Below are 81,761 nucleotides of genomic sequence, written 5' to 3' on the forward strand. Positions count from 1 at the left end.
CGGGCGATGCGCGAGCGCGGCATGCCGTTCGCCCGCGCCGTACGCACCCACGGTTCGGCGAAAGCGGCGGGCAGCGCGTCCTGGCCGAGCCGCCCGAGCACGGCCCCCGCCGGGATGCCGAGGGCGAGCGCGGGCAGCACGGCGGAGGCGGGCGAGGCCCAGCCCTGCGCCGGGAACCAGCCGAGGTGCACGGCGAACAGCGTCGCGAGGACGGAAGCGAGCAGGAACTCGGGGAGCGCGGCGAGGATCCCCGCGCCCACCCCGTGCGCGGGTTCGGGCCGCGCACGCCGGAGCATCGGAACGCACAGCGCCACCGCGAGGACGACCGCGACCACCATCGCGTACGCCATGAGGGACACGGACACCCAGAACGAGGAGCCCACGTCGGAGGCGACATCGGCGCCGGTCACCCACGACGCGCCGAGGTCCCCGTGCGCGAGCCCCCGCAGCCACTGCCCGAGAAACGTGAACGGACCCTGATCCAGGCCGAGTTGACCGCGCACCTCGGCGAGCTGCTTCGGTGTCGTGGGCGCGTCGCCGTAGCGCGCGTGCAGCACGGTGAGCGCAGGATCGGTGCGGGTCAGCCACGGAAGCAGCGCGGTGAGCACGAGCAGCCCGGCGGCGGCGCCGACCCGCCCGACGGCCACGGAGACGTTCATCCGGGTCCCTGCGGAACGAGGCATCAGGCGCGCGTCTCCAAGCCGACGAACTGTCGCTCATAGGGGTCGAGGACGACCCCGCGCACCCCGGCCCCGACGCCCTGGAGATGCTGTTCGTGGACGATCGGCACGGCCGCGTCGGTGCCGAGGATCGCGGCCTCGGCGCGCAGCATGGCCCGGTGCCGCGCCGCCCCTTCGAGCCCGGCGGCCTCGCGCACGACGGAATCGACCCGACCGTCCCTCAACTGCGAGATGTTGAAACTGCCCTCGCTGGTGAAGTCGGAGGCGAAGTACGAGACCGGGTCGCCGGTGTCGAGCGCGGTGGACCGGGACATCAGGAACGCGTCGTACTCCCCGTCGAGCGCCCCCGATTCGAGCCGCGCGTAGTCCTTCACGACGAGCCGCACCGCGAACCCGGCGCGCCGCAGCTGCTGCTGGAGCGCGGCGGCGACCTCGGGCAGCTCGGCCCGGTTGGTGTACGTGGCGAGGGTGAGCGTCTGCCCGTGCGGCTCCGCGGCCTTCGCCCGGCCCGTGGCGGGGAGCTCCTTCCCGTCGGCCCAGGCGAAACCGGGGCCGAGCAGGCCCGTGCCGCGCGTGGCGTACCCCTCGTACACACTGCGCGCGAGGGCGCTCGTATCGATGGACTCCCGCACGGCGGCCCGCAGCCCGGCGTCCGCGAGCGGCCCGGTCCGCGTGTTCAGGTACAGGGTCGTGGTGCGCACGGTGGCGACCTCCCGCGCCCGGTCGCCGAGGACGAGCGCCTGGGCCGCGGGCACGAACTCGGCGATCTCGATCTGGCCCGAACGCAGTGCGTTGGCGCGGGCGTTGTTGTCGGCGACGAAGGTCACGTCGAGGCCGCGCGCCGCGGCCTTCCCGCGCCAGTGCCCGTCGAACCGGTCGAGCGTCGCGGACACGGCCCCGTTCACCTTGGTCAGCGCGAAAGGACCGGTGGCGGTCCCGACGGGATCGACGCCGCCGCCCTTCCCGTCCTTCCCGTACGCGGCCGGGGAGAAGATCGCGAGCGACGGGTTCGCGAGCCGGGCGGGCAGCAGCGGGTCGGCGGCGCCCGTGGTGATCCGCACGGTCCGCTCCCCCACGGCGCGCGCGGTGAGCCGCATGTCGCTGAGCACCCGCGGCTGCGTCCTCGCCCGCCCGGCCCGCGTCAGCGCCCCCTCGACGGCATCGGCGGTGACCCGCCCGCCGTCCTGGAACCGGGCGTCGCGCAGCGTGAACTCCCAGGTGGTGGCGGACGTGCGGACCCACTTCTCGGCGAGCGCGGGATGGACGACGCCCTCTGTGTCCATCCGGGTCAGCCCATCAACAACAGCGAGCCGACTGAGCAGCAACCCGTCGTCGCTGTACGGGGAGAGGCCCTGGGTGGGCGCGAAGGCGAGGTCGACGGCGATCCGGCCGCGACGCGCGGTCCCGGTGAACGAGCCGCAGGCGGACGTCAGCCCGATCCCGGCCGCCGCCAGCAGAAAGCCGCGGCGCCGCATCAGCCGACGGGCGCGTACGCGGGAACCGGCGCGGGCATCGGCAGCTCGAAGTGCACGATGCCCTGGCCACCGCCCGGCAACTCCCGCTCGTCGCACACCTCTTGGGCGATCGACCGCCAGAAGGGCTCGGCACCGGACACGGCGGGATCGGTGTGCAGGTACACGGCCTCGTACCCACCGACCCCGACAACAAAGCCGACGAGCTCGCGCACGAGGTCCCGCGCGAGCCCGTTCCTACGATGCTCGGGGCGTACGTAGATCCGGCACAGCTGGGCGGTGGACCCGGAGGGGAAGCGGTCGGCCACCCACTGCGGGTTGGGCGGGGCGGCGGGCCCGCGATCACGGACGGCGCCGGTCGCGACGATCTCACCGCTGCCCCGGTGTTGGGCCACGAGGAGGGTGCACCGCTCGGGGCGCACGTAATGACCGACCGGGTCGATGATGTCGGCGTGCCAGCGCGGCACGTACCCGGAGCGCAGGTCGCGGTACACGGTGTCCAGCATGACGGCCCGGGCCTCGTCCACGTCGCCGCCCCCGGCCACGCGGATCACGTATTCACCCATCGCCTGCCTTCACCACGAACGGACACACTGCCCACCCATGCTAACTGCGAACGATGCGCAATAAGCCCCCGGGGCGGCGCCAATCAAGCCCCTGCGGCCGGTTGAGCCCATCAAGCCCCTGCGGCGATTGAGCAGGCCTTTCAAGCCCCGCCTCTGGACGAGAGCCAGCGGGGCCCGGGGCTGAGCCCCGGCGGTGACCGGCGGATTACACCCGCGCAACCAACGCCGTCGCCACCCCCATCAACCCCTCACCCCGCCCGGGAAACCCAAGCCCATCCGTCGTCGCACCCGACACGGACACCGGCGCCCCGACCGCCTCGGACAACACCTTCTGCGCCTCGTCCCGCCGCTTCCCGATCTTGGGCCGCGGCCCGACGACCTGCACGGCCACATTCCCGATCACGAACCCGGCCTCACGCACGATCCGCGCGGCCTCGGCGAGCAACGCAACCCCACTGGCCCCCGCCCACTCGGGCCTCCCCGTACCGAAGTGCTGCCCGAGATCACCAAGACCGGCAGCCGAGAACAACGCGTTGCAGGCGGCGTGGGCGACCACATCGGCATCGGAGTGCCCGGCCAGTCCGGGCCCGGAGTCCTCCCACTTCAGCCCGGCACACCACAGCTCACGCCCGTCCTCGAACGCATGGATGTCCGTCCCGATACCGACCTGCGGGAGAACCATGTGGTCAGAACCCATCGTTGGCCCTCCTCCGGGCAAGCACGGCCTCGGCCAGGACGAGATCGAGCGGCCGCGTCACCTTGAACGCCTCCTCGTGCCCGGGCACGAGCACCACCTGGTGGCCGAGGTGCTCGACCATCCCGGCGTCGTCCGTCACATCCTCGGTCACGGCCTCGTGCGCGCGCACGAGCGTCGCCCGGTCGAACCCCTGCGGCGTCTGCACGGCCCGCAGCTTGGCCCGCGAGGGGGTCGCGACGACCGGCTCCGGCGAACCGTCGGTGCTCGGCACGACCTCCTTGACCGTGTCCGCGAGCGGCAGCGCGGGAACGACGGCCAGAGCCCCGTCCCGTACAGCCTCGATGACCGCGTCGACCGTGTCGACCGGCACGAGGGGGCGGGCCGCGTCGTGCACGAGCACGATGTCGATGCCGGCCGGAAGGACCTCAAGGCCGAGCCGCACCGACTCCTGCCGGCTCTCCCCACCGGGCACGACGACGAAGTCGGTGCGCTCGGGCAGGGCGTGATCGGCGAGCAGCGACTTCACCTCGGCGGCGCCTTCCGGCGGCGCGACAACCACGACGAGGGACACGGCGCGGGACGCCGCCATCGCTCGGACGGCATGGACCAGCATCGGAGTGCCGCTCAGCGCGCGCAGTGCCTTGGGGGCGCCCGGACCGAGGCGCACACCCCGTCCAGCGGCCGGAATCACGGCCGCGGTGCGTACTGCGCCGCCCGCTGCGTTGCCTGCTGCGCTGCCTGCTGCGTTGTCCAATGGACGCGTTTCGTCAGACATCGGTTCCGTTCAGGTTTGTGCGCTCGGGAGAGGTGGGTATGGCCACAGCGTGCCGGGCGCGACGCCTTGACCGGACCCTTCCGTGACACTGGTCGAGCCAGCTGTCCGGGCCCGGCACACCAACTGGGGATCACGCGAAGCGTGTATGGGTACAAACATGCCGCAGCGCCCGGCGACACCATCAGGGTCATCGGGCACCACGGCATTGTTCTTACGCGACAGCAATCGTGACGTGCATGACCGTTACGTACATGGCGTCGCAGTAGCGCGTATTCAGGACGCGAGAACCTCGTCGAGCAGGGCCTCGGCCTTGTCCTCGTTCGTGTTCTCCGCGAGTGCGAGCTCACTCACCAGAATCTGGCGAGCCTTTGCGAGCATGCGCTTCTCACCTGCGGAGAGTCCGCGCTCACGCTCCCGACGCCACAGGTCACGAACTACTTCCGCGACCTTGATGACATCACCGGAGGCGAGCTTCTCCAGGTTTGCCTTGTAACGGCGCGACCAGTTCGTGGGCTCCTCGGCGTACGACGCGCGCAGCACCTCGAAGACCCGGTCGAGCCCGTCCTGACCGACCACATCACGCACGCCGACGAACTCCGCATTGTCCGCTGGCACACGTACCGTCAAGTCGCCCTGGGCGACCTTCAGCACCAAGTAGGTCTTGTCCACGCCTTTGATCTGGCGAGTTTCGATAGCCTCGATCAGCGCGGCCCCGTGATGGGGATAGACCACGGTGTCGCCAACCTTGAACGTCATGTGACAGGTACCCCTTCCGTGGCTATCCAGGGTAACACGGAAACGGCGGGTTCTGAATGGCGTTTTCGCAGGTCAGGGCATATCTCGGGGCTTGACAACTCCATCAGGAACGTGCTGCGAAGGGGCAGTGGAGGGCGGTATTCGCAGGTCGGAGCCGTTCTTCGAGGGGGCCGAAACGGGTACGCTACCGCCGCCACGACGGGCCCTCCAGGGGTCGAAAGTCCCGTTTTGCGTGCTTCGAAGCGATGAACTTTCGCTACTCCGTTCAGGGACCCGGAGGTACGTTCGAGACGAATCCGGAATTGATCTTCGCGAATCACCGTCCCACGTGATCGTTTTTCCGGACCCCCGCGCATTCCTTACCGGATATCCGCCCCAGCGCCTGGACAGGCCTTATGTGAATGGTGAACAAGAGGCCTCCGCTGCCCAATGATGGCCCTGGGGAACGTGAGGCGATCGGGGTGCCGACGGAGGAACCGGGGACGGTGTCCGGGCCGGAGGGGCGGGTCGGGTGCGGCGGCGCGGGAACGGCTCGGTAACCTAAGGCCTCTGACAGACCCTTAGGGCGGCTTTACACCCCAGCCGCCTTGCCCGCCCACGTTCTAGGAGTTGCCGCCGCCGTGAGCAGCAGCCTTCGACGCGGCGCCCTCGCCGCCGCCGCCATCGCGTTCTCGATCGCCTCGCTCGCTGCGTGCGGCGCCGGCAACAACGCGCAGACACTTGAGGTCAAGCCGGACAACGCCGAGACCTCGGTCGGTGACATCAAGATCCAGAACGCCACCGTCATCACCCAGCCGGACCGCGAGTCCAAGGGCCCGGCCGTCGTCACGGGCACGCTCTTCAACAACGGGAGCTCCGCCCAGACGCTCGACGCGATCACCGTCGACCGCGTCGGCAAGACGGCGAAGCTCTCGGACGCCAAGGGCGCCTCGAAGATCACCGTCCCGGCCGGCGGCTCCGTCATCCTCGGCGGCAAGGGCAACGCCTCCGCCGAGCTGCCCAACAGCCGCACCGCCGTCCTCGACGGCAACGCGCAGCCGATCACGTTCTCCTTCAGCAAGGCCGGAGACGTGAAGCTGAAGGCGTTCGTGGTGCCGGCCGACAGCTACTTCCAGAAGTGGGGCCCGAGCGAGGTCCCGGCGGTGCCGGGCGCCTCCGCGTCGCCGTCCACGTCGGCCTCCACGTCCACGACGCCGGGCGACAAGGCCACGGCCTCGACGGGGGCCTCCACCTCCGCCGTGTCTGTGCCCCGTAGCGGCCTACGGCTCGAACTTGTAACCGAGGCCACGCACCGTGACGAGATACCTCGGCGCCCCGGGATCCGGCTCGATCTTGGCGCGCAGGCGCTTCACGTGGACGTCGAGCGTCTTGGTGTCGCCCACGTAGTCGGCGCCCCAGACCCGGTCGATCAGCTGCATACGCGTCAGGACACGGCCCGCGTTGCGCAGCAGCATCTCCAGGAGGTCGAACTCCTTGAGCGGCAGGTCGACCTTGCCGCCGCCCACCGTCACGACGTGGCGGTCGACGTCCATGCGGACGGGCCCGGCCTCCAGGGCCTGCGGCGCGACCTCCTCCGGCTCCCCGTGGCGGCGCAGGACGGCCCGGATCCGGGCGACCAGCTCACGCGAGGAGAACGGCTTGGTGACGTAGTCATCGGCTCCTATTTCGAGACCGACGACCTTGTCGATCTCGCTGTCCTTGGCGGTCACCATGATCACCGGGACGTTGGAACGGCCGCGCAGCTGGCGGCAGACCTCGGTGCCGGGCAGGCCCGGCAGCATCAGGTCGAGCAGGACGAGGTCGGCGCCGTTGCGCTCGAACTCGTCGAGGCCTTCGGGGCCCGTGGCCGCGATGGCGACCTCGAAACCCTCCTTGCGGAGCATGTAGGACAAGGCGTCGGAGAAGGACTCCTCGTCCTCTACGACAAGCACTCGGGTCACGGAAGGACCTCCGGGGCGGCAGGAGTGGCAGGAATGGATTCGTATGCGGTTGTGTCGTCGGGCCCGTGTGCGTCGTCTTCGTCGCGTACGTCTCCGGGGCCACTGGTGCGGGGTGTCTTGGGGGAACGTGAAGTGCGGGTCGCGGCCGCCTCGGGCAGCCGCAGCGTGAAGGTGGAGCCCTGTCCCTCGGAGCTCCACACGGTCACCTCCCCGCCGTGCGAGGCCGCCACGTGCTTGACGATGGCGAGGCCGAGGCCGGTGCCGCCGGTCGCTCGGGAGCGGGCCGGGTCGACGCGGTAGAAGCGCTCGAAGACGCGCTCCTTGTCCTTCTCGGAGATGCCGATGCCCTGGTCGGTGACGGCTATCTCGATGCGGTCGCCGCCGCCGGCCGAGACGCGGCGGGCGGCTATGCCCACGCGCGTACGGGCCGGCGAGTAGTTGACGGCGTTCTCGACGAGGTTGCCGAGGGCGGCGGCGAGCTGCCCCCGGTTGCCCCAGATCCGCAGGTCGGCGGTGCCCCCGGTGGCCATCGTGATCTGCTTCGACGCGGCGGGCTGACGGCAGCGGTCGATGGCCTCGGCGACGAGTTCGTCGACGCGCACCGGCTCGGCGTCCTCCAGCGGGTCGTCGTTCTGCACCCGCGACAGGTCGATGAGTTCCTGTACGAGGCTGGTGAGCCGGGTCGCCTCGTTCTGCATGCGCCCGGCGAACCGCTCGACGGCCTCGGGGTCTTCGGAAGCGTCCATCACGGCCTCGGAGAGCAGCGACAGCGCGCCCACGGGGGTCTTCAGCTCGTGGCTCACGTTCGCGACGAAGTCGCGCCGTACGGCCTCGATGCGGCGGGCCTCGGTGAGGTCCTCGACGAGCAGCAGCACGAGCCGGGAGCCGAGCGGGGCCACCCGGGCGGAGACCGCGAGGGCGTCGCCCCGGCCGGTCCCGCGCCGCGGCAGATCCAGCTCGACCTGGCGTATCTCCCCGTCCCTGCGGGTGTCGCGGGCCATCTGAAGCATCGGTTCGACCGCGAGCTTCCCGCCGCGGACGAGCCCGAGGGCGTACGCCGCCGAGCTGGCCTTGACCACGCTGTCCGCCTCGTCGAGGACGACGGCGGAGGAGCGGAGCACGGAGAGGACCGTGTCGACGCCGGGCGGAAGGACCGGGTCCGTGTGCAGGGAGGTGCGGGTGGGGCGTTTCTGGTCGCGTTCGCTCCAGCGAAACGCCAGCATGGCGATGACACCGGTGCACACTCCGGCGATCGCTGCCGCTGCGGCGACCGCCGCGTTCACGTCCATGTCTTCAGGTTATGCGGCACCGACCTCTCCTCCACAGCCATCCGAGTGGCAGCTCGAACACTCGTCGCCCAGAGTTCACCTTGGGTACGGGGTCGATTCACTTGTGGTGCCGGATTCGGACGCGTACAGGACGGAACGTGGGAGCGTGGGGCCAACCGGGTTCCATACGTAGCCAGGTACAGAGAGGGAACGCCGCATGCGTGACGCGTACCACGAGGAACTTGACTCGATCGGCGAGGGCCTGGTCGAGATGGCCCGCCTTGTCGGGTCGGCGATCGGGCGCGCCACCACGGCCATGCTCGACGCCGATCTGAAGCTCGCCGAGTCCGTGATCGCCGCCGACCAGAAGGTGGACGATCTGCAGCACGACCTGGAGGCGCGGGCCATAGCCCTGCTGGCACGCCAGCAGCCGGTCGCCACCGACCTGCGCATCGTCGTCACCTCGCTCCGTATGAGTGCGGACCTGGAGCGCAGCGGCGACCTGGCGCAGCACGTGGCGAAGCTGGCCCGCCTGCGCTTCCCGGAGCGCGCGGTCCCGCACGACCTGCACGCCACGATCCTGGAGATGGGCCAGCTCGCACAGCGCCTGATGGCGAAGGCGGCGGAGGTCATCATCACCAAGGACGTCGACCTGGCGATGCAGCTAGAGCAGGACGACGACGAGATGGACCTGCTGCACCGCACGCTCTTCCAGCACCTGATGGACGAGAAGTGGAAGCACGGCATCGAGACGGCGGTCGACGTGACGCTGCTCGGCCGCTACTACGAGCGCTTCGCGGACCACGCGGTGTCGGTGGCCAAGCGGGTCGTCTACCTGGTGACGGGCGAGCACGCGGACGACGTGCAGACACAGCCCCAGCCGGTCGAGAGCGCCTGACCGTACGAGGAGGAGGGCCCCGCGCAGTGTGCCTGCGCGGGGCCCTCCTCTCATTACGTACGGATGCCTACGGTCAGCAGGAACCCCCGCACTGGCACGGCGCGCCCGACTGGCAGCCGCAGCCGCAGCCCGAGCCGCATCCACAGGCTCCGAGCAGCACCAACTTCGGTACGGTCCGGCCCACTTCGACCGGCACTTCGGGGGTCGGGTTCGGCTTCGGGGAGTCGGCGGCCATGGTGTTCCCTCCTCGACGGGGCTCCGCGGTGGAGTCCTTCCCCCATTGCATGCCCATCGAGGCGGGCGCATCAACGGCGCACACGCGCGCGCCAGTTGCCGGCAACCGTGCGACTACTTCTTCTTGCCCTGGTTCTTGACCGCCTCGATGGCCGCCTTGGCCGCGTCGGGGTCCAGGTACGTGCCGCCCGCCTTGACCGGCTTGAAGTCCGCGTCCAGCTCGTAGGCGAGCGGGATGCCGGTCGGGATGTTCAGGCCCGCGATGTCGGCGTCGGAGACGCCGTCGAGGTGCTTGACCAGGGCGCGCAGCGAGTTGCCGTGGGCCGCGACCAGGACCGTCTTGCCCGTGAGGAGGTCCGGGACGATGCCGTCGAACCAGTAGGGGAGCATGCGGACGACGACGTCCTTGAGGCACTCCGTCTGCGGGCGCAGCTCCGGCGGGAGCGTCGCGTAGCGCGGGTCGTCGAACTGCGAGTACTCCGCGTCGCGGTCGAGCGCCGGCGGCGGGGTGTCGTACGAGCGGCGCCAGAGCATGAACTGCTCCTCGCCGAACTCGGCGAGCGTCTGCGCCTTGTCCTTGCCCTGGAGGGCGCCGTAGTGGCGCTCGTTCAGGCGCCAGCTGCGGTGGACCGGGATCCAGAGGCGGTCGGCGGACTCCAGGGAGAGCTGCGCGGTGCGGATCGCGCGCTTCTGGAGGGACGTGTGGACCACGTCGGGGAGCAGGCCGGCGTCCTTGAGCAGCTCGCCGCCGCGCGTCGCCTCCTTCTCGCCCTTCGCGGTGAGGTTGACGTCCACCCATCCGGTGAACAGGTTCTTCTCGTTCCACTCGCTCTCGCCGTGACGGAGGAGGATCAGCTTGTACGGTGCGTCGGCCATGGGGCCGAGCCTAATCGACCCGTCCGGCGCCTGCCGATTGACGGTCCCCGTCAATTGAGTGGCCGTTACCAATACCCGGCACGTAAGTTGCGTAAACCTTCCGCACTGCTTACATCGACCCCGGGGGATGCACCCATGTCAGTCGCCTCGCTCAGACGTGCCGCCCAGGAGTCCGTCTCCGGGCTGCCGCGCGAATTCTGGTGGCTGTGGACCAGCACCCTCGTCAACCGGCTCGGCGGGTTCGTCCTCACGTTCCTCGCGCTGTACCTGACGGCCTCGCGCGGCTTCTCGGCCGCGTACGCCGGTCTCGTCGCCTCGCTGATCGGGCTCGGCGGGGTCATCGCGTCCGTGCTCGGCGGGGTGCTCGCCGACCGGCTCGGGCGGCGGCCGACGCTGCTCGGCGCGCAGCTCGCCACCTCGGCGACGGTCGCCGTGCTCGCCTTCGTGCGCGACCCGGTGTGGATCGCGGTCACCGGGTTCGCCCTCGGCCTCGCGTCGAACGCCTCACGGCCCGCGATCCAGGCGATGATGGCCGACATCGTGCGCCCCGAGGACCGGGTGCGGGCGTTCTCGCTCAACTACTGGGCGATCAACCTGGGGTTCGCGATCTCGTCGGCGTACGCCGGGTTCCTCGTCGCCCAGAGCTACACCCTCGGCTTCCTCGTCGAGGCGGCCATGACGCTGGCCTGCGCCTGCGTCGTCTTCGTGAAGGTGAAGGAGTCGCGGCCGACGCGCACGGTGGTGCCCGGCGCGCCGTCGAGCCCGGTGGTCACCATGGGGACCGTGCTGCGCGACCGCCGCTTCATGCTGATGGTGGGGCTTTCTTTCCTGGTCGCCGTCGTCTTCACCCAGAGTTCGGTGGGCCTGCCGATCGTCATGGGCGAGAACGGGCTCAGCAGTTCGGACGTCGGGCTCGTCGCCGCCGTGAACGGTGTCGTGATCGTCGCGCTGCAGATCCCGCTGACCCGGTTCATCGAACGGCGTGACCCCGGACGGCTGTTGACGGTCTCCTCGCTTCTGATCGGCTACGGCTTCGCGCTCACCGCCCTCGCCGGATCGCTCGCCGCGTACGCGCTCACGGTGGTGGTGTGGACGCTCGGCGAGATGATCAACGCGCCTACGCAGTCGGGGCTCGTGGCCCGGTTGTCCCCCGCCGAGGGGCGCGGTCGTTACCAGGGCGTCTACACCATGTCGTGGTCGGCGGCGGCGCTCGTCGCCCCGCTCGCGGGCGGCTGGGTGATCGACTCGGCGGGCGCCGGGTGGCTGTGGGCGGGGTGCGCGGCGCTCGGCACGGTGACGGCGGTCGGCTACTGGGCCCTCATGCGCGGGCTGTCGGACACGGAGCCCTCCGGGCCCGTCGCCGCGGCGCCTCTGGAGGCGGAGAACAGCCCGGCGTGACCGGGCAGTTCGGTGGGTACGGGACCGTACATGGCCGAACCCCCAAGGATCTCCTCCAGAACTGACGAACCGCCCAGAACGCTGGTGGGCGGCGTCGAGGTCGACGTCCCCAACAGCATTCCGGCGATCCGCGCCGCGCTGGACACGAAGCGCCGCGTCGAGTTCGACAAGGCGATCAACGCGGCGGGGGTCGGCGAGATCCACGCCGTCATGCGGCACTGGATGCTGGAGGCGGTACCGGACCCGGAGGCCGACGCGATCCTGGCCAGGCTCGCCCGCGACGAGGCGGAGAGGCGGGGCCCGGCTTGAGCCGCAGACGCAGGCGCGGCGCATGTCGCGTCGCCTTCGCACCGCCCGCCGACGACACCCTCGCCAAGATGGCGAACCCTGACGCCTTCCGCGCCGAGATGTCCCGCACCCTCTCCCACGACCCCTACGGCCACGGCTCCACCACGGTCTCCGGGGAGCGCGACCGGCGCGAGGCGACGGTCGGCGGGGCGATAGTCCTCTATTACGTCTCCGGGTCGGTGCTGACCGTGACCGTGGTGCGGATGGTGGCGCTCAACTAGGACGCTCAACTAGGACGCAGAAGGGGCTACTTGGCGGGGCGCTGGGTCAGATGTGTGAACGCGTCCAGGTTGCGCGTCGACTCGCCGCGCGCCACCCGCCACTCGTACTCCTTGCGGATCGCGCTCGCGAAGCCCAGTTCGAGGAGCGTGTTGAAGGAGCCGTCCGCCGCCTCCAGGACCGAGCCGAGGAGCCGGTCGAGCTCGTCGGGGGTGACGGCGGCGAGCGGGAGCTTCCCGGTGAGGTAGACGTCGCCGAGCTGGTCGACCGCGTAACTGACGCCGTACAGGCGCAGGTTCCGCTCCAGGAGCCAGCGGTGCACCCCGGCCTCGTTCTCGTCCGGGTGGCGGATCACGAAGGCGTTGAGCGAGAGGCTGTGCCGGCCCACGCGCAGGGACAGCGTCGTCGAGAGCTTGCGGGTGCCGGGGAGCTTCACGACGTACGAGCCCGGCTCCGGGCTCTCCCACTCCAGCTCGGCGTCCTTCAGCGTGGACTCGATGACGTCGTGTGCCGGTCGCTGGTCAGCCATGGTGCGAGGGTACGTGACGGCGTCGCGCCTGGATCGCCGCCGTGTAGACGTCCGCCGTGGCGGAGGCCGCCGTGTCCCAGCCGAAGGAGAGGGCGTGGCGGGCGGCCGCGTCGCCCATGGTGTCGACCAGGTGGGGGTGGTCGGCGAATTCACGGAGCACGCGCGCGTAGCGGGCAGGTTCGTGACCGTCGACAAGGAAGCCGGTCTTTCCGTCGCGCACGGCTACGGGGAGGCCGCCCACGGACGCGGCGATCACCGGCGTACCGGCGGCCTGGGCCTCTATGGCGACGAGTCCGAAGGACTCGTTGTAGGAGGGCATGACGAGTACGGAGGCGGCTCGGAACCAGTCCGCGAGTGCCTCCTGTCCGACCGGCGGCTGGAAGCGGACCACGTCCGCGATGCCGAGCCGCGCGGCGAGCTTCTGGAGCGCGGCCGGCTTGGCGAGGCCGCTGCCGCTGGGCCCGCCGACCACCGGGACGACGATGCGGGAGCGGAGCTCCGGGCGCTCGTCGAGCAGGACCGCGACGGCCTTCAGGAGGATGTCCGGCGCCTTGAGGGGCTGGATGCGGCCCGCGAAGAGCGGGACGAGCGCGTCCTGCGGCAGGCCGAGGCGGGCGCGGGCGGCGGCCCTTCCGTCGGCGGGGCGGAAGCGGTCCAGGTTCACGCCGGGGTGCACGACCGCGACGTTCCCGGGGTCCGCCTCGTAGTGGCGGACCAGCTCGTCGGCCTCCTCCGCCGTGTTCGCGATGAGGCGGTCGGCGGCGCGCACGATCTGGGTCTCGCCGATGACACGGGCGGCCGGCTCGGGGGTGTCGCCCTCGGCGAGCGACGCGTTCTTGACCTTGGCCATGGTGTGCATGGCGTGCACGAGGGGCGCGCCCCAGCGCTCGCCGGCCAGCCAGCCGACCTGTCCTGACAGCCAGTAGTGCGAGTGGACGAGGTCGTAATAGCCGGGACGGTGGCCCGCCCACGCCTGCATGACTCCGTGCGTGAAGGCACAGAGCTGGGCGGGCAGGTCCTCCTTGGCGAGGCCTTCGTAAGGACCCGCGTCCACATGCCGTACGAGGACGCCCGGCGCGAGCTCGACCTCGGGCGGCAGGCCCCCCGAAGTGGCGCGGGTGAAGATCTCGACCTCTATGTTGATCGCCGCGAGCCGCTTGGCGAGCTCGACGATGTAGACGTTCATGCCGCCCGCGTCGCCCGTGCCGGGCTGGTGGAGGGGCGAGGTGTGCACGCTGAGCATCGCGACGCGGCGGGGGCGGCGATGCGCACCGGGGAACCGCAGCAGGGCCGGAGCAGCCCCGGAGCGGCGGAACCTGGTCACGTACTGGCTCACGTGGCGGGCCCTCCTTGGTGGGCTTACTGCGGGCACGACGACCGGAGGGCACAGGCCCTCTTCCAAGGCGGCAACGCCGGAGTCGGCTGCTCCATTTCCACTTTGCCGAATCATTACCGTACGGGTCTCAACCAAAGTCGTGTCCGGCGCAGCGCATACCCTCTTACCCATGAGCCCGCGCCCGTCCTCCCGCCCCGTGGGAACCGTGACGCGAGGCACCACCAACCCGAATCGGCTGCGCCGCATGGACCGCTGGATCGCGGCCGTGCACGGCGCCGCGCTGCGCCGCGCCGACGACCCGGTGGCGGTCGACCTCGGCTATGGCGCGGCGCCCTGGACCGCGGTGGAGCTGCTGACCCGGCTGCGCGGGGCCGCGCCGCACGCGCGCGTGGTGGGCATCGAGATCGAACCGGCGCGGGTCGCCGCCGCGAAGCCGTACGAGCGGGAGGGTCTGGAGTTCCGGCACGGCGGCTTCGAGCTGCCCCTGGAGAGCGCGCCCCTCCTGATCCGCGCCGCGAACGTGCTGCGCCAGTACGACGAGGAGCAGGTCGCCGGGGTGTGGGAGCGGCTGTGCGCGCGGCTCGCGCCGGACGGCCTCCTCGTGGAGGGCACCTGCGACGAGATCGGGCGCCGGCACGTCTGGGTGGCGCTCGGCCCCGAAGGCCCGCGCACCGTGACGTTCGCGACCCGGCTCGGCTCGCTGGACACCCCGTCCGACCTGGCCGAACGCCTCCCCAAGGCGTTGATCCACCGCAATGTCCCGGGCGAGCCGGTGCACGCCTTCCTGCGCGATTTCGACCGGGCGTGGGCGTCGGCCGCGCCCTACGCCTCGTACGGCGCGCGGCAGCGCTGGATCCGGGCGGTGCGGGAGCTCTCGGCGGACTGGCCGGTGGTGGACGGGCCGGGGCGCTGGCGGCAGGGCGAAGTGACCGTGGCGTGGGGGGCGTTGGCGCCGCGGCGGGTTTCGACGGGCGGCTGAGACGCGGCGGGATCCGAGGGAACGATCTCGGCGCCTCGTTCGTCGAACGGTCCGGGGCAGTTGCCACACCGCGTCGAGGTCTGTCGGATTCGGGGCGCGCATGGCACCATCCCCGAAGCGCTCGACTTACTGACGGTCCATCAGGTTTGTCTCGGCTGTGGGGGCGGAGCAGATGAACAAGCGGAGCACGACGACGGTGGCGGCCCTGGCGCTCGTATGCGCCGTGACCGTACTGGCGCCGACGGGGCTGGCGTACGCGGAGCCGTCCCCCTCCCCATCGCCGTCAAGTTCACCCGGGGTCAAGGACCTTGAGTCGATCCGGAAGAAGATCGACAAGCTGTACCACCAGGCGGCGGTCGCCACCGACGCGTACAACGCGGCGGAGGAGAAGGCCGCCGACCAGTCCGACCAGATCGTGAAGCTGGCCCGGAAGATCGCCGCGGGCCACCAGGAGCTCGACAGCCTCAAGGGCCGGGCGGGCGCGGCGGCCCGCGAGCAGTACCGCACCGGCGGGATCTCCCAGGAGACCCAGTTCATGCTCGCCGGCGACCCGAGCCGCTTCCTCGACAACGCGGGCCGCGCCTACCAGGGGCAGCAGGCCACGCGGAACCTGATGTCCCGCCTCGTCAGGACCCAGGACGCCCTGGAGGGGTACGCGGACGCCGCCTCCGCCAAGTGGAAGGCGCTGGACGCGGGGCGCAAGAAGAAGGCCGCCGCGAAGGAGCGGATCGAGAAGCAGATCAAGGCGGCGCGCAAGATCGAGGACAAGCTCGCCAAGAAGGAGCGCGAGCAGCTGCGGCAGCTGGAGGAGGCGGCCGAGCAGAAGGCGCAGACGGAATGGCTCTCCTCCGGCGTCCTGAAGGAGATCGACGGCAAGGCGTCGGCGGCCGGCAAGAAGGCCGTGCGCTACGCCTCCGAGCAGCTGGGCAAGCCGTACGTGTGGGGCGCCGAGGGCCCGAAGTCGTTCGACTGCTCGGGGCTGACCTCGCAGGCGTGGGCGTCGGCGAAGCAGCCGATTCCGCGCACGTCGCAGGAGCAGTGGAAGCAGCTGAAGCACATCGACATCAAGGACATGCGCCCGGGCGACCTGATCATTTACCACGACGACGCCAGCCATGTCGGGATGTACATAGGCAAGGGGGCGATCATCCACGCGCCCCGTCCGGGGCGGAATGTGACGGTCGCGGGCGCGGGTTCCATGGCGATGCTCGGAGTGGTCAGGCCCGACGCCTGAGGCCCGGGTGGCAGATTCCGGATATGGGCCCAGATGGGTGACGTGTCCCACGTGACCTACGGCACGCGGGACACCGCGGTTCCGGCACCCCGGCGTGACGTTCGTCATCTTCGGCCCGCCCGACCAGGGACGGAACCCACTCAATTCCGGTGCGGGGGACGGCATATGACGGTGGCCCCTCGCAGCTCACCATTCCGTTCGGACCTCGGCTACCGCTAGGGTCCCGGTCGGTGGGCCGAGGACCTTCGTCCCACCGTGCCCTCGGGGGGAGGGAAGGAACCGAAGCGATGCCCGTACCCGTACCGCGGCAGAGAGCGATCCCGGCCGTGGAAGGTGGTCAGGCTCAGGACGCGCACACCACGACCGACACGTACGACCCGCGGGACGAGCGGCAGACCACCGACCGTCCCGACCCGCACGACATACAGAGCGCCGAGCGCGCCCAGGAGCCGGCAGAGGACGCCGCTCACGAGCCGGCACCCGCCGACCGTGACGCCACCGGCCTGACGATCCTGGTCATAGAGGACGACCCGGCGGGCTCCCTCAGCATCCCCGAGGTGCCCGACGCCGCGGGCAAGCCGATCCGCGTGCGCACCGCGCGCAACCTCACCGAGGCCGAGCGGCTGCTCACCGACGACGTCAGCTGTGTCCTGCTGGACCTCGCGCTGCCCGGCGCGAAGCCGGACAGGGCGGAGCCGGAGCACCACGACGAGCTGCGGACGCTGCGGCACCTGCTGCGCCTGGCCCCGCGCCGGGCCGTGCTCGCCCTGACCACGTCGGGCGACGCCGAGCGCGGCGCGGAGGCGGTCCGCGTGGGCGCGCAGGACTATCTGTTCCGCGACGAGCTGGACTCCCGGCTGCTCGGCCGGGCCATCCGTTACGCGGTCGAGCGCAAGCGCGCCGACATCGCGCAGCAGGGGCTCGCCGAGTCCCGGATCCGCGCGCAGGAGAACGCCCGCCTGGAGCGCGGCCTGCTGCCGACCCCGCTGCTCGACGGTTCGACGCTGCGCTTCGCCGCCCGCTACCGCCCGGGCCGCTCGCGGGCGCTGCTCGGCGGCGACTTCTACGACACGGTGCGCACGCCCGACGGCACGGTCCACGCGATGATCGGCGACGTCTGCGGACACGGCCCCGACGAGGCGGCGCTGGGTGTCGAACTGCGGATCGCCTGGCGGGCGTTGACGTTCGCGGGGCTGTGCGGGGACGAGCTGCTGTCCACGCTCCAGCAGGTCCTGGAGCACGAGCGCTCGGACGACGAGATCTTCGCGACGCTGTGCACGGTCGACATCTCTCCGGACGGCCGGCGCGCGGGCCTGTGCCTGGCGGGCCACCCGGCACCGCTGATAGCGACCCCCGGACGCCCCGCGGTCCTGCTCCCCTACGAGAACAACGGCCCGGCACTCGGTCTGCTGCCGAAGGCCCGGTGGCCGCGCATGCAGGTCGAGTTGGGCCCCTCGTGGAGCCTGATGCTCTACACGGACGGCCTGATCGAGGGCCGGATCGGCCAGGGCAGGCAGCGGCTCGGCCAGGAGGGGATGGTGGAGATGATCCGCCGCCAGCGGGCGCAGGGCCTGACCGGCGAGGGGCTGCTCGAGGCCGCGATGAACGAGGTGCGCGATCTCAACGGGGGCGATCTGACGGACGACGTGGCGGTCCTGCTGCTCGACCGGTGAACCGGTGCGGGGAACCGGGCCCGAGCGGGTCGGTCAGCGGCCGCCGTTGTACGGACCGTACGGGCCGTCGCTGCTGGAGCCGCGGCCCTTGCGGCCCCCGCCGCCACCGCTGATCTGCCGGACGGCGGGCCGCACGTCCACCATGTACACGATGGTCGCGATGAGCCCGATGATCGGCAGGAACGACAGGATCGGGAACAGCAGGTTCACGACGAACACGATCCCGAGGATGATCAGCCAGAACGGCTTGGTCTTCTTGTCGGCCGCGCGGTAGGCGTCCTCGCGCCGGATGGCGGCGTCGACGAGCGCGAAGCCGCTGAAAATGATCAACGCCATGCTCAGCAGCCACATCACATTGGCGAAACCCTGCATCAGCACAACGCCACCACCAGAATCGACTTACGGAACCTTCCGACCACGGCCACGGTACCCGTACAACGGGCCGGACACTCCACAAGTGCCCGGCCCGTCGGCGTAGGCGCTACTTGGCGGTCGGCGTGGAGCCGGACCCGGTCTTCTTGGCCGCGGGGGCCGTCTTCTTCGCGGGGGTCTTCTTGGCGGCGGGCTTCTTGGCGGGGCCCGACTTGTCCGCGTCGGCGGCCGACGTCTCCTTGGCCTCCGGCTTCGACTCGGCGGCCGGCTCGGGGTCGGGCTCGACGGACTCGGCGAGCTCGCTGATCTCCTCGGCGGCCTCGCCGCGCCAGTGCTTCACGGCCTCCTCGCCGTGCTCGGCGACCTTCTCGTACGTCTCGCGCGCCTTGACGGCGGCCTCGGCGGCGAAGCCCACGCCGCGCAGCGCGAACTCCTGGGCGCTCTCGCCGAACTTCTTCAGGTCGGTGTCGAGGGTCGCGACCAGCTCGTTCACCTTCGCCGTGACGGTGGCCTGCGCCTCCTTGGCGCGGGTGGTCGCCTTCTCCTGCACGTCCTTGGGGTCGGTCTGGCGCACGGAGTCGAAGCGGGCGGGCGCCTCGCTCCGCAGCTGCTCGACGATCCCCGGCACCTTCTTGGCCTGCTGGTACGCCAGCTCGGCGGTGCCGGCGGCGAAGTAGAGCGGGGTCGGGTCGGTGAGGGTCTTGCGCAGGTCGTCCTTGATGGCCATGGCGTGGTCCTCCCGGATCACATCAACTGCTGCTTGAGGGCTCGGCATCGCCACTGTCTGGCACACCGCTGTCGGGCTCGCCGTCACTGCCGCCGGTTCCGTCTCCGGCTCCGTCGCCGGTTCCGTCGCCGTTCTCGTGCCTGAAGGCTTCGTAGATCTGCAACAGCACCTGCTTCTGACGCTCGTTGAGCGAGGGGTCGGCGAGGATGACGGCGCGCGTCTCCACCTCGGTCCGCTCCCGCTCGGCGTCGAGAATGCCGGCGTGCACGTACAACGTCTCCGCGGAGATCCGCAGCGCCTTTGCGACCTGCTGCAGAACCTCCGCGCTCGGCTTGCGCAGCCCGCGCTCGATCTGACTCAGGTACGGGTTGGACACCCCGGCGGCGTCGGCGAGCTGACGGAGCGACAACTGCGCGTTGCGACGCTGCTCGCGCAGATATTCGCCGAGACTTCCGACGTTGAGCGATGCCATGCCCCGATGGTGCCGCACTCTCGCTAACTTTTGCAAGCGCCTGCTTGCAAAAGTGTTCCGCGCCACGCGGCGGTCCGGATCAGGGCGCCGTCACGGGAGCGGCCGATGCCGCGCGGTCGGCCCCGGGAGCGGGTGCCGTCGGTCGCCGCGGCAGGAGCAGTGCGACCAGGAACGCGGCCCCGATCAGTGCGGCCCCGACGGCGAACGCGAGCCGGTAGCCGCCGGTCAGCGCGGCGGCACGCGAACTCCCGCTCACGACCAGGGAGTCGGCGCGCGCGGCGGACAAGGTCGACAGCACGGCGACACCGAGCGCCATGCCGATCTGCTGGGTGGTGTTGAACAGGCCGGAGGCAAGACCCGCGTCCTCCTCGCCCGCCGCGGACATCCCCAGACCGGCGAGCGCGGGCAGCACGAGCCCGCCACCGGACACCAGCAGCATCACGGGCAGCAGATCGGCGACGTACTCCCCCCGCACAGGCACCCGGGCGAGATACCCGAGAGCACCGGCAAGCAGGACGAGCCCGGCGAGCAGCACCCGCCGCTCCCCGAACCGCGCGGCCAGCCGGGCCGAGACACCGAGCGAGACCGCGCCGATCAGCACGGCGGCCGGCAGCATCGCGAGGCCGGTCTCCAGGGCCCCGTAGCCGAGGACCTGCTGCATGTAGAGCGCGGCGAGCACCTGGAAGGCGAACATCGCGGCGAGGGTGAGGATCTGCGTGACGTTGGCGCCGACGACGGCGCGCGAGCGCAGGATGCGCAGCGGCATGAGGGGCGTACGGGCCCGCGCCTGGCGCACGACGAACGCGGCGACGAGGACGAGCCCCGCCACGACCATCCCGGCCGCCCGCCACGAACCCACCCCGTAGGACTCGATGTTGACGACGCCGTAGATCCCGAGCATCAGCCCCGCCGTGATCAGCAGCGCACCCCACGCGTCGGCTCCGGCGCGCAGCCCGACGCCGCGGTCGCCCGGCAGGGCCGTGACGGCGAGGGCGAGGACGGCGGCGCCTATGGGCAGGTTGATGTAGAAGATCCAGTGCCAGTCGAGGGCGTCGGTGAGTACGCCGCCCAGGACCTGCCCGATCGAGGCGCCCGCGGCGCCGGTGAAGCTGAACACGCCTATGGCGCGGGCCCGTTCGCGCGGGTCGGTGAAGAGCGTGACGAGGATCCCGAGCCCGACGGCGGCGGCCATCGCACTCCCTACGCCCTGGAGGAATCGTGCCGCGAGCAGGACGGCGGGGGTGGTGGCGAGCCCCGCGAGGAGCGATGCGGCGGTGAACACGCCGGTGCCGGCGAGGAACATCCGCTTGCGGCCGAGCAGATCGCCGAGCCGCCCGGCCAGCAGCAACAGGCTTCCGAAGGCGATGAGATAGGCGTTCACGACCCAACTCAGGCCACTGGACGTGAAGTTGAGGTCTTCCTGGATGGCCGGCATCGCGACGGTGACGATCGATCCGTCGAGGATGATCATCAGGGTGCCGGCGGCGATGACACCGAGGGCGAGCCAGCGGGAGCGGGTGGGGTCCCCTGCAGGCAGTACGGGTGGGGCGGGCATTGCGGACATGGCGGTGCCCTTCGGTCGGTCCGCCACCCCTGCCGGGTGGCGTCGATGGAACGACCGTAGCAGATAGTTTCGTTGCAGACGATATTCTTCGGAACGACTTATCGGCTACCCTGAGCCCATGACCGCCATGACGCCCGCCCCCACCCGGACCAGGCCCGACCTCTCGTACCTTCTGGACCACACGAGCCATGTGCTGCGCAGCCAGATGGCCGCCGCGCTCGCCGAGATCGGGCTGACGGCGCGGATGCACTGCGTGCTCGTGCACGCGCTGGAGGAGGAGCGCACGCAGAACCAGCTCGCGGAGATCGGCGACATGGACAAGACGACGATGGTCGTCACGGTCGACGCCCTGGAGACGGCGGGGCTCGCGGAGCGGCGGCCCTCCAGCACAGATCGGCGGGCGCGGGTCATCGCCGTCACGGAAGAGGGTGCGCGCACGGCCGAGCGCAGCCAGGAGATCGTGGACCGGGTCCACGAGGAGGCCCTGGCGGCGTTCCCGCCGGGCGACCGGGAGACATTCCTGCGCCTGCTGACCCACCTCGCCGAGGGCCACCTGAGCGCTCCCGCTCCCAGCCCGGCGGGGGCGCGGAGGGCGCGGCAGCGGGGGTAGCGGGGAGGGGAGCGGGCCGGAGCGTGGGGCCGCGCCACCTGGTCACCCGGCCACTCACCGGTCACTCACCGGTCACTCACCGGTCACCCGTACCAGCGCCCGATGCCCTCCCCCAGCTGCTGGAACCCCAGCTCGGCGGTGCGCAGGGCCGCCTCCTCCAGCTCGTCGGCGGACTCGCCCGCCACGATCCGCCGTACGTTCTCATCGGCGAGGATCCGCTGCGTGGACACGATCTGCCCGGCCGCGATCCGCGCCCGCACCTCGGACCCGCCGAGCGCCTCCGCGAGCGCCCGCTCGGACCGCCCTTGGTACCCGTAGAGACGCGCGACCAGCTGCGGAGTCCCGTACAGCAGCCGCTGGTACGCAAGCACCGCCGGGTGATCGCACAGCCCGGTCACCGGATCCCGCCGCCGCAGCCCCTCCAGAAAGTGCCGCCGCAGCGCCTCGAGCGGCGCCTCCCCCTCGCCCCGCCCCGCGACGACCCGCGCGGCCTCGTCCTCGTGGTCCGCGAACTGGTGCAGCACCAGGTCCTCTTTGGACGCGAAGTACCGGAACAGCGTCGGCTTCGACACCTCGGCCGCGGCCGCGATCTCGGCGACGGACACGTTGTCGTACCCCTTCTCCATGAAGAGGCGGACGGCGGTCTCGGAGAGGGTCTGCCGAGTGCGCTGCTTCTTGCGTTCACGGAGCCCGGGGGCGGGGTCGGTGCTGCTCATGTCCCGAGCGTACGGGCCGGGACCCGGGCCGGCCGTGGCCGCTGCGGGGCCGCCTCCAGCCAGGCCAGGGCCTTGCGGAGCGTCGTCGTGTACGAACCCACGGCCCGCCGAACGTTCGGCGCGTCCAGGCCGGAGCGGGTGACCACGCGCTCCAGGTCCACATAGGCGGAGCGGACCACTTCGAGGCCCTGGTAGACGGGGATGTCGCCCGCCCAGCCGTGGGTGAACTCCTCCGGCATCCCCTGCGACCAGCGGGCATACATCCGACCCCGGACCTCTCGGGTCGTCGGCGTCAGATGGATGTGCCGTACGAGGTCGTACAGCGGGTCCCCGACCATGGCCATCTCCCAGTCGATCAGAGTGAGGCCCGTCCTGCCCTCGCGCCGGACCAGGTTCCAGGGGTTCAGGTCGCCGTGCAGCAGCCCGTAACGACGCCCGTGCACCACATGGCGCAGCAAGCGGTCCTCCAACTCGCGCTCGTCCGGGAGGCCGAGGAAGGCCGCCTGTTGCTTCGCGCACGGCGACAGCTCTCGTACCAGGAAGGCCAGTTGACGGCACAGCCATGGGTAGAAGCCGAGGCCGTCCATGTCCTGTAGCTTCACCTCGATCCCGGTGGAGGCGAGTTGGCACAGCTGGTCTGCCAGGTCGATCACTTCACCGGGCAGCAGCCCGTGCTCCGGATGCTGCGGTCCACCGCGGTCGCGGTGATGACCCGCGTACGACTGGATGGTGAACCGGTCGCCCAAGTCGCTCGTGCCCAGCGCCAGCACCCTCGGCGCGCTGGCCCTGGCGTCCGATTTCTCGATCGCCCGGAGCACCTTGTGCTCGTCCAGGACCCTGGGCTCGATGGGGTTGGCCGTGCCCACCTTGCGGCGGACCATGACGCGCCCGAAGCCCCGCACCTCCACGAACGTTCCCAGATGGGCCGTCCCCTTGAAGACGTGTCGCGCGGGGGCCACCCTCTCGGCCCACAGGGCCTGTTCGACCTGGTCGGGGCCGAAGTCGGCGGGCAGGTCCAGCCCCTCGTCCCGCTCCCAGTGGATCGACGCCGAGAAGGCCTCGCCGCGATCGCGCCCCCTCCTGGCCGCCCGCCACCGGTAGAGCAGCGGCTCGATCGCGGACGGCGTCAGCACATTGCGCAGCCTCAGCGGCCCCGAGGCCACCTCCAGCGCCCGGTGGACCTCGGTGGCCGCCGCTTCCAGGTCGCTCTGCCCGCACTGCTCGTCGAGAGAGACGGCCGCCCTGATCACGTCCGGGAACACGGACTGCGCGCGCTCGAAATCGATGTAGTGCCCCAGGTCGGTGTCGAGCCCTTCGACCGCTTCGGTCCGCACATTCCACATCGCTTTGTGCCACTGGTCGATCGCCCGGCCCCGCTGGTCGGGGGTGTAGCCCATGCGCACCAGATGCACGGCCAGGTCGTGCAGCGGGTCCCCGTACGTCGCCAACTCCCAGTCCACCAACGTCAACCGGAGCCGGCCGCCGGGCGGGACGATCACGTTTCCCCTGTGCAGGTCGCCGTGGAGGAGCTGGAAGGGGCGGGGCGTCATCTTGGGCGCCCGGCTCCGGTACAGACGCAGGGCGTCCTCCGGAACTCCCAGCGAAGCGAGGAGCCCGCCGTACGCCGGCCAGTTGACCCGCCGGATCTGCTCCTCGGCCCGGTTCAGCAGCGTCCTCAGGAAACCGCGGCTGTCCCCGTCCTTCGGCCAGCATCCGGGGCGGGCCGGCAGGGATTGCTCGGGCACCCGGGCCAAGTCCGTGAGCGCCTCGGCGAAGGCGCCGATCAGCCGCTCGTTCGACCACTCGCCGTCCCCGGACGTGCGCGAGAGAGGTGTGCCCTCCATGTAGCTGTGGACGGCCACGTCGTCGAACCGGGCCAGACACTCCGGTACGGGTCGGCCCCCGCCCCGTAGCGCCGCGAGGATCTCCGGCTCGTCGTCCCAGGTCCTGATCACCACGGGGGGCACGCCCGCCCTGCGCCGACGGACCACCACCCGCTCATCCTTCGGGCGGTCGAGAGCGTGTGCCTCCTCGGCGGTCAGTCGCACCACATGGTTGATGTTGTGCTGACCGCCGACCGCAACGCCGTCGTGCTCCGCACGCTCCACGACGTGGCACCAGGCATCCACAGCGCCCACAGGCCGCTCCTGAAGATCATGCAACGGGCCGTAACGGGCACACAGTAGTGCGCGCGCGCACTCCTCACGACCGGAGTGACCGGAGTGGCTGGATTCGGGGTGTAAAGGAACACGCACGGGGGTAAAGGGCTCGAACGCGAACGACTCGGTTCAGTCTTGACGCCGCGCGACGTGCTCCCACAAGCCGTCGAACATCGCCTGCTCCCCGTCCACGAAGGCGGCCTGGTCCCGGCCGTTGGAGCGCGCGAAGGGGAACATCTCGGTCTTGAAGCCCTCCACGTCCACGAGCTCCACCTTGTCCGCGCCCTCGTAGTCGTCGATCTCCCGCTCGAACCGCCCCGGGATGTAGTGCCCGACCAGCGCCTCCTGCCGGTTCAGGAGATACACCTTCCGGGTCGGCACTCCGGAGACGAAGCGGAACTCGAAGCTCGCGTCGATGCCGTGGTCGCGCAGGCCCTTGAAGGCGTTGTCCAGCACCATGCGCTGCGAGGCCCACTGGATGAGTCCGCGCTGCTTGACCGCCCTGTCGAGTTTGTCGTCGGCGCCCCAACCAGCGGCGGGAGCCGGGTAGTCGACGGTCCCGCCCGGCCTCGGTACCACCATTCGCACCTGCACCGACTCGGGCCGCAGCCGTCCCTCGTACACCTTCGCCAGCGGCTCTCCCAGGGCCGTCACCAGCGTCTCTCCGGTCAGGCTCGCCACGTCCACGTACACGTGCGGCGCCTCGAACGCCGCTACCAGTCGTGGGCCCAGGATGCTTCTGGCCATCTGGGCGCCCGCCAAGGACTGTTGTTTCGGCCGGGACACCGTGGGTGGGCTGCCCTTGCCCGGATTGGCCAACAGGCCGTCCGAGCGCAGGAGTTGGAGCGCGTTGCGGACCGTGCCCCGTTCCACTCCGAACTCCCGGGCGAGCGAGGCCTGGGTCGGGAGGCGCTCGCCGGGTTTGAGATCTCCGCCGAGGATCCGCGTCCGCAGGGTGTCGGCGATCCCTTCGGCGGTGGGTCTGGGGGCACTGCCGGTGCTCTCGTTCACTACGACGCTCTCCCCTCGCCCCCCAACCAAGTCCGTACAACTCTACGGCAGTTGGCTGCCAACTCCACCCGGCTTGCAGCAGAGGGTGAGGGAACCGCAGGTCAGCAGTGGTCCCGCAGAAAGTCGATGATCGGCTCCAGGGTCGCGGTCACCTGGCGGGCCCCCGCCTCCCGCAGGGCGGCCTCCTTGCGGGGATGACGCGCGTAGCCCAGAAACGCGACGCCCGCTTCCCGCGCCGCCACCAGGTCCGTCACGGCGTCGCCGATCATCAGCGTGGCCCCGGGCGCGGCCCCCATCGCCGACATGGCGCGGTTGAGGCAGTACGGGTCCGGTTTGAGGAGGGCCAGGTTCTCGGTGCGGCCGTAGATGTGCGGTTCGAAGCAGTCGGACAGGCCGCGGCTCGCGATGTAGCGGCGGGCCGCCTCGGCCGAGTTGTTGGTGGTGATGGCGAGGCGGACGCCGGTCGCCTTCCAGGTGCGGATCAGCGGGTCCACGTGTTCCGTGGGCCAGGCCGTACCGACGGCGCGCAGCTCCTGCGCGGTGAGCCGGCTCTCCATCTCCAGGACCAGATCGCTGTCCGGCCGTGCCCGCCCGAGGCGGCGCAGCGCGGCGTGCGGGTCCTCGTCCTGGCGCTCCTCGTCCGTGAGCACGTCGCCGAGACCTTGCGCGTCCAGCCACTCCACCTGCTGCCGCGCGATCCCCGCCGCCGGCCGTCCCGCGAACAGCCGGCAGATCGGTCCGTCGAAGTCGAAGAGGACATGGCGGGCGCCAGCGATCAGCTCGGCGAGGGTGCCCGCCTCGCGCGCGTCGCCCTGTTCGGTCGTTTCCCGACTTGATTCGGTCTCGTCTGCCACCGGAACAGTCTGCTTCGTTGTCTCTGAAGTCACTAGGAGAGTGTCAGGTCGGAGGTGATGGTTTCCCAGAGGGCGTCGAACCACTTCTGCGACTCCTCCACGAAGGTCCGGTCGCGGTGGCCCGCCCGCTCCTCGAAGGAGAAGAGCAGGGCCTGCGTCCCGGAGGCCGAGAACATCTCCAGCTTGGTGTCGTTGTCGATCTCCTCCTCGCGCCGCGTGACCATGTAGTACGAGAGGAGCGCCTCGGACTGGTTCAGCAGATAGAGCTTGACCGGCGGGGTGAAGGGGAGGGCGCGGAAGGTCACCCGTACGTCGATGTCGTGCGAGGAGCGCAGGGAGCGCAGGTTGTGGCGCAGCACCTGGCCCTGCGCGTTGCGCTGCGCCAGCCAGCGGTCGTGCACCGCGACGCCCTCGGAGTGGTCGGTTCCGTCGCTGTCGTCGGGGACCGGCACCGGGAAGGCGAGGTCGATGTCGCGGCTGGGCAGCAGGATGCGTACGTCGAGGGACTCGGGGCGGATGCGGCCCTCGTGGATGTGGCGCAGCGGCTCGCCGAGCGCCAGCATCAGGGTCTCTGAGGTCATGCAGACCGCGTCGATACGGACGTGCGGGGCGTGGAAGGCCTCCACCAGGCGGGGGGCGAGGGCGACCATGGAGGGCTGCGGCTCGTCGCGGGCGGCGGTGCCCGGGGCGATGCGTGGCGGGCTGCCCTTGCTGCGCTTGCTCAGCAGGCCGTCCGTCTCCAGGAGTTGCAGCGCCTGACGGACCGTGCCGCGCTCGACGCCGAACTCATCGGCGAGCGTGGCCTGCGTGGGCAGTTGGTCGCCCGGCCTCAGGGCGCCCTCCCTGATGCGCTCGCGGAGTTGGTCGGCGATCTCCTGGGCCGTGAGCCTTCTCCTGCCGTTCAGTGTCGCGTCTGCCATGTCCGCCACGCCCTGCTCCCCTGGGTACCGACCAAACGCTACAACTCGCCTGTATTTGGTGAGAGTTGTCGTCCTCCTGTTTATATACCACGACCAAGTGGGGACAACTCCAGTGCAGTTGGTCACCAACTTGAATGAAGGTGGCCAATGGTGGCAGCGAAGGAGACCAAGTAAGGCCCATCAGCGAAGCAACGCCGAAGCAGGAGGAACCACCATGTCCGTACTGAGCCTCCTCTCCGCGGTGGTCGTGATGGCCTTCGAACAGCTCGCGCAGTGGCACTACGGCCCGGCCGGCCTCGCGGGCCTGCTCCTGCTCGCCATCGGCGCCCGGGCCAGGAACGCCACCTGTAGTTCACTGGGCGGCATACTGCTCGCGCTCACGGTGGCCGGGCCCGCGCTGCACTGACAGGGCCCGCGCCGCACCGACCGGTCCCGCCGCCGTCACGAGCTCAGCGTCAGGTCCTGGCTGATTGTGTTCCACAGGCCGTTGAACCACAGGTGGGACTGCTCCACGAAGGTCGTGTCGCGCAGCCCCGCTCCGTGCTCGAACGCGAAGAGCATCTGCCGCACGCCCTGCGCGTCGTACACGTCCACCCGCTCATGGTCGATCTGTTCGCCGCGTCTGGCCAGCGTGTAGTACGCGAACAGCGCCTCGTTGCTGTTGAGCAGGTAGAGCTTGACCGGGGGCGTGAACGGCAGCGCGCGGAACTCCACCGTGACGTCCATGTTGTGCGTGGCCCGCAGAGCCAGCAGGTTGTGGCGCAGCACCTGCCCCTGCGCGTTGCGCTGCGCCAGCCAGTCGCGTCGCAGCCTGCCGCCCATCGCCACCTCCGCACGCGAGGCCTCCGCCGCCCGCGACACGGGCGGCTCGGCGGCCGGCGGCGCGGGCGCGGGAAACGCGAGGTCGATGTCCCGGCTCGGCAGCAGCACCCGCACGTGCACCCTGGCCGGTTTCAGGCGCCCCTCGTGGATGAGGCGCAGCGGCTCACCCATCGCGAGCGTCAGCGAGACCGCCGTCATGCACAGGGCGTCGATCTCCACGTCGGACCGCTCGAAGGCCTCGGCGATGCGCGGAGCGAGCGTCACCATGGTCGGCTGCGGCGGCGCCTCCGGACCGAGCAGCGCGGGCCGCGGATGGAGCGCGACCATCGCCGGACTGCCCTTCGAGGCGTCCACCAACAGATTCTCGGACTGCAGAATGCGCAGCGCCTGACGTACGGCGGAGCGCTCCACACCGAATTCGCCCGCCAACTGTGCCTGCGTGGGCATCCGTTGGCCGGGGCTCAGGCGCCCGGACGTGATCCGGTCGCGCAGCTCGTCGGCCACTTCGCGGTACGTGCTTCGCGCCCGCTGTGACCTGGGCCGTCCGTTGACGGCGGCATGCTCCCCACTCACAACCAAACCCTACAACTTCCCGCCATCTTTGGGGAGTTGATGTGAAGGTGGTTATGAGTCGCTCTTCAATGGAGATAACTACCTTTGAGTTGGTGACCAACTTCCCGGACATGGTCGGGGGACCTGAAGTTGGTCACCACGAGGACCACAGGTCCTGAAGGAGGTAGGACAATGCCGCTCTTCGCCATCGTCGTCGCCGCACTTGCCATCGGGTTCGAGCAGCTCATCCAGTGGAAGTACGGGCCGATGGGCATCATCGCCTTCATCGCTCTCTCCGTCGGCCTCAAGGCCAAGAACACCGTGATCAGCGGCATCGGGGCCGTCATCCTCGTGATGCTGCTCGCCCAGAGCGGCTGACCGGGCTCCCTTCCGGAGGGGAGCCGGGAGCCCGGTCGGTCAGTAAGCCGTACGTGCACGGGGCCGTGGCTCAGAACACATCGGGGCACCACGGCCGGCGCGAGGTCCGCAGCAGGGCACCGAGCCCGGCGGCGGCACCCGCCTCGTGCTCCACGAGCCGCCCCAGGGCGGCGAGCCGCACCGCGGACTCGTCGCCCAGCCACAGCGCCCCCAACTCACGTACGTCGACCGTGAGTTGAGGGGAGGCGGCGCCCGGCGAACAGACCGCCCCGCCGGGCGTCGCCGTCAACGTGAACCGCCCGCCCGCGAACCCCGCGGGGTCGAGGACCTCGAACGCGATCTCCCCGCTGGTGTCGTACGAGCGCGCTTCCAAGGCCCGTACGACGTCCAGGATCCGCACCCACAGGAAGTCGGCCTGCGTCACGATGCGGGCGGCGCGGGGGTCGGGCAGCAGGTGCGGCAGCAGGTCATCGGGAGCGCGCAGCCCGGACCGCACCGTAGTGATCCAGTCGACCGAGCAGACATACGTCCACAGGGCGCGCTCGGCGGCCGGGGTGACGGCGATCAACTGCCGTACCTGCGCCGTGTTCAGCGGCTGCTTGGCATCGCCCCAGCGGTCGTCGGACTGGTACACGACCAGGCCCTCCACCTCACCGCGCGCATTGCGGTACACCGCGTGGAACGGCTCCGCCCACGGATCCTCCGGGGTCGGCCACAGGCCGGTGTTGTACTGCCACCACTGCTCGTCCCGCGACACCACACCGGCGACGCGGGCGCGCAGCCGCTCGTGCAGCTCCGGGCCGACCTTGCGCACCTCCTCCGGGTCCGCCAGGTCCACTCGGCCGCCGTCGTCCGGGCCCGACCAGCGCGGGTCGAGGCCGGCCCGCGACACATCGACCTCCCACACGGCGCCGGTCGCGGCAGGACCGAACCCGAACCGTCCGTAGATGGGGTACTCCGCCGCGATCAGCGTCGCCGCGACGTCACCGCGCTCCTTCGCCTCGGCAAGATCCGCCGCCATCATGCGGCTGAGCAGCCCGCGGCGGCGGTGCGTGGGGCTGACGGTGACGTTGGTGATCGCGTCCGTGGGGACGGTGGCGCCGCCCGGCACGGTGAGTTCCTGCGCGAAGGAGCGGAACGTGGCGACCTGCCGGGTGCCTCCCCCAAGCTCTTCGAGCAGGGGGTACCCCCTGCCTCCGGCGGGGGCGAAGGCGGCGCGGGTGCGGGCGAGGTCGAAGTGCGCGCGGCGCTTCGCGACGGTCTGCGGCGAGGTGGTCGGCTGGCGCAGGAATCCGGTGTTGAGGGCGCGGCACCAGTCGGGCAGTTCGTCCTCGGTGACGGCCCGTACGGTTGTCGCTTCGCGGGCTTCGGGGGTGGTGGCACGGCTACTCATGGGCTCACGCTAGGTGGGCCGGACGCCAGTGTCGCCCGGATTTTCCCCACGCCACGGGGCTCCGCCCCGGACCCCGCTCCTCAATCGCCGGAGGGGCTTGAAATGCCCCGGTCCCCCGTCCCAGGGCCTCGCGCCTCAGTCGCTAGAGGGGATTCAAGTGCTCAGCAGGTCGTCGACCTGGGCCTCTCCTGTGCGGTAGCGGCGGGCGATTTCCGCGCTGCAGTCGTCCGCCGTGCGCTGCAGTTGGTGGCGGCGGCGCGAGACCTGCTGCTCGTAGCGGACGAGGCGGCCCATCGCCGTGAGCAGTTCGTCGTCCGTGCGGGCCGCCAGGTCGGAGAGCTCGACCTCGGCGAGCATCTCCTGGGCGAGCCGCCGGGACTCCTCGCTGTGCGGGGTGCCGAGCGTGACGTGCCGGGCGGAGGAGCGCTGCCGCGTCGGCTGGTCCCGCAGGATCTCGGAGAGCCGGTCCACGACCGGCGCCTCGGGGTCCTTCCGCCGGCCCGACTCGGCCCGCAGGATGTCGATCCGGCCCTGGAGCAGGCGTCGTACGTAGCTCAGGTCCGCCTCGTTCTGCTGGGAGTCGCGGCGCAGCGTGCGCAGCTCCGGCAGGCGCAGGGCCGACAGGTCCGGGGCGGGCACGGCGGGCAGCTCCGGGCTGTCGGTCCGCTGGGCCGGTGGGCGGCTCAGCGGGGCCATCCGTTCCCTGTGCGTCAGCGATACGGGCTGCCCGGGCAGCCCCGTACTCGTTGTATGGCTCATGGCATGGGTATCCATGGTGCTTACCGTCCCCTCGACCGGACCGCGCCGCACGCCACCGACGCACCGCGTGTCAGCATGGTGCCACTCCCAGTGGCCGCTTCGGGCCCGAGTGCCCCAGATCCGCCCCGGATGGGGGGTTGGGGAGCATGTCAAACCCCTTGCGGGGCACGAAAATCGGCGCACGGCATGATGGCCGTATGCGAGCAGTGGTGCAGAGGGTGGACGGCGCGAGCGTCGTCGTCGAGGACGAGGTCGTGGGCGAGATCAAGGGCGAGGGCCTGTGCGTCCTCGTCGGGGTCACGCACGAGGACACCAAGGAGAAGGCGGCCCAACTGGCCCGCAAACTCTGGTCGGTGCGGATGCTGGCCGACGAGAAGTCGTGCAGCGACATCGACGCGCCGCTCCTCGTGATCAGCCAGTTCACGCTCTACGGGGACGCCCGCAAGGGCCGCCGCCCCACCTGGAACGCCGCCGCGCCGGGACCGGTGGCCGAGCCGCTGGTCGACGAGGTCGTGGCGCAGCTGCGGGCGCTCGGCGCGACCGTGGCGACGGGCCGGTTCGGGGCGAAGATGCGGGTGTCCCTGACGAACGACGGCCCGTTCACGGTGCTGCTGGAGATGTAGCCCCCACGCCCCCACGCCGCCACGGGAGCGGCTACGGCTCGACGACGACTTCCTGCGCCGCCGCCGTGGTCTCCACGAGGAGCTCCGCTTCGGCCGACACGTTCCGCTTGATGACCGCGAGCGCGATCGGGCCGAGCTCGTGGTGGCGTACCGAGGTCGTCACGACACCGATCTTGCGGCCCTCGGGCCCGTCGGCGGCGAGTCGCACCTCGGCACCGTGCGGCGGCAGGTGCACCTCGCTGCCGTCCAGGTGCAGAAAGACGAGCCGCCGCGGCGGCTTGCCCAGGTTCTGCACGCGGGCGACGGTCTCCTGCCCCCGGTAGCAGCCCTTCTGGAGGTGCACGGCCGAGCCGATCCAGCCCAGCTCGTGCGGGATCGTGCGGTGGTCCGTCTCGAAGCCGAAGCGCGGCCGGTGCTGCTCCACGCGCAGCGCCTCGTAGGCGAGCAGTCCGACCGCCGGGCCGTTCGCACTCGCGTACGTCTCCAGGTCGGCGCGCGGCAGGAACAGATCGCGGCCGTGCGGCGTCTCGCGCACGGCCACGCCGTCCGGCACCGGAGCGATCGACCCGGCCGGCAGATGCACCACGGCGAACTCGTCCGTCCGGTCTGCGGCCTCGACCCGGTAGAAGAACTTCATGGACTCCAGGTACGCGAGGAGGGACTCCTGCGTGCCGGGTTCGACGTGCGCCCACGTCGTCGTGCCGTCGTCGACGAGGTACAGGGCGTGCTCGATGTGTCCGTTGGCGGAGAGGATCAGCGCTTCGGTGGCCTGGTTCGGCGGCAGCTGCTCCACGTGCTGGGAGAGCAGCAGGTGCAGCCAGCTCAGCCGGTCCGCGCCGGTGACCGTGAGCACGCCACGGTGCGACAGGTCGACGACGCCGGCCCCGTCCGCAAGGGAGCGCTGCTCGCGGAACAGGTCGCCGTAGTGCGCGGCGACGCCTTCGTCCACGCCCTCGGCGGGGACGGCGCCGGGCAGGGCCAGCAGGGGGCTGCTCGTTGAATGTCGCTGCATGTTCACACACACTACGACGAGTGGGCGGACGCGCTTATTCCTGCGTCCGCCCCTTGTCCTTGGCGCAGTTCTCGCAGCGCCCGAAGATCGCGAAGTGCTTGAGGTCGGTGTCGAAACCGAACTCCTCGCGCAGCTTGGCGGTGAACTCCGCCGCCACGTCCACATCCGCCTCGATCACGTTCGTACAGTCGCGGCACACCATGTGGATGTGGTGGTGCCGGTCGGCGAGGTGGTACGTGGGCGCGCCGTGCCCGAGATGGGCGTGCGAGACGAGCCCGAGCTCCTCCAGGAGCTCAAGGGTCCGGTAGACCGTCGAAATGTTGACCCCCGACGCCGTCCTGCGCACTTCGCACAAGATGTCGTCGGGGGTCGCATGCTCCAGGGTGTCCACGGCTTCCAGGACAAGCTGGCGCTGCGGCGTCAGCCGGTAGCCGCGCTGCCGCAGATCGCTCTTCCAGTCGATGCCTTCGGTGCTCACCACACCGACGAGTCTAGAACGACTTGAAGAAAGCGATTCGGCCTACGTGAAGAAGGCGCTGCCGCCTACTTGAAGAAGGCGATGCCGTCGTCCGGCATGTCCGGGAGATTGCGCGCCATGTCGGCGACGTCCTCCGGGGAGACGACCTTCTTGAGCTGGGCCGACATGTAGGGGCGCAACGGGACCTCGGGGGTCTGCTTCTCGCCGACCCACATCAGGTCGCTCTTCACGTAGCCGTAGAGGCGCTTGCCGCCGCTGTACGGGCCGGAGGCGGCCGTGCGGGCCACCGCGTCCGTGGCGATGTCGATCTGCGGCTTCTTGTCGGCGAGCTCGCCGTACCAGACCTCGACGACGCCGTCGTCGCGGACCATGACGACCTCGACCTTGCGGTCCTTGCCGATCCGCCAGAAGCCGGACTCGGACTCGAGGGGCTTCACCTTGTTGCCCTCGGAGTCCAGGACCCAGGTGTGCGAGTGGTACTCCAGGAAGTCCCGCCCGTCATGGGTGAAGGAGACCTCCTGCCCGAAGTTGGCCTTCTCGGCACCCGGGAAGTCGGTGACGCCGGCGCCGGCCCAGTCGCCCAGGAGGAACACGAGGGGGACGAGGTCGGGGTGCAGGTCGGACGGGATCTGGATCATGAGCGGTTCAGACGTCTCTCAGTGGGGGGTCAGCGCTGGCCCTGGTACAGCTTCTTCACGGTCAGACCCGCGAAGGCGACGACGCCGACGCAGACCAGGACGAGAAGGGTGGAGAAGAAGGCCTCAAGCACGGGATTGCTCCTCGGTGAGCGGAACGTATGCGGATAACAGAGCCGGGCACCACTGTAGTCGTCCGGGCACCGGCGCTCTCGGCGAGGTCGGTCACAGCGGGTGTCACCAGGATGTCGGCGGGGTGCTCACTGGCGGCGCTTCTTCCCGTCCAGTTCGTCCCACCACTCGTCGGACTTCGGATCGCCCGAGGGATCGTCCCACCAGCGGTCGTCGGGCCCGCGCCGGTTGGCGGTGATGGCGGCGAAGGGCGGAATGACCATGGCGACGACGCACATGGCGACGGCGGCCGGCACCGACCAGAGCCGCACGACGCCCCAGGCCAGCACGAACAGGCCGATGCAGACGCCCATCATGGCGAAGTAGACGTGCTTTCGCCGCGCGTACATACCTCCAGCGTAAGCCCGCGGGGGCAGCCCGGCTCCGGCTCGTACATGCCGAAGGGCCGCACCCCTACCAGTGGCGTCCAACCCAGGCGGGGTGCGGCCCTTCAGCCGTCGTGTGTGACCGCTCAGACGGCGATCGCGACCTCGGCGAGCCCGCCGGTCTGGGCGACGACCGTACGGTCGGCCTGGCCGCCGGGGACCAAGGCGCGCAGGGTCCACGTGCCCTCGGCCGCGTAGAAGCGGAACTGGCCCGTGGCCGAGGTGGGGACCTCGGCGGTGAACTCGCCGGTCGAGTCCAGGAGGCGCACGTAACCGGTGACGGGCTCGCCGTCCTTGGTCACCTGGCCCTGGATGGTGGTCTCACCGGGCTTGATCGTCGAGGCGTCGGGGCCGCCGGCCTTCGCTCCGCACATGTTGCTCTCCTAGGAAGTAAAGGTCAGGGGGTTACTTGTTGGCGCCGAGCTCGATCGGCACGCCGACGAGGGAGCCGTACTCGGTCCACGAGCCGTCGTAGTTCTTGACGTTCGGGACGCCGAGCAGCTCGTGCAGGACGAACCAGGTGAGCGCGGAGCGCTCACCGATGCGGCAGTACGCGACGGTGTCCTTGGCCAGGTCGACCTGCTCGTCCTCGTAGAGGGCCTTGAGCTCGTCGTCCGACTTGAACGTGCCGTCGTCGTTGGCGTTCTTCGACCACGGGATGTTGCGCGCGGACGGGACGTGGCCCGGACGCTGCGACTGCTCCTGCGGCAGGTGAGCCGGGGCGAGCAGCTTGCCGGAGAACTCGTCGGGCGAGCGGACGTCGACCAGGTTCTGCTTGCCGATGGCGTTCACGGCGTCGTCGCGGAAGGCGCGGATCGACGTGTCCTGCGGCTTGGCCTTGTACTGCGTGGCCGGACGGTTCGGGACCTGCGCGCCGTCGACCAGGTCGCGGGAGTCGAGCTCCCACTTCTTGCGGCCGCCGTCGAGGAGCTTCACGTCCTGGTGGCCGTAGAGCTTGAAGTACCAGTACGCGTAGGAGGCGAACCAGTTGTTGTTGCCGCCGTAGAGGACGACGGTCGTGTCGTTGCCGATGCCCTTCTTCGACAGCAGCTCCTCGAAGCCGGCCTGGTCGATGAAGTCACGGCGGACCGGGTCCTGAAGGTCCTTGGTCCAGTCGATCCGGATCGCGTTCTTGATGTGGTTCTTGTCGTACGCGGCCGTGTCCTCGTCGACCTCGACGATGGCCACGCTGTCGTTGTCGAGGTTGGCCTCGACCCAGTCGGCGTCTACCAGGACGTCGCTGCGGCTCATGTTGAATCCTCCGGGGCAGTTGCGGGGGTATGCGAAAGGGGTGTGCGTAGCTGCACGGGGACCCCGAGTCAGATGCCTCAAGGGGTCCGGGAAAAGCGGGAGTTGAGCCGTCCCACTCAGGCGGCGCGACAGAGCATGGCGGCGACGCGGCACAGGTCTACTGCCCGCCGCTTCGTGAGATCCGCCTGTCGCTTCATGAGTCCGATCGTAAGGACGTACCCGTGGCCGTGTCACCGGCGTGTCGGATGGTGAGACGAGATCGTCCGGAATGTGAGAACGATCGCGGCTCCCGGCGCCGTCCGGCCCGTCGCCGCACCGCCTGGCGCCCGTCGGCATCTACTCTGCGGACGCCTCCGTCTCGCAGTTCGGACCGACGCTCTCGGCGGCCCGTTCCCGCGTCTCCCCGGGCCTACCCGACCAGGTCGAGGTCCGAACCCTTCACCGTGATCTCGATGCCCTGATCGACGGCCTGCACCCGGTCGAACTCGATACCCGCCGGCAGGTCGTCGAGCGCCTGCTGGAAGTCGATGACGCCCCGGATCGGGCCCTCCGCCAGCTTGAACGCGCTGATGTCCGGCAGGCTGTCGGCGTGCGCGGAGACCTTGCCGCCGTCGACGTCGACCGTGCTGCGCACCGTGGGCCGCACCGTGCCGAGCGGGGTCTTGACCGCGACCGTGACCTTGACCTTGTGGTCGCCGCCGTACGAGAGCCCGTCGATCCACGCGGAGACGCCGGGGGCGACCTGCGCCGGGCCCTCCTTCTTCACGGCCTTGAGGAGCTCGGTGTAGTCGATACGGGCGGTGCCGGTGGCCGAGTCCGCGGTGGCGGAGCTGTAGCTGCTGTCGAACTTCACACCGTGCATCTCGGCCTTGAGGTCGGCGATCCGGATACCGGCGCCGTCGCTCTTGCCGCTCTTCGCCTCGAAGTCCTGGATGCCGAGCTGGACGTCGTCCAGGGTGCCGCCCGCGACCTGGGTCAGGAACGGGAAGCCGTTGATCGACACGTCGGGGGTCTGCCCGAGCCCCTCGCTCGTGCGGATCTTGTCGGCGGCCTTGCTCTCGGCGAAGTGGACCGCGACCCGGTCCGCCGCCACAAAAAGGCCGCCGATGACGACGACAAATATCAGCAGTATTCGCAGTGCGCGCATGGCGGGGAGGGTACGCGAACGGCCTAGGGCCCTTCTGACGGATCAGGCTGGATGCGGACGGCCGGCCACGTGCGGTGCCGACAAGTGGGGTCTGGTGCGTGCAGCTGCAAGGCGGAGGAGGGCGTCAACGCGGAGCGTTGGCAACCGACGACAACGCAGCAGATGTGCGTGCCAGGGCCCACGACTCCGGCAAGATCCGTCAGAAGGGCCCTAGCCGAGGGCGCGGCCCAGCAGCCACACCGCCGGAGCCGCCGCGGCCAGTGGCAGCGCCACGCCCGCCGTCATGTGCACGAAGCGGGACGGAAAGTCGTACGACGCCACGCGGTGGCCGATGACGGCACAGGCACCCGCGCCGAGACCGAGGAAGGCGCCGCCCGTGCCGAAGTCGGTGATGCCGCCGGCGGCGATCCCCGCACCGGTGGCCGCGAGCAGCGCCACGACGACGGACACGACGGTCGGCAGCGGCAGCGCGCGGGCCACGATCGCGACCGCCACGGCCACCGCGCCGACCGTCACCGCGTCGGGCTCGGCCGCCAGGTGTCCGGCCGCCACGATCGCGAGCGCGGAGGAGGCGACCGTCGCCATCAGGCCGTACATCCGCTCGTCCGGGTCGGCGTGCGAGCGCAGTTGGAGGACCAGGGTGAGCAGCACCCAGACGCCGAGCGTGCCGAGGATCGCGGCGGGTCCGTTGTCCCGGCCCGCCACGAGCAGCGCGACATCGGCGACGACGCCGCCCATGAAGGCGAGCGCGATGCCCTGGCGCGCGGGCCACATCCCATTGAGCCGGAACCAGCCCGCGGCCGTGACCGCTTGCAGCACCAGCAGCGGGACGAGCAGCGCGTACGAGCCGATGGCGGCGCCGCCCGCGAGCAGCAGGGCGAGCACGGCGGTGATCGCGGCGGGCTGCATCCCGGGCTCGATGATGGGCGACCGCGACCGGCGTTGAGCACGGGTGGGCATTTCAAGGCCTTGGGACGCTTGATCACGGGTGGGCATTTCAAGCCCCGTACTGGGACGAGAGCCAGCGGGGTCCGGGGCGGAGCCCCGTGAGCCCCACCCCTCCGGCGCCGAGGGCACGGCCTCGTACGACCACTGCTGCTGCGGCACCGGCGCCGGCGGCGGCTGCCCGTACGGGTCGTACTGCGGGTCGTACTGACGCGGGTACTGCTGGTTGTTGCTCATCGGGGTGTCATCCTCCTGCGAACGGCGGGAGCACCTCGACCGTGCCGCCCTCGGCAAGCCGTACCGTCTCATGGCCACGGGTCCCGACCGGGTCCCCGTCGATCAGGAACGAGGAGCGCTGGAGGACCCGGACGAGATCGCCGGGGTGCCGCGTGCGCACCGCTTCCAGCGCCGCGGCCAGGGTCTCGGCCTCGTACGGCTCCTCCGCGACGCCGGCGGCGGCCTTGGCCGCGGCCCAGAAGCGGATCGTGCCCTGCGCCATTCCCGACTCCTCTCTCGGTCCCGCTCTGCTTACGGCGTCCTATTGTGCGGCAAGCGTCGCCGCGACCCACGTCCCGATCCGCTCGATCAGCTCGTCGCCGGCCGCGTTCTCGGCATGGCCCATCCCCGGTTCGAGCCACAGCTCCGCGGCCCCGTCCGCCGCCGCCCCCATCAGCATCCGGGGGTGGTCGACGGGAAAGTACGGGTCGCGGTCGCCGTGCACCACGAGCAGCGGGGTCGGCGCGAGCAGCGGGACCGACTCGACCGGCGAGAGCGGGACCGGGTCCCAGTCGTACGGGTGGATCCGCGTGCGCAGCCCGAAGCGGCTGACAAGGCGTCCCGCGGGCCGGGTCACCGCCCAGTGCACCCGCCGCATCGGGGCCGTGCCGCGGTAGAACCACCGGGCGGGGGCGCTCACCGCGACGACCCCGTCAACATGCGCTTCCGTGCGCCCCCTGTGCAGTGCGGCCTGCCGCAACACCACCGAACCGCCCATGGAGAAGCCGACCGTCACCACGCGCGCGTGGCCGAGCGAGCGCGCCCATTCGACCGCCGCCGCGAGATCGAGCACCTCCTTGTCGCCGACCGTGGACCGCCCGCCGGAGCGCCCGTGCCCCCGGAACGAGAACGTGATCACGGCCGCACGCTGCGCGAACACCGCTGCCGCGCGGCGCACATGGGGCCGCGCCAGATCGCCGGTGAAGCCGTGCGCGAGCACGATCGCCGGGGTCTCGGGGCCGCCGGGACCGGGCTCGTAGGAGGCGTCGATGGCGACCCCGTCGAGTGTCCGGAGCATCACGCGCCGTCTCCGTTCCGTGATCGGCCACACAGAAGATCCACGCTCGTCACCTGCCGGACCCCAACTCATGTGGGCTATTCTGCTGGGAAGAGGACTCGGGCAATGCAGCCCCCGGGTCCTTTTGTGCTTTCAAGGGCGTTGTATACGACGCCCTGAAAGTACTTGCAAAACAGCAGGTCAGACCCCAGGGCGCGGGGTCTCCTGCCAGTACGAAGCAGTGCCGCAAACGTCCTCGTAGGGACCCGAGGAGGAACCAGACGTTATGGGCGAGCGAACCGTGCACGAACGTATGACGACCCAGGCAGGTGGGCGGCGATGAGTTCTCTGCTGCTCCTTACGAATGCCCTTCAGCCGTCGACGGAGGTGCTTCCCGCTCTCGGCCTGCTCCTGCACAACGTGCGAGTGGCTCCGGCGGAGGGCCCCGCTCTCGTCGACACCCCCGGTGCCGATGTCATCCTCATCGACGGGCGCCGAGACCTCCCGCAGGTCCGCAGTCTCTGTCAGTTGCTCCGCTCCACGGGGCCCGGCTGTCCGCTGGTGCTCGTCGTGACGGAGGGCGGCCTCGCCGCCGTCACCGCGGACTGGGGCATCGACGACGTGCTCCTGGACACCGCGGGACCCGCGGAGGTCGAGGCACGCCTCCGGCTCGCCATGGGCCGGCAGCAGATCGTCACCGACGACTCCCCCATGGAGATCCGCAACGGCGATCTGTCGGTGGACGAGGCGACGTACAGCGCGAAGCTCAAGGGCCGGGTCCTGGACCTGACCTTCAAGGAGTTCGAGCTGATCAAGTATCTGGCGCAGCACCCCGGGCGGGTGTTCACGCGGGCCCAGCTGCTCCAGGAGGTCTGGGGCTACGACTACTTCGGCGGCACCCGGACCGTGGACGTGCACGTGCGAAGGCTGCGCGCCAAGCTCGGCCCCGAACACGAGTCGCTGATCGGCACCGTGCGCAACGTGGGCTACCGCTTCGTCACCCCGGAGAAGCCGGAGAAGAAGGCGGAGAAGAACGCCGAGGCGCGGGCCGAGCGGCGGGCGGAACAGGAGGCCGAGCAGCGGGCCGCGGCCGCGAACAAGGCGGATACCGCAGAAAACACGGACAAGGTCCCGTCCCCCGTGGACGGACTGGGTCGCCCGACCTCCGTACGCCGTTAGCGGTGCGGCTCATGACCTGCCCAGAGGGTGGTCCATCCGCGTAGACTCCGCGCGTGGCCAAGGTGACTCGGGACGATGTGGCGCGGCTGGCGGGTACCTCGACCGCCGTCGTGTCCTACGTGATCAACAACGGACCCCGGCCGGTCGCCCCGGCCACGCGCGAGCGGGTGCTCGCCGCGATCAAGGAGCTGGGGTACCGGCCCGACCGGGTCGCCCAGGCCATGGCCTCGCGGCGGACCGACCTCATAGGCATGATCGTGCCGGACGCGCGCCAGCCGTTCTTCGCGGAGATGACGCACGCCGTCGAACAGGCGGCGTCGGAGCGCGGGAAAATGGTCCTGGTCGGCAACTCGGACTACGTGCCGGACCGCGAGGTCCACTATGTGCGCGCGTTCCTCGGCATGCGGGTCTCCGGGCTGATCCTCGTCTCGCACGGTTTCAACGACCTCGCGGCGAACGAGATCGAGGCCTGGGACGCCCGCGTCGTCCTGCTGCACGAGCGGCCCGAGGCGATCGACGACGTCGCGGTCGTGACCGATGACATGGGCGGCGCCCAGCTCGCCACCCGGCACCTCCTGGAGCACGGCCACGACTACGTCGCCTGTGTGGGCGGCACCGCGGACACTCCCTCCGTGGGCGACCCGGTCTCCGACCACGTCGAGGGCTGGCGCCGTGCCATGAAGGAGGCGGGGCGGTCCATCGACGGCCGGCTCTTCGAGGCGCCGTACAACCGCTACGACGCCTACAAGATGGCGCTCGGCCTGCTGGCCGGGCCCGACCGGCCGCCCGCGATCTTCTGCTCCACGGACGACCAGGCCATCGGTGTGCTGCGGGCCGCGCGCGAGCTGCGCATCGACGTGCCGGGCGGCCTCGCGGTGGCCGGCTTCGACGACGTGAAGGAGGCGGGGCTCACCGATCCGCCGCTGACCACCGTCGCCTCGGACCGTCCCGCGATGGCGCGGGCCGCCGTGGACCTCGTCCTGGACGACTCGCTGCGGGTGGCCGGGTCGCGGCGCGAGCGGTTGAAGCTCTTCCCCTCGCGGTTGGTCGTCCGGCAGTCCTGCGGCTGCGCGTAGCCGCTCCGCGGGTCGCCGGGGTTTTGGTCGGGCCCGACCTTTATTTCGGGCAAACAGGGTTCTGCTGGGACTCTCAGGGCACACTCAGCCGCCTCTCATGAACGCGCCACAGGCTTGGTGCCATGACCGAGACCTACCGCCGAAGCGGCGATGACTCCCAGGCCCTCCCTCCGCAGCCCCCGTATCTGCCGGGCGTGGTGCTCTCCGAGCAGACGCACGAGCAGCAGACGCACGAGCAGCCGCGGTACGAGCACCCGCAGCACGGCAGCCCGAAGAAGAAGCGGCTGCGTGGCCCGGCCGGGCTGATCACGGCGGTGGCGATCGCGGCGGCAGCCGTCGGTGGCGGCACCGCGTATGCCTTCCAGGAGCTCACCGGCTCCGCCACGGCCTCGTCCGCCACCAGCACCACGGTGGTGCCCAGCAGCAAGAAGGGCACCGTGTCCGGCGTCGCGGAGGCGGTCAGCCCGTCGATAGTCGAGGTCAACGCGACTCTCGGGTCCGGTTCCTCGACCGGCTCCGGCGTGATCATCACGAGCGACGGCGAGATCGTCACCAACAACCACGTCGTGTCCGGCGCCTCCTCCGTCAAGGTCTCGACGAGCGACGGCAAGACGTACACCGCCGAGGTCGTGGGCACCGACGCGAAGAAGGACCTCGCGCTCATCAAGCTGAAGAACGCCTCCGGCCTCAAGGCCGCGACGCTCGGCGACTCCGAGGGCGTCAAGGTCGGCGACGACGTCGTCGCGATCGGCTCCCCCGAGGGCCTGACCGGCACCGTGACCAGCGGCATCGTCTCGGCGCTCCAGCGCGATGTCACGGTCTCCACCGACGAGGACCAGCAGCAGCAACAGCAGGGAAGCGGCGGCAGCGGCGAGTGGCCGTTCGAGTTCGGCGGCCAGGAGTTCAACGGAAACACCGGCTCGTCCAAGACGACGTACAAGGCGATCCAGACCGACGCGTCCCTCAACCCCGGCAACTCCGGCGGCGCCCTCATCGACATGAACGGCAACATCGTCGGCATCAACTCGGCGATGTACTCGTCCGCTTCGGACTCCTCCACCTCGTCCTCCAGCAACGGCAGCGTGGGCCTCGGCTTCGCCATCCCGATCAACACGGTCAAGGCCGACCTGGACACCCTGCGCTCCGGCGGCGCGGACAGCTGACGCAGGCCCGGCGCGGCACGCGCGCCCCGGGTCGCCGTGCGAGGCTGATAGACGCCGGCCACCCGCCCGTACTCACCGACAGGAAACGCTGACCATGAGCCCCGCCGAAGGCGAACCGCACCGCATCCTCATCGTCGACGACGAGCCCGCGGTACTGGAGGCACTCCAGCGTTCCCTCGCCTTCGAGGGCTACGGCACCGAGGTCGCGGTCGACGGCGCCGACGCCCTGGAGAAGGTCGCCTCGTACCGCCCCGACCTGGTCGTCCTCGACATCCAGATGCCGCGCATGGACGGCCTGACCGCGGCCCGCAGGATGCGGGCCACCGGCTCCACCACACCGATCCTCATGCTCACCGCCCGCGACACGGTCGGCGACCGGGTCACAGGACTCGACGCGGGCGCCGACGACTACCTGGTCAAGCCGTTCGAGCTGGACGAACTGTTCGCCCGCGTACGGGCCTTGCTGCGCCGCAGCTCGTACGCGGCCGCCGACGACGCCGGATCCGCCGACAACACGGACGCCCTCTCCTTCGCCGACCTGCGCATGGACCTGACGACCCGCGAGGTCACGCGCGGCGGGCGCGCGGTCGAGTTGACCCGCACCGAGTACACGCTCCTGGAGATGTTCCTCGCCCACCCGCGCCAGGTCCTCACCCGCGAGCAGATCCTCAAGGCGGTCTGGGGCTTCGACTTCGAGCCGTCCTCCAACTCCCTCGACGTCTACGTGATGTACCTGCGGCGCAAGACCGAGGCGGGCGGCGAACCACGCCTCGTGCACACCGTGCGGGGCGTGGGGTACGTGCTGCGGTCCGACGGAGCGAGCGAGTGAGCAAGCTCGTCCGGCGGCTGCGGACGCTGCCGCTGAGGTCGCGGATCGCGCTCCTCGTGGCCGTGGCGGTGGCCGCGGCGGTCGCCGCGGTGGCGGTGACGTGCTGGTTCATCACGGAGAAGCAGCTCTACGCGCAGCTGGACAACGACCTGGTGCAGCAGGCCCACTCGGTCAAGCAGGAGCAGATGGACTACGTCCTCGCGGGCTGCCGGTCCGGCAACTCCTCCAACCAGCACAACTTCCCGGGCCCCACGATCCAGATCATCGAGTCCGACGGCACCGCGTGCACCTCGCAGGGCGACCCCAAGATTCCCGTCCAGCCCGCGGACCTGGCCGTCGCGGCGGGCACATCCGACCACTCGGTGCACACCACGGACGACGTGAAGGGCCGGGCGATGCGGGTCCTCACGGTCCCGATCAGCACCCAGAGCGACGCCCGGATCCCCGGCATCGCCGCCACCGTCGCCACCCCGCTCGACGAGATCACGAATCCGTTGACCACGCTCGCCTGGGTCCTCCTGCTCGTCGGCGGAGTCGGCGTCCTCGGCTCCACGGCCGCAGGGCTGTGGATCGCCCGCGCCGCGCTGCGCCCCGTCGACCAGCTCACCGAGACCGTCGAGCACGTGGCCAGGACCGAGGACCTCACGGTCCGTATCCCGGTCGAGGGCGACGACGAGATCGCGCGGCTCTCGGAGTCGTTCAACTCGATGACCGCGTCGCTCGCCTCGTCCCGCGAACTCCAGCAGCAGCTCATCGCCGACGCGGGTCACGAGCTGCGGACGCCGCTGACCTCGATGCGCACCAACATCGAGCTGCTCACCCGGATCGAGGAGTCCGGCCGCTCCATCCCCCCGGAGGACCGCAAGGCTCTGATGACGTCGCTGAAGGCGCAGATGACGGAGCTGGCCGCGCTCATCGGCGACCTTCAGGAACTGTCGCGTACGGGACTGACCGGGGCGGAAGGGCCGCTGAAGGTGGTCTCGCTGCACGACACCGTGCGCAGCGCCATCGAGCGCGCCCGGCTGCGCGGCCCCGAGCTGACCTTCGAGGCGGAGCTGGCCCCCTGGTACGTACGCTCCGAGCCGGCGGCGCTGGAGCGGGCGGTCGTGAACCTGCTGGACAACGCCGTGAAGTTCAGCCCGGACAAGGGCCGCGTCGAGGTCCGGCTGATGCGCGGCACGCTCACCGTGCGGGACCACGGACCGGGCATCCCGGACGATGAACTCCCCTACGTCTTCGACCGGTTCTGGCGCTCGCCGACCGCGCGCGCCCTGCCGGGTTCGGGCCTCGGCCTGTCGATCGTGGCGCGCACGGTCGAGGCCAGCGGCGGCCACGTCGCGCTCTCGGCCGCGGACGGCGGCGGCACGATCGCCACGCTGGTCCTGCCGGGCGCGCCGACACCGCCGCCGGAGATCCCGTAGGACCTGTCGGTCACTTGCCGACCGAGAGCCCGCCGCCCGAGAGATCCACCCGGATCCCCTCCTTCTCCACGGTCACGTCCTGCAACCGCACGTATCCGTCGCCGCCCGGCAGCTTCGGCAGCCGGAAGGCGAGGGAGAGACGGTCGGCGAGTTCGGGCCGGGTGAGGCGGGTGAGGCCGTCGAGCAGCGCCGGGTCGAGGCCGAACTTCTTCAGGAGCGCGGGGTGGGCGAGCGCGATGTCGATCAGGTTCGTGCCCATCAGCTGCTTCACGAAGCGCGGCGTCCCGGTCAGCTCGCGCAGCTTCGCGTCGCTGTTCAGCGCCTGCTGCACCGCGCTGTCCGGCACCCCGAGACGCTTGACCACCGCGGGGACGGCGAGCAGCTGCCGCGCCTTGTCGGCCTGCTTGGTGAGCTTGTCCACGGACGAGCGCGTGAGGTGCAGCCCCTCGGAGGAGCGGGTGCCGGGGCGGTAGGTGGCGAGGTCGCCGACGGCCAGGCTCATGTTGTCGATGTCGGTGGAGATCCCGGACGCGCCGAGCCGCTGGATGTTCGCGTCCGCCCGCACCTTCACGTCGTGCCCGGCGACGGGCAGGGTGCCGCGCGCGAGCACCTTGTTCTTCCCGTGCCCGCTGAACGTGACCTGGGACGCGCCCAGTTCCCTGTTCATGTCGGCGAAGCTGAGCAGTACCTGGCCCTGCATCACGTCGGCGTGGGCGCCGCTGATGTCGGTGAGGCCCGAGCCCTTGATGCGTACGTTGTGCGCGGTCGCGGAGACCTTGGCGAGGGTGACGCGGTCGGCGGCGACGTCGGGGACGGTCACCTTCAGCTCGCCGATACGGCGGTCGGCGAGCTGGGTGAGGAAGGGGAAGCCGCTGATCTCCACCTCGGGGGCGGCGTTCAACTTCAGCTGCTTCTTGATCTGTTGTGCCGCCTTGTTCTCGGCGTAGAGCACCGCCCAGCGGTCGGCCATGGCCAGGAAACCGCACAGGACAATGATCGCGATCAGGCCCTTCAGCGCGAAGGAGAGCCCGGCGAGACGGCTTCGGCGCCTGCGCCGGCCGGCCCGCCTGTGGTCGGGCGGAACCAAATCCTCCGCCCCGCCATCAAACCAGTCGTCAAACGCTGTGTGGTCGTCAGCTATGTGGTCGGCGGCTATGGGGTCTTCGGCCATGCGGTGGGGGGTGCGCATCGGCCGATTCCATCACACACCCCCACCAGTTACACAAACATCCTTCACAAGAGTGGGGTGGCCCACTGTTCAACCGTAGGCCACCCCAAAGCAAGCTCTGTTTCAGCTACTTGACGATCGTGATTCGGTCCGCCTTGGGCGGCGCGATGGGGTTCGAGGCCGAGGAATTGGCGGTCAGATAGTCGTTGAACGCCTTCAGGTCATCGCTTCCGACCAGCGGGTTCCTGCCCGCCCCGAGCGCCGCGAAGCCGTCGCCGCCGCCCGCGAGGAAGGAGTTCATCGCGACGCGGTAGGTGGCGGCCGGGTCGACGGCGGCCCCGTTCAGCCTGATCGAGTCGGCGACGACCCGGTCGGCCCCCGACTTGGTCATGTCGAGCGTGTACGTGAGTCCCGCCGAGGGCTGAAGGATCTTCGGCGAGGCCGCGTTCGCCCCGCTGACCTGCTGCTTGAGCGCGGTGACGAGCTGCTCACCGGTCAGATCGACCAGATTGACGGTGTTGCTGAACGGCTGCACGGCGAAGCCCTCGCCGTACGTCACCACACCGTCACCCTCGTTCCCGCTCGCCTTGAACACCAGGTCGGAGCGGATCCCGCCCGGATTCATCAGGGCCAGGACCGCCTTGGGGTCGAGGGACTTGGCGTGCGCCAGCTGAGCGTCCGCGATGAGATCGCCGAGCGGGGCCTCGGGGGTCGTGGCACCCCGGCCGGGAACATCGGCGGAGATGTAGCCGACGGGCTGGTTCGCGACCGGCGCGGCCAGCTTGTTCCACCGCCCGATCAGCGCCGTCATATCGGCGGCCTTGCTCTGCGTCCGCGTGACGACGTGATTGGCGGAGGTCGGCGACTTCACCGACGTACGAACGACATCCTTGGTGGCACGGTCGTACGTCAGGGTCGTGTCCGTGTAGAGCTTCCCGTACGAGGACGCGGACGTGACCATGCGCGGCTTGCCTGCCGGGTCCGGGATCGTGCACGCGTACGCGTTGTGGGTGTGGCCGGTGACCAGGGCGTCGACCTTGGGCGTGATGCCCTTGGCGATGTCGACGATCGGGCCCGAGACGCCGCCGCCCGCGCTCGGTGAGTCGCAGTCGTAGTTGTACGAGGCCGAGGCCGGGGCGCCGCCCTCGTGGATCAGCGCGACGATCGACTTCACGCCCTGCTTGTCGAGGATCTTCGCGTACTTGTCGACGGTCTCGATCTCGTCGTGGAACTTCAGGCCCTTGACGCCCTCGGCCGACACGATGTCCGGGGTGCCTTCGAGGGTGACGCCGATGAAGCCGACCTTCACGCCCTTGTGCTTCCACACCCAGTAGGGGGCGAGGATCGGCCTGCCGGTCTTCTCGTCGGTGACGTTCGCGGCCAGGTAGGGATAGTCGGCGCCTTCGAAGGTGCGCCCGTCCTCGTAACAGCCGTCCTTCGGGTGGCAGCCGCCGTTCTGCAACCGCGCCAACTCCGCCGAACCCTCGTCGAATTCATGGTTGCCGACCGAGGTCACGTCCAGGTCCAGCTTGTTCATGGCCTCGACGGTCGGCTCGTCGTGGAACAGGCCGGACAGCAACGGGCTGGCACCGATCAGGTCGCCCGCGGCGGCCGTGACGCTGTACGGGTGGCCCTGGCGGGCCGTGCGCAGTGAGCTCGCCAGGTACTCGACCCCGCCCGCGTCGATCTTCTTCGTGGTGCCGTCGGCCTGATCCTCGGTGACCTGCCCCGAGGACCCGGCCGGCGGCTCCAGGTTCCCGTGAAGGTCATTGAAGGACAGCAACTGCACGTCCTGGTAGCGCCCGCCCGCCGCGTTCTTCTGCGGCGTCGCCCCGGCGGGCAGCGCGGCCATGAGCGCGCCCGCGGCGGCGAGCGTGACGACGAAGGCGAGCGGTCTGCTGGTGGTTATGTGCATGTGGTCCCCCTGGGGATGCCGATGCAAATGTGGGGGCAGCCTACGGTCAACGCGCGTAGCGGGTGGGCAAAATCAAGCCCCTGCGGCGATTGAGCAGCGGGGTCCGGGGCGGAGCCCCGAGACGTCAACCCCGGCCCCGCGCAACAGCCCCCCGCCCCGGGCGGAGCCCCGCCGTACCCTCGTACCCATGACCACGGACCCCGCCCCCGCAAGCGATCCCGCCCTCTCCGGCCGCCGGATCGACACCCTGACCGTCCTGTCCGCCGAGCAGTCCGCCGCGGTGCTCGCCCTGCTGACCGAGGCCGCCCGCACGGACGGCCAGCAGGCCGTGTCCGAGCAGGGCCGGCTGCAGCTGCGGGGAGGCGAGCGGGAGGGCGTACGGCATCTGCTGCTCAGCATCGGCGACGAGCTGGCCGGGTACGCGCAGCTGGAGGACACCGACCCCGTCGAGGCCCCGGCCGCCGAGCTGGTCGTGCACCCGGCGCACCGGGGGCACGGGCACGGGCGGGCGCTCGGCAGCGCGCTGCTCGCCGCCTCCGGGAAGCGGGTGCGGGTGTGGGCGCACGGCGGGCACAGCGCGGCGCGCCATCTGGCGCAGGTGCTCGGGCTGACCCTGTTCCGTGAACTGCGGCAGATGCGGCGGCCGTTGGAGGATCTGGAGCTCGCGGAGCCGGTGCTGCCCCAGGGCGTCAGGATCCGTACGTTCGTGCCCGGCCAGGACGACAAGGCGTGGCTCGCGGTGAACGCGGCGGCGTTCGCCCACCACCCCGAGCAGGGCTCCCTCACCCAGCGCGACCTGGACGACCGCAAGGCCGAGCCCTGGTTCGACCCGGCGGGCTTCTTCCTCGCCTTCCGCGGCGACGAGCTGGTCGGCTTCCACTGGACGAAGGTGCACACACAGGAGCGGCTCGGCGAGGTGTACGTCGTCGGGGTGGCGCCCGCGGGCCAGGGCGGCGGCCTCGGCAAGGCGCTGACGGCGACGGGCCTGCGCCACCTCGCGGCGGCCGGACTTCCGACCGCGATGCTCTACGTAGACGCCGACAACAAGGCGGCGGTGAGCGTGTACGAGCGGCTCGGGTTCACCACGTACGAGACGGATCTGATGTACCGAACCGAGTCCTGACGGCTCTGACCTGGGGTTTTCCCAGGTTTTTCACGACCGGTCGGAGGTGAGGGGGCGGCGTCACTTGACGCCGCCCCCTCTCTTGCATCACCCTTTCACTACTTGATTAGTGAAAGGGGGTACGCCGTGGCACAGGAACCGGTCATCGAATTCCGCATCGACCGCCACACCGGCGTCGCCACCTACCTCCAGATCGTCCACCAGACCGAGCACGCACTGCGGCTCGGACTGCTCGAGCCCGGGGACAAGCTGCCCACGGCGCGCGAGGTCGTCGAGGCGACGGCGATCAATCCGAACACCGTGCTGAAGGCATACCGCGAGCTGGAGCGCTCCGGACTCGTCGAGGCCCGGCGAGGGCTCGGCACGTTCGTCCGCGCGACGCTCGGCTCCGGCTCCGCCGACTCTCCGCTGAGAGCGGAGCTCGAGGACTGGACGGGCAGGGCGAAGGAGGCGGGCCTCGACCGCGAGGACGTAGCCGCCCTGTTCGGCAGCGCCCTGGAGGCGCACTTCGGCACCACACCCAAGGGGACTTCATGAGCACGGCCATCGAGGCGAACGGCCTCGTCAAGCGCTACGGACGGCGCGCTGCGGCGGCCCTGGACGACTGCTCGTTCCGGCTGCCCACAGGCCGGATCAGCGCGCTCGTCGGGCCCAACGGCGCGGGCAAGTCGACACTGCTGACCATCGCGGCCGGCCTGTCGCGCCCCACCTCGGGGAGCATCTCCGTGCTCGGCGCCGCCCCCGGCACACACCGCGCGAAGGTCTCCTACCTCGCGCAGAGCAAGCCCCTGTACCCCCAGCTGTCCGTCGCCGACACCCTGAAGGTGGGCGCCGCGCTCAACCCGGAGCGCTGGGACGCCGCGTACGCGTCGAAGATCGTCGAGCAGGGCGAGCTCGACCCGAAGGCGAAGATCCGCTCGCTCTCCGGCGGCCAGCGCACCCGCGTCGCGCTCGCCCTGGCCCTCGGCAAGCGCCCCGAACTGATGCTGCTCGACGAGCCGATGGCCGACCTCGACCCGCTGGCGCGGCACGAGATGATGGGCACGCTGATGGCGGACGCCGCCGAGCACGGCACGACCGTCCTGATGTCCTCGCACATCGTGACCGAACTGGCCGACGCCTGCGACCACCTGCTGCTGCTCGGCGGCGGCCGGATCCGGCTCGGCGGCGGCATCGACGATCTGATCGGCGCGCACAGCCTGGTGACGGGCCGCGGCGACCTCGCCCCGCACACGGTGGTCGAGTCCCGCGCCTCCGGCCGCGGCGTCACCGCCCTGATCCGCAGGGACGGACAGCTCGGCGAGGGCTGGCAGGTCCAGGAGCCCTCCCTGGAGGAGCTGCTCCTGGCCCACCTCCGCTCGCCCGACGCCCCGCCCCTGCTCACGCCCGGCACCACGGCCGCCCCGCGCCGCACGGAGGTGACCGCATGAGCGCCCCGGCCCTCGACAAGCCCTCCGCCGTGCGCCGCACGAAGCCAGGACCCGACGGCCTGGTGTGGACGGTCCTGCGACTGCACCGCAGCGCGATGTGGGTGTGGACCGGCTACGTGGTGGTCAGCCTCGGCCTGCTCCTGTGGCTGTGGGGCCCCGGCTCCGCGGACGCCCAGGCGGCGTTCGACAAGCTCGGGTACGGCGGAGCGCAGGAGAACGCGTGGCAGGGGCTCAGCGCGTTCCTGCCGTTCGTCGGCGGGGCCTTCGACTCCCTCTTCTACGATCCGCTGACGCTGGCCCGGATCGCCGCGTGCGTCATCGCCGTCTTCGCGGCGGGCCCGCTGATCGCCCGCGAACTGGAGCAGGGCACCGCGCAGTTGGCGTGGACCCAGTCCGTCTCCCCCGCCCGCTGGCTGGCCGCGAAGCTGGCCGTGCCCGCCCTGCTCGTCACCGTCGGCACGACGCTCGTCGTGATCCTCTACCGACTGGTGTGGGACGGCCGCAACCATCTGCTCGTCGCCGGCATCGGACCGCGCGACTTCGACTTCTCCGTGGGCCCAGCGACGGTGGCGAACGCCCTGTTCGGCCTGGCCATCGGGGTGCTGGCCGCGCTGGTACTGCGGCGTACGCTGCCGGCCGCCGCCCTGGCCGGGGTCGTGACGTACCTGGTGGGCGCGTTCCGCTCCAACTCCTGGCCGCTCCAGGGCAGTTACCAGCAGCCGGAGATCCCCGTGCACAGCAAGGCGATCACGTCGACGGGGGCGGAGATCCGCGACCCCGGCTGCATGACGCAGCACTGCCTCGACCAGCACGACATCACCGGCTTCACCCGCCACTACCTGCCCTCCCCCGACTTCTGGCCGCGTCAGCTCGCCGAGACCGGCATCCTGCTCGGGCTCGCCGCGCTGGCCGTCGTCGCCGCGTTCCTCGTGCTGCGCCGGTTCCAGCCGGAGCCGCCGGTCGCCCCGCTCACCAAGGAGGGTGCCGCATGAGCGCCACCACGATTCCCCTGGGCCTGCCCCGGACGGTCCTGCGACTGCACCGCGTCGCCGCCTGGCTGTGGATCGCCTTCGTCGTCGTGACGGGCGCGCTGCTGCTGTGGCTGTGGGGCCCCGGCACGGCCGGGCTCGACATCACGGGACACTGCAACCCGGCCACCGCGAACGGCTGCACCGCGAAGGGCGCGACCGCGGACGCGTACCACTACGTCCTCACCCTCACGGACACCCTGGTCACGCTGGTGCCGGTGGCGGCCTCGGTGTTCGCCGGCGGCCTGCTCATCGGGCGCGAACTGGGCAGGGGCACGGCCCAGTTGGCGTGGACGCAGTCCGTGACCCCGGTGCGCTGGCTGGCCGCGAAGCTGGCTCTGCCCGCGGCCTTCCTCGTCGTCGGCACCACGATCCTGATGCTGCTGCGCCGCCTCGTCGCTTCCGAGGCCCCGGGGCTCTCGGACCACCGCTGGTACGGGTCGACGCAGCTCTACAACGTCCTCGGCCCGACGGCCGTGGCGCTGTCGCTGCTCGGCCTGGCCATCGGCGCGATGGTGGCGCTCCTGACGCGCCGCACGCTGCCTGCGGCGACGTACTCGCTGATCGCCACGGCCGTGGTGGTCGGCGCGCTCGACGCGGTCCGCGACCGGCTGTGGCCCACGGTGACGGCGACCGGGGACGTGAACGAGGGCTACCAGTACTTCGCCGGGTCCCTGGTCTCCGAAGGCGCGATGACCGCCTCCGGGGCCCGTATCTCCGACCCCCTGTGCGTGGACGACCGCGCGTGCCTCACGGCGCACAACGTCACGGGCTTCTACCGCGAGGGCCACCCGCCGTCCCACTTCTGGCCCCTCCAGCTCGTCGAGACCACCCTGGTCCTCGCCCTCACCGCCGCCGCCACCGCCACCGCCTTCTGGCTGCTGCGCCGCCGCACCCGCTGACCCCGAGCGGGGGCCCCGGCCCCGGATTCCCGGGCCCCGCCCCGGCGGGCCGCCCGCCCATAGCCCGTACGTCATGTCGCCGTAACCGTCGATTCAGACGGACTTGCGACGCTCACGGAATGCAGCCCCCCGCCCCCGAACCCGCCGAGCCCGCCCACCGTGGCGGTCTCACGCTCGCGCCCGCGTACTCCGACGCGGTCGACGCGCCCCGGACGGCGTCCGCGCGGAAGAATGGGGCCATGAGCCAGCCGAACGCCGCACAGGACCAGACGACCGACACGGCACCGGCCCCCTCGGCCGCGCAGCCCCAGCCGTCCGTGGGGTCACTCGCCGCGCACCGGCCACACCCGGTGGCAGGCGGCGAGTACGACCTGGCCGCCGCGAAACTCGCCGGCATCGTCGCCGACATCGACGCGGACCCGGACGACTACGAGGAGGACTACGCGAACCAGGAGGGCGCGGAGCTCCCGCAGGGCCGCTTCCTGGACCGCGAACGCAGCTGGCTCGCGTTCAACGAGCGGGTCCTGGAGCTGGCCGAGGACCCGAACACCCCCCTCCTGGAACGGGCGAACTTCCTGGCGATCTTCGCCTCGAACCTGGACGAGTTCTTCATGGTCCGGGTGGCGGGCCTGAAGCGCCGCATCGCGACCGGCGTCGCCACCCGTTCGGCCTCCGGCCTGCAACCCCGCGAGGTCCTGGAGCTGATCTGGAACCGCTCCCGCGAGCTCATGGCCCGGCACGCCGCCTGCTACCAGGACGAGGTCGCCCCGGCCCTCGCCGACGAAGGCGTCCACGTCGTGCGCTGGAACGAGCTCACGGAGAAGGAGCAGGCCCGGCTCTACACGCTGTTCATGCAGCAGATCTTCCCGGTGCTCACCCCGCTCGCCGTCGACCCCGCGCACCCCTTCCCGTACATCTCGGGGCTCTCCCTCAACCTCGCCGTCGTCGTCTCGAACCCCGTCTCCGGCCACCGCCACTTCGCCCGGGTAAAGGTTCCTCCCCTGCTCTCCCGCTTCCTGGAGGCCTCGCCCCAGCGCTACGTCCCCATCGAGGACGTCATCGCCGCGCCCCGGCACCTGGGCGAGCTGTTCCCCGGCATGAAGGTCGAGGAGCACCACATGTTCCGCCTGACGCGGAACGAGGACCTGGAGGTGGAGGAGGACGACGCCGAGAACCTGCTCCAGGCCCTGGAGAAGGAGCTGATGCGGCGCCGCTTCGGGCCGCCGGTGCGCCTTGAGGTCGAGGAGACCATCGACTCGGACATACTCAGCCTCCTCGTGAAGGAGCTGAAGATGCGCGAGGCCGAGGTGTACCCGCTGCCGGGCCCCCTGGACCTCACCGGCCTCTTCTCCATCGCGGGCATCGACCGCCCCGAGCTGAAGTACCCCAAGTTCGTGGCGGGCACCCACCGCGACCTGGCGGAGGTGGAGTCGGCCTCGGCCCCCGACGTCTTCGCGGCGCTGCGCGGCCACGACGTGCTGCTGCACCACCCGTACGACTCGTTCTCCACCTCCGTGCAGGCGTTCCTTGAGCAGGCCGCCGCCGACCCGGACGTGCTCGCCATCAAGCAGACGCTGTACCGGACCTCGGGCGACTCACCGATCGTGGACGCGCTGATAGAGGCCGCGGAGGCCGGCAAGCAGGTGCTCGTCCTGGTCGAGATCAAGGCCCGCTTCGACGAGCAGGCCAACATCAAGTGGGCCCGCAAGCTGGAGGAGTCCGGCTGCCATGTCGTCTACGGCCTCGTCGGCCTGAAGACGCACTGCAAGCTGTCGCTCGTCGTACGCCAGGAGGGCGACCAGCTGGTCAGGTACAGCCACGTCGGCACGGGCAACTACCACCCCAAGACGGCCCGACTGTACGAGGACCTGGGCCTGTTGACGGCCAATCAGGAAGTCGGGGCCGATCTCTCCGACCTCTTCAACCGGCTGTCAGGATACTCGCGCCGCGAGACCTACCGCCGCCTCCTCGTCGCCCCCAAGTCCCTTCGTACGGGCCTGATCACGCGGATCGAGAAGGAGGTCCAGCACCACCGTGCGGGCCGGCCCGCCCACATCCGCATCAAGGTCAACTCGATGGTCGACGAGGCCGTCATCGACGCGCTCTACCGGGCCGCGCAGGCCGGGGTCCCCGTCGACATCTGGGTCCGCGGCATCTGCGCCGTACGCCCCGGCGTCGCGGGCCTGTCCGAGAACATCCGGGTCCGCTCGGTGCTCGGCCGCTTCCTGGAGCACTCCCGCGTCTTCGCCTTCGGCAACGGCGGCGAGCCGGAGGTCTGGATCGGCAGCGCCGACATGATGCACCGCAACCTCGACCGCCGCATCGAGGCCCTGGTCCGCGTGGAGGACCCGGCCCATCGCGCGGCGCTCAGCCGACTGCTCGAAACGGGGATGTCCGACGCCACTGCCTCCTGGCACCTGGGCCCGGACGGCAACTGGACCCGGCACGCGCTGGACGCGGACGGCCAACCCCTGCGCAACGTACAGGAGATGCTCATAGACGCCCGGAGGCGCCGGCGTGGCACAGCGACACCTTGAGTCCAGCGAGCCGCTGAACGGGAACGATGTCGATGCCCTGGGGCGCTATCTCCGCTCCCAGGCCACCGAGTTCCTGCGGTCGCTGCGGCAGCACCGTGAGAGCGGCGCGGCGGGCGACACGGCGGACGCGGCCCGCGCGCTGCGGCGCGCGGCGCGGCGCATCAGCGGCACGCTGCACACCTTCCGCCCGCTCCTCGACACGGACTGGTCGGATGCGTTGCGGCCCGAACTGGCGTGGTTGTCGGGGACGTTGGCCCGCGAGCATGCGTATGCGTCCCGCCTGGACCGGTTGACCTCGGCCCTCCACGCCCTGTCGACGCCACCCGCTCCCACGCCACGGGGCTCCGCCCCGGACCCCGCGCCTGACGCCGCCGCCTTGGGCAATCTGCCGCCTGGGGCGGCAGGGTGGGCAAGGCGGCCCCCGGCGCCGCGCGCCGATACGCAGGCCCCCGCCCCGGAGCCGCAGCCGCGGGAAACCCTCACCCTCGGCGCCGCAAAGGCATCCGCCCTGCTGGAGCGCCAGCTCACCCTCGCCCGCACAAGGGCCCACAGCACCGCCCTCCAGGCCCTCGGCTCCGCCCGCTTCCACGCGGTCGCGGACAACGTCGCCGTGCTCGCCAGTGACGTCCCCCTCACCACCGCCGACACCGAGCTGAAGAAGCTCGCCGGCGAGGCCGAATCCCGCCTCACCGAGGCCGCCACCACCCTCCACCACACCAGCCACCCCTACAACGCGGACGCCGACGCCTCCTGGCACCACGTACGCCTCCTGCTGCGCCTGCACCGCTACGCCCGCGAAGTGGCGCAGGACACCCCCATGGACGTACGACTCCTCGAAGCGGCCGACGCCCTGAACGCCCACAGGGACGCCGCGGAGGCGGCCGCCGCCGCGGCCCACGCGGCCCGCACCCCCCGCATCGCGCCCACGACCGCGTACGCCCTCGGCGTGCTCCACGCCGACCAGCGCCACGAGGTCGCGGCCGCCAGGATCGCGTTCGGACAAGCATGGCAACGACAGGCGGTGGGCACCCCATGACCGTGCATCAGGACGACCCCCACACGATCCTCGCGGCAGGCTGCGTCCTCTGGCGCCGACCGCCAACTCACCACAGCGACCAGGGAGTTGAGATCTGTCTGGTCCATCGGCCCAAGTACGACGACTGGTCGCACCCCAAGGGCAAGCTCAAACGCGGCGAGGACGCCCTCGCCGGCGCGCGGCGCGAGGTGCGCGAGGAAACCGGCCACGACTGCGCGCCCGGCGCCGCGCTCCCCACGGCCCACTACCTCGCGAACGGCCGCCCCAAGCAGGTCAGTTACTGGGCCGCGGAAGCGACCACCGGCACGTTCACGCCGAACCGCGAAGTCGACCGCATCGCCTGGCTCACACCCCCCGAGGCCCGCGCCCGCCTCACCCAGCCCAGGGACCGCACCCTCGTCGACGCCCTGCTCGACGCCCTCGGCGCCCTCGGCGCCCTCCACACCACCTGAAGGTCACTCTCCGTATCCGTACCGTGACCTAACCACGCCGCCCGCTTAGGTTCACCCTGCGTTCACTCACGCCCATCGGCCGCTTCACCTGATCTGCCTAATTTCAGCCTTACACGGTGCGTCCCCGGTCCCCGGGAACCGTCCACCGCTCGACTGAAACCACCCGCAGATCGCACGCCGCCACAGAGACAGAGAAGGCCGGCGGCTCCTGGAAGGAACACCGAAAGTGAAGCTTCAGCGCAAGAACCGGCTCCGCGCCCTCTCCTTCGGCGCCCTCGCCGTCTCCGGCGCCCTGGCCCTCACGGCGTGCGGCTCCGACGACACCAGCGGCGGCTCGGGCGGCACCAGCGCCTCCGCCAAGGCGGGCAACATCAAGTGCGACGACGCCAAGGGCCAGCTCCTCGGCATCGGCTCGTCCGCCCAGGCCAACGCCATAGACGCCTGGCGCCAGGCCTACGCGCAGGCCTGCTCCGACGTACAGCTCAACTACAAGCCCGACGGTTCCGGCGCCGGCGTCACCGCCTTCAACCAGGGCCAGGTCGCCTTCGCCGGCTCCGACTCGGCGCTCAAGCCCGAAGAGGTCGCCGCCTCGAAGAAGGTCTGCAAGGGCGGCCAGGGCATCGACCTGCCGATGGTCGGCGGCCCGATCGCCGTCGCGTTCAACGTCCAGGGCGTCGACAACCTGACCCTGGACGCCAAGACGCTGGCCCAGATCTTCGACTCGAAGATCTCCAAGTGGAACGACCCGGCGATCAAGAAGCTGAACCCGGACGCCAAGCTTCCGGCCACCAAGATCCAGGCCTTCCACCGCTCCGACGAGTCCGGCACCACGGACAACTTCACCAAGTACCTGAAGGCCGCCGCCCCCGGCGACTGGAAGTACGAGGGCGGCAAGGCCTGGCAGGCCAAGGGCGGCCAGTCCGCGCAGGGCTCCTCCGGCCTCGCCCAGCAGGTGAAGCAGACCGACGGCGCCATCTCCTACGTCGAGCTGTCCTACGCCAAGGACGGCGTGAAGACCGTCGACATCGACACCGGCGCAGGCCAGCCCGTCAAGGCCACCACGGAGAACGCCTCGAAGGCGATCGCCGACGCCAAGGTCGTGGGCACCGGCAAGGACCTCGCCCTGGAACTGAACTACGCGACCAAGGCCGCGGGCGCCTACCCGATCACCCTGGTCACGTACGAGATCGTCTGCGACAAGGGCAACAAGGCGGAGACCCTGCCCGCCACCAAGTCCTTCCTGAACTACACCTCGTCCGAGGAGGGCCAGGCGGCCCTCTCCGACCTGGGCTACGCCCCGATCCCCACCGAGATCAACAAGAAGGTCCGCGAGACCGTCGCGAGCATCAGCTGACCCAAGAGTGCGGGCCACCCACCGGTTGAACCGGGTGGCCCGCACCGTCCGGTGCACCGCCGCCAGAAGCCCCGTAACTCTCAACACCCCAACCGGGGACGGGACTTCGCAGACCGGAGAACCCCCATGGACATAACCACGCAATCACCGGCGCCACCACCGGCGCCCGCCGATCGCCCCTCACCTTCCGAGCAGAAGCGCGCCGCCCGCGGCGCCACCCGCCCCGGAGACCGGGTCTTCCTCGGCCTCTCGCGCGGCTCGGGCATCCTGCTCCTGGTGATCATGGCCGCGATCGCGGTCTTCCTGACCTACCGCGCCTCGCTGGTCCTCTCGAAGAACGAGGGCAACTTCCTCACCACCTTCGAGTGGAACGCGACCGCGAGCCCGCCCGTCTTCGGCATCGCCGTCCTCGCCTTCGGCACGGTCATCACCTCGATCATCGCCATGGTGATCGCGGTGCCCGTCGCCGTCGGCATCGCGCTCTTCCTGACGCACTACGCGCCGAAGAAGCTGAGCGGCACCATCGCCTACGTCATCGACCTGCTGGCCGCCGTGCCGTCCATCGTCTACGGCCTGTGGGGCGCGCTCTTCCTCGTGCCGCACATGACAGGCCTCTTCTACTGGCTCGACGACTACTTCGGCTGGACCGGCATCTTCGAGTACCAGGGCGGCGCCCCGCGCACCCTGCTCACCGTCGGCATCCTGCTGGCGATCATGATCCTGCCGATCATCACCAACGTCTCCCGCGAGGTCTTCCGGCAGGCGCCCCAGATGCACCAGGAGGCGGCGCTCGCGCTCGGCGCGACCCGCTGGGAGGTCATCCGGATGTCGGTGATCCCCTTCGGCCGCTCCGGCGTCATCTCCGCCTCGATGCTGGGCCTCGGCCGCGCGCTCGGCGAGACGATGGCCGTCGCCACGGTCCTCTCCCCCGACTTCCTGATCCACACCAGCCTGCTCGACCCGGGCGGCGGCACCTTCGCGCAGAACATCGCCGCGAAGTTCTCCGAGGCGAACGACCAGGGCCGCGACGCCCTCATCGCCTCGGGCCTCGTCCTCTTCGTCATCACCCTCCTCGTGAACGGCGCGGCCCGCCTGATCATCGCCCGCCGCAAGGAGTACTCGGGGGCCAACGCATGAGCAACGCAACCGTTCCCGCCAAGACGCCGGGCACGCCGGACGCCCCGAAGGCGCCGAGCACGCTGAGCGCCGCGCGCCTGCCGCGCTGGGCCCCCTGGGCCATCGCCGTCGGCTCGATCGCGGCGGGCTGCGCCATCGGCCTCGGCGCCGGGCTCACCAGCCGCGTCCAGTGGGGCCTGCTCGCGGCCCTCCTGTTCGTCGTCGTCTCGTACGCCCTCGCCGCCAAGGTCGAGGGCCGCCGCCAGGCCAAGGACCGCCTCGCGACCAGCGTGGTCTGGGTCGCCTTCATCCTCGCCGTGGTCCCCCTCGCGTCCCTCGTCTACGAGACGATCGCGCGCGGCATCAAGGTCCTCGACCCGTACTTCCTGAGCCACTCGATGGGCTTCGTCACCTCGTACCAGGAGGGCGGCGGCATCTACCACGCCATCCTCGGCACGCTGGAACAGGTCGGCATCGCCACCGTGATCTCGGTGCCGATCGGCATCCTCACGGCGATCTACCTGGTCGAGTACGGGCGCGGGAAGCTCGCGAAGGCGGTCACGTTCTTCGTCGACGTGATGACGGGCATCCCGTCGATCGTCGCGGGCCTGTTCATCCTGTCCTTCTGGATCCTGATCCTCGGCTTCGGCTTCTCCGGCTTCGCCGGCTCGATGGCCCTGGCCATCCTGATGATCCCGGTCGTGGTCCGCTCCACCGAGGAGATGCTCAAGCTCGTCCCGAACGAGCTGCGCGAGGCCTCCCTCGCCCTCGGCATCCCGAAGTGGCGCACGATCCTCAAGGTCGTCCTGCCGACGTCGATCGGCGGCATCACGACCGGCGTCATGCTGGCCGTCGCCCGCATCGCAGGCGAGACCGCCCCCGTGCTGCTCCTCGTCTTCGGCAACCCGCTGATCAACGGCAACCCGTTCGAAGGCCCGCAGGCCTCGCTGCCGCTGTACATCTACCAGCAGTACGCGAGCAGCGGCGGCAGCCAGGCGGCGTACGACCGCGCCTGGGCGGCGGCCCTGGTGCTCATCGCCTTCATCATGATCCTCAACCTCGCGGCCCGCGGCGTAGCCCGCTGGAAGGCCCCGAAGGCCGGCCGCTGACGCGGCAACCCCAACTCAGCGACGTACCGGAAGTAGAGAACCAATCATGGCCAAGCGAATCGACGTAAGCGGACTCACCGCCTACTACAGCGCCCACAAGGCGATCGAAGACATCTCGATGACCGTCGAGCCCCGCTCGGTGACGGCCTTCATCGGCCCCTCCGGCTGCGGCAAGTCGACGTTCCTGCGCACCCTCAACCGGATGCACGAGGTCACCCCCGGCGGCCGCGTCGAGGGCAAGGTGCTCCTGGACGACGAGGACCTGTACGGCTCCCACATCGACCCGGTCGCCGTGCGCCGCACGGTCGGCATGGTGTTCCAGCGCCCCAACCCCTTCCCCACCATGTCGATCTTCGACAACGTGGCGGCGGGCCTGAAGCTCAACGGCAAGTACAAGAAGTCGGAGCTCGCCGAGGTCGTCGAGAGGTCCCTGAAGGGCGCCAACCTCTGGAACGAGGTCAAGGACCGCCTGAACAAGCCCGGCTCGGGTCTGTCCGGTGGTCAGCAGCAGCGCCTGTGCATCGCCCGCGCGATCGCGGTCGAGCCGGACGTCCTGCTCATGGACGAGCCCTGCTCGGCGCTCGACCCGATCTCCACCCTCGCGATCGAGGACCTGATCGGCGAGCTGAAGGAGCAGTTCACGATCGTCATCGTGACGCACAACATGCAGCAGGCGGCCCGGGTCTCGGACCGCACCGCGTTCTTCAACCTCGCGGCGGTCGGCCAGCCCGGCAAGCTCGTCGAGATCGACGAGACGGAGCGCATCTTCTCCAACCCGTCCGTCCAGGCCACGGAGGACTACATCTCGGGCCGCTTCGGCTGACCCGACTCCCCCGACTCCCCGCGGTGCTGCATGGCGGTGCCACCACGGGGACCAGAAGAGGCCCGCCCCTTTTCGGGGCGGGCCTCTTCACGATTTAAGCCCCTGCGGCGATTGAGCAGCGGGGCCCGGGGCGGAGCCCCGCGACCTCAGCCACGGCGCGGGCGGCTGGTTACCCGAAGGCCAGCCAGACCACCCCGTACGCAGCGGCAGCGACAAGCGCGGCGGCCGGCATCGTAATGAACCACCCCAGGATGATGTTCTTGGCGACACCCCACCGAACCGCGTTCACGCGCTTCGTGGCGCCCACACCCATGATCGCCGAGGTGATCACGTGCGTCGTCGAGATCGGCGCGTGGAACAGGAACGCCGAACCGAACATGATCGACGCACCCGTTGTCTCGGCCGCGAAGCCCTGCGGCGGGTCCAGCTCGATGATCTTGCGCCCGAGCGTGCGCATGATCCGCCAGCCACCGGCGTACGTACCGAGCGACAGCATCACGGCACACACGATCTTGACCCAGACCGGAATCGGGTCCTCGAAGGACTCGTGGCCGCCGATGACGAGCGCCATGACCACGATGCCCATGGTCTTCTGCGCGTCCTGCAGGCCGTGCCCGAGCGCCATGCCGGCGGCGGAGACGGTCTGCGCGATACGGAAGCCGCGCTTGGCCTTGTGCGGGTTGGAGCGCCGGAAGAGCCACATGATGAGGGTCATCACCAGGTAGCCGACGACGAGTCCGATCACCGGCGAGGTGAACATCGGGATGACGATCTTCTCCCACACCCCGGACCAGTAGACGGTGGTCCCGCCCGCGAGGGCGGCACCCACCATTCCACCGAACAGGGCGTGCGAGGAGGAAGAGGGAAGCCCGAAGTACCAGGTGACGAGGTTCCAGACGATCGCGCCCGCGAGAGCGGCGAAGAGGATTCCCATCCCCTTGTCGCCCACCGGCGTGGCGATGATCCCCTCACTCACCGTCTTGGCGACGCCGCTGCCGAGGAAGGCACCGGCGAGGTTCATGACCGCGGCCATGGCGAGCGCCGCACGGGGCGTCAGCGCACGCGTGGAGACAGAAGTAGCGATGGCGTTGGCGGAGTCGTGGAAACCGTTCGTGTACGTGAATCCCAGTGCGACGCCGATCGTCACGATCAGAGCAAAGGTGTCCATGAGCCGGTCAGGACTCCTTCACGGCGATGGTCTCCACCGTGTTGGCCACGTGCTCGAAGGCGTCGGCCGCCTCTTCCAGCACATCGACGATCTGCTTCAGCTTCAGGACTTCCATGGCGTCGTACTTGCCGTTGAAGAGCTGGGCGAGCAGCTTGCGGTGGATCTGGTCGGCCTGGTTCTCCAGCCGGTTGACCTCGATCCAGTACTCGGTGAGGTTGTCCATGGTGCGCAGATTCGGCATGGCCTCGGCCGTGAGCTCGGCGGCTCGGCTGAGGACCTCGATCTGCTGCTCCACACCCTTGGGGAGCTCCTCGACCTGGTACAGGACGACCAGGTCGACGGCCTCCTCCATGAAGTCCATGATGTCGTCGAGGGACGACGCGAGGTTGTAGATGTCCTCGCGGTCGAACGGCGTGATGAACGAGGAGTTGAGCTGGTGGAAGATCGCGTGGGTTGCGTCGTCACCGGCGTGTTCGGCTGCCCGCATCCGCTCCGCGATCTCGGCCCGGGCGGAGGAATCCGCGCCGAGCAGTTCCATCAGGAGCTTCGAGCCCGTGACGATGTTGTCCGCGGACGCGGCAAACATGTCGTAGAAGCTCGTCTCCCTGGGGGTCAGACGAAAGCGCACGTGGGGTCCTCGGGGTGCTTTGGATTCGGTCAGGCTGATGCTAGGCGCATCATCCGGCCACGGCTAACCGGCGTTACACCAGTGTCGCCCATCGGGCACAGTGATCAGCACTGGCCCCGGCCGAGCCGGGACGAACCGGTACAGGCCCTGGAAAATCCGGTACCATATACCCGCAGGGGGTATGGGAAACCACGGGAGGACGGACACGATGACGACTGACGCGACGCAGGCGGAACAGCAGGCTGTGCCGGACGAGGCCGAGATCGTGACCGACCACGACCGCGGCATCCACGGGTACCACCATCAGAAGGACGAGCACCTCAAGCGGCTGCGCCGGATCGAGGGCCAGATCCGCGGCCTGCAGCGGATGGTGGAAGAGGACGTCTACTGCATCGACATACTCACGCAGGTGTCGGCCTCCACGAAGGGGCTGCAGTCCTTCGCGCTCCAGCTCCTGGAGGAGCACCTGCGGCACTGCGTCGCCGACGCCGCGCTCAAGGGCGGGAGCGAGATCGACGAGAAGGTCGAAGAGGCCTCCAAGGCGATCGCCCGCCTGCTGCGCACCTGAGGACCCCTGAGCACCCTTCAGTACCTGTAGTTCCACGAGAAGGTGGGGACGCCGGACCCGGCGTCCCCACCTTCTCGTTCTTCCCGTTTCAGCCCCGGTCGCCCTCCGGTCCGCCGGGCAACACCTCGGCGACCCGCAGCACCTCGTCGATCCGGTCCACGCTGAGCCGCCCCTCGGAGACGGCGGACGCCGCGATGATCAACTCACCGCACAGCTCGATCTCGGCGAGGGCGACGTGGTCCTGAACCGCCGTACCACCCACGGGAGCCACGTTCATCACCTCTTCCTGCCGCGTGACCAACAGCCGATGGCCGCAATGGCCGACTTCCTAGAGTAGGGACCGGCTCACGCCCCGCGCATGGCACGGAAGAACCATTTCCGGCCCCCGACAGGCCTACGGACGGACGACGAGACAGGCGGCGGACCGGGCGGCAGGCCCTACGGTCCGGGCTCGGCGACCTTCCCCGCGAAGATGTCCCCCTTGGCCGGAAGCCGTACCTTCACCGGCTTCCCGAACCCCCGGTACAGGGTCGTCGACGTCACGGCCACGTCCTTCTCCGGCTGCCCGTTGGCGAAGCTGAACCGGTGCACGACCTTGCGGATCAGCCCCTCGTCGTCGACGTAGACGTCGAACGGCACCCGCCCCTTGCGGAACCCTTTCGCCGCCGCCGCGAGCGCCCCACGCTGCGCCCCGGAAGCGGCCTTCGCGGCGGCGCTCAGCTCCACGTCCCCTTTGTAATGCCGGGTGCGCACGCCCGTGATGTCGGTCTCGCCCCGCTCCGTCACATTCCGTGCGCCACGCAGCAGTTCGGCCGCGACGAGCGGGTCGGTGGCGCCGCCGGTGACCAGATTTCCGTCCGTCAACGTCGTGACGTCGACGCGCACCCACTTGTCGGTGGGGACGCCGGCGCCCCGGTTCTTCATGTACAGGGCGCCGGGCGCGAGCAGTTCGGTGATCGGCCGGTGCTCCTCGTCGCCCGCCGCGTCCTGCGGAAGCCGCACCCGCAGCTCGCCGAGGCCCTTGCGGTAGTCGTAGACGCCTTCGCCGTGGATCGTGACGCGGGTCCCGCCGCTGGCCATCTCCATCGACGTACGCGCCTGTGAACTGCCCTCGCGGACCAGGCGCTCGGCCGCCCCGCGCACGGTCTGTGTCGGGTCCGCGTTCCGCTCCCCGCCCTCGGCGCCGCCACCGCATCCGCCGACGCCCACGACCACCGACGCCACCGCGGCAGCGGCCACCGCCGCCCGTGCCGAAGCGGCCGCGTTCCCGTGCTGCTGCACCACCATCGCTGGTCCGACCCCCATGCCTGTCCGTGCGTGTGCGGCCACCCCTGTCGTCGGGGTTAACGACGAGTAGGGTCGACCGTCACGCGAACGGGGGCTTTACATGGAGTCGCTACCGTGGCCGCGTGGCACAACAGCAGCATTCGCATACGACCACCGTCGTGGAACAGGGACGTTTCTGCCTGGCCCGCTGCAGCTGCGGCTGGCGGGGTCCTGCCAGGAGGGCACGGAGCAAGGCCCGTTCGGACGCGGACGACCATCTCGGCTCGGCGGGCCCGGCCGCCTGACGGAACCCACGGCCCCCTGATGACGTCTCGTATCTCGGGAAGCGAACAGGTGGCCGAGGGAGACAACCGCATGGAACGCCGCACGTTCATCACGGCATCGGCCGCGGCACTCACGGCCGGCGGCGCGGTGAGCGCCTGCTCCGGCTCCGGTTCCGGCTCCACAGGCGGGAACTCCGCGTCCCCGTCCTCCGCCTCCTCCGTCCCGGTCCGCTCCACCAGCGCGAGCGCGTCCAGCACGGTGCGGGCCGCGGCGAACCTCGCCGGGCTCGCCAAGGACCTCGACGGCTCCCTCATACGCCCCGGAGAGTCCTCCTGGGCGGCGGCCCGCCAGCTCTACAACACCCGCTTCGACGCGTTGAAGCCGCGCGCCGTCGCGTACGTCGCGGGGCCCGACGACATCCGCACGACCCTCGCGTACGCCCGGGCGCACAAGGTCCCGCTCTCCATACGCAACGGCGGCCACTCCTACGCGGGTTGGTCCTCCGGCGACGGCCGCCTGATACTCGACGTCTCCCGGATGAAGTCCGTCCGCGCGTCGGGAGGCGAGGCGGTGGTCGGCGCGGGCGCGAAGCTCATCGACGTCTACCGGACGCTGGCCGCCAAGGGCGTGACGATACCGGCGGGCTCCTGCCCCACGGTCGGCGTCTCGGGCCTCACGCTCGGCGGCGGCCACGGCGTCGTCTCGCGGGCCTACGGCCTCACGTGCGACAGCCTGACGCAGGCCACGGTCATCACGGCCGACGGCAAGGAACTGACCGCGAACGCGACGTCCGAGAAGGACCTCTTCTGGGCGCTGCGCGGCGCGGGCAACGGCCAGTTCGGCGTGGTGACGGAGCTCCGCTTCAAGACCCACCCCGCGCCGCAGGCCGTCTCCGCGTACATGAGCTGGCCGTGGTCGAAGGCGGCGACGGTGCTCAAGGCCTGGCAGAAATGGGGCCCTGACCAGGCCGACGAGATCTGGTCCTCGCTGCACATCGCGGGCGCGCGCGGCGGCAACCCGACGGTCTCGGTCGCGGCGTTCTCCCTCGGCACGTACACGGAGTTGCAGAACGCGGTCGACCGGCTCGCCGACGGCCCCGGCGGCCCGGGCCCTGCCACCTCGGTCTCCCTCAAGCGCCGCTCGTACGAGGAGTCGATGGAGGTGTACGCGGGCTGCACGGCCTTCTCGGAGGACGCCCAGTGCCACCTCCCCGGCGCGACGCCCGGCCGCGACACGGCGGGCGCGCTGCAACGCGAGACGTACGCGGCCGCCTCCGACTTCTTCGACCACGCCCTCTCGGACGCGGGCGCGCGCACGCTGCTCAAGCAGTTGGAGAACGTGACGTCCGGAGCCGGCTCGGTGGCGCTCACGGCGCTCGGCGGCGCGATCAACCGCGTGGACCCGACGGCGACGGCGTTCGTCCACCGCCGCGCGCGGATGCTCGCGCAGTACATCGTGTCGTGGCAGCCGAACACGTCCGGCTCCGCCGCGCGCGACTGGCTTTCCTCGGCCCACAAGTCGATGCGGCCGTACGCCTCGGGCGCGGCGTACCAGAACTACACGGACCCGAACCTGAAGAACTGGAAGCAGGCGTACTACGGGCCTGCGGCGGCGCGTCTGACCAAGGTGAAGCGCCGCTACGACCCGTCGGGCTTCTTCGACTTCCCGCAGGCGCTGTAGCCCGCAAGCCTGGTAAGCGGAGCGCCTACGCCGCCAGGTCCCGCTCTTCCGCCTGTTCCGCCGAGTCGCTGGACTCGGGGAGCTCCACCGCGGAGGCCACCGCGCCGGGCGCCCACACCAGTCGCGACACCCACCCGGACGTCCGCCCGATGGCCCGCGTCAGCGGAGTGAGCAGCGCCGAGGCGAGCGGCGAGAGCAGCAGCGCGACGGCCGTGCCGAGTGCGAACCCGCCGACGACGTCCGTCGGATAGTGCACACCCATGAAGACGCGGCAGAAGCCTTCCAGCACGGCGAGCCCTATGGCGGCGAGCCCGAGCTTGCGGTGGGCGATGAAGAGGCCCGCCCCGATGGCCATCGCGAGCGTGGCGTGGTCGCTGACGAACGAGAAGTCGGTCTTCCCCTTGATCAGGACCTCGAGCCCGTCGTGATCCATGAAGGGCCGCGGCCGCTCGACGAAGGACCGGATCGGCACGTTCACGAGGACGGCGACGCCGGCGGCGAGCGGCGCCCAGACCACGGCGGCCACGGAGGACGCGGCCTCGTCGAGCGATCCGCGCTTCCGCGCGCCCCACCAGCACCACAGCACGACGAGCACGAGCGCGATCAGGATCCCGTACTCCCCGACGAACTCCATGGTCCGGTCGAACCACCGGGGAGCGTCATCGGCCAGGCCGTTGATGTCGTAGAGCAGCGTGACGTCGGGGTTGGATCCGGATGTCGCGGGCGCTTCGAGTGCCACGAGTCCAGCCATAGTTCAGCGGCCCCTTCGTCTTCAGCCACCCCCGTGGTTGTTTTCGATTCAGCAAGAGGAACGCACGGTCCCACCCTCTACGTTCCGCAATCCACCGAACGATCACCGAGACGTTATCGAAGAGAGACACAAACCCGCAGCTCAGGGCCATGGCCTAACAGAGAGTTCCAGCCAACCCACAGCCCGTCCCGCCGCACTCAGACCTCCGGCGAGCCGCTCGGCAGCGCCTTCGCGCCGTCCTCCGTGACCCGGGTCGCACCGAAGTAGTCAGCGGTGTCGATGGGGTCGAAGCGGATGACGGCTCCGGTCCGCGGCGCGTCGATCATGTACCCGCCGCCCACGTAAAGACCCACGTGGTGAATGGCACGGCTGTTGCTGAGGTCGTGGGAGAAGAACACGAGGTCCCCGGGAAGCAGCTCGTCCCGCTTCGGATGCGGCCCCGCGTTGTACTGATCGTTGGCCACGCGCGGCAGCTCGATGTCCACCGACGCGTACGCGGCCTTGGTCAGCCCCGAGCAATCAAATCGGCCATCTTGGTCCGCCGTGCCGTTGCCACCCCACAAGTAAGGGGTGCCGAGCTTCTTCTGCGCGTAGTAGATCGCGGCCGCGGCCTGCTGCGAGGGCTGCACGCGCCCGACCGGCTTCGCGAAGGACTTCTCCAGCGTCGTGATGACCTTCACGTAGTTCTGCGTCTCGCGGTACGGCGGCACTCCCCCGTACTTGATGACCGCGTAGGAACCCGCGTTGTAGGCGGCGAGCATGTTCTTCGTCTTGTCGCCCGGCGCGTCCTTCACATACCCGGCGAGCTTGCAGTCGTACGAAGCGGCGGACGGGATGGCGTCGTTGGGGTCCCAGATGTCGCGGTCGCCGTCCCCGTCCCCGTCGACCCCGTGCGCAGCCCAGGTCCCGCTGATGAACTGCGCGATGCCGTACGCCTTGGCCGGCGACGACGCCTTCGGGTTGAACCCGCTCTCCTGGTAGAGCTGTGCGGCCAGCAGCGCCGGATTGATGGCGGGACAGAGATTGCCCCACTTCTGTACGAGTGGCTGATACGCGGCGGGCACGGCCCCCTTCGCGAGCCCCACGGCCCCCTGGCCGACCCCGCTGCTCAGACTCCCCGCCGCCATGTACGTCCCGAAGACGAGCAGCGCCACGAACCCGGTCCCCCCGGCGACCGCCGAGCCCGCGAGCATCCACGCCTTACGCACCGTCAACCGCCCTTCGCCACGGGGGAGTCAGTTTACGGGCGGGACCGCTACGCCGTCGGAGACTGCGCCGAACTGTCCTCGACCAGCCTTCATTGCCCGGCGTGACCAGGCATGATACACAGAGTAACCGTACGTTCCTTCGCATCCGGAACCGCCCCTCAGGGCGGTCCCTCAGCCATGGGACCGTAGGAACTCGGCCAAGGAATGGCGCCAAGTGTGCAGGCACCTGAGCCAATCTGAGCAAGAATGGGTCTGACCTCTGCGCTGCGGCAGAGGCGACAGAACTACCCACATGGGGCGGTGAGTTACACATGCTGCTGGCAGCCGAAAAGGGCGACATCTCCACCATCATCGGCGGGATCGCCCCGGACTGGGGCCCGTTCGGGACCCTGGGCAACGAGGCGCGCGTGATGATCGAGGTGGTGATGGCGGTCGCCATCCTGCTCTGCCTCGGCATCGCGATCTGGGGCGCGGCCAAGCAACGGATCGGGGCGACGGCCCTGCGCGACACCTTCAGCGCCGAGCAGGGCAAGGGCCTGATCATCGCGGGCCTGACCGGGGTGTTCATCATCGGCTCACTAGGCACGCTGTTCACCATCGTGTACGGCATGGCCGTCTAGCTCCCGGCTGAGGTTGCGTCTCCCTGATGTCGAGTCACCACACCGCGCCCGCGCGGAAACCAGCACGGCTACCGTCATATGCGGTGGTTCGGCGAAAGGTTGAGGGGGCGTGCGCGCAATGAGTCCTGACGGTCCACAGGACGAAGAGCTCTACGGGGGCTCCGGGCAGACCCGGACGCGGCTCCCTGAGGGCTCCGGCGCCCGCAGACCCGGGCGGTCACCGTCCCGGTCCCTGGTCACCGTGGTCGGCGTGGTGGTGTTGCTCATCGCGGCGATCGCGTTCGCGAACCGCGGCGAGGACGCCTCCGGCGGGTCCGGGTCCTCCGGGGCGAAGCCGTCGGCGGCACCCACGGCGCCGACAGGTTCGAAACCGGTGGCCTCCGGCTTCGGCCACGACGAACAAGGAGCGCAATCGGCTGCCGCCAACTATGCGGTTCGGCTCGGTTCGGCCGACATGTTCGACAAGGCGAAACGAGACGGCATCGTCGACGACGTCTATACCTCGTCGGCCGCCGACGCCCGGCGGGGCGACCTCGACAAGGTGTACTCCAGCAAGAGCTTCCTGACGGGCATCGGCCTCAACGAGGACGGCTCCGCACCGAAGGGCAGCACGTTCGTCTCCCGGGTCATCCCGGTCGGCACCAAGACGACTGCCTACCAGAGCGACACGGCGACCGTGTCGATCTGGTACTCGTCGCTGTTCGGCCTCGCCGGCGAGGGCACGCAGAACCCGGTGTCCGAGAGTTGGTACACCAACAGCTACAAGCTGCGCTGGGTGGACGGTGACTGGAAGGTGGAGGACTTCTCGCAGAAGGACGGCCCCGTCCCGGTCGGCCGCGACCAGCGGGCCTCCACGGCCGACGACATGGCGAAGGCCGTGAAGGAGTACGGAGGGTTCAGCTATGCCCGCTAATCGGCTACGCCGCGCCCTCTCCCGCACCGCCGTGGTCACCGGCGTGCAGGCCACGGCGGTCCTCCTGGCCTCCCGGGCCTGGGCCGCCCCGGACCCGGACCCGTCCGACAACCCCTGCGACCTCATCCGCGGCGCCGCAAGGAAGTACTGCGAGCGCGGCAACGAGTCCAACAGCGGCAGCACCGGAGGTGGTGGCGGGGCGCCCGACGTCTCCAACCCCCTCGACCCCCTCTCCAGCCTCGCCAAGGGCTGCGCGGAGGCCGCTTCCTGGACCGTCGATCAACTCAGCGACGCCGTGCAGAAGACGGCCAACGTCGACTTCACCAACCCCAAGTTCCTGCAGCAGTACGCCGTGGTGTTCGCCGCGTCGACGATCCTCACGCTCGTGCTGTGGCTGCTCGCCGTGGCCAAGCGCGCCGTGCGCGGCGTACCGCTGATGACCGCGATCACGGAGGCCGTGGGATTCCTCTGGCTCACCGTGCTCGCGTCGGCCTTCACCCCGCTGATCCTCTACACGGTGGTGTCCGCCGCCGACGGAGTCAGCGACGTGCTGGCCAAGGCGACGGGTAATCAGACGGACGCGTTCTTCGGGACGTTCTCCCAGGCGCTGAAGAAGGGCGACAACATCGGCGGCGGGCCGATCATGCTGATCGTCGTGTCACTCGTGTCGATCGTCGCCGCGGGCGTGCTCTACCTGGAGCTCTACCTGCGCGCCGTCCTGCTCTACGTGGGCGCGCTGCTCGGCGTCGTCGTCTACGCGGGGCTCGTCGACAAGAACCTGTGGGGCCATGTCCGCCGCTGGGTCGGCGTGATGATCGCCGTCATCCTCGTGAAGCCGGTCATCGTGATCGTGCTGGGCCTCGCGGGTGCGCTGTCCAGCAGCGACAAGGGCCCCGACTCCCTCGCCGCGATCGTCTCCGGCCTCGCCATCGTGCTGCTCGCCATCTTCGCGAGCGGCATGATCTACCGCTTCGTACCCGGCTTCGGCGACGAGATGGCCAACGTACGGAAGAACCGGCTCATGCAGGGCGCCGAGGGCAAGGCCGCCGCCGTGATGAGTTCCCCCGCGGCGCTCGTCTCGCAGGGCATCAAGACCCACAGCAGCCGCCAGGACGGCGGGGGTTCAGGAGGCGGTGGCGGTGCATCCCAGGCCCGTCCCGCCAACCCCGCGTCCGGCGGTGTGGCCGCGCACAGTTCGCGGCAGGGCGGGGCAGGGGGAGGCGGCGGAACTGTCCCCTCCGCCGCACCCTCGCCCCGTACGAGCCCGTCGAAGTCCCCGCACGCGAGCAACGACCGCGGGAGCAACAGCGGTAACACCGGCAAGAATGGCAACTGGCAAGGAGGTGCAGGGCGTTGACGACCCAGTCCCACGTGTCCCCTCCGGTCACGCCCCGCCGTACATATCTGATCGGTCGCGCCCGACCGAACGCGATTGTCGGCAAGAACCGTGAGTCCGGCGAGATCGCGATGATCGTCGTGGGCGCGTTCCTCGGCATGATGTGCGGACTGCTCGTCCCCGTGCTGTCGCTGCGCATCGTGCTGCTCACCGGCTTCCCGATGCTCGCGCTGGCCGCGGTCTACGTCCCGTACAAGAACCGCACGTTCTACAAGTGGTTCGAGATCAACCGCAGCTACAAGCGCTCCCTCAAGCGCGGCACCGCCTACCGTTCGCGCCCCATGGAGGCCGGCACCCGGCTCGACGGGCGTGAGGTCGAGGTCGGCCCGCCCCCCGGCATCGGCAGGCTCACATGGCTGGCCGCGCCGTTCGGGCCCGACGAGATCGCGGTGCTGTTGCACGCCGACCGGCGCACCGTCACCGCCGCCATCGAGATCGAGGGCCCCGGCGTCGGGCTGCGCGACTCGGAGGACCAGGAGGCGCTGGTCGACCGGTTCGGCACGCTCCTCAAGCACGTCGCCAACGGGGACGGGTTCGTGACCCGGCTCCAGATGCTGGCCCGCACCCTCCCCGCCGACCCCGACGCACACGCCAAGGACGTCGCCGTGCGCGGCGACGACCGCTCGCTCGGCTGGCTGCAGAAGTCGTACGACCAGCTGCAGTCCATGGTCTCGACGAGCAGCGAGCAGCACCGCGCGTACCTCGTGGCCTGCATGCACTTCACGCGCGACCTGGCCGCCGAGGCCAACGCGATGGCCCGCGCCACCCGCCCCAAGGGCGGCAAGAAGGTCGACAGGGACGCCGGGCTCGCCGTCGTCATGGCGCGCGAACTGACCGACATCTGCTCGCGGTTGCAGGAGGCGGACATCCGCGTGCGGCAGCCGCTCGGGCAGGGGCGGCTCGCGTCCCTGATCCACTCCATGTACGACCCGGACCACTCCATCGACCACATCCAGGCGATGTCGAAGCGGAACGCCTGGCCGGCCGAGCTCGACGCCATGGAGCCGACGTACCTCCAGGCCAAGACGCGCGAGTCGGCGACCCGCGCGCCCTGGTGCCACGCCACGGCGTGGGTCAAGGAGTGGCCGATGACGCCGGTGGGTGTGAACTTCCTGGCTCCTCTCCTGGTCCACACCCCGGACGTCATCCGGACCGTCGCCGTCACCATGGACCTCGAACCCACCGAGGTCGCCATCGAGCGGATGCTGACCGAGAAGACCAACGACGAGGCGGACGCCTCCCGCGCCGCCAAGATGAACCGGACGGTCGACCCCCGCGACATCGCCGCCCACGGCCGCCTCGACCAGCGCGGCGAGGACCTGGCGAGCGGCGCGGCCGGCGTCAACCTCGTCGGCTACATCACGGTCTCCTCCCGCGACCCCGACGCGCTCGCCCGCGACAAGCGCACCATCCGCGCCTCGGCGGGCAAGTCGTACCTGAAGCTGGAGTGGTGCGACCGCGAGCACCACCGGGCATTCGTGAACACCCTGCCGTTCGCCACCGGCATCCGACGGTGATCCCGATGCTCCTGACGTACGAGTCCCTGATGTACGCCGACACGGCCGGAAGGTAGGCGCTGCACTATGCGGGATCCGCTGTCCGCTCTCACCGATGCCTTCACCGCGTTCCTCTTCGGGAAGGTGGAGACGACCCGGTTTCCGGTGCGTACGTCGACGGGGCAGGCGCAGGCCGTCTATCTGCCGACGGCCGCGCCCGGACTCGGCGACTCAGGCGTGATCATCGGACGCGAGGTGTACTCCGGCAAGGGCTACATCTACGACCCCTTCCAGCTCTACGGCCAGCAGCTCCCGGCCCCCCACTGGCTGGTCCTCGGCGAGTCCGGCAACGGCAAGTCGGCGCTGGAGAAGACGTACGTACTACGGCAGTTGAGGTTCAAGGACCGCCAGGTCGTCGTCCTCGACGCACAGGGCGAGGACGGCGTAGGCGAATGGAACCTCATCGCCGAAGAGCTGGGCATAACTCCCATCCGGCTCGACCCCACGGCCGCCCTGGACATGGGGATCCGGCTCAACCCGCTGGACCCGGCGATCACCTCGACCGGTCAGCTGGCGCTGCTGCGCACCATCATCGAGGTCGCGCTCGGCCACGGCCTCGACGAGCGCTCCGGCTTCGCGCTGAAGGTCGCGCACGCGTACGTGAACGAGACGATCGTCGACCGGCAGCCGGTCCTGCCCGACATCGTCGAGCAGCTCCGCCACCCGGAGCCGGAGTCGGCGGAGGCCATGAACGTGGCCCTTGAGGACGTCCGGGCCTGGGGCCTCGACGTGGCGCTCGTCATCGACCGGCTCGTCGACGGTGACCTGCGTGGCATGTTCGACGGACCGACGACGGTCGGCATCGACCTCGACGCCCCGCTGATCGTCTTCGACCTCTCGCACATCGACCGGAACTCGATCGCGATGCCGATCCTGATGGCGATCGTGGGCGTATGGCTGGAGCACACCTGGATCCGCCCCGACCGGAAGAAGCGCATCTTCCTGGTCGAGGAGGCCTGGCACATCATCAACAGCCCCTTCGTGGCCCAGCTGTTCCAGCGGCTGCTGAAGTTCGGTCGCCGCCTCGGCCTGTCCTTCGTCGCGGTCGTCCACCACCTGAGCGACGTGGTCGACGGCGCGGCCGCCAAGGAAGCGGCGGCGATCCTGAAGATGGCTTCTACGAGGACGATCTACGCCCAGAAGGCGGACGAGGCGAGAGCCACGGGCCTGGTGCTCGGGCTGCCCCGCTGGGCCGTCGAGATCATCCCGACGCTCTCCCCCGGCATCGCCGTCTGGGACGTCAACGGCAACGTACAGGTGGTCAAACACCTGGTCACCGAGACCGAACGCCCACTGGTCTTCACCGACCGCGCGATGACGGAAACGTCCGCCGAGCAGTTCATGGACGAGGCCCTGCACGCGGCGGAGCTGGAGGCCGAGGAGCGGGCCGCCGCGTTCGTGGAGCAGCGCCTGGGCGGCTCCGAGTCCACGGTGGCATGAGCGGTGGCATGACAGGAATGCGGGACGAGCGGGGGCACCGGATGGAGCGGGGTTACCACCGGGACGACCGGGGTTACCGGGACGGCCGGGAGCGGCGTGGCCGGGGCGGTGTGCCCGACGGGCTGCTGATCGGGATCCTGGCGTTCCTGCTGGGCATGACGATCCTGGTGTGGACGGCCACGGGCCTCGCGGGCCTCTTCGCGAAGGGCGCGTGGCCGACGGGCGTGACGTTCGGCCATACGCCGCTGGCCCTGCGCTCGTTGATCACGCGCCCGCACGACATCCCCGGAGCCTGGCCGGGCACCCCCGCGGCGGAACTCTCCGGCTACGGCCTCGTCTGGGGCCTGGTCATCGGCCAGTTGATGATCCTGGTCGTCCTGACGGTATTCGTAGCGGGAACGTTCACCCGGTGGCGGGCGGTCCGTGCTCGCCGCCGCGAGGAGCGGGAGCCGGCGGCAAATCAAGCCCCGCCGGGGCTTGATTTTCAAGCCCCTGCGGCGATTGAGCAGCGGGGTCCGGGGCAGAGCCCCGAGGCCGCAACCCCGGTACCCGCAACGGAACCGGCTCCCGCAACCACACCCGTTCCAGCCCAACGCGGCCCCATCCACCTCGGCCCCCCGGCCGACCGCCACCCCCTCGCCATAGAGGCGATCCAGGACGCCGAGGGCCCCGCCCTCGTGGTCACGTCGTCACCGGAGGTGTGGTCGGAGACCAAGGACGCCCGCGCCAAGCTCGGCCCCGTCCTCCTCTACGACCCCACGCACCGCTGCGACACCCCGGCCCGCATGCACTGGAACCCGGCCTCCGGTTGCACCGACAAGGAGACCGCGGCACAGCGCGCCGCGGCCCTGCTCGCCCCGATAAGGCCCACGGCCAAACTGGACTCGGCGCTCGCCGAGGCCGCGGACACCCTGCTGCGCAGCTATCTGCACGCGGCTGCCGTCGACGGCAAACCGTTCCGCCACGTCCACCGCTGGGCCCAGGGCACCCAGGTCCAGGACGCCGTACGCATCCTCCGTACGAACCCGAAGGCGGCCGCGGGCACCGCGGGCGAACTCGAGGCGGCCCTCACCTCGCACCCAGAACGCCGCGACATGGCACAGGAGTTGACCGCTCGCGCCCTCTCCGCACTGTTCTCGGTGAACATCCGTGAGGCGTGCACGCCCAACCGAACGGATGCGCTCACCCTGGATTCCTTCGTGAACGAAGGGGGCACGCTTTATGTGGTCGGTGAACCCATCGAGGACCCGAAGGGGCAGCCCGGTGCGATGCCCCTGCTCACGGCCCTCACCTCGAGCGTGGTCGAGCACGGCCGCCGCGTGGCCGCACGGTCACCTGCCGGCCGGCTCGACCCACCAATGACGTTCGTCCTCGACGACGTCGCGGCGGTGGCTCCGCTTCCCCAACTGCCGGAGCTGCTGGCCACGGGAGCGGACCAGGGTCTGGTCACCCTGGCCCTGCTCCGGTCCAGGGAACAGGGCCGCTCACGCTGGCCGGACGCGGAACTCCCCCTGGGCTAGAGCCTGTCGTTCGGACTCAACGGGCGTACAGCTTCAGGAACACCGCGAGCCCGCCGGACACCCGGGCGTCGACCTCCTCGGCGGACATCGGCACCACCCCGAAGAACGTATCGACCGTGACGGACCCGGGGATCAGAAGCAGGAAGTGCCGCGCGGCCTCCGCCGAGTTGCTCTCGTGGACCACCAGGTGCCCCTGCTCACCGAGCCGGAGCAGCGCCGTGCGCACCGCTTCCGCCGTCGCCCGCGGGCCGATCCGCTGCCACTCCTCGATGGCGTCGGCGGGCAGGTGCGAGCCCTCCGAGATGATGTGCCGTACGAGAAGCATGTGCGGCTCGTGGTCGCCACGCCGCCCCATCCACTCCCGGGCGAGCGCGAGCAGATCCGCCTCAACGTCCGTCACCTTGCCCAAGTGCCGGTCGATCAGGTCGATATGAGCACTCGTCACTTTCGCGGCACTGTCGATGAGGACCTCGCGGAACAGGTTCTCCTTGCCGCCGAAGTGGTTGTAGAGCGTGCGCGTGGAGACCCCGGCCTCGGCGGCGATCTCGTCGATGCCCGCGCGCGCGTACCCCTCGCGCCCGAAGACCGTCCGCGCCCCGCGCAACAGCGCCTGCCGCTTCTCGGCCGTGCCCTTGCGCGGGGTACGCCCCGACTCCTGTGTCATGCCGCTCCGTCCTACGCCGTCCCCGTCCAGACTAGGCACAGGGGCCTAGGTACAACGACTGTTGCACTCTTTACAACCGTAGTTGTACTTTACCGGCATGGCGACCGAACCCCAGGTACAGCGCAACGAGACGACAGCCCCCACCAAGAAGACCCGATAACCCCGATAGCCCCGATATCCCCGGAGGACCGCAACAATGGCCACCACCGCACCCACACAGCCGCTCCACGTAGCGATCGTCGTCGGGTCCACCCGAGACGGCCGCCTCGCCCCCACCGTCAGCACCTGGTTCACGGCCCAGGCCGAACGCCACGCCTCCGAATCCCACTACGACGTCATCGACCTGACCGACCTGGACCTCCCGGACGCCCACCCCGGCTGGGGCCATGAACGCACCCCGGCCCAGGCCGAGTTGGCGTCCCGCGTGGCCGCCGCGGACGCCTACGTGGTGATCACCCCCGAGTACAACCACAGCTTCCCGGCCCACCTGAAGCACTTCATCGACCTGCACCACGACGAGTGGAAGGCCAAGCCGGTCGGCTTCGTCTCGTACGGCGGCGTGGGCGGCGGGCTCCGCGCCGTGGAACAACTCCGCCTGGTCTTCGCCGAGTTGCACTGCGCGACGATCCGCGACGGCGTCAGCTTCCACAAGGCCCACGGCGGCCTCTTCACCGAGGAAGGACCGGCCCACGACGAGCAGGGCGCGGCCGGCGCCGCCAAGGTCATGCTCGACCAGCTGACCTGGTGGGCCCGCGCCCTGCGCACGGCCCGCGCGGAACACCCGTACGTCTAGGGGTCCTAGAGAGGACCTAGAGGACCTAGAGGACCTAGAGGACCTAGGGCAGCTTGAACTCCATCTCGCGCTCCATCTTGGAGGGGTCGCCCGGATTCGGGACGGTCCCTCCCGTGTGGACGAAGCCGAACTTCCGGTAGAACGCCTCGGCCCGCCGATTGTCCTCATGGACGTACAACCGCACCCGCGTCACTCCCTTGAGCCCGAAGGCCCACTCCACGGCGGCGGAGAACAGTGCCCCCGCCACCCCGGTCCCCCGCGCCTCGGGCCGCACGTACACCGCGACGAGCTGCACCTGCCGCCGCTCGACGGCCTGCCCCCAGAAGTCCTCCGCACCCGCCTCCTCCACGAGCACCACAACGCTGCCGTCCCAGCGCCCGCCCTCTCCGGAGAGCCCGGCTCCGGACGGCCCGGCTCCGGACTCCACGACGAGTTGCAGGGCCGTCGTCCCGTGCGAGGCACGCAGCGCCCGCCCCTGCCAGAACTCGTCCGACTGCGCGGCCGCGTCCTCGTACGTCTCCAGGAACGCGAGCGGCGCCGCCGGGTCCCGCAGCGCCGCGAGCCGCAGCTCCTTCGCGGCACGCCACTCATCGGCTCGCACGGGCCTGATCACGTAGTCCATGCATCCGCACCCTAAGGGCCTCTAGTACCCCGGTACTACTGCATTCCCGCAGCTCGATGCCCCGGTCCGACGCCCGCGAGGCCCCGCCCACGGCACCGTACTCATATGACGATCCGAGCCCACGGCCTCACGAAACGCTACGGCGGCAAGACCGGCAAGACCGTCGTCGACGACCTCACCTTCACGGTGGAACCCGGCACGGTCACCGGCTTCCTCGGCCCCAACGGCGCAGGCAAGTCCACGACCATGCGCATGCTGCTCGGCATGGACACCCCGACCGCGGGCCGTGCCACGATCGGCGGCCGCGCCTACGCCACCCACCCGGCCCCGCTCACCGAGGTCGGCGCGCTCCTGGAGGCGAAGGCCGTCCACCCCGGCCGCACCGCCTTCCACCACCTCACGGCACTCGCCCTCACCCACGGCATCCCGCGCTCCCGCGTCGAGCACGTGCTCGACCTCGCAGGCCTCACCGAGGTGGCCGACAAGCGGGTCAAGGGCTTCTCCCTCGGCATGGGCCAGCGCCTCGGCATCGCGGCGGCGCTCCTCGGCGACCCGGCCACGATCATCCTCGACGAGCCGGTCAACGGCCTCGACCCCGAGGGCGTCCTATGGATCCGCACCCTCCTCAAGTCCCTTGCCCAGCAAGGCCGTACGGTCCTGGTCTCCTCCCACCTCATGTCGGAGATGGCGCTGACGGCCGAGCACCTGGTCGTGATCGGCCGCGGCCGCCTCCTCGCGGACACGACGGTCACCGACCTCGTCCGCGAATCAGGAGCGGCCTACGTGAAGGTGGTGACACCCGAGGCGGACCGCCTGCGCGCCCTCCTGACCACCGCAGACATCGACATCGACCGCCCGGCCGGCGAGACGCCCGACACCCTCCACGTACGCGGCCTCGACGCCCCCGACATCGGCAGGATCGCCGCCGCGAGCGGCCTCCCGCTCTTCGAACTCACCCCGCGGACCGCCTCGTTGGAGCAGGCCTTCATGGACCTCACCCACGACTCCGTCGAATACCAGGCGGCCACGAAGCCCTCGGCAGGAGTAGCAGCATGACCACGACCACGACCACCGCCCCCGTTGCGGCCACGCCCTATGCGCTGACCCCCACCCGGGTCCTGCACGCCGAATGGCACAAGCTCCGTACCCTGCGCAGCACCTGGTGGACGCTGGGGCTCTCCGTCGTACTCGTCGTCGCCGTCGGCCTGATGATGGGTTCCACCTACGACGGCGACGACGCGAACATCGACACCATCGTCTTCACGCTCTTCGGCAGCCAGATGTCCCAGATCTGCGTCGCCGTCCTCGGCATCCTGATCACCGCGAGCGAGTACTCGACGGGCCTGGTCCGCGCCACGATGGCGGCGGTCCCGCGCCGGCTCCCCGTCCTGTGGGCCAAGGCCGGCGTCTTCACGGCCCTCGCCTTCACGGTCACCTTCACCACGAACCTCGTCACATTCCTGCTCGCCCAGATCTGGCTCTCCGACAGCGACAAGGCCCTGTCCCTCACGGACTCCGGTGTCCTCGGCGCCCTCGCGGGCAACGCCGCCGGCATCACACTGCTCAGCCTCATCGCCCTCGGTCTCGGCGCGCTGTGCCGCTCCGTACCTGCCGCGATCGGCGCGTTCGTCGGCGGCGTCATGATCCTGCCCGAGGTGCTCCAGATGATCAGCAACGACGCCGTCCAGAGCGCCGTGAAGTACCTCCCGTCCAAGTCAGCGGAGTCCCTCGGCTCGATCATTCCGGTGGCAGGCCACAACGCCCCCGGCACCGGGCTGATCTCCCTCGTCGTGTGGGCCGCCGTCGTCCTCACCGCGGCCGGGCTGCTTCTCAAGCGCCGCGACGTATGACCAGGATGTCCACGTGACACCGCCGCAGCCCCGTACGAGCCAGTTCCTGCACCGCACGACGCAGCGGGTGCGCGCCTACGACAGGCGCCACCCGCTGGTGTGGGATCTGCTCCTCACCGTCTTCTTCGTCATCGCCGCCGTCATCGACTACGCGGGCGACGGCTGGAAGAACATCGCCCACGACACCGACGTCCCCGGCTGGCTCGTCCTCACCCTGAGCCTCGCCCTGTCGGTACCGCTGCTCTGGCGCCGCAGCCACCCGATGGCCGCGCTGACGGTGATGGTCGCGGCAGGCACGGTGAACAGCGCCACCGGCGCCGTCCTCCAGGCCGCCCTGCTCCAGCTCTTCGTCGTCTTCAACGTGGCGCTGCGCTCCCGCATCCGCACCCTGGTGCTGTCCTGCACAATGACGATGATCCCCGTCGTGGTCGCCGTCGTCCGCTTCCCGAAGGGGAGTTGGGACCAGCAGGTCGTCCCGCAGTTCTGGGCGCTGGCGCTGGTCGCCGCGTTCGGCCTCGCCTTCCGTAGCCGCCAGGACTATACGAACTCCCTCGTGGAGCGCGCCCGCCAACTGGAGGTCGAGCGCGACCAACAGGCCCAACTGGCGACCGCCGCCGAACGCACCCGCATCGCCCGCGAGATGCACGACATCATCGGCCACAACCTCTCCGTCATCACCGGCCTCGCCGACGGCGGCTCGTACGCGGCCGCCCGCAACCCGGAGCGCGCGGGCCAGGCCCTCACCGCCATCGCCACCACCAGCCGCCAGGCCCTCACGGAACTCCGCCGCCTCCTTGACGTACTGGGCGAGGAATCCCCCTCGGTCCCGGCCTCCGCCGACCTGGCCCCGGCACCCGCACTCGACGACCTCGACTCCCTGATCGAAAGCGTACGTTCGGCAGGGCTCCCCGTCCTCAGGAAGGTCGAGGGCGAACCGGCGCCGCTGCCCGCGGGCCTGGAGCTCACCGTGTACCGCGTGGTCCAGGAGTCCCTCACCAACACCTTGAAGCACGGCGGCCCGTCGGCGACCTCCGAGCTTCTCGTCTCGTACGCGACCGACGCGGTGACCGTGACCATCACGGACACCGGCCGCGGCGCCCTCACCGAGGGCCACGGGACCGGCCGCGGCCTCGCCGGTATGAGAGAGCGAACGGCCCTCTACCGAGGCACACTTGAGGCCGGACCACGCCCGGCCGGCGGCTGGCGGGTACGCCTCAGCATCCCGATCCCGGAAGGGCCCACTCCGTGACGACCGTCCTCATCGTCGACGACCAGCCCATGCAGCGCTTCGGCTTCCGCATGCTCCTGGAGAGCCAGGACGACCTACGGGTCGCGGGTGAGGCGGGCACGGGCACGGAGGCGGTCCGCCTCGCGGCCGAGCTCGCCCCCGACGTCGTCCTGATGGACATCCGCATGCCCGGCATGGACGGCATCGAGGCCACCCGTCGCATCATCGCGAGGGCCGCGGGCACCGGCCCTTCGGACGGCCCGCGCATCCTCATCCTCACGACATTCGACATGGACGAGTACGCGTACGCGGGCCTGCGCGCGGGCGCCTCCGGCTTCCTCATCAAGGACGCGCTCCCGGAGGAACTCCTGGCGGGCATCCGGGCGGTGGCAGCCGGCGACGCGATCGTCGCCCCCAGCCTCACCCGCCGCCTCCTCGACGCGTACGTCCACCATCTCCCGGCCACCGCGGACACACCCCCGGCCGCCGACCCGCGCATCGCCTCCCTGACGGACCGCGAACGCGAGATCCTCACGGTCATCGCCCAGGGCTGGAGCAACGCCGAGGTCGCCGAGCGCCTGCACCTCGCCGAATCGACGGTGAAGACCCATGTCTCCCGCATCCTGGCGAAAACGGGAGCGCGGGACAGAGTGCAGGCGGTGATCGTGGCGTACGACGCGAAACTTGTGGAACCCGCATAACACCTGTGGAACCCGCATAACGCAGAAAAGCCCCGTGCCAATGGCACGGGGCTTTTCTATAAAATTAGTTCGGCGGCGTCCTACTCTCCCACAGGGTCCCCCCTGCAGTACCATCGGCGCTATGAGGCTTAGCTT

The 81,761-nt window shown here is 70.3% G+C and carries 85 protein-coding genes, 1 rRNA gene and 2 pseudogenes; 42 read left to right on the forward strand and 46 right to left on the reverse strand.

The window, feature by feature from the left end; translation table 11 throughout:
* From OKJ99_RS23690 to OKJ99_RS23715, 6 genes and pseudogenes are all read right to left on the reverse strand, one after another.
* Positions 1-683 (reverse strand): annotated as a pseudogene (locus OKJ99_RS23690) (ABC transporter permease subunit); the annotation flags it as partial.
* The gene (locus OKJ99_RS23695; protein ID WP_326019384.1) at positions 683-2,155 is read right to left on the reverse strand and encodes an ABC transporter substrate-binding protein; all 1,473 of its coding nucleotides are present in this window, start codon (positions 2,153-2,155) and stop codon (positions 683-685) included. The gene OKJ99_RS23695 and the pseudogene OKJ99_RS23690, both read right to left, overlap by 1 nt.
* Positions 2,155-2,718 carry a GNAT family N-acetyltransferase gene (locus OKJ99_RS23700; RefSeq protein WP_326019385.1) on the reverse strand — a complete coding sequence of 188 codons (564 nt, stop codon included), beginning with the start codon at positions 2,716-2,718 and terminating at the stop codon, positions 2,155-2,157. The genes OKJ99_RS23695 and OKJ99_RS23700 overlap by 1 nt, the downstream gene beginning before the upstream one ends.
* Before the next feature lie 205 nt (positions 2,719-2,923).
* Positions 2,924-3,415 (reverse strand): 2-C-methyl-D-erythritol 2,4-cyclodiphosphate synthase, encoded by a 492-nt coding sequence (gene ispF, locus OKJ99_RS23705; protein WP_326019386.1) that lies wholly within the window; start codon positions 3,413-3,415, stop codon positions 2,924-2,926.
* On the reverse strand, positions 3,405-4,190 hold the full coding sequence (gene ispD / locus OKJ99_RS23710) for a 2-C-methyl-D-erythritol 4-phosphate cytidylyltransferase (protein WP_407700752.1): 786 nt from the start codon (positions 4,188-4,190) through the stop codon (positions 3,405-3,407). Before ispD ends, ispF begins: the two co-directional genes overlap by 11 nt.
* A gap of 273 nt (positions 4,191-4,463) precedes the next feature.
* On the reverse strand, positions 4,464-4,946 hold the full coding sequence (locus tag OKJ99_RS23715) for a CarD family transcriptional regulator (protein WP_266712542.1): 483 nt from the start codon (positions 4,944-4,946) through the stop codon (positions 4,464-4,466).
* 620 nt (positions 4,947-5,566) lie between these two features.
* Here OKJ99_RS23715 and OKJ99_RS23720 point away from each other — a divergent pair.
* Positions 5,567-6,190: pseudogene (locus OKJ99_RS23720) on the forward strand (DUF461 domain-containing protein); the annotation flags it as partial.
* A gap of 15 nt (positions 6,191-6,205) precedes the next feature.
* On the opposite strand, the gene OKJ99_RS23725 reads toward OKJ99_RS23720, so the two are convergent.
* Together OKJ99_RS23725 and OKJ99_RS23730 are read right to left on the reverse strand one after the other, a co-directional pair.
* Positions 6,206-6,886, reverse strand: coding sequence for a response regulator transcription factor (locus OKJ99_RS23725; RefSeq protein ID WP_326019388.1), 681 nt, complete (start codon positions 6,884-6,886; stop codon positions 6,206-6,208).
* Positions 6,883-8,175: a sensor histidine kinase gene (locus OKJ99_RS23730; RefSeq protein WP_326019389.1), complete on the reverse strand. Its 1,293-nt coding sequence runs from the start codon at positions 8,173-8,175 to the stop codon at positions 6,883-6,885. The genes OKJ99_RS23725 and OKJ99_RS23730 overlap by 4 nt, the downstream gene beginning before the upstream one ends.
* A gap of 196 nt (positions 8,176-8,371) precedes the next feature.
* On the opposite strand from OKJ99_RS23730, the gene phoU reads away from it, so the two are divergent.
* On the forward strand, positions 8,372-9,052 hold the full coding sequence (gene phoU / locus OKJ99_RS23735; protein WP_326019390.1) for a phosphate signaling complex protein PhoU: 681 nt from the start codon (positions 8,372-8,374) through the stop codon (positions 9,050-9,052).
* A 73-nt stretch (positions 9,053-9,125) separates the two neighbouring features.
* On the opposite strand, the gene OKJ99_RS23740 is transcribed toward phoU, so the two are convergent.
* Both OKJ99_RS23740 and OKJ99_RS23745 read right to left on the reverse strand, forming a co-directional pair.
* Complete coding sequence (locus OKJ99_RS23740; RefSeq protein WP_326019391.1) at positions 9,126-9,287, reverse strand: hypothetical protein; 162 nt, start codon at positions 9,285-9,287, stop codon at positions 9,126-9,128.
* Positions 9,288-9,400: 113 nt separating this feature from the next.
* Positions 9,401-10,162, reverse strand: coding sequence for a phosphoglyceromutase (locus tag OKJ99_RS23745; protein WP_326019392.1), 762 nt, complete (start codon positions 10,160-10,162; stop codon positions 9,401-9,403).
* A 135-nt stretch (positions 10,163-10,297) separates the two neighbouring features.
* On the opposite strand from OKJ99_RS23745, the gene OKJ99_RS23750 reads away from it, so the two are divergent.
* The 3 genes from OKJ99_RS23750 to OKJ99_RS23760 all read left to right on the forward strand — a co-directional run bounded on the left by OKJ99_RS23750 (position 10,298) and on the right by OKJ99_RS23760 (position 12,129).
* Positions 10,298-11,560 carry an MDR family MFS transporter gene (locus tag OKJ99_RS23750; RefSeq protein ID WP_326019393.1) on the forward strand — a complete coding sequence of 421 codons (1,263 nt, stop codon included), beginning with the start codon at positions 10,298-10,300 and terminating at the stop codon, positions 11,558-11,560.
* 30 nt (positions 11,561-11,590) lie between these two features.
* Positions 11,591-11,869 (forward strand): hypothetical protein, encoded by a 279-nt coding sequence (locus OKJ99_RS23755; protein WP_326019394.1) that lies wholly within the window; start codon positions 11,591-11,593, stop codon positions 11,867-11,869.
* Positions 11,870-11,937: 68 nt separating this feature from the next.
* On the forward strand, positions 11,938-12,129 hold the full coding sequence (locus tag OKJ99_RS23760) for a hypothetical protein (RefSeq protein ID WP_326019395.1): 192 nt from the start codon (positions 11,938-11,940) through the stop codon (positions 12,127-12,129).
* Between the two features lie 26 nt (positions 12,130-12,155).
* Here OKJ99_RS23760 and OKJ99_RS23765 read toward each other — a convergent pair whose 3' ends face one another.
* Positions 12,156-12,656, reverse strand: coding sequence for a type III secretion system chaperone family protein (locus OKJ99_RS23765; RefSeq protein ID WP_326019396.1), 501 nt, complete (start codon positions 12,654-12,656; stop codon positions 12,156-12,158).
* A complete protein-coding gene (mshA, locus tag OKJ99_RS23770; RefSeq protein ID WP_326019397.1) occupies positions 12,649-13,992 on the reverse strand; it encodes a D-inositol-3-phosphate glycosyltransferase in 1,344 nt (447 codons plus the stop codon). The genes OKJ99_RS23765 and mshA overlap by 8 nt, the downstream gene beginning before the upstream one ends.
* Positions 13,993-14,161: 169 nt before the next feature.
* Here mshA and OKJ99_RS23775 point away from each other — a divergent pair, with 169 nt between their 5' ends.
* From OKJ99_RS23775 to OKJ99_RS23785, 3 genes are all read left to right on the forward strand, one after another.
* A complete protein-coding gene (locus OKJ99_RS23775) occupies positions 14,162-14,971 on the forward strand; it encodes a class I SAM-dependent methyltransferase (protein ID WP_326019398.1) in 810 nt (269 codons plus the stop codon).
* A 172-nt stretch (positions 14,972-15,143) separates the two neighbouring features.
* Complete coding sequence (locus tag OKJ99_RS23780; protein ID WP_326019399.1) at positions 15,144-16,205, forward strand: C40 family peptidase; 1,062 nt, start codon at positions 15,144-15,146, stop codon at positions 16,203-16,205.
* A gap of 287 nt (positions 16,206-16,492) precedes the next feature.
* Complete coding sequence (locus OKJ99_RS23785) at positions 16,493-17,878, forward strand: PP2C family protein-serine/threonine phosphatase (RefSeq protein WP_326019400.1); 1,386 nt, start codon at positions 16,493-16,495, stop codon at positions 17,876-17,878.
* 33 nt (positions 17,879-17,911) lie between these two features.
* On the opposite strand, the gene OKJ99_RS23790 is transcribed toward OKJ99_RS23785, so the two are convergent.
* The 4 genes from OKJ99_RS23790 to OKJ99_RS23805 all read right to left on the reverse strand — a co-directional run bounded on the left by OKJ99_RS23790 (position 17,912) and on the right by OKJ99_RS23805 (position 21,013).
* On the reverse strand, positions 17,912-18,250 hold the full coding sequence (locus tag OKJ99_RS23790; RefSeq protein WP_326019461.1) for a DUF2516 family protein: 339 nt from the start codon (positions 18,248-18,250) through the stop codon (positions 17,912-17,914).
* 109 nt (positions 18,251-18,359) lie between these two features.
* The gene (locus tag OKJ99_RS23795; protein WP_326019401.1) at positions 18,360-18,977 is read right to left on the reverse strand and encodes a hypothetical protein; all 618 of its coding nucleotides are present in this window, start codon (positions 18,975-18,977) and stop codon (positions 18,360-18,362) included.
* Positions 18,978-18,999: 22 nt separating this feature from the next.
* Positions 19,000-19,449 carry a helix-turn-helix domain-containing protein gene (locus OKJ99_RS23800; RefSeq protein ID WP_326019402.1) on the reverse strand — a complete coding sequence of 150 codons (450 nt, stop codon included), beginning with the start codon at positions 19,447-19,449 and terminating at the stop codon, positions 19,000-19,002.
* 79 nt (positions 19,450-19,528) lie between these two features.
* Positions 19,529-21,013 carry an MFS transporter gene (locus tag OKJ99_RS23805; RefSeq protein ID WP_326019403.1) on the reverse strand — a complete coding sequence of 495 codons (1,485 nt, stop codon included), beginning with the start codon at positions 21,011-21,013 and terminating at the stop codon, positions 19,529-19,531.
* A gap of 118 nt (positions 21,014-21,131) precedes the next feature.
* On the opposite strand from OKJ99_RS23805, the gene OKJ99_RS23810 reads away from it, so the two are divergent.
* Positions 21,132-21,623, forward strand: a complete 492-nt coding sequence (locus tag OKJ99_RS23810; protein ID WP_326019404.1) for a MarR family winged helix-turn-helix transcriptional regulator — start codon at positions 21,132-21,134, stop codon at positions 21,621-21,623.
* Between the two features lie 83 nt (positions 21,624-21,706).
* Here the strand turns inward: OKJ99_RS23810 and OKJ99_RS23815 are convergent, their stop codons facing one another.
* The 5 genes from OKJ99_RS23815 to OKJ99_RS23835 form a co-directional block, all read right to left on the reverse strand.
* Positions 21,707-22,339, reverse strand: a complete 633-nt coding sequence (locus OKJ99_RS23815) for a TetR/AcrR family transcriptional regulator (protein WP_326019405.1) — start codon at positions 22,337-22,339, stop codon at positions 21,707-21,709.
* Entirely contained in the window at positions 22,336-24,477 is a 2,142-nt protein-coding gene (locus tag OKJ99_RS23820) for an aminoglycoside phosphotransferase family protein (protein ID WP_326019406.1), read from the reverse strand. Before OKJ99_RS23820 ends, OKJ99_RS23815 begins: the two co-directional genes overlap by 4 nt.
* Positions 24,478-24,627: 150 nt before the next feature.
* Complete coding sequence (locus OKJ99_RS23825) at positions 24,628-25,509, reverse strand: winged helix-turn-helix domain-containing protein (RefSeq protein ID WP_326019407.1); 882 nt, start codon at positions 25,507-25,509, stop codon at positions 24,628-24,630.
* Positions 25,510-25,610: 101 nt separating this feature from the next.
* Complete coding sequence (locus OKJ99_RS23830; protein WP_407700753.1) at positions 25,611-26,447, reverse strand: HAD family hydrolase; 837 nt, start codon at positions 26,445-26,447, stop codon at positions 25,611-25,613.
* Positions 26,396-27,283 (reverse strand): GntR family transcriptional regulator, encoded by an 888-nt coding sequence (locus OKJ99_RS23835; RefSeq protein ID WP_326019462.1) that lies wholly within the window; start codon positions 27,281-27,283, stop codon positions 26,396-26,398. Before OKJ99_RS23835 ends, OKJ99_RS23830 begins: the two co-directional genes overlap by 52 nt.
* 214 nt (positions 27,284-27,497) lie before the next feature.
* Between OKJ99_RS23835 and OKJ99_RS23840 the strand changes: the two genes are divergently transcribed.
* Positions 27,498-27,689 carry a hypothetical protein gene (locus OKJ99_RS23840; RefSeq protein WP_326019409.1) on the forward strand — a complete coding sequence of 64 codons (192 nt, stop codon included), beginning with the start codon at positions 27,498-27,500 and terminating at the stop codon, positions 27,687-27,689.
* Between the two features lie 35 nt (positions 27,690-27,724).
* Here OKJ99_RS23840 and OKJ99_RS23845 read toward each other — a convergent pair whose 3' ends face one another.
* Positions 27,725-28,684, reverse strand: a complete 960-nt coding sequence (locus tag OKJ99_RS23845; protein ID WP_326019410.1) for a winged helix-turn-helix domain-containing protein — start codon at positions 28,682-28,684, stop codon at positions 27,725-27,727.
* 165 nt (positions 28,685-28,849) lie between these two features.
* Here OKJ99_RS23845 and OKJ99_RS23850 point away from each other — a divergent pair, with 165 nt between their 5' ends.
* Entirely contained in the window at positions 28,850-29,035 is a 186-nt protein-coding gene (locus OKJ99_RS23850; protein WP_326019411.1) for a hypothetical protein, read from the forward strand.
* 70 nt (positions 29,036-29,105) lie between these two features.
* On the opposite strand, the gene OKJ99_RS23855 is transcribed toward OKJ99_RS23850, so the two are convergent.
* Both OKJ99_RS23855 and OKJ99_RS23860 read right to left on the reverse strand, forming a co-directional pair.
* Positions 29,106-30,428, reverse strand: coding sequence for a GNAT family N-acetyltransferase (locus tag OKJ99_RS23855; RefSeq protein ID WP_326019412.1), 1,323 nt, complete (start codon positions 30,426-30,428; stop codon positions 29,106-29,108).
* 153 nt (positions 30,429-30,581) lie between these two features.
* Positions 30,582-31,124 (reverse strand): RsiG family protein, encoded by a 543-nt coding sequence (locus tag OKJ99_RS23860; RefSeq protein WP_326019463.1) that lies wholly within the window; start codon positions 31,122-31,124, stop codon positions 30,582-30,584.
* A 260-nt stretch (positions 31,125-31,384) separates the two neighbouring features.
* Here OKJ99_RS23860 and dtd point away from each other — a divergent pair, with 260 nt between their 5' ends.
* Positions 31,385-31,810 (forward strand): D-aminoacyl-tRNA deacylase, encoded by a 426-nt coding sequence (gene dtd, locus OKJ99_RS23865; RefSeq protein ID WP_326019413.1) that lies wholly within the window; start codon positions 31,385-31,387, stop codon positions 31,808-31,810.
* Between the two features lie 31 nt (positions 31,811-31,841).
* On the opposite strand, the gene ygfZ is transcribed toward dtd, so the two are convergent.
* The 11 genes from ygfZ to OKJ99_RS23915 form a co-directional block, all read right to left on the reverse strand.
* Positions 31,842-32,822, reverse strand: a complete 981-nt coding sequence (gene ygfZ / locus OKJ99_RS23870) for a CAF17-like 4Fe-4S cluster assembly/insertion protein YgfZ (RefSeq protein WP_326019414.1) — start codon at positions 32,820-32,822, stop codon at positions 31,842-31,844.
* Positions 32,823-32,856: 34 nt separating this feature from the next.
* A complete protein-coding gene (locus OKJ99_RS23875) occupies positions 32,857-33,303 on the reverse strand; it encodes a Fur family transcriptional regulator (RefSeq protein ID WP_326019415.1) in 447 nt (148 codons plus the stop codon).
* A 62-nt stretch (positions 33,304-33,365) separates the two neighbouring features.
* Complete coding sequence (locus tag OKJ99_RS23880; RefSeq protein ID WP_326019416.1) at positions 33,366-33,938, reverse strand: FABP family protein; 573 nt, start codon at positions 33,936-33,938, stop codon at positions 33,366-33,368.
* A gap of 257 nt (positions 33,939-34,195) precedes the next feature.
* Positions 34,196-34,456 (reverse strand): DUF3099 domain-containing protein, encoded by a 261-nt coding sequence (locus tag OKJ99_RS23885; protein WP_326019417.1) that lies wholly within the window; start codon positions 34,454-34,456, stop codon positions 34,196-34,198.
* A 122-nt stretch (positions 34,457-34,578) separates the two neighbouring features.
* On the reverse strand, positions 34,579-34,866 hold the full coding sequence (locus OKJ99_RS23890; protein ID WP_266712503.1) for a DUF1416 domain-containing protein: 288 nt from the start codon (positions 34,864-34,866) through the stop codon (positions 34,579-34,581).
* Between the two features lie 31 nt (positions 34,867-34,897).
* Positions 34,898-35,743, reverse strand: coding sequence for a sulfurtransferase (locus OKJ99_RS23895; protein ID WP_326019418.1), 846 nt, complete (start codon positions 35,741-35,743; stop codon positions 34,898-34,900).
* A 116-nt stretch (positions 35,744-35,859) separates the two neighbouring features.
* Positions 35,860-35,940 (reverse strand): putative leader peptide, encoded by an 81-nt coding sequence (locus OKJ99_RS43785; RefSeq protein ID WP_352133573.1) that lies wholly within the window; start codon positions 35,938-35,940, stop codon positions 35,860-35,862.
* A gap of 212 nt (positions 35,941-36,152) precedes the next feature.
* Positions 36,153-36,890 carry an LmeA family phospholipid-binding protein gene (locus OKJ99_RS23900; protein ID WP_326019419.1) on the reverse strand — a complete coding sequence of 246 codons (738 nt, stop codon included), beginning with the start codon at positions 36,888-36,890 and terminating at the stop codon, positions 36,153-36,155.
* A 210-nt stretch (positions 36,891-37,100) separates the two neighbouring features.
* The gene (locus OKJ99_RS23905; protein ID WP_326019420.1) at positions 37,101-38,144 is read right to left on the reverse strand and encodes a hypothetical protein; all 1,044 of its coding nucleotides are present in this window, start codon (positions 38,142-38,144) and stop codon (positions 37,101-37,103) included.
* Positions 38,080-38,334: a MoaD/ThiS family protein gene (locus OKJ99_RS23910; RefSeq protein WP_326019421.1), complete on the reverse strand. Its 255-nt coding sequence runs from the start codon at positions 38,332-38,334 to the stop codon at positions 38,080-38,082. Before OKJ99_RS23910 ends, OKJ99_RS23905 begins: the two co-directional genes overlap by 65 nt.
* 39 nt (positions 38,335-38,373) lie before the next feature.
* Positions 38,374-39,201, reverse strand: a complete 828-nt coding sequence (locus OKJ99_RS23915) for an alpha/beta hydrolase (protein ID WP_407700754.1) — start codon at positions 39,199-39,201, stop codon at positions 38,374-38,376.
* Between the two features lie 246 nt (positions 39,202-39,447).
* On the opposite strand from OKJ99_RS23915, the gene OKJ99_RS23920 reads away from it, so the two are divergent.
* The 5 genes from OKJ99_RS23920 (at position 39,448) to OKJ99_RS23940 (ending at position 44,776) form a co-directional block, all read left to right on the forward strand.
* Positions 39,448-40,287, forward strand: a complete 840-nt coding sequence (locus OKJ99_RS23920; protein WP_326019422.1) for a response regulator transcription factor — start codon at positions 39,448-39,450, stop codon at positions 40,285-40,287.
* Between the two features lie 53 nt (positions 40,288-40,340).
* Entirely contained in the window at positions 40,341-41,363 is a 1,023-nt protein-coding gene (locus OKJ99_RS23925; protein WP_326019423.1) for a LacI family DNA-binding transcriptional regulator, read from the forward strand.
* 122 nt (positions 41,364-41,485) lie between these two features.
* The gene (locus OKJ99_RS23930) at positions 41,486-42,526 is read left to right on the forward strand and encodes a S1C family serine protease (protein WP_326019424.1); all 1,041 of its coding nucleotides are present in this window, start codon (positions 41,486-41,488) and stop codon (positions 42,524-42,526) included.
* 94 nt (positions 42,527-42,620) lie between these two features.
* On the forward strand, positions 42,621-43,355 hold the full coding sequence (locus tag OKJ99_RS23935; RefSeq protein WP_326019425.1) for a response regulator transcription factor: 735 nt from the start codon (positions 42,621-42,623) through the stop codon (positions 43,353-43,355).
* Positions 43,352-44,776 carry a HAMP domain-containing sensor histidine kinase gene (locus OKJ99_RS23940; RefSeq protein ID WP_326019426.1) on the forward strand — a complete coding sequence of 475 codons (1,425 nt, stop codon included), beginning with the start codon at positions 43,352-43,354 and terminating at the stop codon, positions 44,774-44,776. Before OKJ99_RS23935 ends, OKJ99_RS23940 begins: the two co-directional genes overlap by 4 nt.
* Positions 44,777-44,786: 10 nt before the next feature.
* Here the strand turns inward: OKJ99_RS23940 and OKJ99_RS23945 are convergent, their stop codons facing one another.
* Both OKJ99_RS23945 and OKJ99_RS23950 read right to left on the reverse strand, forming a co-directional pair.
* The gene (locus OKJ99_RS23945) at positions 44,787-45,965 is read right to left on the reverse strand and encodes an LmeA family phospholipid-binding protein (protein ID WP_326019427.1); all 1,179 of its coding nucleotides are present in this window, start codon (positions 45,963-45,965) and stop codon (positions 44,787-44,789) included.
* 106 nt (positions 45,966-46,071) lie between these two features.
* Positions 46,072-47,859: a bifunctional metallophosphatase/5'-nucleotidase gene (locus OKJ99_RS23950; RefSeq protein WP_326019428.1), complete on the reverse strand. Its 1,788-nt coding sequence runs from the start codon at positions 47,857-47,859 to the stop codon at positions 46,072-46,074.
* Positions 47,860-48,046: 187 nt separating this feature from the next.
* On the opposite strand from OKJ99_RS23950, the gene mshD reads away from it, so the two are divergent.
* The 12 genes from mshD (at position 48,047) to pstB (ending at position 60,769) form a co-directional block, all read left to right on the forward strand.
* Complete coding sequence (gene mshD, locus OKJ99_RS23955) at positions 48,047-48,982, forward strand: mycothiol synthase (protein ID WP_326019429.1); 936 nt, start codon at positions 48,047-48,049, stop codon at positions 48,980-48,982.
* A 126-nt stretch (positions 48,983-49,108) separates the two neighbouring features.
* The gene (locus OKJ99_RS23960) at positions 49,109-49,519 is read left to right on the forward strand and encodes a GntR family transcriptional regulator (protein ID WP_326019430.1); all 411 of its coding nucleotides are present in this window, start codon (positions 49,109-49,111) and stop codon (positions 49,517-49,519) included.
* Complete coding sequence (locus OKJ99_RS23965) at positions 49,516-50,412, forward strand: ABC transporter ATP-binding protein (RefSeq protein ID WP_326019431.1); 897 nt, start codon at positions 49,516-49,518, stop codon at positions 50,410-50,412. Before OKJ99_RS23960 ends, OKJ99_RS23965 begins: the two co-directional genes overlap by 4 nt.
* Positions 50,409-51,404 carry a hypothetical protein gene (locus OKJ99_RS23970; RefSeq protein ID WP_326019432.1) on the forward strand — a complete coding sequence of 332 codons (996 nt, stop codon included), beginning with the start codon at positions 50,409-50,411 and terminating at the stop codon, positions 51,402-51,404. Before OKJ99_RS23965 ends, OKJ99_RS23970 begins: the two co-directional genes overlap by 4 nt.
* Positions 51,401-52,342, forward strand: a complete 942-nt coding sequence (locus OKJ99_RS23975) for an ABC transporter permease (RefSeq protein ID WP_326019433.1) — start codon at positions 51,401-51,403, stop codon at positions 52,340-52,342. The genes OKJ99_RS23970 and OKJ99_RS23975 overlap by 4 nt, the downstream gene beginning before the upstream one ends.
* A gap of 119 nt (positions 52,343-52,461) precedes the next feature.
* Positions 52,462-54,879: an RNA degradosome polyphosphate kinase gene (locus OKJ99_RS23980; protein WP_326019434.1), complete on the forward strand. Its 2,418-nt coding sequence runs from the start codon at positions 52,462-52,464 to the stop codon at positions 54,877-54,879.
* Positions 54,860-55,915 (forward strand): CHAD domain-containing protein, encoded by a 1,056-nt coding sequence (locus OKJ99_RS23985; protein WP_326019435.1) that lies wholly within the window; start codon positions 54,860-54,862, stop codon positions 55,913-55,915. Before OKJ99_RS23980 ends, OKJ99_RS23985 begins: the two co-directional genes overlap by 20 nt.
* Positions 55,912-56,367, forward strand: a complete 456-nt coding sequence (locus tag OKJ99_RS23990; RefSeq protein ID WP_326019436.1) for an NUDIX hydrolase — start codon at positions 55,912-55,914, stop codon at positions 56,365-56,367. The genes OKJ99_RS23985 and OKJ99_RS23990 overlap by 4 nt, the downstream gene beginning before the upstream one ends.
* Positions 56,368-56,593: 226 nt before the next feature.
* Entirely contained in the window at positions 56,594-57,721 is a 1,128-nt protein-coding gene (pstS, locus tag OKJ99_RS23995) for a phosphate ABC transporter substrate-binding protein PstS (RefSeq protein WP_326019437.1), read from the forward strand.
* Between the two features lie 126 nt (positions 57,722-57,847).
* A complete protein-coding gene (pstC, locus tag OKJ99_RS24000; protein ID WP_326019438.1) occupies positions 57,848-58,858 on the forward strand; it encodes a phosphate ABC transporter permease subunit PstC in 1,011 nt (336 codons plus the stop codon).
* Entirely contained in the window at positions 58,855-59,946 is a 1,092-nt protein-coding gene (gene pstA / locus OKJ99_RS24005; RefSeq protein ID WP_326019439.1) for a phosphate ABC transporter permease PstA, read from the forward strand. Before pstC ends, pstA begins: the two co-directional genes overlap by 4 nt.
* 46 nt (positions 59,947-59,992) lie before the next feature.
* Entirely contained in the window at positions 59,993-60,769 is a 777-nt protein-coding gene (gene pstB, locus OKJ99_RS24010) for a phosphate ABC transporter ATP-binding protein PstB (protein WP_326019440.1), read from the forward strand.
* A gap of 169 nt (positions 60,770-60,938) precedes the next feature.
* Here the strand turns inward: pstB and OKJ99_RS24015 are convergent, their stop codons facing one another.
* Both OKJ99_RS24015 and OKJ99_RS24020 read right to left on the reverse strand, forming a co-directional pair.
* Positions 60,939-61,937, reverse strand: a complete 999-nt coding sequence (locus OKJ99_RS24015) for an inorganic phosphate transporter (RefSeq protein ID WP_326019441.1) — start codon at positions 61,935-61,937, stop codon at positions 60,939-60,941.
* A 7-nt stretch (positions 61,938-61,944) separates the two neighbouring features.
* On the reverse strand, positions 61,945-62,565 hold the full coding sequence (locus OKJ99_RS24020; protein ID WP_266712456.1) for a DUF47 domain-containing protein: 621 nt from the start codon (positions 62,563-62,565) through the stop codon (positions 61,945-61,947).
* Positions 62,566-62,773: 208 nt separating this feature from the next.
* On the opposite strand from OKJ99_RS24020, the gene OKJ99_RS24025 reads away from it, so the two are divergent.
* Complete coding sequence (locus OKJ99_RS24025) at positions 62,774-63,133, forward strand: metal-sensitive transcriptional regulator (RefSeq protein ID WP_326019442.1); 360 nt, start codon at positions 62,774-62,776, stop codon at positions 63,131-63,133.
* Positions 63,134-63,221: 88 nt separating this feature from the next.
* Here OKJ99_RS24025 and OKJ99_RS24030 read toward each other — a convergent pair whose 3' ends face one another.
* Positions 63,222-63,410, reverse strand: a complete 189-nt coding sequence (locus tag OKJ99_RS24030; protein WP_326019443.1) for a hypothetical protein — start codon at positions 63,408-63,410, stop codon at positions 63,222-63,224.
* A 161-nt stretch (positions 63,411-63,571) separates the two neighbouring features.
* Positions 63,572-64,438: a hypothetical protein gene (locus OKJ99_RS24035; RefSeq protein ID WP_326019444.1), complete on the reverse strand. Its 867-nt coding sequence runs from the start codon at positions 64,436-64,438 to the stop codon at positions 63,572-63,574.
* 336 nt (positions 64,439-64,774) lie between these two features.
* Here OKJ99_RS24035 and OKJ99_RS24040 point away from each other — a divergent pair, with 336 nt between their 5' ends.
* Positions 64,775-66,364 (forward strand): FAD-binding oxidoreductase, encoded by a 1,590-nt coding sequence (locus OKJ99_RS24040; protein ID WP_326019445.1) that lies wholly within the window; start codon positions 64,775-64,777, stop codon positions 66,362-66,364.
* 25 nt (positions 66,365-66,389) lie between these two features.
* Here the strand turns inward: OKJ99_RS24040 and OKJ99_RS24045 are convergent, their stop codons facing one another.
* Positions 66,390-67,115 (reverse strand): phosphatase PAP2 family protein, encoded by a 726-nt coding sequence (locus tag OKJ99_RS24045; RefSeq protein WP_326019446.1) that lies wholly within the window; start codon positions 67,113-67,115, stop codon positions 66,390-66,392.
* A 197-nt stretch (positions 67,116-67,312) separates the two neighbouring features.
* Positions 67,313-68,329, reverse strand: coding sequence for a C40 family peptidase (locus OKJ99_RS24050; RefSeq protein ID WP_326019447.1), 1,017 nt, complete (start codon positions 68,327-68,329; stop codon positions 67,313-67,315).
* Positions 68,330-68,634: 305 nt separating this feature from the next.
* Here OKJ99_RS24050 and OKJ99_RS24055 point away from each other — a divergent pair, with 305 nt between their 5' ends.
* The 6 genes from OKJ99_RS24055 to OKJ99_RS24080 all read left to right on the forward strand — a co-directional run bounded on the left by OKJ99_RS24055 (position 68,635) and on the right by OKJ99_RS24080 (position 75,768).
* Positions 68,635-68,943, forward strand: a complete 309-nt coding sequence (locus OKJ99_RS24055) for a hypothetical protein (protein ID WP_326019448.1) — start codon at positions 68,635-68,637, stop codon at positions 68,941-68,943.
* Between the two features lie 118 nt (positions 68,944-69,061).
* Positions 69,062-69,856, forward strand: coding sequence for a hypothetical protein (locus OKJ99_RS24060; RefSeq protein ID WP_326019449.1), 795 nt, complete (start codon positions 69,062-69,064; stop codon positions 69,854-69,856).
* The gene (locus OKJ99_RS24065) at positions 69,846-71,213 is read left to right on the forward strand and encodes a hypothetical protein (RefSeq protein ID WP_326019450.1); all 1,368 of its coding nucleotides are present in this window, start codon (positions 69,846-69,848) and stop codon (positions 71,211-71,213) included. Before OKJ99_RS24060 ends, OKJ99_RS24065 begins: the two co-directional genes overlap by 11 nt.
* Positions 71,210-72,769, forward strand: coding sequence for an SCO6880 family protein (locus OKJ99_RS24070; RefSeq protein ID WP_326019451.1), 1,560 nt, complete (start codon positions 71,210-71,212; stop codon positions 72,767-72,769). Before OKJ99_RS24065 ends, OKJ99_RS24070 begins: the two co-directional genes overlap by 4 nt.
* Before the next feature lie 66 nt (positions 72,770-72,835).
* Positions 72,836-74,248 carry an ATP-binding protein gene (locus OKJ99_RS24075; RefSeq protein WP_326019452.1) on the forward strand — a complete coding sequence of 471 codons (1,413 nt, stop codon included), beginning with the start codon at positions 72,836-72,838 and terminating at the stop codon, positions 74,246-74,248.
* Between the two features lie 41 nt (positions 74,249-74,289).
* Complete coding sequence (locus tag OKJ99_RS24080; RefSeq protein ID WP_326019465.1) at positions 74,290-75,768, forward strand: type IV secretory system conjugative DNA transfer family protein; 1,479 nt, start codon at positions 74,290-74,292, stop codon at positions 75,766-75,768.
* 16 nt (positions 75,769-75,784) lie between these two features.
* On the opposite strand, the gene OKJ99_RS24085 is transcribed toward OKJ99_RS24080, so the two are convergent.
* Entirely contained in the window at positions 75,785-76,432 is a 648-nt protein-coding gene (locus OKJ99_RS24085) for a TetR/AcrR family transcriptional regulator (RefSeq protein ID WP_326019453.1), read from the reverse strand.
* Positions 76,433-76,628: 196 nt separating this feature from the next.
* Here OKJ99_RS24085 and OKJ99_RS24090 point away from each other — a divergent pair, with 196 nt between their 5' ends.
* Positions 76,629-77,225, forward strand: a complete 597-nt coding sequence (locus tag OKJ99_RS24090) for an NADPH-dependent FMN reductase (protein WP_326019454.1) — start codon at positions 76,629-76,631, stop codon at positions 77,223-77,225.
* A 43-nt stretch (positions 77,226-77,268) separates the two neighbouring features.
* On the opposite strand, the gene OKJ99_RS24095 is transcribed toward OKJ99_RS24090, so the two are convergent.
* A complete protein-coding gene (locus tag OKJ99_RS24095; RefSeq protein ID WP_326019455.1) occupies positions 77,269-77,847 on the reverse strand; it encodes a GNAT family N-acetyltransferase in 579 nt (192 codons plus the stop codon).
* Between the two features lie 105 nt (positions 77,848-77,952).
* Here OKJ99_RS24095 and OKJ99_RS24100 point away from each other — a divergent pair, with 105 nt between their 5' ends.
* From OKJ99_RS24100 to OKJ99_RS24115, 4 genes are read left to right on the forward strand one after another with little or no spacing between them, the layout of a single operon-like run.
* Positions 77,953-78,903, forward strand: coding sequence for an ATP-binding cassette domain-containing protein (locus OKJ99_RS24100; RefSeq protein WP_326019456.1), 951 nt, complete (start codon positions 77,953-77,955; stop codon positions 78,901-78,903).
* Positions 78,900-79,697, forward strand: coding sequence for an ABC transporter permease (locus OKJ99_RS24105; protein WP_326019457.1), 798 nt, complete (start codon positions 78,900-78,902; stop codon positions 79,695-79,697). The genes OKJ99_RS24100 and OKJ99_RS24105 overlap by 4 nt, the downstream gene beginning before the upstream one ends.
* A gap of 13 nt (positions 79,698-79,710) precedes the next feature.
* Positions 79,711-80,946 carry a sensor histidine kinase gene (locus OKJ99_RS24110; RefSeq protein WP_326019458.1) on the forward strand — a complete coding sequence of 412 codons (1,236 nt, stop codon included), beginning with the start codon at positions 79,711-79,713 and terminating at the stop codon, positions 80,944-80,946.
* On the forward strand, positions 80,943-81,626 hold the full coding sequence (locus OKJ99_RS24115; protein WP_326019459.1) for a response regulator transcription factor: 684 nt from the start codon (positions 80,943-80,945) through the stop codon (positions 81,624-81,626). The genes OKJ99_RS24110 and OKJ99_RS24115 overlap by 4 nt, the downstream gene beginning before the upstream one ends.
* A 67-nt stretch (positions 81,627-81,693) precedes the next feature.
* On the opposite strand, the gene rrf is transcribed toward OKJ99_RS24115, so the two are convergent.
* Positions 81,694-81,761, reverse strand: a 5S ribosomal RNA gene (gene rrf / locus OKJ99_RS43840); the annotation flags it as partial.

The sequence above is a fragment of the Streptomyces endophyticus genome, assembly GCF_035798155.1.
Classification (GTDB): domain Bacteria; phylum Actinomycetota; class Actinomycetes; order Streptomycetales; family Streptomycetaceae; genus Streptomyces; species Streptomyces endophyticus.

Coding starts and splice junctions, on each gene's coding strand:
- OKJ99_RS23695 (WP_326019384.1), bottom strand. CDS start 2,155: ATGCGGCGCCGCGGCTTTCTGCTGGCGGCGGCCGGGATCGGGCTGACG.
- OKJ99_RS23700 (WP_326019385.1), bottom strand. CDS start 2,718: ATGGGTGAATACGTGATCCGCGTGGCCGGGGGCGGCGACGTGGACGAG.
- ispF (WP_326019386.1), bottom strand. CDS start 3,415: ATGGGTTCTGACCACATGGTTCTCCCGCAGGTCGGTATCGGGACGGAC.
- ispD (WP_407700752.1), bottom strand. CDS start 4,190: ATGTCTGACGAAACGCGTCCATTGGACAACGCAGCAGGCAGCGCAGCA.
- OKJ99_RS23715 (WP_266712542.1), bottom strand. CDS start 4,946: ATGACGTTCAAGGTTGGCGACACCGTGGTCTATCCCCATCACGGGGCC.
- OKJ99_RS23730 (WP_326019389.1), bottom strand. CDS start 8,175: ATGGACGTGAACGCGGCGGTCGCCGCAGCGGCAGCGATCGCCGGAGTG.
- phoU (WP_326019390.1), top strand. CDS start 8,372: ATGCGTGACGCGTACCACGAGGAACTTGACTCGATCGGCGAGGGCCTG.
- OKJ99_RS23740 (WP_326019391.1), bottom strand. CDS start 9,287: ATGGCCGCCGACTCCCCGAAGCCGAACCCGACCCCCGAAGTGCCGGTC.
- OKJ99_RS23745 (WP_326019392.1), bottom strand. CDS start 10,162: ATGGCCGACGCACCGTACAAGCTGATCCTCCTCCGTCACGGCGAGAGC.
- OKJ99_RS23750 (WP_326019393.1), top strand. CDS start 10,298: ATGTCAGTCGCCTCGCTCAGACGTGCCGCCCAGGAGTCCGTCTCCGGG.
- OKJ99_RS23755 (WP_326019394.1), top strand. CDS start 11,591: ATGGCCGAACCCCCAAGGATCTCCTCCAGAACTGACGAACCGCCCAGA.
- OKJ99_RS23760 (WP_326019395.1), top strand. CDS start 11,938: ATGGCGAACCCTGACGCCTTCCGCGCCGAGATGTCCCGCACCCTCTCC.
- OKJ99_RS23765 (WP_326019396.1), bottom strand. CDS start 12,656: ATGGCTGACCAGCGACCGGCACACGACGTCATCGAGTCCACGCTGAAG.
- OKJ99_RS23775 (WP_326019398.1), top strand. CDS start 14,162: ATGAGCCCGCGCCCGTCCTCCCGCCCCGTGGGAACCGTGACGCGAGGC.
- OKJ99_RS23780 (WP_326019399.1), top strand. CDS start 15,144: ATGAACAAGCGGAGCACGACGACGGTGGCGGCCCTGGCGCTCGTATGC.
- OKJ99_RS23785 (WP_326019400.1), top strand. CDS start 16,493: ATGCCCGTACCCGTACCGCGGCAGAGAGCGATCCCGGCCGTGGAAGGT.
- OKJ99_RS23790 (WP_326019461.1), bottom strand. CDS start 18,250: ATGCAGGGTTTCGCCAATGTGATGTGGCTGCTGAGCATGGCGTTGATC.
- OKJ99_RS23795 (WP_326019401.1), bottom strand. CDS start 18,977: ATGGCCATCAAGGACGACCTGCGCAAGACCCTCACCGACCCGACCCCG.
- OKJ99_RS23800 (WP_326019402.1), bottom strand. CDS start 19,449: ATGGCATCGCTCAACGTCGGAAGTCTCGGCGAATATCTGCGCGAGCAG.
- OKJ99_RS23805 (WP_326019403.1), bottom strand. CDS start 21,013: ATGTCCGCAATGCCCGCCCCACCCGTACTGCCTGCAGGGGACCCCACC.
- OKJ99_RS23810 (WP_326019404.1), top strand. CDS start 21,132: ATGACCGCCATGACGCCCGCCCCCACCCGGACCAGGCCCGACCTCTCG.
- OKJ99_RS23815 (WP_326019405.1), bottom strand. CDS start 22,339: ATGAGCAGCACCGACCCCGCCCCCGGGCTCCGTGAACGCAAGAAGCAG.
- OKJ99_RS23835 (WP_326019462.1), bottom strand. CDS start 27,283: ATGGCAGACGCGACACTGAACGGCAGGAGAAGGCTCACGGCCCAGGAG.
- OKJ99_RS23840 (WP_326019409.1), top strand. CDS start 27,498: ATGTCCGTACTGAGCCTCCTCTCCGCGGTGGTCGTGATGGCCTTCGAA.
- OKJ99_RS23850 (WP_326019411.1), top strand. CDS start 28,850: ATGCCGCTCTTCGCCATCGTCGTCGCCGCACTTGCCATCGGGTTCGAG.
- OKJ99_RS23855 (WP_326019412.1), bottom strand. CDS start 30,428: ATGAGTAGCCGTGCCACCACCCCCGAAGCCCGCGAAGCGACAACCGTA.
- OKJ99_RS23860 (WP_326019463.1), bottom strand. CDS start 31,124: ATGGCCCCGCTGAGCCGCCCACCGGCCCAGCGGACCGACAGCCCGGAG.
- dtd (WP_326019413.1), top strand. CDS start 31,385: ATGCGAGCAGTGGTGCAGAGGGTGGACGGCGCGAGCGTCGTCGTCGAG.
- ygfZ (WP_326019414.1), bottom strand. CDS start 32,822: ATGCAGCGACATTCAACGAGCAGCCCCCTGCTGGCCCTGCCCGGCGCC.
- OKJ99_RS23880 (WP_326019416.1), bottom strand. CDS start 33,938: ATGATCCAGATCCCGTCCGACCTGCACCCCGACCTCGTCCCCCTCGTG.
- OKJ99_RS23885 (WP_326019417.1), bottom strand. CDS start 34,456: ATGTACGCGCGGCGAAAGCACGTCTACTTCGCCATGATGGGCGTCTGC.
- OKJ99_RS23890 (WP_266712503.1), bottom strand. CDS start 34,866: ATGTGCGGAGCGAAGGCCGGCGGCCCCGACGCCTCGACGATCAAGCCC.
- OKJ99_RS23895 (WP_326019418.1), bottom strand. CDS start 35,743: ATGAGCCGCAGCGACGTCCTGGTAGACGCCGACTGGGTCGAGGCCAAC.
- OKJ99_RS43785 (WP_352133573.1), bottom strand. CDS start 35,940: ATGAAGCGACAGGCGGATCTCACGAAGCGGCGGGCAGTAGACCTGTGC.
- OKJ99_RS23900 (WP_326019419.1), bottom strand. CDS start 36,890: ATGCGCGCACTGCGAATACTGCTGATATTTGTCGTCGTCATCGGCGGC.
- OKJ99_RS23905 (WP_326019420.1), bottom strand. CDS start 38,144: ATGAGACGGTACGGCTTGCCGAGGGCGGCACGGTCGAGGTGCTCCCGC.
- OKJ99_RS23910 (WP_326019421.1), bottom strand. CDS start 38,334: ATGGCGCAGGGCACGATCCGCTTCTGGGCCGCGGCCAAGGCCGCCGCC.
- OKJ99_RS23915 (WP_407700754.1), bottom strand. CDS start 39,201: ATGAGTTGGGGTCCGGCAGGTGACGAGCGTGGATCTTCTGTGTGGCCG.
- OKJ99_RS23920 (WP_326019422.1), top strand. CDS start 39,448: ATGAGTTCTCTGCTGCTCCTTACGAATGCCCTTCAGCCGTCGACGGAG.
- OKJ99_RS23930 (WP_326019424.1), top strand. CDS start 41,486: ATGACCGAGACCTACCGCCGAAGCGGCGATGACTCCCAGGCCCTCCCT.
- OKJ99_RS23935 (WP_326019425.1), top strand. CDS start 42,621: ATGAGCCCCGCCGAAGGCGAACCGCACCGCATCCTCATCGTCGACGAC.
- OKJ99_RS23945 (WP_326019427.1), bottom strand. CDS start 45,965: ATGCGCACCCCCCACCGCATGGCCGAAGACCCCATAGCCGCCGACCAC.
- OKJ99_RS23950 (WP_326019428.1), bottom strand. CDS start 47,859: ATGCACATAACCACCAGCAGACCGCTCGCCTTCGTCGTCACGCTCGCC.
- mshD (WP_326019429.1), top strand. CDS start 48,047: ATGACCACGGACCCCGCCCCCGCAAGCGATCCCGCCCTCTCCGGCCGC.
- OKJ99_RS23965 (WP_326019431.1), top strand. CDS start 49,516: ATGAGCACGGCCATCGAGGCGAACGGCCTCGTCAAGCGCTACGGACGG.
- OKJ99_RS23970 (WP_326019432.1), top strand. CDS start 50,409: ATGAGCGCCCCGGCCCTCGACAAGCCCTCCGCCGTGCGCCGCACGAAG.
- OKJ99_RS23975 (WP_326019433.1), top strand. CDS start 51,401: ATGAGCGCCACCACGATTCCCCTGGGCCTGCCCCGGACGGTCCTGCGA.
- OKJ99_RS23980 (WP_326019434.1), top strand. CDS start 52,462: ATGCAGCCCCCCGCCCCCGAACCCGCCGAGCCCGCCCACCGTGGCGGT.
- OKJ99_RS23990 (WP_326019436.1), top strand. CDS start 55,912: ATGACCGTGCATCAGGACGACCCCCACACGATCCTCGCGGCAGGCTGC.
- pstC (WP_326019438.1), top strand. CDS start 57,848: ATGGACATAACCACGCAATCACCGGCGCCACCACCGGCGCCCGCCGAT.
- pstA (WP_326019439.1), top strand. CDS start 58,855: ATGAGCAACGCAACCGTTCCCGCCAAGACGCCGGGCACGCCGGACGCC.
- pstB (WP_326019440.1), top strand. CDS start 59,993: ATGGCCAAGCGAATCGACGTAAGCGGACTCACCGCCTACTACAGCGCC.
- OKJ99_RS24015 (WP_326019441.1), bottom strand. CDS start 61,937: ATGGACACCTTTGCTCTGATCGTGACGATCGGCGTCGCACTGGGATTC.
- OKJ99_RS24025 (WP_326019442.1), top strand. CDS start 62,774: ATGACGACTGACGCGACGCAGGCGGAACAGCAGGCTGTGCCGGACGAG.
- OKJ99_RS24030 (WP_326019443.1), bottom strand. CDS start 63,410: ATGAACGTGGCTCCCGTGGGTGGTACGGCGGTTCAGGACCACGTCGCC.
- OKJ99_RS24035 (WP_326019444.1), bottom strand. CDS start 64,438: ATGGGGGTCGGACCAGCGATGGTGGTGCAGCAGCACGGGAACGCGGCC.
- OKJ99_RS24040 (WP_326019445.1), top strand. CDS start 64,775: ATGGAACGCCGCACGTTCATCACGGCATCGGCCGCGGCACTCACGGCC.
- OKJ99_RS24045 (WP_326019446.1), bottom strand. CDS start 67,115: ATGGCTGGACTCGTGGCACTCGAAGCGCCCGCGACATCCGGATCCAAC.
- OKJ99_RS24055 (WP_326019448.1), top strand. CDS start 68,635: ATGCTGCTGGCAGCCGAAAAGGGCGACATCTCCACCATCATCGGCGGG.
- OKJ99_RS24060 (WP_326019449.1), top strand. CDS start 69,062: ATGAGTCCTGACGGTCCACAGGACGAAGAGCTCTACGGGGGCTCCGGG.
- OKJ99_RS24065 (WP_326019450.1), top strand. CDS start 69,846: ATGCCCGCTAATCGGCTACGCCGCGCCCTCTCCCGCACCGCCGTGGTC.
- OKJ99_RS24075 (WP_326019452.1), top strand. CDS start 72,836: ATGCGGGATCCGCTGTCCGCTCTCACCGATGCCTTCACCGCGTTCCTC.
- OKJ99_RS24080 (WP_326019465.1), top strand. CDS start 74,290: ATGGAGCGGGGTTACCACCGGGACGACCGGGGTTACCGGGACGGCCGG.
- OKJ99_RS24085 (WP_326019453.1), bottom strand. CDS start 76,432: ATGACACAGGAGTCGGGGCGTACCCCGCGCAAGGGCACGGCCGAGAAG.
- OKJ99_RS24090 (WP_326019454.1), top strand. CDS start 76,629: ATGGCCACCACCGCACCCACACAGCCGCTCCACGTAGCGATCGTCGTC.
- OKJ99_RS24095 (WP_326019455.1), bottom strand. CDS start 77,847: ATGGACTACGTGATCAGGCCCGTGCGAGCCGATGAGTGGCGTGCCGCG.
- OKJ99_RS24100 (WP_326019456.1), top strand. CDS start 77,953: ATGACGATCCGAGCCCACGGCCTCACGAAACGCTACGGCGGCAAGACC.
- OKJ99_RS24105 (WP_326019457.1), top strand. CDS start 78,900: ATGACCACGACCACGACCACCGCCCCCGTTGCGGCCACGCCCTATGCG.